The 115,343-nt window shown below is 48.0% G+C and carries 113 protein-coding genes (1 of these 113 only partly in view); 8 read left to right on the top strand and 105 right to left on the bottom strand.

Going from position 1 to position 115,343, the window contains the following annotated elements:
- Together scpB and J7E21_RS04260 are read right to left on the bottom strand one after the other, a co-directional pair.
- Window positions 1–511: the 5' portion of an SMC-Scp complex subunit ScpB gene (gene scpB / locus J7E21_RS04265; protein WP_215105048.1), read on the bottom strand. The gene continues 80 nt to the left of window position 1, outside the view; only the first 511 of its 591 coding nucleotides appear in the window; the start codon lies at window positions 509–511; the stop codon falls past the left edge of the window.
- Window positions 483–1,259 carry a segregation/condensation protein A gene (locus J7E21_RS04260; RefSeq protein WP_215105046.1) on the bottom strand — a complete coding sequence of 259 codons (777 nt, stop codon included), beginning with the start codon at window positions 1,257–1,259 and terminating at the stop codon, window positions 483–485. Before J7E21_RS04260 ends, scpB begins: the two co-directional genes overlap by 29 nt.
- 62 nt (window positions 1,260–1,321) lie before the next feature.
- Between J7E21_RS04260 and J7E21_RS04255 the strand changes: the two genes are divergently transcribed.
- Window positions 1,322–1,822: a DUF309 domain-containing protein gene (locus J7E21_RS04255; protein ID WP_215105044.1), complete on the top strand. Its 501-nt coding sequence runs from the start codon at window positions 1,322–1,324 to the stop codon at window positions 1,820–1,822.
- 3 nt (window positions 1,823–1,825) lie between these two features.
- Here the strand turns inward: J7E21_RS04255 and J7E21_RS04250 are convergent, their stop codons facing one another.
- The 7 genes from J7E21_RS04250 to J7E21_RS04220 form a co-directional block, all read right to left on the bottom strand.
- The gene (locus tag J7E21_RS04250; protein ID WP_215105043.1) at window positions 1,826–2,185 is read right to left on the bottom strand and encodes a GNAT family N-acetyltransferase; all 360 of its coding nucleotides are present in this window, start codon (window positions 2,183–2,185) and stop codon (window positions 1,826–1,828) included.
- A 179-nt stretch (window positions 2,186–2,364) separates the two neighbouring features.
- On the bottom strand, window positions 2,365–3,687 hold the full coding sequence (gene lysA / locus J7E21_RS04245) for a diaminopimelate decarboxylase (RefSeq protein WP_215105042.1): 1,323 nt from the start codon (window positions 3,685–3,687) through the stop codon (window positions 2,365–2,367).
- A 67-nt stretch (window positions 3,688–3,754) separates the two neighbouring features.
- A complete protein-coding gene (locus J7E21_RS04240) occupies window positions 3,755–5,059 on the bottom strand; it encodes a pyrimidine-nucleoside phosphorylase (RefSeq protein ID WP_215105041.1) in 1,305 nt (434 codons plus the stop codon).
- 17 nt (window positions 5,060–5,076) lie between these two features.
- Window positions 5,077–6,261: a phosphopentomutase gene (gene deoB / locus J7E21_RS04235; protein WP_215105040.1), complete on the bottom strand. Its 1,185-nt coding sequence runs from the start codon at window positions 6,259–6,261 to the stop codon at window positions 5,077–5,079.
- Between the two features lie 68 nt (window positions 6,262–6,329).
- Window positions 6,330–7,232: a site-specific tyrosine recombinase XerD gene (xerD, locus tag J7E21_RS04230; RefSeq protein ID WP_215105039.1), complete on the bottom strand. Its 903-nt coding sequence runs from the start codon at window positions 7,230–7,232 to the stop codon at window positions 6,330–6,332.
- 68 nt (window positions 7,233–7,300) lie between these two features.
- Window positions 7,301–7,768: a ferric iron uptake transcriptional regulator gene (gene fur / locus J7E21_RS04225; protein ID WP_215105038.1), complete on the bottom strand. Its 468-nt coding sequence runs from the start codon at window positions 7,766–7,768 to the stop codon at window positions 7,301–7,303.
- A gap of 104 nt (window positions 7,769–7,872) precedes the next feature.
- Window positions 7,873–8,424, bottom strand: a complete 552-nt coding sequence (locus J7E21_RS04220; RefSeq protein ID WP_215105036.1) for an NUDIX domain-containing protein — start codon at window positions 8,422–8,424, stop codon at window positions 7,873–7,875.
- 80 nt (window positions 8,425–8,504) lie between these two features.
- Here J7E21_RS04220 and J7E21_RS04215 point away from each other — a divergent pair, with 80 nt between their 5' ends.
- Entirely contained in the window at window positions 8,505–9,407 is a 903-nt protein-coding gene (locus J7E21_RS04215) for an aldo/keto reductase (protein WP_215105034.1), read from the top strand.
- Between the two features lie 369 nt (window positions 9,408–9,776).
- On the top strand, window positions 9,777–10,196 hold the full coding sequence (locus J7E21_RS04210; RefSeq protein ID WP_215105032.1) for a hypothetical protein: 420 nt from the start codon (window positions 9,777–9,779) through the stop codon (window positions 10,194–10,196).
- A gap of 65 nt (window positions 10,197–10,261) precedes the next feature.
- Here the strand turns inward: J7E21_RS04210 and J7E21_RS04205 are convergent, their stop codons facing one another.
- The 4 genes from J7E21_RS04205 to J7E21_RS04190 form a co-directional block, all read right to left on the bottom strand.
- Window positions 10,262–11,737, bottom strand: coding sequence for a flotillin family protein (locus J7E21_RS04205; RefSeq protein ID WP_215105030.1), 1,476 nt, complete (start codon window positions 11,735–11,737; stop codon window positions 10,262–10,264).
- A 105-nt stretch (window positions 11,738–11,842) separates the two neighbouring features.
- Window positions 11,843–12,022 (bottom strand): hypothetical protein, encoded by a 180-nt coding sequence (locus tag J7E21_RS04200; protein ID WP_215105028.1) that lies wholly within the window; start codon window positions 12,020–12,022, stop codon window positions 11,843–11,845.
- A 444-nt stretch (window positions 12,023–12,466) separates the two neighbouring features.
- Entirely contained in the window at window positions 12,467–12,676 is a 210-nt protein-coding gene (locus J7E21_RS04195; protein ID WP_215105025.1) for a DUF3886 domain-containing protein, read from the bottom strand.
- 12 nt (window positions 12,677–12,688) lie between these two features.
- Window positions 12,689–13,873, bottom strand: a complete 1,185-nt coding sequence (locus J7E21_RS04190) for an acetyl-CoA C-acetyltransferase (RefSeq protein WP_215105023.1) — start codon at window positions 13,871–13,873, stop codon at window positions 12,689–12,691.
- Between the two features lie 73 nt (window positions 13,874–13,946).
- Here J7E21_RS04190 and J7E21_RS04185 point away from each other — a divergent pair, with 73 nt between their 5' ends.
- Window positions 13,947–14,846 (top strand): hydroxymethylglutaryl-CoA lyase, encoded by a 900-nt coding sequence (locus tag J7E21_RS04185; protein WP_215105022.1) that lies wholly within the window; start codon window positions 13,947–13,949, stop codon window positions 14,844–14,846.
- 12 nt (window positions 14,847–14,858) lie between these two features.
- Window positions 14,859–15,821 carry an alpha/beta hydrolase gene (locus J7E21_RS04180; protein WP_215105020.1) on the top strand — a complete coding sequence of 321 codons (963 nt, stop codon included), beginning with the start codon at window positions 14,859–14,861 and terminating at the stop codon, window positions 15,819–15,821.
- 138 nt (window positions 15,822–15,959) lie between these two features.
- Here J7E21_RS04180 and J7E21_RS04175 read toward each other — a convergent pair whose 3' ends face one another.
- The 7 genes from J7E21_RS04175 to yneA form a co-directional block, all read right to left on the bottom strand.
- Window positions 15,960–16,193, bottom strand: a complete 234-nt coding sequence (locus J7E21_RS04175) for a YneF family protein (protein ID WP_058380516.1) — start codon at window positions 16,191–16,193, stop codon at window positions 15,960–15,962.
- Window positions 16,194–16,557: 364 nt separating this feature from the next.
- Window positions 16,558–16,881, bottom strand: a complete 324-nt coding sequence (locus J7E21_RS04170; RefSeq protein ID WP_215105018.1) for a substrate-binding domain-containing protein — start codon at window positions 16,879–16,881, stop codon at window positions 16,558–16,560.
- A gap of 54 nt (window positions 16,882–16,935) precedes the next feature.
- Complete coding sequence (locus J7E21_RS04165) at window positions 16,936–17,505, bottom strand: hypothetical protein (protein ID WP_215105015.1); 570 nt, start codon at window positions 17,503–17,505, stop codon at window positions 16,936–16,938.
- A gap of 154 nt (window positions 17,506–17,659) precedes the next feature.
- Window positions 17,660–19,660, bottom strand: a complete 2,001-nt coding sequence (tkt, locus tag J7E21_RS04160; RefSeq protein WP_215105013.1) for a transketolase — start codon at window positions 19,658–19,660, stop codon at window positions 17,660–17,662.
- Window positions 19,661–19,746: 86 nt separating this feature from the next.
- Complete coding sequence (locus J7E21_RS04155) at window positions 19,747–19,980, bottom strand: DUF896 domain-containing protein (RefSeq protein ID WP_215105011.1); 234 nt, start codon at window positions 19,978–19,980, stop codon at window positions 19,747–19,749.
- Window positions 19,981–20,038: 58 nt separating this feature from the next.
- Window positions 20,039–20,692 (bottom strand): YneB family resolvase-like protein, encoded by a 654-nt coding sequence (locus J7E21_RS04150; RefSeq protein ID WP_215105009.1) that lies wholly within the window; start codon window positions 20,690–20,692, stop codon window positions 20,039–20,041.
- The gene (gene yneA, locus J7E21_RS04145; protein WP_215105007.1) at window positions 20,689–21,006 is read right to left on the bottom strand and encodes a cell division suppressor protein YneA; all 318 of its coding nucleotides are present in this window, start codon (window positions 21,004–21,006) and stop codon (window positions 20,689–20,691) included. The genes J7E21_RS04150 and yneA overlap by 4 nt, the downstream gene beginning before the upstream one ends.
- A gap of 166 nt (window positions 21,007–21,172) precedes the next feature.
- Here yneA and lexA point away from each other — a divergent pair, with 166 nt between their 5' ends.
- Window positions 21,173–21,793 carry a transcriptional repressor LexA gene (gene lexA, locus J7E21_RS04140; RefSeq protein ID WP_215105005.1) on the top strand — a complete coding sequence of 207 codons (621 nt, stop codon included), beginning with the start codon at window positions 21,173–21,175 and terminating at the stop codon, window positions 21,791–21,793.
- Between the two features lie 163 nt (window positions 21,794–21,956).
- Here lexA and J7E21_RS04135 read toward each other — a convergent pair whose 3' ends face one another.
- The 5 genes from J7E21_RS04135 to J7E21_RS04115 form a co-directional block, all read right to left on the bottom strand.
- Entirely contained in the window at window positions 21,957–22,157 is a 201-nt protein-coding gene (locus tag J7E21_RS04135; RefSeq protein WP_215105003.1) for a hypothetical protein, read from the bottom strand.
- 60 nt (window positions 22,158–22,217) lie between these two features.
- Complete coding sequence (locus J7E21_RS04130) at window positions 22,218–22,754, bottom strand: hypothetical protein (RefSeq protein ID WP_215105001.1); 537 nt, start codon at window positions 22,752–22,754, stop codon at window positions 22,218–22,220.
- A gap of 188 nt (window positions 22,755–22,942) precedes the next feature.
- The gene (glnA, locus tag J7E21_RS04125; RefSeq protein ID WP_215104999.1) at window positions 22,943–24,277 is read right to left on the bottom strand and encodes a type I glutamate--ammonia ligase; all 1,335 of its coding nucleotides are present in this window, start codon (window positions 24,275–24,277) and stop codon (window positions 22,943–22,945) included.
- Between the two features lie 38 nt (window positions 24,278–24,315).
- Entirely contained in the window at window positions 24,316–24,702 is a 387-nt protein-coding gene (locus J7E21_RS04120) for a MerR family transcriptional regulator (protein ID WP_215104998.1), read from the bottom strand.
- A gap of 119 nt (window positions 24,703–24,821) precedes the next feature.
- A complete protein-coding gene (locus J7E21_RS04115) occupies window positions 24,822–26,054 on the bottom strand; it encodes a methionine gamma-lyase family protein (RefSeq protein WP_215104997.1) in 1,233 nt (410 codons plus the stop codon).
- A gap of 110 nt (window positions 26,055–26,164) precedes the next feature.
- Here J7E21_RS04115 and J7E21_RS04110 point away from each other — a divergent pair, with 110 nt between their 5' ends.
- Window positions 26,165–26,773 carry a trimeric intracellular cation channel family protein gene (locus J7E21_RS04110; RefSeq protein ID WP_215104996.1) on the top strand — a complete coding sequence of 203 codons (609 nt, stop codon included), beginning with the start codon at window positions 26,165–26,167 and terminating at the stop codon, window positions 26,771–26,773.
- A gap of 32 nt (window positions 26,774–26,805) precedes the next feature.
- Here J7E21_RS04110 and J7E21_RS04105 read toward each other — a convergent pair whose 3' ends face one another.
- From J7E21_RS04105 to J7E21_RS03710, 80 genes are all read right to left on the bottom strand, one after another.
- Complete coding sequence (locus J7E21_RS04105) at window positions 26,806–27,108, bottom strand: rhodanese-like domain-containing protein (RefSeq protein WP_215104995.1); 303 nt, start codon at window positions 27,106–27,108, stop codon at window positions 26,806–26,808.
- 42 nt (window positions 27,109–27,150) lie between these two features.
- The gene (hfq, locus tag J7E21_RS04100) at window positions 27,151–27,375 is read right to left on the bottom strand and encodes an RNA chaperone Hfq (RefSeq protein ID WP_058380502.1); all 225 of its coding nucleotides are present in this window, start codon (window positions 27,373–27,375) and stop codon (window positions 27,151–27,153) included.
- Window positions 27,376–27,406: 31 nt separating this feature from the next.
- Complete coding sequence (gene miaA / locus J7E21_RS04095; RefSeq protein ID WP_215104994.1) at window positions 27,407–28,339, bottom strand: tRNA (adenosine(37)-N6)-dimethylallyltransferase MiaA; 933 nt, start codon at window positions 28,337–28,339, stop codon at window positions 27,407–27,409.
- Entirely contained in the window at window positions 28,332–29,252 is a 921-nt protein-coding gene (locus tag J7E21_RS04090) for an alpha/beta hydrolase (protein WP_215104993.1), read from the bottom strand. The genes miaA and J7E21_RS04090 overlap by 8 nt, the downstream gene beginning before the upstream one ends.
- Window positions 29,253–29,318: 66 nt before the next feature.
- The gene (mutL, locus tag J7E21_RS04085; RefSeq protein ID WP_215104991.1) at window positions 29,319–31,139 is read right to left on the bottom strand and encodes a DNA mismatch repair endonuclease MutL; all 1,821 of its coding nucleotides are present in this window, start codon (window positions 31,137–31,139) and stop codon (window positions 29,319–29,321) included.
- A gap of 4 nt (window positions 31,140–31,143) precedes the next feature.
- Window positions 31,144–33,669 (bottom strand): DNA mismatch repair protein MutS, encoded by a 2,526-nt coding sequence (gene mutS, locus J7E21_RS04080; RefSeq protein WP_215104990.1) that lies wholly within the window; start codon window positions 33,667–33,669, stop codon window positions 31,144–31,146.
- Between the two features lie 138 nt (window positions 33,670–33,807).
- Complete coding sequence (locus tag J7E21_RS04075; protein WP_215106097.1) at window positions 33,808–34,236, bottom strand: YlbF/YmcA family competence regulator; 429 nt, start codon at window positions 34,234–34,236, stop codon at window positions 33,808–33,810.
- A gap of 347 nt (window positions 34,237–34,583) precedes the next feature.
- On the bottom strand, window positions 34,584–35,381 hold the full coding sequence (locus tag J7E21_RS04070) for a TIGR00282 family metallophosphoesterase (protein WP_215104989.1): 798 nt from the start codon (window positions 35,379–35,381) through the stop codon (window positions 34,584–34,586).
- Window positions 35,382–35,448: 67 nt separating this feature from the next.
- Window positions 35,449–37,008: a ribonuclease Y gene (gene rny / locus J7E21_RS04065; protein WP_215104988.1), complete on the bottom strand. Its 1,560-nt coding sequence runs from the start codon at window positions 37,006–37,008 to the stop codon at window positions 35,449–35,451.
- Between the two features lie 228 nt (window positions 37,009–37,236).
- Window positions 37,237–38,304, bottom strand: a complete 1,068-nt coding sequence (gene recA, locus J7E21_RS04060) for a recombinase RecA (protein ID WP_215104987.1) — start codon at window positions 38,302–38,304, stop codon at window positions 37,237–37,239.
- A 177-nt stretch (window positions 38,305–38,481) separates the two neighbouring features.
- A complete protein-coding gene (locus J7E21_RS04055; RefSeq protein WP_215104986.1) occupies window positions 38,482–39,735 on the bottom strand; it encodes a competence/damage-inducible protein A in 1,254 nt (417 codons plus the stop codon).
- 21 nt (window positions 39,736–39,756) lie between these two features.
- Window positions 39,757–40,335 carry a CDP-diacylglycerol--glycerol-3-phosphate 3-phosphatidyltransferase gene (gene pgsA / locus J7E21_RS04050; protein WP_215104985.1) on the bottom strand — a complete coding sequence of 193 codons (579 nt, stop codon included), beginning with the start codon at window positions 40,333–40,335 and terminating at the stop codon, window positions 39,757–39,759.
- Between the two features lie 49 nt (window positions 40,336–40,384).
- On the bottom strand, window positions 40,385–41,263 hold the full coding sequence (locus J7E21_RS04045; RefSeq protein ID WP_251047781.1) for a helix-turn-helix domain-containing protein: 879 nt from the start codon (window positions 41,261–41,263) through the stop codon (window positions 40,385–40,387).
- Window positions 41,264–41,274: 11 nt separating this feature from the next.
- Window positions 41,275–42,075, bottom strand: coding sequence for a YmfK family protein (locus J7E21_RS04040; protein ID WP_215104983.1), 801 nt, complete (start codon window positions 42,073–42,075; stop codon window positions 41,275–41,277).
- Between the two features lie 85 nt (window positions 42,076–42,160).
- Entirely contained in the window at window positions 42,161–42,880 is a 720-nt protein-coding gene (gene ymfI / locus J7E21_RS04035) for an elongation factor P 5-aminopentanone reductase (protein WP_215104981.1), read from the bottom strand.
- Complete coding sequence (gene yfmH / locus J7E21_RS04030; RefSeq protein WP_215104979.1) at window positions 42,877–44,178, bottom strand: EF-P 5-aminopentanol modification-associated protein YfmH; 1,302 nt, start codon at window positions 44,176–44,178, stop codon at window positions 42,877–42,879. Before yfmH ends, ymfI begins: the two co-directional genes overlap by 4 nt.
- Window positions 44,171–45,445 carry an EF-P 5-aminopentanol modification-associated protein YfmF gene (yfmF, locus tag J7E21_RS04025; protein WP_215104977.1) on the bottom strand — a complete coding sequence of 425 codons (1,275 nt, stop codon included), beginning with the start codon at window positions 45,443–45,445 and terminating at the stop codon, window positions 44,171–44,173. The genes yfmH and yfmF overlap by 8 nt, the downstream gene beginning before the upstream one ends.
- Window positions 45,446–45,711: 266 nt before the next feature.
- On the bottom strand, window positions 45,712–46,671 hold the full coding sequence (locus J7E21_RS04020; RefSeq protein ID WP_215104975.1) for an ABC transporter permease: 960 nt from the start codon (window positions 46,669–46,671) through the stop codon (window positions 45,712–45,714).
- A 1-nt stretch (window position 46,672) separates the two neighbouring features.
- On the bottom strand, window positions 46,673–47,722 hold the full coding sequence (locus J7E21_RS04015) for an ABC transporter permease (RefSeq protein ID WP_215104974.1): 1,050 nt from the start codon (window positions 47,720–47,722) through the stop codon (window positions 46,673–46,675).
- Window positions 47,712–49,253 carry an ABC transporter ATP-binding protein gene (locus tag J7E21_RS04010; RefSeq protein WP_215104972.1) on the bottom strand — a complete coding sequence of 514 codons (1,542 nt, stop codon included), beginning with the start codon at window positions 49,251–49,253 and terminating at the stop codon, window positions 47,712–47,714. Before J7E21_RS04010 ends, J7E21_RS04015 begins: the two co-directional genes overlap by 11 nt.
- Window positions 49,254–49,419: 166 nt before the next feature.
- A complete protein-coding gene (locus J7E21_RS04005; protein WP_215104970.1) occupies window positions 49,420–50,499 on the bottom strand; it encodes a BMP family lipoprotein in 1,080 nt (359 codons plus the stop codon).
- Between the two features lie 46 nt (window positions 50,500–50,545).
- Complete coding sequence (locus J7E21_RS04000; protein WP_215104968.1) at window positions 50,546–51,274, bottom strand: GntR family transcriptional regulator; 729 nt, start codon at window positions 51,272–51,274, stop codon at window positions 50,546–50,548.
- Between the two features lie 176 nt (window positions 51,275–51,450).
- Window positions 51,451–53,874, bottom strand: a complete 2,424-nt coding sequence (locus tag J7E21_RS03995; protein ID WP_215104966.1) for an FtsK/SpoIIIE family DNA translocase — start codon at window positions 53,872–53,874, stop codon at window positions 51,451–51,453.
- 81 nt (window positions 53,875–53,955) lie between these two features.
- Entirely contained in the window at window positions 53,956–55,623 is a 1,668-nt protein-coding gene (locus tag J7E21_RS03990; protein WP_215104964.1) for a ribonuclease J, read from the bottom strand.
- Window positions 55,624–55,871: 248 nt separating this feature from the next.
- A complete protein-coding gene (locus J7E21_RS03985; protein ID WP_251047834.1) occupies window positions 55,872–56,882 on the bottom strand; it encodes an aspartate-semialdehyde dehydrogenase in 1,011 nt (336 codons plus the stop codon).
- A 111-nt stretch (window positions 56,883–56,993) separates the two neighbouring features.
- The gene (locus J7E21_RS03980) at window positions 56,994–58,205 is read right to left on the bottom strand and encodes a M16 family metallopeptidase (RefSeq protein WP_215104960.1); all 1,212 of its coding nucleotides are present in this window, start codon (window positions 58,203–58,205) and stop codon (window positions 56,994–56,996) included.
- A gap of 69 nt (window positions 58,206–58,274) precedes the next feature.
- Window positions 58,275–60,383 carry a polyribonucleotide nucleotidyltransferase gene (pnp, locus tag J7E21_RS03975; RefSeq protein ID WP_215104958.1) on the bottom strand — a complete coding sequence of 703 codons (2,109 nt, stop codon included), beginning with the start codon at window positions 60,381–60,383 and terminating at the stop codon, window positions 58,275–58,277.
- Between the two features lie 136 nt (window positions 60,384–60,519).
- Window positions 60,520–60,789 (bottom strand): 30S ribosomal protein S15, encoded by a 270-nt coding sequence (gene rpsO / locus J7E21_RS03970; protein WP_215104956.1) that lies wholly within the window; start codon window positions 60,787–60,789, stop codon window positions 60,520–60,522.
- A 134-nt stretch (window positions 60,790–60,923) separates the two neighbouring features.
- Window positions 60,924–61,865: a riboflavin biosynthesis protein RibF gene (gene ribF / locus J7E21_RS03965; protein ID WP_215104954.1), complete on the bottom strand. Its 942-nt coding sequence runs from the start codon at window positions 61,863–61,865 to the stop codon at window positions 60,924–60,926.
- A gap of 1 nt (window position 61,866) precedes the next feature.
- Entirely contained in the window at window positions 61,867–62,796 is a 930-nt protein-coding gene (gene truB / locus J7E21_RS03960; protein WP_215104952.1) for a tRNA pseudouridine(55) synthase TruB, read from the bottom strand.
- An 89-nt stretch (window positions 62,797–62,885) separates the two neighbouring features.
- Window positions 62,886–63,236 (bottom strand): 30S ribosome-binding factor RbfA, encoded by a 351-nt coding sequence (gene rbfA, locus J7E21_RS03955; RefSeq protein WP_215104950.1) that lies wholly within the window; start codon window positions 63,234–63,236, stop codon window positions 62,886–62,888.
- 18 nt (window positions 63,237–63,254) lie between these two features.
- On the bottom strand, window positions 63,255–63,533 hold the full coding sequence (locus J7E21_RS03950) for a DUF503 domain-containing protein (RefSeq protein ID WP_215104948.1): 279 nt from the start codon (window positions 63,531–63,533) through the stop codon (window positions 63,255–63,257).
- Window positions 63,530–65,794 (bottom strand): translation initiation factor IF-2, encoded by a 2,265-nt coding sequence (gene infB / locus J7E21_RS03945; protein ID WP_215104946.1) that lies wholly within the window; start codon window positions 65,792–65,794, stop codon window positions 63,530–63,532. Before infB ends, J7E21_RS03950 begins: the two co-directional genes overlap by 4 nt.
- A gap of 14 nt (window positions 65,795–65,808) precedes the next feature.
- Complete coding sequence (locus tag J7E21_RS03940) at window positions 65,809–66,117, bottom strand: YlxQ family RNA-binding protein (protein ID WP_215104944.1); 309 nt, start codon at window positions 66,115–66,117, stop codon at window positions 65,809–65,811.
- The gene (gene rnpM / locus J7E21_RS03935; RefSeq protein WP_215104942.1) at window positions 66,114–66,395 is read right to left on the bottom strand and encodes an RNase P modulator RnpM; all 282 of its coding nucleotides are present in this window, start codon (window positions 66,393–66,395) and stop codon (window positions 66,114–66,116) included. The genes J7E21_RS03940 and rnpM overlap by 4 nt, the downstream gene beginning before the upstream one ends.
- 19 nt (window positions 66,396–66,414) lie before the next feature.
- On the bottom strand, window positions 66,415–67,542 hold the full coding sequence (nusA, locus tag J7E21_RS03930) for a transcription termination factor NusA (protein ID WP_215104940.1): 1,128 nt from the start codon (window positions 67,540–67,542) through the stop codon (window positions 66,415–66,417).
- Window positions 67,543–67,565: 23 nt separating this feature from the next.
- On the bottom strand, window positions 67,566–68,051 hold the full coding sequence (rimP, locus tag J7E21_RS03925; RefSeq protein WP_215104938.1) for a ribosome maturation factor RimP: 486 nt from the start codon (window positions 68,049–68,051) through the stop codon (window positions 67,566–67,568).
- 126 nt (window positions 68,052–68,177) lie between these two features.
- Window positions 68,178–72,485: a PolC-type DNA polymerase III gene (locus J7E21_RS03920; RefSeq protein WP_215104937.1), complete on the bottom strand. Its 4,308-nt coding sequence runs from the start codon at window positions 72,483–72,485 to the stop codon at window positions 68,178–68,180.
- An 80-nt stretch (window positions 72,486–72,565) separates the two neighbouring features.
- Window positions 72,566–74,269 (bottom strand): proline--tRNA ligase, encoded by a 1,704-nt coding sequence (locus J7E21_RS03915; RefSeq protein ID WP_215104935.1) that lies wholly within the window; start codon window positions 74,267–74,269, stop codon window positions 72,566–72,568.
- An 87-nt stretch (window positions 74,270–74,356) separates the two neighbouring features.
- Entirely contained in the window at window positions 74,357–75,616 is a 1,260-nt protein-coding gene (rseP, locus tag J7E21_RS03910) for an RIP metalloprotease RseP (protein WP_215104933.1), read from the bottom strand.
- 43 nt (window positions 75,617–75,659) lie between these two features.
- Complete coding sequence (gene dxr, locus J7E21_RS03905; RefSeq protein WP_215104931.1) at window positions 75,660–76,802, bottom strand: 1-deoxy-D-xylulose-5-phosphate reductoisomerase; 1,143 nt, start codon at window positions 76,800–76,802, stop codon at window positions 75,660–75,662.
- Window positions 76,803–76,820: 18 nt separating this feature from the next.
- Complete coding sequence (locus tag J7E21_RS03900; protein WP_215104929.1) at window positions 76,821–77,612, bottom strand: phosphatidate cytidylyltransferase; 792 nt, start codon at window positions 77,610–77,612, stop codon at window positions 76,821–76,823.
- Complete coding sequence (locus tag J7E21_RS03895) at window positions 77,609–78,403, bottom strand: undecaprenyl pyrophosphate synthase (RefSeq protein WP_215104928.1); 795 nt, start codon at window positions 78,401–78,403, stop codon at window positions 77,609–77,611. Before J7E21_RS03895 ends, J7E21_RS03900 begins: the two co-directional genes overlap by 4 nt.
- A gap of 152 nt (window positions 78,404–78,555) precedes the next feature.
- Window positions 78,556–79,113, bottom strand: coding sequence for a ribosome recycling factor (frr, locus tag J7E21_RS03890; RefSeq protein WP_215104927.1), 558 nt, complete (start codon window positions 79,111–79,113; stop codon window positions 78,556–78,558).
- Window positions 79,113–79,838, bottom strand: coding sequence for a UMP kinase (gene pyrH, locus J7E21_RS03885; RefSeq protein WP_215104926.1), 726 nt, complete (start codon window positions 79,836–79,838; stop codon window positions 79,113–79,115). Before pyrH ends, frr begins: the two co-directional genes overlap by 1 nt.
- A 79-nt stretch (window positions 79,839–79,917) precedes the next feature.
- Entirely contained in the window at window positions 79,918–80,802 is an 885-nt protein-coding gene (gene tsf, locus J7E21_RS03880; RefSeq protein ID WP_215104925.1) for a translation elongation factor Ts, read from the bottom strand.
- Window positions 80,803–80,890: 88 nt separating this feature from the next.
- Window positions 80,891–81,607 (bottom strand): 30S ribosomal protein S2, encoded by a 717-nt coding sequence (gene rpsB / locus J7E21_RS03875; protein WP_215104924.1) that lies wholly within the window; start codon window positions 81,605–81,607, stop codon window positions 80,891–80,893.
- Between the two features lie 261 nt (window positions 81,608–81,868).
- On the bottom strand, window positions 81,869–82,648 hold the full coding sequence (gene codY, locus J7E21_RS03870) for a GTP-sensing pleiotropic transcriptional regulator CodY (protein WP_215104921.1): 780 nt from the start codon (window positions 82,646–82,648) through the stop codon (window positions 81,869–81,871).
- A 95-nt stretch (window positions 82,649–82,743) separates the two neighbouring features.
- The gene (hslU, locus tag J7E21_RS03865) at window positions 82,744–84,135 is read right to left on the bottom strand and encodes an ATP-dependent protease ATPase subunit HslU (protein WP_251047831.1); all 1,392 of its coding nucleotides are present in this window, start codon (window positions 84,133–84,135) and stop codon (window positions 82,744–82,746) included.
- A gap of 5 nt (window positions 84,136–84,140) precedes the next feature.
- The gene (gene hslV / locus J7E21_RS03860) at window positions 84,141–84,686 is read right to left on the bottom strand and encodes an ATP-dependent protease subunit HslV (RefSeq protein WP_215104917.1); all 546 of its coding nucleotides are present in this window, start codon (window positions 84,684–84,686) and stop codon (window positions 84,141–84,143) included.
- A gap of 16 nt (window positions 84,687–84,702) precedes the next feature.
- Window positions 84,703–85,596, bottom strand: a complete 894-nt coding sequence (gene xerC, locus J7E21_RS03855; protein WP_215104915.1) for a tyrosine recombinase XerC — start codon at window positions 85,594–85,596, stop codon at window positions 84,703–84,705.
- 69 nt (window positions 85,597–85,665) lie between these two features.
- Window positions 85,666–86,976: an FADH(2)-oxidizing methylenetetrahydrofolate--tRNA-(uracil(54)-C(5))-methyltransferase TrmFO gene (gene trmFO, locus J7E21_RS03850; protein ID WP_215104913.1), complete on the bottom strand. Its 1,311-nt coding sequence runs from the start codon at window positions 86,974–86,976 to the stop codon at window positions 85,666–85,668.
- A 19-nt stretch (window positions 86,977–86,995) separates the two neighbouring features.
- The gene (gene topA, locus J7E21_RS03845) at window positions 86,996–89,065 is read right to left on the bottom strand and encodes a type I DNA topoisomerase (RefSeq protein WP_215104910.1); all 2,070 of its coding nucleotides are present in this window, start codon (window positions 89,063–89,065) and stop codon (window positions 86,996–86,998) included.
- Between the two features lie 109 nt (window positions 89,066–89,174).
- Window positions 89,175–90,062 carry a DNA-processing protein DprA gene (dprA, locus tag J7E21_RS03840; RefSeq protein ID WP_215104908.1) on the bottom strand — a complete coding sequence of 296 codons (888 nt, stop codon included), beginning with the start codon at window positions 90,060–90,062 and terminating at the stop codon, window positions 89,175–89,177.
- 87 nt (window positions 90,063–90,149) lie between these two features.
- Window positions 90,150–90,893, bottom strand: a complete 744-nt coding sequence (locus J7E21_RS03835; protein ID WP_215104906.1) for a hypothetical protein — start codon at window positions 90,891–90,893, stop codon at window positions 90,150–90,152.
- 233 nt (window positions 90,894–91,126) lie between these two features.
- Window positions 91,127–92,029, bottom strand: a complete 903-nt coding sequence (sucD, locus tag J7E21_RS03830) for a succinate--CoA ligase subunit alpha (protein WP_215104904.1) — start codon at window positions 92,027–92,029, stop codon at window positions 91,127–91,129.
- A gap of 18 nt (window positions 92,030–92,047) precedes the next feature.
- Entirely contained in the window at window positions 92,048–93,208 is a 1,161-nt protein-coding gene (gene sucC, locus J7E21_RS03825) for an ADP-forming succinate--CoA ligase subunit beta (RefSeq protein ID WP_215104902.1), read from the bottom strand.
- Window positions 93,209–93,337: 129 nt separating this feature from the next.
- A complete protein-coding gene (locus J7E21_RS03820; protein ID WP_215104900.1) occupies window positions 93,338–94,108 on the bottom strand; it encodes a ribonuclease HII in 771 nt (256 codons plus the stop codon).
- A gap of 54 nt (window positions 94,109–94,162) precedes the next feature.
- Window positions 94,163–95,038 carry a ribosome biogenesis GTPase YlqF gene (ylqF, locus tag J7E21_RS03815; RefSeq protein ID WP_215104898.1) on the bottom strand — a complete coding sequence of 292 codons (876 nt, stop codon included), beginning with the start codon at window positions 95,036–95,038 and terminating at the stop codon, window positions 94,163–94,165.
- 11 nt (window positions 95,039–95,049) lie between these two features.
- Complete coding sequence (gene lepB / locus J7E21_RS03810) at window positions 95,050–95,607, bottom strand: signal peptidase I (RefSeq protein ID WP_215104896.1); 558 nt, start codon at window positions 95,605–95,607, stop codon at window positions 95,050–95,052.
- Between the two features lie 205 nt (window positions 95,608–95,812).
- Window positions 95,813–96,157, bottom strand: a complete 345-nt coding sequence (rplS, locus tag J7E21_RS03805; protein WP_215104894.1) for a 50S ribosomal protein L19 — start codon at window positions 96,155–96,157, stop codon at window positions 95,813–95,815.
- Between the two features lie 134 nt (window positions 96,158–96,291).
- On the bottom strand, window positions 96,292–97,020 hold the full coding sequence (gene trmD, locus J7E21_RS03800; protein WP_215106093.1) for a tRNA (guanosine(37)-N1)-methyltransferase TrmD: 729 nt from the start codon (window positions 97,018–97,020) through the stop codon (window positions 96,292–96,294).
- The gene (gene rimM / locus J7E21_RS03795) at window positions 97,020–97,535 is read right to left on the bottom strand and encodes a ribosome maturation factor RimM (RefSeq protein ID WP_215104892.1); all 516 of its coding nucleotides are present in this window, start codon (window positions 97,533–97,535) and stop codon (window positions 97,020–97,022) included. The genes trmD and rimM overlap by 1 nt, the downstream gene beginning before the upstream one ends.
- 66 nt (window positions 97,536–97,601) lie before the next feature.
- Window positions 97,602–97,835 carry a KH domain-containing protein gene (locus tag J7E21_RS03790; RefSeq protein WP_215104890.1) on the bottom strand — a complete coding sequence of 78 codons (234 nt, stop codon included), beginning with the start codon at window positions 97,833–97,835 and terminating at the stop codon, window positions 97,602–97,604.
- Between the two features lie 12 nt (window positions 97,836–97,847).
- Window positions 97,848–98,120 carry a 30S ribosomal protein S16 gene (gene rpsP, locus J7E21_RS03785; RefSeq protein ID WP_215104887.1) on the bottom strand — a complete coding sequence of 91 codons (273 nt, stop codon included), beginning with the start codon at window positions 98,118–98,120 and terminating at the stop codon, window positions 97,848–97,850.
- Between the two features lie 92 nt (window positions 98,121–98,212).
- Window positions 98,213–99,571 (bottom strand): signal recognition particle protein, encoded by a 1,359-nt coding sequence (gene ffh / locus J7E21_RS03780; protein ID WP_215104885.1) that lies wholly within the window; start codon window positions 99,569–99,571, stop codon window positions 98,213–98,215.
- A gap of 12 nt (window positions 99,572–99,583) precedes the next feature.
- Window positions 99,584–99,907 carry a putative DNA-binding protein gene (locus tag J7E21_RS03775; protein WP_215106091.1) on the bottom strand — a complete coding sequence of 108 codons (324 nt, stop codon included), beginning with the start codon at window positions 99,905–99,907 and terminating at the stop codon, window positions 99,584–99,586.
- Between the two features lie 67 nt (window positions 99,908–99,974).
- Window positions 99,975–100,991, bottom strand: a complete 1,017-nt coding sequence (gene ftsY / locus J7E21_RS03770) for a signal recognition particle-docking protein FtsY (RefSeq protein ID WP_215104883.1) — start codon at window positions 100,989–100,991, stop codon at window positions 99,975–99,977.
- 11 nt (window positions 100,992–101,002) lie between these two features.
- Window positions 101,003–104,551 (bottom strand): chromosome segregation protein SMC, encoded by a 3,549-nt coding sequence (gene smc / locus J7E21_RS03765; protein ID WP_215104881.1) that lies wholly within the window; start codon window positions 104,549–104,551, stop codon window positions 101,003–101,005.
- 2 nt (window positions 104,552–104,553) lie between these two features.
- On the bottom strand, window positions 104,554–105,309 hold the full coding sequence (rnc, locus tag J7E21_RS03760; protein WP_483313475.1) for a ribonuclease III: 756 nt from the start codon (window positions 105,307–105,309) through the stop codon (window positions 104,554–104,556).
- 138 nt (window positions 105,310–105,447) lie between these two features.
- Window positions 105,448–105,684, bottom strand: coding sequence for an acyl carrier protein (locus J7E21_RS03755; RefSeq protein WP_058383561.1), 237 nt, complete (start codon window positions 105,682–105,684; stop codon window positions 105,448–105,450).
- 40 nt (window positions 105,685–105,724) lie between these two features.
- A complete protein-coding gene (gene fabG / locus J7E21_RS03750) occupies window positions 105,725–106,471 on the bottom strand; it encodes a 3-oxoacyl-[acyl-carrier-protein] reductase (RefSeq protein WP_215104879.1) in 747 nt (248 codons plus the stop codon).
- Window positions 106,468–107,406 (bottom strand): ACP S-malonyltransferase, encoded by a 939-nt coding sequence (fabD, locus tag J7E21_RS03745; RefSeq protein WP_215104877.1) that lies wholly within the window; start codon window positions 107,404–107,406, stop codon window positions 106,468–106,470. The genes fabG and fabD overlap by 4 nt, the downstream gene beginning before the upstream one ends.
- Entirely contained in the window at window positions 107,403–108,395 is a 993-nt protein-coding gene (plsX, locus tag J7E21_RS03740) for a phosphate acyltransferase PlsX (RefSeq protein ID WP_215104875.1), read from the bottom strand. The genes fabD and plsX overlap by 4 nt, the downstream gene beginning before the upstream one ends.
- On the bottom strand, window positions 108,392–108,976 hold the full coding sequence (gene fapR, locus J7E21_RS03735; RefSeq protein WP_215104873.1) for a transcription factor FapR: 585 nt from the start codon (window positions 108,974–108,976) through the stop codon (window positions 108,392–108,394). The genes plsX and fapR overlap by 4 nt, the downstream gene beginning before the upstream one ends.
- A gap of 89 nt (window positions 108,977–109,065) precedes the next feature.
- The gene (gene recG / locus J7E21_RS03730) at window positions 109,066–111,108 is read right to left on the bottom strand and encodes an ATP-dependent DNA helicase RecG (RefSeq protein WP_215104871.1); all 2,043 of its coding nucleotides are present in this window, start codon (window positions 111,106–111,108) and stop codon (window positions 109,066–109,068) included.
- Window positions 111,098–111,997: an L-serine ammonia-lyase, iron-sulfur-dependent, subunit alpha gene (sdaAA, locus tag J7E21_RS03725; RefSeq protein WP_215104869.1), complete on the bottom strand. Its 900-nt coding sequence runs from the start codon at window positions 111,995–111,997 to the stop codon at window positions 111,098–111,100. Before sdaAA ends, recG begins: the two co-directional genes overlap by 11 nt.
- Before the next feature lie 16 nt (window positions 111,998–112,013).
- Entirely contained in the window at window positions 112,014–112,676 is a 663-nt protein-coding gene (sdaAB, locus tag J7E21_RS03720; RefSeq protein WP_215104867.1) for an L-serine ammonia-lyase, iron-sulfur-dependent subunit beta, read from the bottom strand.
- A gap of 222 nt (window positions 112,677–112,898) precedes the next feature.
- On the bottom strand, window positions 112,899–114,551 hold the full coding sequence (locus J7E21_RS03715) for a DAK2 domain-containing protein (RefSeq protein WP_215104865.1): 1,653 nt from the start codon (window positions 114,549–114,551) through the stop codon (window positions 112,899–112,901).
- 19 nt (window positions 114,552–114,570) lie between these two features.
- Window positions 114,571–114,933 (bottom strand): Asp23/Gls24 family envelope stress response protein, encoded by a 363-nt coding sequence (locus J7E21_RS03710; protein WP_215104862.1) that lies wholly within the window; start codon window positions 114,931–114,933, stop codon window positions 114,571–114,573.
- Window positions 114,934–115,153: 220 nt separating this feature from the next.
- Here J7E21_RS03710 and rpmB point away from each other — a divergent pair, with 220 nt between their 5' ends.
- Window positions 115,154–115,342 carry a 50S ribosomal protein L28 gene (gene rpmB, locus J7E21_RS03705; protein ID WP_215104860.1) on the top strand — a complete coding sequence of 63 codons (189 nt, stop codon included), beginning with the start codon at window positions 115,154–115,156 and terminating at the stop codon, window positions 115,340–115,342.
- Window position 115,343 lies beyond the last annotated feature (1 nt).

Genomic DNA, 115,343 nt, shown 5'->3' with positions numbered 1-115,343 from the left:
GTTCTTCCGGCAGCGGAGGCAGCTCCTCCAGGTTTTTCAAGCCGAAATAATTCAGGAATTCCACTGTCGTGCCGTAAAGAATGGCCCGCCCGGTTCCTTCTGCCCGTCCGCATTCTTTGATCAATCCTTTGCCAGCCAGTGTAGCAAGTGCTTTTTCACTCTTCACTCCACGCAAATCCTCAAGTTCCACTCGCGTAATCGGCTGTTTATAGGCAACAATCGCCAACACTTCCAGCGAGGCCTGAGACAAGGATTGGACGCTCGGGTTTTCGACCAGTTTCTGGATCGTTTCAGCCAGCTCCGGCTTGGTGACCAATTGATAGACACCCGCTAGCTCTTTCAGCATGATACCGTGTGCTTGTTGATCATAGAGATTTTTCAATTCCATTAGCGCCTGTTCGATTTGTTCTGCCGACGTACCCGTCAAAAACTGCAACTGGCTAAAATTGAGTCCGTCATCCCCTGTGACAAATAATAGCGCTTCAATTTGGCCCGAAAGATTCTTCTTCATCTTGCCACGTTTCCTTTCTCAGTTCCACCGACAAATCAGTGAAGTTTTTTTGCTGTTCTACTTTAATCACTTGCCGCTTCATCAATTCAAGCAGTGATAGGAACGAAACGACGAGCACTGTCCGATCATCCGATGGAAACAGCTCAGAAAAACTGGCACGGCCGTTGCGTGATTTCAAGAGGCTGACCATCGTGCCCATCTGCTGTTTGATCGATAGTTCCTGTCTTGCGACGCGTGTTGCGAGAGGCGCCCTCAATTGTTTCCTGCGCAGCATCTTTTGAAATGCGCTGAGCATATCGTATGCATTGGCATCAATATCGACAGGTGCCGGCTGCTGCTCCTGCAATTCCGACAAATCGTCCGGTGCTTTCGAATACAGGACCGCACGGGCGTTTTCCATCTTTTTCAGTTCACCTGCCGCTTCCTTGTACTTTTTGTATTCGATCAACCTGGACACCAATTCATTCCGGGGGTCTTGTTCTACAAATTCATAATCGACTTCCTCAAGCTCTCCTTCATGCACCGGCAGCAGCGTCTTGCTTTTGATGGCTAGGAGTGTTGCCGCCATCACCAAGTATTCGCTCGCTTCGTTGAGTTCGAGCACTTGCATTGCGCGGATATGCTCCATATACTGTGTAGTGATTTGGGAAACCGGGATGTCGTAAATATCAATTTCCAAACGATGGATTAAATGCAATAATAAATCAAGAGGACCTTCAAAGGCTTCCACTTTCACTTCGTAAGACATACTCTGACCACCTGACTGTTCAAATTCCTACTATTAATTATTATAAAAGAAAGGGGATCCAAATGCATCCGCTCACCCATCCATTGTTTCTTCAATACATCATCCATTTCAATGAAGAAAGAGATTTTTTTGAATGCCATGAAGTCGGCGAAGAATATTGGAAAGAAATCGCGCCGAAAGACAAGACACACCCGTTGACGGGCTGGATCCAATTGGCCGTCGGCATGTACCATTGGCGCCGCAGCAACTATCCGGGTGCACTGCGCTCGTTTATTCGCGCAAAGGCGAAACTCGCTGAAGCAAGCATTTGGACAGAAGGCTTCGACCATAGTGAGTTGATCGATCTCCTTACAGACTCAATTCAAGGCGTCACGGATCGCCACCCGTACGAGAACCGCGAGCTGCCTCTTCTCCCCGGGGAATTAATACGTGCTGTCGAACAGCAAAAACAGCAGTATTTGTCTCCCGGCTATGACGACTATTATATAATGCACAAGCATAGGCTCCGTGACCGGACGGAAATCATTGAGCTGCGACAACAGAAAAAAAGGCGGAACCTTTAAGAATTAAAGGCCGCCTTTTTTTACTGGGCATTTATTCAGGAAAGCTTCGGTTTCGTTTGTAGCCCGCATCTCCCGGTGCTGCATCATGTGCTGTATTTTATCGATCATCTCATGGCCGATGCCATCTCCGCGATGGGAGGGGTTCACCGATACATGATGGATGATGTAATGATCCTCTGCGACTTCCACACCTAATAACCCAACGAAATCGTCCTCTTTTTTCCAAAGGAACAATTGCCATTGCGGATTTTCTTCGTAAATGTGCATAGTCTGCTGTAGCTTTTTCAGTTCGCGTTCTTTGGGCATGAATGACAACAAGCCCATGGCGATCTTTTCAAATGATTTTTTGTATCTATATAACATAATTGATCCCTCATTTTCATCTTAAAAGCAGCTTCACCCATACTACTATAAAAGCTCCAATAACTCAAGTTTCCTTAGGGTTTACTCCATTACATTGTGCGAAAAAAACACCCAGTAGACGATGCCCCAGGCAAATGCCATAAAGAGGACGAAAAGAAACAGCCTAATGTTTTGCTTTCTCATCGCTTAGCCCCCTCCTGTGTATAACCCATTTCATTTTTGACCAAATCTTCAAAGCTTTCCCGGCGAATGACCAGCTGGTGCTGTCCGGATTCTGCAAAAACAACTGCCGGTCGTGCAATCCGATTATAATTGCTGGCCATCGAATAGCCGTAAGCCCCGGTGCAGAAAACAGCGAGAATATCCCCCGCTGAAACTTCCGGCAAGTTGGCTTCTTCAATGAGCTTATCTCCGGATTCGCAGCATTTTCCTGCGATTGTGTAGAGTTCTGAAGCTTGCTCTTTGGCACGGTTTGCAATCAAAGAACTGTATTTTGCGCCGTACAATGCTGGCCGGATATTGTCCGACATGCCCCCGTCAACTGCTGCATAGCGCCGTGTACCTGGCACTTCTTTCATCGAGCCAATCGTATAAAGTGTCGTTCCGGCATCCCCAATCAGCGAGCGGCCCGGTTCGATCCAGATTTCCGGCACTGGAAATTTCGCTTCTGCAGATGCCGCCTTAACAGTATGGATCATATCCTGGACATAAGCAGCAGGCGCGAGCGGTGTGTCTTCCTCAGTATAGCGTATGCCGAAACCTCCGCCTAAATTCAACACCGTGCACGTATACGAGTAGTCATTGCGCCAAGCAGCCATTTTCAGCAATAATTTTTCGGATGCCATTTGAAAAGCAGCTGTATCGAAAATCTGCGACCCGATATGGCAGTGCAGGCCGATTAATTGAAGATAGCCGTGACCATATGTTTCTTTGAACGCCCGGTCTGCCTGGCCATTGTTCAAATCGAATCCGAACTTCGAATCTTCCTGGCCTGTCGTAATATAGTCATGTGTATGCGCTTCGATACCCGGAGTGACACGCAGCAAGATCTTCATGTGTTGCTTGCGCTGTTCCGCCGTTTTTTTCAGCAATGAGATTTCGTGGAAATTGTCGACAACGATGCAGCCGATTTTTTCATCAAACGCCATGTCGATTTCCGCCTGGCTTTTGTTATTGCCATGGAAGTGGATTTTCTCTCGTGGAAACCCGCTTTGGATTGCCGTGAACAATTCTCCGCCGGACACGACATCGAGCGATAGGCTTTCTTGCGCCGCCACCTGGTAGATGGCTATGCCAGAAAAGGCTTTGCTGGCATAGGCGACTTGATAGTTGATGTGTTCTTTTTCGAAAGTTTTTTGGAACGCCTGTGCGCGTTCTCTGAATAAAGCGATGTCATAGACAAAAAGTGGTGTGCCGTATTGCGCTGCGAGGTCGACTGTGTCAACGTCCCCGATCGTCAAATGGCCTTTTTCGTTAATTGATTGTGTCCCGTATAAATGCATGGCGACTCCTCCTGAATGGGCTATGTAAAGTAAAAATCCTGCTGAGCCTACACCCAGCAAGATTCGTTTAATCGGTGATCAAAGCGGAGACAAGCTGAATCGCTTCAACCGGCTCGTTTGAATACTCGATACTATTGTATAACATTTTCTGGCATTCTGCGAGGTCTTGTGTGTTCGAATAAATGGTTGCAAGCGCTTCGCCTTGTTTTACGAAATCGCCGACTTTTTTATGCAGCACCAAGCCGACCGACAAATCGATGACCGAGTCTTTTGTGGCGCGGCCTGCACCGAGCACCATCGCCGCCGTCCCGATTTCATCTGCTTCCATAAAGGAAATATAGCCGTCTTGTGTCGCTGGCAGTTCGGTAATGAATTTCGCTTGTGGAAGCAGCGAGACGTCATCGATTACTTGTGGGTTGCCGCCCTGGTCCGCAATCAGCTGGCGGAATGCTTCAAGTGCGCTGCCGTCTTCAATGACGCGCTCAAGCATCGTACGCGCCTGTTCCAAAGTTTCCGCCTTGCCGCCAACGACGACCATTTGGCTGCCCAGCACGAGGCACAGCTCGGTCAAATCTTTCGGACCTTTGCCTTGCAGAGTTTCAATCGCTTCTTTCACTTCAAGCGCGTTGCCGATTGCAAATCCTAATGGCTGGCTCATATCCGAAATGATGGCCATTGTTTTGCGACCCGTAGCGTTGCCGATGCCGACCATCGCATGCGCCAGTTTTTTCGCATCTTCTTCAGTTTTCATAAATGCGCCTTCGCCTGTTTTCACGTCGAGGACGATGGCATTTGCACCTGCAGCGATTTTTTTGCTCATGATGGAACTTGCAATGAGCGGAATGCTGTTGACAGTTGCAGTGACATCGCGAAGTGAATACATTTTCTTATCGGCAGGCGTCAAATTGCCGCTTTGGCCGATGACCGCCAGTTTATGTTCGTTCACTTGGCGGATGAAATCCTTTGTGGATAATTCGACATTGAAGCCTTCGATCGCTTCAAGTTTGTCGATTGTTCCGCCCGTGTGGCCAAGCCCGCGGCCGCTCATTTTCGCTACCGGCACTCCGCAAGCAGCGACAAGCGGTCCGAGTACTAAAGTCGTCGTATCGCCAACGCCTCCTGTCGAATGTTTGTCCACTTTGATGCCTTCGATTTCAGACAAATCGATTTGGTCTCCCGATTCGGCCATTGCCATCGTCAAATCTGCCCGTTCCCGCTCACTCATATCCTGGAAAAATACCGCCATCAAAAACGAACTCATTTGATAATCAGCGATTTCCTCTTGTGTATAGCCCGAAACGATAAAACGGATTTCTTCTGTAGACAGCTCAAAGCCGTCTCGTTTTTTTTCGATCAAGTCCACCATTCTCATTGATGAATCCCGCCTTTTCAGTTTAGTTTCGATAAAAAGCTTGTGCCGAACTTCGGCATTTCACAAGCGAAATTCTCGGCGACCGTCGCGCCGATGTTTGCGAATGTTGCACCCGTGCCAAGGTCATTCCCACCGTTAAAGCGAGTCGAATAGGCAAGCAGCGGCACATATTCACGTGTATGATCTGTTCCCGGGAATGTCGGGTCGTTTCCGTGATCCGCCGTGATGAGCAGCAAATCATCTTCCTTCAATCCTTCGAGCACTTGAGGCAAGCGCTGATCGAATGCTTCTAGCGCTTCAGCGTAGCCTTTCGGATCTCTCCGGTGGCCGAAAAGCGCATCAAAGTCGACCAAGTTCAAAAAACTGAGTCCGTTGAAATCTTTGCCGATGACCTGCATGAGCTTATCCACACCATCCGAATTATCGGTAGTGCGCAGTGCTTCAGTCACGCCTGCGCCATTGTATATATCATTGATTTTGCCGATGGCGATGACGTCTTTTCCAGCGTCCTTGAGTTCGTTCATGACGGTACGGTCAAATGGCGCCAGTGCATAATCGTGGCGGTTTGTTGTGCGCTTGAATGCACCCGGTTGCCCGAGGAACGGACGTGCAATAACACGCCCGACGAGAAATTCAGCACTAAGCGTCAGCTCGCGTGCAATTTCGCAAATGCGATAAAGCTCTTCTAATGGGATGATTTCCTCGTGGGCTGCAATTTGCAGCACGGGGTCAGCAGAAGTGTAGACGATCAATGCGCCGGTCTCCATATGCTCTTGGCCAAGTTCATCTAAAATTTCCGTGCCGCTCGCCGGTTTATTGCCAATCACTTTGCGGCCAGTCGCCTGTTCAAGCTTTTCGATCAATTCCTCCGGGAAGCCTTGTGGGTATACTTTAAAAGGCGTATCGATGTTCAAGCCCATAATTTCCCAATGTCCGGTCATCGTATCTTTCCCGACAGACGCCTCTTGCAGACGGCCGAAATGAGCAGCCGGCCGTTTCTGCGCTGCCAGTCCTTTGACCGGTACAATATTGGCGAGTCCGAGCTTTTCCATGTTCGGCATCGATAAGCCATCAACGGATTCGGCGATATGCCCGAGCGTATTAGCGCCTTTGTCTCCAAACGCTTCAGCATCCGGTGCTTCACCGATGCCGACAGAATCCAATACTATTAAATGAATACGGGTAAACGGTTTCATTGTCATGTAAGTTCCTCCTTATTTACGCTTTGATTCTACCACAAAAGCTACTCATGTCGGAAGTCAGACTTCTCTTAAGCGCGAGGGTGAAATTGGCTGTAAACATCCTTTAACCGGGTTTTGCTGACATGTGTGTAGATTTGAGTTGTTGAAATATCGGCGTGTCCGAGCATTTCCTGCACTGCCCGCAGATCCGCCCCATTTTCGATCAGGTGCGTCGCGAACGAGTGGCGCAATGTATGCGGCGTCAATTCTTTTTGGATGCCTGCTTTTTTCGTATGCTGCTTTAATAATTTCCAGAACCCTTGCCTCGTTAAACGTTTTCCCCGTTGATTGATGAACAGCGCATCTGTTTTCTCCGAAGTGTTGCGCATTTCCAATCGGCCAGACTCAATATATTCGCGGTTCGCTTCAAGTGCTGCACGGCCGAGTGGAATGATCCGTTCCTTGCCGCCTTTTCCGGTGCAGCGCACAAAGCCCATCGTCAAATGGACATCTTCTATATCCAAATTGATGCATTCACTGACACGCATGCCGCTTGCATAGAGCAATTCGAGCATCGCACGGTCCCGCAATCCGCTCGCTTTGGATGTGTCTGGTGATTCCAATAAGGCATCGATTTCTTCAACGGACAGAACATTCGGCAGTTTTTTGTCCATTTTCGGCATTTCCAAATGAACTGTCGGATCCGAACCACTGCGCTTTTCCCTGATGAGAAATTGGTGAAATGAGCGGATAGAAGAAATGTGGCGCGCCACGGTGCGGGAATTTTTCGCCATTTCCTGCAGGTGGCGCAAATAATTTAAAATATGTACCCGCTCGATTTTCCCGAGTGATTGCAATTGCTCCACTTCACCCATAAACTGCAAATACGCTTTTAAATCGCGTGTGTATGAAATGAGCGTATTGTCTGCAAGTTGTCTTTCTACACGGAGAAAATGTAAATAATCGTCCAATGCATCTTTCGCATCTTTCATCGGTTTTCCTCCTTCGAATGTCCAACTAAACGGTTACGAAAAAAAGGCCGCCTTCAAAAGGCCGCCTTTTATGCGTCGTTCTCTGGCTTTTCAGCACCCAAATCATTGCAGCGCCAGCATATGCCATGAAAAGTAAGACGGTGATCTTTGATTTGGAAATTCCAACGCTTTTCCACGATCGCTTCTACATCTTCAAGCAAATCTTCCTGAATTTCATCGACCGCTCCGCACTCCAGGCAGACAAGGTGATGGTGAAAGTGTGCCGCGCCTTCCTGACGCAGATCGTAACGGGAAACGCCGTCCCCGAAATTTATTTTATCGACAATTTTCAATTCGGTGAGTAATTCCAAAGTGCGGTAAACAGTAGCCAAGCCAATTTCCGGCGCAATGTCTTTGACCAATAGATAGACATCCTCAGCACTTAGATGATCTTCTTCATGATCAAGTAATATCCGTACCGTTGCTTCACGCTGTGGCGTCAGCTTGTAACTCGCAGCGTGTAATTGCTTTTTTATACGATCAATCCTTGTTTCCATGCGACGCCCTCCCTCAAACTGTTTTCATTATATCAAAAGGGCGTTCTCGATTACAACAATCGATGCCGTTTATTATTTAGAATCATTATTAAATAGTAATTGTATTAATTCTTATCTGATAAGTAGTTTTTAACCCATTGCACAGCATACGCTGTTTTCGCATCAAAAATCCGTTCACTTCGGATCAATTCCTCGGCTTCTGCTACCGTCACTTCCATCAATTCCACAAACTCGTCATCATCTGTGACCGCGCCGTTTTTGGCGGCATGCAGTCCGCTTGCCAGAAATACATGAACCACTTCATCCGCAAATCCTGGCGAAGTGGAAAAACTGATGACTTTTTCAAGCTTTTCTGCGGAATAGCCGGTTTCCTCTTCCAATTCACGAAGTGCCGTCGTCTCTGGCGCTTCGCCTTGTTCCAGTTTTCCAGCCGGTATTTCAACGAGCGGGCGTTCCAATGCTTTACGGTATTGTTCGACCATAATGATTTTCTGTTCGTCTGTCACAGCGATGATCGCAACAGCTCCGGGGTGCTCGATCAATTCACGTTTCGACTGCTTACCGTTCGGCAGTAACACATCATCCACTTTCAGGTTGATGACTTTGCCTTCGTATAACCGTTCGCTGTGGAGCGTTTTTTCTTCAAATTTCTTCATGCTGGCCCTCATTTCATTTGTGGTTTCAATACCGCAAAGTATACCATAGAGGAAACAAAATTTTACAATGAGGTGAAGAGATGAAGAAGAACATGCTTGGCAATAGCGGGCTCGAAGTCAGTGAAATTGCACTCGGCTGCATGTCGCTGCCGGAAGATCCGAAACAAGCATCAGCAATTGTCGATGAAGCGATTGGGCACGGCGTCAATTATTTCGATACAGCTGATTTTTACGGCAAAGGAAAAAACGAAGTACTTATTGGCGAGGCACTCGGCAAGCGCAGAGGCGATGTCATACTGGCAAGCAAAGTAGGAAACGAATGGTCGGAGGACTCGGACGAAGTGAAATGGAATCCGGGCAAGGATTATATTAAAACACAGATCCATCATTCGCTGCGCCGCCTAAAGACGGATTACTTGGACCTCTATCAGCTTCACGGTGGCATGATTACCGATAATTCCGAAGAAACGATCCAAGCGTTCGAAGACCTGAAAAAAGAAGGCTTGATCCGCGCATATGGTATCTCCTCAATACGCCCGAATATCATCTGGCGTTTTCTAGACAACAGCGATATTTCGTCCATCATGATGCAATACAGCCTGCTCGACCGGCGTCCTGAGGAGTTTTTGCCAGGCATCGGTGAAACTGGGCGCTCTGTTGTTGCTCGCGGCAGTCTGGCAAAAGGCTTGCTGACTGCTGAAGGGGTTTCCCGTGCGGACAAGATGGGTGATTATTTGCAATACGGCAAAGAACAGCTGATGGAGACATTGAAAAAGCTATCGGATATTCATGACAGCGTACATGCGCTCGCCGTGCACTCCGTCCTGTCAGACAGCACCGTCGCAGCAGCGGTCACCGGAGCAAGCAGTCCCGAGCAACTGCGCGAAACGCTGCACGCTTACGAACAGCCTGTCAGCGCTGAACAAATCACTAAAGCAAAGCAATCCACGCGTCTGGACCGTTATGAACAGCATCGCGATTGAAAGCAGAAACTTCCATTAAACGTCAATCGATGGCGTAGTGTGTGTTTAGGATGCGTTTTTTTGCCAAATAGCCGCTCGAATTCAACAAAAACGCGGGGCTGCGATACAGTTAAGGACATTTGACCCCTTTTTAGGGGTTTTCCTTATACAAACTTTTCCCTCTAACTGTCGAATATTGCATAAACGCTTGTTATACAGCGGTTTTTCTGTTTTTTTCTACTGTAATCTCTCTGTTTATTGGTTAGCGCTGAAGCCGCTTATTTTTACAAAAGAGGACTTTTGCAGGTTTGAAAGAATACCACAAAGTGAATATACTGATTACGATTGAAATTTTAAATACTTAATTTCACAAAATCGGAGGCGTTCAAAATGATGAATTTTTATTTGACCCAATCCAAAAAATCTTACCAGTCAGTAGATGGTGATGCCATTTCGATGCATTCTTATCTCGTTGTTGAATCTGTGACAAGATCCTTTGGACAGGAATTTAAAAATCATAAGCTGGCTTGGGAAGCAGAAGACAACTGGCTGCTTGCAGACGCCCCGGAAAAAATCATAAACATGCCGAATGGCTATCATCGATTTGAACTTACTGAGCCGGTGTTCGCATCATTGCGCCTGCTGGCAGAAAGCCACCCGAAAGAGCTTCATACGTTGACGCCGTTTTCAAAAAATCGTACGTCCGAAACATTCATCGAGCAGCAGCAAGCGGAAGCACGAAAAGATTTCCATCTAAACGATGTCGCGAAAAGCTTAAAGCAGATGTTCAAAGATATTATGACGGTCTAATAACATCAACATAAAAAGACGGAGAACAGGATTTATGTTCTCCGTCTTTTTATTTTTTTTTCAGTTCACGTCTGTTCTGGATCTTCCTTCACTTCTACAGCGACAGGCTGTTCTTCGGCTTGTGGTGTTGCCCGTTCGATTATTGCTGAGCTTTTCGAAGTATAGGATTTCAACATTTCGGAAATATCAATACCGGTCATTTCCTTCAATGGCTCCTGCATGTCGACCATGGTCTGTGTCACACTTCTGCCGAAAGACGGCACGCCTTGGCCATTTCCGGAATCGATGATTTTCACCGAATCGATATTATTGAGCGGTTGCGCCACTTTTTCGGCGAATACTGGAATCATTTCGATGAGTTTTTCGGCAATGATGACATCGCCATGCTCTTCCATCGCTTCCGCCAACAGTTTGCGTGATTCCGCTTCCGCTTTCCCTCGTTCACGGATGACTTCCGCTTCAGCAGCACCTTCATCGCGTTTAATCTTCGCTTTCGCTTCCCCGTCGATGACAGAACGTCTCGCTTCCGCCTCGGCAGTACGCGTTGTTTCGTAGTAGCTGGCATCTGCTTTCGTTTTGCGGACTTTGCTTTCTTCTTCTTCGAGCCGGACCGCGCGTTCGCGTGCCATAAACTGCATGTTCAATTCTTCTTCTTGAATTTCCATTGCAAGTTTCGCCTTTTCAAGTTCATAGGATTGTTCGGACTTGGCACGCGCTCGTTCTGTTTCTTCCATAAATGCCGCATCTTTCAAATCTTTTTGCTTGCGGGATTCGGCGATGGAAATTTGGCGCTTGTACTCTTCTTCTTTCGCTTCCTGGTCGGTCTGCGCACGGTGAATGCGTGTCTCCCGCTCGGTGTTTGCTTCAGCGATTTCTGCATACTTGCGTACTTCCGCTATGCGCGGACGGCCCAGGTTTTCCAAATAGCCGTTGTTTTCATCGGCATCCCGGAGATCCGTCAGCCCGAGCGAGGTGATTTTAAAACCCATCAAATCGAGCTGCTTTTGTGCGATTTCCTGGACATCGGTGTTGAACTTCTCCCGGTCGCTGTTGATGTCTTCGACCGTCATTTTCGATAGAATGGCACGCAAATTACTGCCGAGCACTTCGATGATTTCCAGTTCGATTTCTTCCTGTTCTTTACCGAGGAATTGCTCTGCATAGTTGGCGATGCCGTTTAATGTATCTGCGACTTTCACCATCGCGACGGCATCCGCCACAATCGGCACCCCAGCATTCGTGTAGACGCGCGGCGTTGCAAGTTTCAGCTGGAAAGACGTCAAACTGACCGGCGTTGAGGTCTGGAAACGCCGCAGCAAATAACCGCCGCCACGGATGATTTTCATCGACCGACCTTCATCATCCGTAAAAATATTCGTATCCTTCTGAGGATCGCCGAGTTTCGGCCCCGTGATGATCAAAGCTTCATTTGATTTGGCGGTTCGGTAGCGGATTTTCATCCAGAAGAAATACCCGATGCCCGCAATTGCCGCTAAAATTAATACGACAATTAAGATTGAAATAATTCCGATTGATTCCATAACATTCCATCCCCTTCATTATGCTAATCTACCCCTGCCATACAATATACGAATGAATTAGGAAGACGTTTCACAAAAAGGTAAAGAATAGCCAGAAAAAAGCGATTATTCCGCCACTACTTTAATAACTGAAAAAACCGTCGAAAACACTAGTAAAACCACTACGAAATAACCGAAGTATAGAAGTGGCCTGGATTCAGGCCGAAGCATCACACTTTTCTCTTTCTCCTCTAGTTTGGCGTTCCCCTCAAGCTGTGCATTTGCTGGCAATTCTTCATCCGTCATTGTTTGCTCCTCCTGCAATCATGTCCTATTGCTCGTTGGCTTTTGAGCAGCCCTTTTTTTACAAGCGTTTACCGCTCGATACAGCGGTTAGTTTACTTTTCCATTATATCAATTGTTGAGAAATGGGAAATAAAAATATTTTGGAAATTTATAGTTAATTCGATTTTCGATTCACAGCTGTCTTGTTAGTCTGATAAAATAGAAAAAAATGGATTCCTCTATCTTATCCACCCAGCATAGAAAGGAGCAGCTTATGAAGTTTATCGATGATTTAGCGGGCGCAATCCGCGATATCGCCTGATGGATCTTATGGGGCATTTCTTATTTGGTTGCTGGAGCACTCATCGTTGGCGTGCCAATTTATGCATTTGTATTTATATTCGATTGGTTCACTTGAACGAAAAACACCTTCCATTAAGATAAACTGGAAGGTGTTTTTCGTGTTCAGTATTTATCGCCTGAATCCCCGTGACGCTCGAGCAGTTCTGCAAACGACATGTTCTTTTCGCGCTGCTTGCGTTCAAACTGGCGCTGCGCTTCTTTTTCCTCTTCGACTTTTTGCTGATCTTTCAATAGCTCTTTTTTCGTTTCTTTCAGCTTCAACAGCTGGTCTTCTGAAAAAAGGCCGTTATCTTGCTTATTGTCTTTCGCCATCATTCTCTCTCCTTATGGGCGTTTTACTATAGTTGCGACTCCTTGGCCGCCGCCGATGCATAAAGTCGCAAGACCCGTCTTGGCATCCCGTTTTTTCATTTCGTGCAGCAATGTCACAAAAATCCGTGTCCCGCTGGCGCCGATCGGGTGGCCGATGGCAATGGCTCCACCATTGACATTCAGCTTTTCGTGATCAAATTTCAATTCACGGTCCACCGCAATTGATTGCGCAGCGAATGCTTCGTTCGCTTCAATCAAATCGATATCCCCTAATGTCAATTGAGCTTTTTCAAGCGCATTTTTCACCGCTTGTACAGGTCCGATCCCCATTACTGCAGGGTCGACTCCAGCATTGCCGTTCGCTGAAATCACGGCAAGCGGCTCGATGCCGAGTTCTTGAGCTTTCTCTTTCGTCATGACAATTACCGCTGCCGCTCCATCGTTGATGCCGGATGCGTTCCCTGCAGTTACAGTGCCGTCTTTTTTGAACGCTGGACGAAGTTTGGCCAGCTTCTCTTCCGTCGAAGAGACTTTCACGTATTCATCCGTTTTGAAAATGACAGGATCGCCTTTGCGCTGTGAAATTTCAACAGGCACGATTTCTTCATCGAAACGGCCGCTTTCGATTGCTGCTGAAGCTCTTGCTTGGGAGCGTGCAGCGAAGCTATCTTGTTCTTCACGGGAAATGTCATAGCGGTCGCAAAGGTTTTCCGCAGTCGTCCCCATATGGTAATTGTTGAACGCACACGTCAGTCCGTCGTGGACCATGCTGTCGACCACTTTTTGATTGCCCATACGGTAACCATCTCTAGCTCCTTCGAGCAGATACGGCGCACGGCTCATATTCTCCATTCCTCCGGCGACAACGATTTCTGCGTCACCTGCGAAAATTGCTTGATATGCCAAATGCACCGACTTCAAGCCGGAACCGCATACTTTGTTGATGGTCATCGCAGGAACCGTTTCCGGAAGACCTGCTTTGATGGATGCTTGGCGCGCCGGATTCTGGCCGAGCCCTGCTTGCAGGACATTGCCCATGATGACTTCAGATACTTGATTGCCCGCTACCCCCGCGCGCGCTAGTGCTTCTTTGATGACGATTGCGCCTAGATCCGTCGCCGGCACATCTTTTAAAGCCCCTTGGAAAGAACCGACTGCCGTTCTGACAGCGCTCGCAATTACGATTTCTTGTGACATTTCTTTTTCCCCCTTGTCTGCTTCTTGCTCTTTTATCCCCCCTATCGCTACAATAAAGCTAAGGGGGGATAGTATGTTTAGTTTACCAAAAACAGCTACGATAATCGAGGTTGGCCCGCGGGACGGTCTACAAAATGAAGCCAAGACAGTCAAAACAGAAGACAAGCTGGCCTTTATTCACGCCTTGCAAACAGCCGGACTGTCCGAAATGGAACTGACATCTTTCGTATCGCCGAAATGGGTGCCGCAAATGGCGGATGCACGCGACATTGTTGCCGGCACGAAAAAGTTCGGCCGGCAGTTGGTGCTGACGCCGAACGAACGGGGCATCACTTCCGCTTTGGAAGCCGGCGTTGATTCTATTGCTATATTTGTCGGCGTTTCAAATTCGTTCAATGAAAAAAACATCAATAAATCCACTGCGCAAGCAATGGAGAATCTGCGGCCGCTCATCGAAAAAGCAAAGCAGGACGGCATTTTCGTCCGTGCCTGTATTTCGACAGCATTTTACTGCCCGTTTGAAGGCGCGGTCAATCCGCAAGACACGATCGATTTGTGTCGACAGTTCGTCGATTGGGGAGTCGATGAACTGAGCGTCGCCGATACGATCGGCATGGCTAATCCGCAGGAAAGCCATGAACTGTTCAGCCGATTGAAAAAACAATTTCCGGACATCCTGATTGCTGCCCATTTCCACGATACGCGACGGATGGCGCTCGCCAATGCTTACGCGGCTCTTCTAGCCGGTATTGACCGTTTCGACGCTTCGGCTGGCGGGCTTGGCGGCTGTCCGTTCGCACCGGGAGCTACCGGGAATGCCGCGACGGAAGACCTTGTCCATATGTTCCACCGGATGGGCGTCGATACTGGAGTGGATCTAGACAAATTGTTTGAAGCCATTTCGTTGATCGAACCGCATGTATCGAATTCCTTGCAAACAGGAATGTATACTTTGTACAAAAACAGAAAATGAGGTGTGTGCGCCATGAAAAAGCGACTATTGATAGTTTCTGCTGTAGCATCGAGCACGTTGACCGCTTCTTTTGCCATTTTAGGATTCCTGGCCAGTAATCGTCTGATGTATGTGAAGAAAAAAGACGATGCCTTCATTTTGGAGCGTGAAACGAACGCCAAACGCTACGATGAAGTGTGGTATGACAATGCCAATAAAAGTGAGCAATGGATCGAATCCGCTAATGGCTATCCGATCAAAGCGATTTTTCTGGAACCGCATGCGACCGACCGTTATGTCGTCATTTGCCACGGGGTGACCGAAACCAAAGTGAACTCATTGAAATACGCCCGGCTGTTCGAACGCCTCGGCTTTAATTCGGTCGTCTATGACCATCGGCGACACGGCGAATCCGGCGGCAAGACGACCAGTTTCGGCCATTATGAAAAACTGGATCTCCAGGCGGTCGTCCAGGCACTGAAGCTTCACATGGGTCCCTCTTTATTCTTCGGCATCCACGGTGAATCGATGGGGGCAGCGACCACACTATTATATGCAGGCATGGAGGATTCGGCCGATTTCTATATATCGGATTGTGCCTACTCCGACATCAGCGAACAAATCCTTCACGTCATGCGCACTACGACACCGATGCGCACCACCTTGGCACTGCGCCTGGCGAATGTATTCTTGAAGTTGCGCGACGGCTATTCCATCACTACTGTGTCGCCTCGCGAAGTCGTGAAAAACATTGTCAAACCGGTGCTGTTTATCCACAGTGTCAACGATGAATTCGTCTTGCCGAAAATGAGCCAAGAATTATTTAAATTAAAACAAGGCGCCAAGCAATTGAAGCTATTCGACGAAGGCCAACATGCGCAGTCATATAATATGAATCCCGAAGAATATGAAGCAACGATTGCGGATTTTTTAAGTGACTATGATTTGCTGTTGCCTAGAATACATCCAGGCATCGTTGCACAAATTCCAAGCTGAATGGATTCATCAGCTGGCTGCTAGCTGTGTGCAGGGCACCCCATTAGTTCACAGCAAAAAAACAACCACTGTTTCGCTATTAGCGAAACAGTGGTTGTTTTGTATTCATCACCTATGGGCGAATAATTGCATAAGCGTTTATTTTTTGCCCGGTTTTGTCGAGGCTTTGTTCATTTGAGCCATCATTTGGTTGATTTTCTTTTGAGATGGTTTTTGTCCCATTTGCATCATCATAATCCGCAGCATCTCTTCGTTGATTGGTGGGTTGTCCTGCAAATATTTCATCATATATCGACGAGCGATAAAGAATCCAAGTGCAACACCTGCGAGTAGAGCCACGATAACGATAACAATCCAGATCCATGTGTCCATACAAATTACCTCCTTCATGTTGCCAATTAAATCATGCACCAAAAAGGATTATACTATAAATTTAGAGACGTGACTATATGAACGGGATTAAAAAATGCGGAATAAGCAAGGGCGCGTATTTTGCTTCGTGCACAGAGATCGCCAACAGCCCCTTTCAGTCACTGTTGGGCCGTTACGGTGCATACCACTCTTTTCAATGAGGCGCTGCCCCTGAGCAGCTGTGAACCAGTCGGCTACTTCCAATGATGTCTCGCTGCTATATTGTGTGGTGATGATATAAAACTCCGAGCTCAACGGGTATTCATTATTGCGGATTGTCTCTACAGACGGGGAAATGCCGTCTATCGCCACGTATTTAATGGTCTCATTGCCAACCATTTCTTCCCCCGTAAAACCTGAACGTAAAGCCGATCGCATTCGAATGGTTTTTATATTCGGCAACTTGCTCGATAATGCCGCCCATTCCTTCTTCCATGTTTTCAATCGGCGCACGCATCACTGGGACATCGCCCATGAAATTCAGCAATGCTGTTTGGCGTACGCTGTCTTCCGGCCGCTGGAACGCACGTATTGGTTGATCTTCACCGCCGAGTGCCGACCAATTCGTTTGCTTACCGCTATAAATAGCTTGAATATCAGCAGTGCTCAGCGCATCCACCGGATTCTCAGCATGGACAAAAAAGACCAACGCTTCTTTGCCGATTGGCGTTAAGTTTAACTGCAGCCCTTTTGCTTTTGCTGTTTACAGCTGCCCCTCGGAAGGTCCTGCTGCAAAAACGGCATCGACTGTGCCATTGAATAAATTCAAATAGGCATCAGGTGTGGTATTAACCATCACTTCACTGTCATATGGGTCATACCACTTTTCAGGGTACAGCATTTCTGCAGTTGCAGCATATACCGGGTATAGCGCGGTCGCACCGTCAAGCCGCGGCAATTCCCCTTTGAATTCCACAGTAGGCGTTTCACCCAGCACTTGCAGGTTGGAATCCTCTTGAAATGGCATGTACATATAGGCGTCAATCTCGGCAGAAACAGTTGGTCTAGTGTCGAGATACAGCTGATGTAGCGGCCAAATCGATAGGAGGAGTCCTGACAACAAAAAGCCAGCTGCGGTCTGCTTCCATCTTATTCTGGAAAGTTTCCGCAGTGACAGCACAAAGACGATAAATAGAAAGATCAATGTTGTGAAAAATAACGGCAACCACTGCCTTTCCCCCGATAACAGCAACATGATACCCCCGAAAAAACCAACAATGCCTAGAGCGATAAAAACAGCAGTTGCTGGTATTAAATTCCATAATTCCTTCATAATCCCACTCCTTATTTCGATTATAACCGGAGGGGGCTGTGAAAAGTTTAACCGGCAAAAAAATGTTTTCAGACAAGAGAAAACCGCCAGAAAGAGTTCTCTGGCGGTTTCAAATAAACTGTTTAAAATGATGGAACATATATTCCAAGGAAAGTTAGCCGTTGATTAAATGCTTGACTTTCGCTGCAACGTTGTCTGGTGTAAAGCCGAATTCTTCAATGATCTTCTCGCCCGGTGCACTTGCACCGAAGCGGTCGATCGCTAAGATATCGCCTTCAAATCCTGTATAACGGTCCCATCCGAAAGATGAGCCCATTTCAATTGCCAAGCGTTTTGTGATGCTTTTCGGCAAGACGGATTCTTTATACTCTTTGTCTTGCTGTTCAAAACGATCCCACGATGGCATCGAAACAACAGACACCGAAATGCCTTGCTCTTTCAATTGCTTCTGCGCTTCTACAGCAAGGCTGACTTCCGAGCCTGTCGCCAGAAGAAGTGCCTGTGCCTCGTCAGCAGGAGATACGACATAAGCGCCTTTTTCAACGCCTGCCTCCGCTTTTTCACCAGTCGTCTCTAACACCGGCAAGTTTTGGCGGGATAGTACGAGTAAAGTAGGCTTGTTCTTGGAAGTAAGTGCCAAGCGCCACGCTGCTTTTGTTTCGTTCGCATCAGCCGGACGTATGACGCTCAAGTTCGGCATTGCACGCAATGATGCCAAGTGCTCGACCGGTTCATGCGTTGGGCCATCTTCCCCGACCGCTACGCTATCGTGAGTGAAGACGTATGTTACCGGTAAGCCCATCAAAGCGCCTAGACGGATCGCTGGACGGACGTAATCACTGAATACGAAGAACGTACCGCCGAACACACGCAAGCCGCCGTGAAGTGCCATGCCGTTCATTGCAGCGCCCATCGCAAATTCACGGACTCCGAACCAGATGTTGCGGGCTTCCGGGTGATCAGCATCAAAATCACCGCCGCCTTTGATGTTCGTCTTGTTCGAACCGGCAAGATCGGCACTGCCGCCGAAGAATGACGGAACTGCTTTTGCAATTGCATTGACCATATCGCCGGAAGATGCGCGTGTCGCTTGCGATTTGCCTACTTCGTATTCAGGGAAATCGGCATCAAAATCAGCCGGCAGGTCGCCGCGGATTGCGGATTGCAATTGAGCCGAAAGTTCCGGATACTGCTGTTCGTATTGCTTGTACAATTCATTCCATGCCGCTTCCGCTTTTGCACCGAGTGATTCTGTCGCCTCACTGAATGTTTCATATACTTCTTCCGGCACGTAGAAATCCTCTTCAAACGTCCACTTATAGTATTCTTTCGTCAGTTTCATTTCATCTTCGCCGAGCGGTGCTCCATGTGAATCCGCTTTGCCGGATTTGTTCGGGGAACCATAGCCGATGACTGTTTTGACTTCGACCAATGTCGGTTTGTCAGTGTCATTTTTTGCCTTCGCAATTTTTGCAGACAAATCATCCAAATCGTTGCCGTTTTCTACGTGCAGGTAGTTCCAGCCGTACGACTCAAAACGTTTTTGAATGTTTTCTGAAAAGCTCATCGACAAATCGCCATCCAGCGAAATATCATTGCTATCGTAAAGAACGACCAATTTATCTAGTTTCAAATGACCGGCAAGGGAAATCGCTTCTCCGGCAACGCCTTCCATCAAGTCGCCGTCTCCGCAAAGAGCGAACGTATGATGGTCGACGATATCAAGTCCTTCTTTATTGTATGTAGCTGCCAAGTGGCGTTCAGCCATAGCCATACCGACAGCCATGCCGATTCCTTGGCCAAGTGGGCCAGTCGTCGCTTCAACACCAGCTGTATGACCGAATTCCGGGTGGCCAGGCGTTTTCGAATCCCACTGTCGGAAATTCTTGATCTCGTCCATCGTTAAACCATATCCGCTTAAGTGAAGCAAGCTGTATAGCAGCATAGAGCCGTGCCCTGCTGATAGGACGAAACGGTCACGGTTGAACCAATCTGGGTTTTTCGGATTGTGGTTCATGTACTTTGTCCAGAGTGTATACGCCATTGGTGCGGCGCCCATTGGAAGTCCCGGGTGTCCCGAGTTCGCTTTTTCGATAGCATCGATTGAAAGTGTTCGAATAGTTGTAACTGCGAGCTGATCTGCATGATTTGACATTGTTACATCCTCTCTGAAACTAAATTTAATCCTATTTTAGTTTAGTCAACTATAGGAAAGAATACAACGAAAAAAGAGAATAAGTATTAATTCAAATACTTATTCTCTCGGATATTCTTGATTTTATCTGGTGTAACGTCTTTTCCTTCCGGATCGATGACAGTTACGTTTTCAATCGTCCCCCGCATTGACTGCCGGAAATTCTGCAAGTATTCCTCGCGAAGGGCAGTTTGTTCTGATGCCTCTTCTTTAGAAAGCCCGTCTCGCTTGGACTTTTTGGATAGCACGTTAATACGCTTGATCTTTTCTGGAGATAACACGTAAAGTCCCCCTTTCTACTGCTCCATCGTACAAAAAAAGGCGGGACTGTGCAAGATTTCAGCTTTCTTTCATTTGCTGATACTCTCTATAGCGCCGGTGCACGGTCGCTTTGCTGGCCTGATAGCCGAAGCCTTGCAGCGTGACGGCAATTTCATGGAACGTTAAACCACTCATCTTTAAGCTGACAATCTGGTCCACTGGCAATTCAAGCCGCTCGCGGCCATCAGGATTGCCTTTGCCCTTCAGATTGCGTTCCGGTTTATAACCATTCTCCACCGCCCGCTTCATGCCGCGTTTGATTTTTGCATTATGGATTTTGCGTTGGTATTCTTCCACTATGGCGAGTATCTCAAGCACCATGTCGTCCATATCGTTCAACGCAATCGGCCCTTGATCGGATAAAGTAAACACATCAACTTCGTGTTTTTTCATCACGTGCAACAAAGCAATGCGCGCATGTCCCCTGCCAAGGCGCGTTTCATCTTGGATGAATACGGCATCGACCGGATGGGATTTGATCTGGTTGAGCATTTCGAGCAACCCTTCGCGGTCCATCTCATATCCGCTATGCTGGTCCACGTAAACTTCTTCCACCAAGTATCCTTGTTCGAATGCAAACTTCATCAATTCTTCTTCTTGCCGTTGGAGTGAACTTTCCTGCTCGTCTTTCGCCGTGCTTACGCGGCAGTAAACCAAAGCCTTTTTCTTCATTCAGCATCACCTGCATAGTATTTCGTTTTATCTGGGGAATAATTCAATTGCTCGGCAGGGATCTTCAGCGATTGCCCAGCCATAATTTTTGTTGTCGTCAAATTATTCACTTCCATGATTTCTTCTATCCATTTATGTTGTGGGGTTTCGCCACTGAAAGATTCAGCTAGTTCCCACAGCGTATCACCTTTTTCAATTTGAAGCTCGCCAAGCTGTTGTTTTTGGGCATTATGGCTAATCACTGAATAAAAAGTGAATACTACAATCAATGAGAAAAAGAAAACCAAATATGAGTTCCGTCGAAAGAATGTCATTCAAGCCGCCTCCTTTAGAATTTTGTTCGGAATGTATGTTCTCATATTAAAGCGAACAGATGTTTCTTGTCAAGAAAAAATTCGAACCTATGTTTGCATTTCAGTGCCCAAGTTGTTATAATAAGGATAGTTAATCATTAAGAAATCCTATAAAGAGGTGAAACTGGTGAAAAAAGTATCCAAGCGTCAGGAAGACATCCTGAATTTCATAAAAGATGAAGTCCGTGCAAAAGGTTATCCACCGTCTGTCCGCGAAATTGGAGAAGCTGTAGGGTTAGCTTCGAGTTCGACTGTACATGGCCATCTAGCTAGACTCGAAAGCAAAGGCTTGATCCGCAGAGACCCGACAAAACCGAGAGCAATCGAAATTATCGGCTCAGAAGATTCACTGATCGATAAAAGCCCCGTGCTGCACGTTCCGCTTATCGGTAAAGTTACTGCCGGCATACCGATCACTGCGATTGAAAACATCGAGGAGTACTTCCCGCTGCCGCAAACATACGGAACAGAGGAAGACCACATCTTCATGCTTGAAATCATGGGTGAAAGTATGATCGAGGCAGGCATTCTAAACGGCGATTATGTGGTCGTCAAACAACAACAAACAGCCAATAACGGCGATATCGTCGTTGCTATGACCGAAGAAAATGAAGCGACCGTCAAACGTTTTTTCCGTGAGGACAATTACTTCCGCTTACAGCCGGAAAACTCTTCAATGGATCCGATCATCGTAGACCAAGTGAGCATTCTCGGAAAAGTCGTTGGCGTTTACCGCCAGATCCATTAAATTTTATCTTTATTAATTAGAGACATAGAAAAAAGGTAGAAAACATGCTTCCTCCTTTTTTCTATGTCTCTTTTCATTCAAAATAATCATATTATGTAAACTTAATAGTTCAATATAAAAAAGCTGGTGCAATATGCACCAGCTTTTTTATATTGAACTATTACTAAATTTTGGCTTCTCCAATGACAATGTATTTAACCAAGTTGATTGTGATGCGGTATATTTTTCCGCTAGCTTCATCAGTTAGTTCGTATGTGCCATTCGACGGGATTTGGCTCATGGCCGATTCCTTGTCGATTGCTTTTACACTATGGACAATGGAGTTTCCTTGATCAAAGAAGAATTCTACTTGAAAAGTTTTCACCGAGATTCCTCCCTTCAAAAAAGAATGAATATGCATTCTTAAGTGTAGCACAAATTGCGCTTAATTTCGGTTTTGCCATTCCTTAAAGATCATTACTTTCAAGGCCATCATTTCCTCTTCGTTTAAATCCTCTTCCAGTTCCTTCAAGACTTCCGGTGCGGTCATCGTGTCGTTTTCCACAGCATTTTTCATTTTCAATAAATTTCGGAAGCCGACTTTCTTTATGACGGTTTTTGCAGCGTCTTCTTTCGTCTCGAATGCCAAAGTTTCGTCTTCTGGCGCATTTAACCGGTTTCCAGCATCTTCAGCAGTGGTTTCCAACATTTCCTCTTTTGTCCCATCAGCAGACTCATTAGTGCCACTTTGCAGGTCCTGTTGAACATTTGCCTGAGTTTCCAGTTGTTCCATATACTGATTCACTTTTGGATCCGACTCGATATACTGAACCATTTCCTCCATCTTGCCGCTTTCTTCAAGCTGTGTTAATGCTCTTTGCGTCACCGCTTCTGTCGAAAGATTCGGCCCGATGGCATATAAAGCGATTCCACTCAGTGAAAACGCGATGAGAAATACTACAATGACATTTAAAAACCGCATGTTACCCCTCCAAATGTAAAAGTTCTTTCATAATAAGTAAAATCTTACCACGTTTCCACTTCCTAACGTATATGTGAAAGGATGCAATCTTTTGATTTAATTTAGCATAACGCGTTCGTTTTCCTCTTCAGAAGTCCCAGAGCTAGGCTCAACACAAAAAAACCGGAGCTCTGGGCTCCGGTTTTGGATTAATACATTTTCAAATATTGCTCGCGCTCCCAAGGGTGGACGCTTGTTCTGAACATATCCCATTCAATTTCCTTCGCTTCCACAAAGTTGTTGAGAATATGCGAACCAAGTGCTTTTGTCATGACCTCATCGTTTTGCAACTCATCAAGAGCTGCAGACAATGAGCCTGGCAAATCTTCAATGCCAACTTCTTTGCGCTCTTTTCTGTTCATTGCATAAATATTGCGGTCTACAGCTTTTGGCGGCGTTAGATCACGCTTGATGCCGTCAAGGCCGGCGCCAAGAAGGACAGCCATTGCCAAGTAAGGGTTCGCAGCTGGGTCAACAGAACGCACTTCCACGCGTGTCGACAGACCGCGAGAAGCAGGAATCCGTACCAATGGGCTACGGTTCTGGCCTGACCATGCGATATAGCAAGGTGCTTCATAGCCTGGCACGAGACGTTTGTATGAATTGACTGTCGGGTTTGTCACCGCAGTAAATCCTTTCGCGTGCTCGATGATGCCCGCCATGAACTGGTAAGCGGTTTTGCTCAATTTCATATCGCCGTCTTCATCAAGAAACGCATTTACGTCGCCTTTGAACAAGGAAACATTCATATGCATGCCCGAACCGTTGACGCCGAACAATGGTTTCGGCATGAATGTTGCATGAAGGCCGTGTTTGCGTGCGATCGTTTTAACAACCAGTTTGAACGTCTGGATATCATCGCAAGCTTTGATGGCATCTGCATATTTAAAGTCGATTTCGTGCTGTCCTGGTGCCACTTCGTGGTGGGACGCTTCAATTTCGAAGCCCATTTCTTCAAGCTCAAGGACAATGTCGCGTCGGCAGTTTTCACCAAGGTCCATCGGTGCAAGGTCAAAATAGCCACCGTGGTCATTCAGTTCAAGAGATGGTTCGCCTCTGTCATCAAGTTTGAACAGGAAGAATTCCGGCTCAGGTCCGAGGTTGAAATGTGTAAAGCCGTGCTCTTCCATTTCTTTCAATACGCGCTTCAAGTTCGTGCGCGGATCTCCTGCAAACGGCGTGCCATCGGCGTTGTAAATATCGCAAATCAAACGTGCGACTTTCCCTTTTCCGGTAATCCATGGGAATACGACCCATGTATCAAGGTCCGGGAACAAGTACATATCAGATTCTTCGATGCGGACAAATCCGTCGATCGATGAACCATCGAACATCATTTTGTTATCGAGTGCTTTATCAAGCTGAGATGTCGGAATTTCTACGTTTTTAATAACTCCCAGAATATCGGTGAATTGCAGGCGGATAAAATTGACGTCTTCTTCTTTTACTAAACGAATAATGTCTTCTTTTGTAAACTTGCCCATGAACTGTTCACTCTCCTAAGTTATATTATGTAACCCACTCATTTAAAGAAGCGGGATAAATCACCTTGTCGTTGAAACGCCTTATCAAATGGCCTGGCCTGATGCTTCATTTCCTCTCGCAGCAAACTGCGAAGCTCTGCATCACTCAATGTTTTCGGCTCGGCTTGGTCATTTCGTGGCGTCTCTTTTGTTTCATGCAGTTTTCTGATGCCCGCGACATTGAGACCCTGCTCCAGATAATCCTTGATCTCGATTAGTGCATCGACATCATTTAAGGAAAACATGCGCTTATTGCCATTTGTTCTAGCAGGGCTGATCAGCTTCTGTTCTTCGTAATAGCGGATCTGCCGTGCTGTCAAATCCGTCAGCTGCATGACGATGCTGATCGGGAGAATGGGCATCGTGCGGCGAACCCGATTTGTCATAAGTTTCACCCATTTCAATAATTACTACATTTTCAGTTTATTACATGTCAGGTTATTTGTCAAACTGATGTTAGATTTTCTTACATGATTTTTCATTTATGCTAGTTCTTTGCATTCACTTACAGCAGATTTTTCTTCTCCAATGCCCGAAGAGCATTAATAACCGCGATTTTCACATGTTCATACGTCAAACCGCCTTGCACAAATGCTGTGTACGGCTCACGCAGCGGGCCATCTGCCGTCAATTCAATGCTGGCACCTTGAACAAATGTGCCAGCTGCCATAATGACATCATCTTCATAGCCAGGCATATATGCCGGTACCGGCAAGAATTGGGCATTGACCGGTGAATTCGCTTGGATTGTTTGGCAAAAGGCGATCATTTGCTCAGCTGTCTGGAACGATACTGACTGGATCAAATCGGTGCGTTCAGCCGTAAAATGCGGACTTGTCGCCATACCAGCCGTTTCCAAAAGAGCTGCTGTAAAAATGGCGCCTTTTAATGATTGGGAAACGATATGTGGCGCCATAAAAAAACCTTGGTACATATCCGCCAGCGCATTAAGTGAAGCGCCAGCCTCCCCTCCTATACCCGGTGAAGTCATGCGGTAAGCGCATTTTTCCACAAAACTGTGTCTTCCGGCAATATAACCACCGATCTTGGCCAGTCCCCCTCCCGGATTTTTAATTAAAGATCCTGCCATCAGATCCGCGCCGACTTCGATCGGTTCTCTCAGTTCCACGAATTCACCATAGCAATTATCAACAAAAATGACAGCATCCGGCTTGATCTCACGGATCCGCTTCACCATCACTTCAATGTCACGTATAGTAAAAGAAGGACGGGTGTCATAGCCTCTCGAGCGCTGTATTGCGATCATTTTGGTGTTGGTGTTTGCCGCCGCTCTAACCGCCGCCCAATCTACTGCGTGGTCTTCAGTCAGCTCAATGTGCCTATAACTGATGCCGAAATCCTTTAGTGACCCGGTATCCTGTTCTCCTCCCGACACGATAGACACGAGCGTGTCATAAGGCTGGCCGGTAATATAGAGCAATTCATCCCCGGGGCGCAAAATGCCGAACAGCGCAATCGTGATAGCGTGTGTTCCGGAAATAATCTGCGGGCGGACGAGTGCCGCTTGTGCTTTGAATACATCCGCATAGACACGCTCCAATGTATCCCGCCCTTCATCATCATAGCCATAACCGGTGGAGGGGTGAAAGTGGTGATCGCTCACTTTTTGGCGATGGAATGCCTCTAGCACTTTCTGTTGATTGTATAAAGCAATTTTGTCTGCAGCTGCTAGCTGAGGGCGAATCAGGTCTTCAGTTTTTTGGATAGTAGTATACATGGGAATCTCCATTTCTCTTAGATGATTATTGGCCGGTCTGCTATTTGAAATCGTCTTGAATTCTGCTACAATTCATAGAGTTGTTTAAAAGTTAAGGAGGGCGTCGAATAATGGCTTGGGAAGTACTAAGCGCCATTGGCACCATTGCATTTGCAATTTCCGGGGCAATTATTGCCATGGAAGAGGAATACGACATTTTCGGCGTTTACCTGCTCGGTGTCGTCACCGCATTCGGCGGCGGAGCAATCCGGAATATATTGATCGGCGTTCCTGTATCCGCTCTGTGGGAACAGGAATTCATGTTTCAGCTGGCACTCATTTCCATTACGGTCGTTTTTTTATTTCCTCAAAAAACGCTCAGCCACTGGAATCGTTGGGGGTATTTTTTTGACGCTATCGGCTTGTCTGCGTTTGCAGTGCAAGGCGCTTTGTTCGCAGTTGAACTGGGGCTTCCGGTATACGCAGCAGTCGTTGCCGCTGTACTGACGGGCTCCGGCGGCGGAATGGTCCGCGATCTTCTTGCCGGTAGAAAGCCGCTCGTGTTAAAAGCCGAAATATACGCAGTATGGGCTGCTATGGCCGGACTGTTGATCAGCATTGAAATGGTGCGGACCGACTTGATGCTATATATCTTGTTTTTCATCATTACGCTGTTGCGGATTCTATCTTATACATACAGATGGAAGCTGCCGACACGAAAAATTCTCACGACAACATAAAGGCTGATCGGCAATTGCCGATCAGCCTTTTTTCATCCGTAAACCGTGACACCGCGCCAAGAAGACATGCCGCCTTCGACGTTGATTGGATGGAAGCCGTTGGATTCCAAGTGTTCAGAAGCTTTCGCGCTGCGTCCACCAGCATGGCAGACGACATAATATTCCTGCGAAGAATCAAGTTCTCCGGTACGCTCCGGCAATTCACCGAGCGGGATATGCTGCGCTCCCGGAATCATTCCAGCAGCGACTTCATCTTTTTCACGGACATCGATGATGTGGACCGTTTCGCCTGCTTCAACTTTTTGTTTCAGTTCATCTGCAGTTACCGTCTTCATTTGACATTTCCTCCTCGTTTAAGTACGCAATCGTTGTGAAATTTACTCCTGATGCTCGATGGATACGGGTTTTGCTGGAGAAAAAGTGGAAATGGCATGCTTATAGATCAATTGCTGCTTGCCTTCCGTTTCCACGAGCACCGTGAAATTATCGTAGGATTTGATCGTGCCTTTCAATTGGAATCCATTCAGCAAAAATACTGTAACGAAGATATTGTTTTTGCGAAGCTGATTTAAATAGACATCTTGGATATTAACCGGTTTCATGGAACTCCCCCTGTTTCTCTATCGTTTAGTATTAGCCATCTGTTTCAATTCGACGATTGCGGTCTGTTTCCTGCAAAAACCGCATAATTTCTTCCAGATTCTTTTCTGCCCCCGCTGTCGCATCCACCCACAGCACGGGCAGTTTGTTGCGGAAATACGTAAATTGGCGCTTCGCATACTTGCGCGAATTGCGTTTCAGCTTTTCCGTCGCTTCCTCTAAGCTGTCATGGCCGTCAAAATACGCATACAATTCCTTATAACCGATTGCTTTAATCGATTGTACATCGCGCAGCCTACGATCGTATAAGCGCTTAACTTCCTCTAGCAAGCCGTGCTGCATCATCATGTCGACGCGCCGGTCGATCCGTTCGTAAAGCTTTTCGCGCGGCATATCCAGCCCGATGATCAATTCGTTATACATCGGTGTTTGCGCCAAACTGCCATCTTCTTTTTCCTCGCCGCTCAACAGGATTTCGAGCGCACGGATGACGCGCCTCGTATTGTTCGGATGAATGTCGATTTTCGGATCCAGTGACAACAATGAACGGTGCATCGCCTCTTTTCCGACGCGTTCAAGCTCGTCTTGCAAAGCGTGCCGCAGTTCCGAATCGGCTTGCTGCTCTGCAAAGCGATAATCGAACAACACTGATTGCACATATAAACCCGTACCTCCGACCACAATGGGGATTTTTCCGCGTTGCTGGATTTCAGCGATTTTACTGCGCACTAATTGCTGATATTCCGCAACGGAAAAAGGCTCTTCCGGCTCCCGGATATCCAAAAGGTGATGGACAATGCCGTCCATCTCTTCCGGCCGGACCTTCGCTGTACCGATGTCCATGCCCCGGTAGATCTGCATCGAATCCCCGTTGATGATTTCGCCGCCCAGTTGCTTTGCAAGTCTGATGCCGAGTGCGGTCTTGCCGGAAGCGGTCGGTCCGACAACCGCTATGACATCAACCATGTTGGACTATCCAATCGATGATGGCCTGCTGGGAAACTTCCGCATTCAGTTCATGCAACACTTCGTGGCGTGCTTCTTCTGCTATATACACTTTGACGGTCTGGATACCGGCCTGCTGGAATTGTTCAGCTGCTTCGAAAACACCGCTGCCTTTTGCTCCGACCGGATCCATCGAGCCGCTGATGAACAAGACCGGCAGGCTTTTGCGGATGCGCTCGACTTGTTCCATCCGATGAATGATGTCGAGCCCTTCGAACAAGTCGACATAAAACTGATTGGTCATTTCAAATCCACACCACGGATCGGCCTCATAGCTTTTTACTGTTTCTGCGTCTCGGCTGAGCCAGGAAAACTTGGATTTTTCCGTTAAAAAGTCTTTATTGTAGCTACCGAAGATCAGTTTTCCGAGAAAAGGACTGCTATTGGTTTTCCCTTCCAAGCGGCTAATGCTTTTGGCTGTCACTTTGCCCGCTATAAGAGAAATTCCGGGATGCCCTCCCGTACCGGACAGCACTGCACAAGAAACTTTCTCGCTATGCAGTTGCAAATAGCGGCGCGCCACGAAGGATCCCATAGAATGCCCCAACACGACCAGCGGCAGTTCGCCGATTGATTGGCGGCTATGTTGGACCACTTCTTCTACATCCGAAACGATACGCGAAAAGCCGTCGCTTTCTGCAAAAAAGCCCGTATGGCCATTGCGCTCCGCTGTTTTCCCGTGGCCTCTTTGGTCGTGAGCCGAAACCGTGAATCCTTGTTCCGCGAGCGAGCGGATAAACCTGTCATAACGCCCGCTATGCTCGGCCATACCATGTATGATGTGTACATGAGCTTTCGGTTTTTCTGCATGGCATATCAAGTTATATAGTTCGTGGCCATCTGACGCACGAACGAATGCATTCGTCGATTCCATCGATTCCCGCCTTTCTGTCAGTTGATCTATAGCTTCCATAGTTTATTATTGTCGTCACGCTGCGCGTCAATTCATTACACGCTTGAACATCTTCTCGATATCATAAGTTTTGAAATGGATGATGACCGGACGCCCATGAGGACAAGTGAAAGGTTGTTCCACCTTCTTGAGATCTGCCAGCAATCGTTCCATTTCATGCTTTTGCAAGTAATGATTGGCTTTGATCGACCGCTTGCAGCTCATCATGATCGCCGCTTCTTCGCGCAGTTTTTTAATATCTACTTTGCGGTCAGCCAATACTTGCTCGATCAAATCCTCGATGACTTCCTGTTCAAAACCTTTCGGAAACCAGGTCGGATATTCTCTTACGATAAATGATGTATCGCCGAATTCCTCCAGAAAAACACCGCTCTCTTCCAAAGCCGGCAATTGCTCCTTTAAATGCAGCGCTTCGTTGCGGCTGTAATGAAAGGTTAACGGCAAGAGCAGCGATTGGCGTTCGCCTGAATCGATATCACCTACTTTTTCACGGTAATATTCGTATTTGATCCGTTCCTGGGCTGCGTGTTGGTCGATCAAATAAAAGCCGTCCGTACTTTGGGCTACGATATATGTCCCGTGAACTTGCCCAACGACTTCAAGCTCTGGAAATTGCGGGCTTTCCGCGGCGGATTGCCGCTCCTCAACATCCTCTACTGGCTCGTGCCGTTGTTCTCGTGAATCTACAGTCGGCTCGATTCCGAAGTCTTCCCCTCGCTCCTGCAGCCGCTCTTGTTTCCAGTCAATCGAACGAACTGTCTCTGCTTCCTGCCCTGCGGGTTCTGCCGGAGCCCGTTTCCACAAATCCATTTGCCTGCTCGGCACTTGCTTGACGTGTTTCGGGCGTTCGATGACCGGCGCACGGACCGCCGATTGAATAGCTTGGCGGATCGTGTCGTGGACGAGTTCGAGCAATTCCTTCTCCTTGCTCAAGCGGATCTGCTGCTTTGACGGATGCACATTGACATCGGTCAAATACGGATCGCCTTTGATATTCAAGACGACGATTGGCTGGCGCTCGAGCGGCAAAAATGTATGATATGCCTTATGCACGGTGTTGGCGATGGCATAGTGCTTGACCCAGCGGCCGTTGACGAACAGCGAAATGTAGTTTTTATTGGCTCGTGTGATTTCCGGCAAAGAAGCAAAACCTTCGACCCGGTAATCCTGAGACTCGCCTTCAAACGCCACCATCTTTTTGGCGATGGCCACACCGTAGATATCCGCCAACACACGGCGGACTTCTCCGCTGCCGGCTGTCTGCAACAATGGCCGGCCGTCGTGCACGAGACGGAACGATATGTGTGGGTAGCTAAGTGCGAAGCGGTTCATCAAATCAATCGTGTGGCCCAGTTCAGTTTGCAAAGTTTTCATATATTTCAAGCGTGCCGGCGTATTGAAAAATAGCTGAGCGATGCGGATGTCTGTGCCTTGGCGCAGTGCCCCAGCACGTTGTTCAATTAGCCTGCCGCCTTCCATTTCCAAATAAGTTCCCGATTCGCCGGTGGAAGTGTGCAGCGCCACTTTCGATACGGAGGCGATACTTGCGAGCGCTTCTCCACGAAAACCGAGTGTACGGATGCGGAACAAATCGTGTTCATTTTCAATTTTGCTGGTGGCATGACGGGAAAAGGAAAGAATGGCATCTTCTGAGTCCATGCCCGCCCCGTTATCGATAATTTGGATCGACGTCAGCCCGGCTTCTTGCAACAGCACTTCGATGGCGGTGCTGCCGGCATCGATTGCGTTTTCGACCAGTTCTTTTACGACAGACGTTGGCCGTTCTACCACTTCACCTGCTGCAATTTTGTTCGACAGCGGCTCGTCCATCAATCGGATATTGCCCATACACTCAGTCCTTTCCGCTTAATTTCTCCTGCAAACTGTTGACTAGCTGCAACGCATCTAGCGGCGTCATCCTAGAAATGGATGCGTCGATGATCGACTGCAGCACTTCGTCTTTCGTGGTATCGCGCTCATCAAAAAACGATAATTGCTCCGCTTGATGCTGCGGCTTGTGGTTTTCCGCTTCAAAACTGACCAACAATTCGCGGGCACGCCTAAGAATCGGTTCCGGTAAATTGGCGAGTTCTGCAACGTGCACTCCGTAGCTTTTGTCCGCTGGCCCTCTTTTTACTTTATGTAAAAAGACGACTTTTCCGGATTGTTCCATCGCGGAAACATGGACATTGCTCAGTTTATCGAGCGTATCTTCAAGTGCCGTCAATTCGTGGTAATGCGTCGAAAACAAAGTATTCGCCCCGATGTTTTCATGGATGTATTCAATCATCGATTGTGCCAGCGCCATACCGTCATAGGTCGACGTTCCGCGGCCGATTTCATCGAATAATAATAAACTGCGTTCCGTCGCATGGGTGATGGCGTATTGCGATTCCATCATTTCGACCATAAATGTGCTTTGCCCGGACACTAAATCATCCGCGGCACCGATACGCGTGAAAATCTGATCGACGATCGGCAGTTCAGCCGAAGCGGCCGGTACGTAGCTGCCGATCTGTGCGAGCACAATCGTCAAGGCGATTTGCCGCATATACGTACTTTTACCGGACATGTTCGGACCGGTAATCAATAGCATATTGCCCGCATCGTCCAACTCGCAGTCGTTCGGCACATAATGCTGTTTGTTGAGCATTTTCTCCACAACGGGATGGCGCCCTTCGCGGATTGAAATCGTCCGTCCATCATTGAAAGTCGGTTTCGTGAAACGGTATTTCTCCGCGACTTCCGAAAAGCTGATATAGACATCGAGTGCGCTGACTTTTGCAGCAAGCTGCTGGATACGCGAAATATACTCTTTCACTTGCTCACGAACGCTGACAAACAGCTCATATTCAAGTGTCAGGCTTTTCTCTTCAGCCGTTAAAATCAAGGCTTCTTTTTCTTTCAGCTCCGGCGTAACATAACGTTCGGCGTTTGCGAGCGTCTGCTTGCGCTCGTACCGGTCAAGATCCGCCAAATGCATATTGGCTTTCGAAATTTCAATATAATAACCAAAAATGCGGTTATAGCCTATTTTTAATGAACGGATTCCGGTTTTTGTCCGTTCTTTCTGTTCGAGTTCTGCAATCCAATCTTTGCCGTTGCGCGATGCATCCCGGTATTCGTCCAATTGTGCATTAAAGCCATCACGGATAATGCCTCCTTCTTTTGCGGAAAGCGGCGGGTTGTCGCTGATCGCCGTCAGTAACTCACATACTTCCGGACATGGATCCAAGACTGTACTGAATTGTTCGAGTGCTGCGTGCCCTGAAGCTGCCAATTCTTCCATCAGCTGCGGAATCTTTTCCAGTGAGTTGCGCAATTGCGCCAAATCCCTCCCACTGGCACTGCCGAACGCTATGCGCCCCGAGAGCCGCTCCAGATCATAAACTTCTTTCAACAGCTGCTGCAGTTCCACACGAACAAAATAACGGTCCATCAACGCTTCGACCATTGTTTGGCGCGCTTCAATCGCGTAGCGGTCCGCCAGCGGCTGATGCAGCCATTGCTTTAGTTTGCGGCTACCCATCGCTGTAACGGTTTCATCCAAAAGCCATAACAAAGTCCCTTTCGCGTCTGCCCCACGGATCGATTCGATTAATTCCAAATTGCGCTTTGAATGAAAATCAATACCTAATATACGTGAGCTTTCCCGGAAGGAAAACGGCTGGATATGATCGAGTGATTGTTTTTGGGTGGCGGCGATGTATGCCAAAAGCCGCTTGCCGCTCATCTTCAGCTGTTCCGGACATTCGGAAAACATCCTCTCATCCACGGTGAAAGGTGCTTCCATATGTTCCACCGACAAAATGAGCTCCTGCTCTTCTTCATTGAGCAGCAGGCGCAATTGTTCAGAGACGACCAGTTCCCGGATATGCAAAGCTTGCAGTTCATTGAGCAATGCTTTCTCCCCGCCTGCTATAAACGTTGCCGTCGCTTCTCCGGTCGAAATATCCAAATACGCCAGGCCGAAGCCGCCATCCAATCCATCGGCAGCCGCTATGAAGTTATTCGTCTTGGCGTCCACGCTTTTGCCTTCGGTGTGCGTTCCTGGTGTGATGAGGCGGACCACTTCCCTCTTGACGACGCCTTTTGTCAGCTTCGGATCCTCCACTTGTTCGCACACGGCTACTTTATGGCCTTTTTGAATCAATTGGTCAATATAGTTTTTGGCCGCGTGGTGCGGGACCCCGCACATCGGAATGCGGTCATCTCCGTTGCCTCCGCGGCTCGTCAATGTAATTTCGAGCAATTGCGATGCTTTAATGGCATCGTCGTAGAACATTTCATAAAAATCGCCGAGGCGAAAAAATAGGAACGCGTCCTGGTAATCGGATTTCACTTGCAAATATTGTTGGATCATTGGTGTCGGTGACATGTTTAACCCTCTCTCATTCAATCAATAGTTCGTTTTTCTATTATAACAAACTCATGACCAAAAACGAAAAAACCGAAAGAGCTTAAGCTCTTTCAGTTTTTATGGATATCGCTATGTTGCGACATTTCATGTTATCGATTAGGAACAGCTGCTGCCGCCTTCATTTTTAACTTTAGAGCCGGTTTCGCCGCGCAAAAGGTCTCCGCCGGTATCTGTAATGATGTTGTTTGTAACTTGGTTAGCGATTGCGGTCGATACCATCTGCAACAGCGAATTGACATCGCTCTGGGATTGCTTGAATTCCTGAACAACCGGCACGGAATCGATTTCATCTTCGATTTTCTGGATTTTCTTTTCGATCAATTCAAGCGCACGCTCTTTTCCGTAATGCTGGAAATTGACCGCTTGTTTTTGCAAACTTCTGAGGCTTGCAATTTTCTCGCGGATTTGCTGGTTTTCGTTAATTTGCGCTTCTGCACGCTTAAAGAAATCCACTTCTTCTGTCGAAGCGATCATATCTGCCACTTCACGCGCTTTCGCGACGATTTGCTCTTTTGTATACGTCATTTCCTTAGACACCCATTTCCTCGTCCAATCGGCCACAGCTGCAGCGATATGAACATATTTTAGTTTTCTTGGCCTATGTCAATGCGTTATGCACTCACACTTCGCTTTTCTGTCGCTTATGATTGTACAGCGAACCAGCGAAGCCCGACAAGAATTTCAGCTCGCAGCGTGGCAAGCTGCTGAAGGGCTGCTCTTGAATAAGACAGTTAATGGTTCACAAACAGTCTTCTCACGAGTCATACGCCCCAGTGCAGTAGTGTATCTGCAACTGTCTTTATTATACTGAAATCCTGCCGCCGGTTACAAGCCAGCAGGCGAATTGTCGTTAAATCGACACGGCCTGACGGTCAGTTTTGAAATGGATAATCCTCATTGATATAGATTCTTTTAAAAGACACAGCTTTTCCGCTGTCATCATTGATTTCCGTGAAAAAACCGCTAACGATCGAACGACCCGTTTTCGGCACTTCAAAGCGCGTCGGCATATTCGTTTTAAAGCGGTACAACACAGAATCGCGTTTCATGCCGAGAATTTCATCGTACGGGCCGGTCATGCCGACATCTGAAATGTATGCAGTGCCGCCCGGCAAGATGCGCGCATCCGCTGTTTGAACATGCGTATGCGTCCCGACCACCACAGAAGCACGGCCATCCAAATGCCAGCCCATCGCGATTTTTTCACTCGTCGCTTCTGCATGGAAATCGACAAATACGAGCGGGGATAATTCTTTAGCTTCCGCAATCAACTCATCCGCTTTTTTAAACGGGTCGTCATGCGCCGGCAAGAACACCCGGCCATGCAAATTGATCACCGACAAGGTTTTGCCGTTTTTCGTTACCGTTGCCATGCCGCGCCCCGGTGCTTCATCTGAGAAGTTAGCCGGGCGGATCAAGTAATCGACGTCGTCAATAAAGTCGAATATCTCTTTTTGGTCCCATGTGTGGTTGCCCATCGTGACCATGTCGACACCCATGAACAATAAGTCTTGATAGATCGCCTTCGTGATGCCTCGTCCTGCTGCGGCATTTTCGCCGTTGGCAATGACGACATCCGGCGCATATTTGCGTTTGAGTCTCGGCAAATACGATTCCAGAGCGTCTCTCCCGATCGACCCGACAATATCTCCGATAAATAAAATTTTCATGCTATCACCTTTCCCCATAAGAAAAAGGCTTCTTTGAATGGATATTCAACGAAGCCTTTTTCGTTTTTTATTTTGCGTATTCAACGGCCCGCGTTTCGCGGATAACCGTCACTTTGATATGGCCAGGGTAATCCAGCTCTTCCTCGATCCGTTTTCGGATGTCACGTGCGAGTCTGTGTGCTGTCATATCATCGATCTGCTCCGGACGAACCATAATCCGAATTTCGCGGCCCGCTTGGATGGCGAATGATTTCTCGACACCTTCGTAAGACTCTGAAATCTCTTCCAGCTTTTCAAGCCGGCGGATGTAGTTTTCCAATGTTTCGCTTCGAGCACCTGGACGTGCGGCGGACAGTGCATCCGCTGCAGCGACGATGACGGAAATGACTGATGTCGCTTCCGTGTCCCCATGGTGAGAGGCGATACTATTGATGACGACTGGATGTTCTTTGTATTTCGTTCCGAGCTCGACACCGATCTCCACGTGGCTGCCTTCGACTTCGTGGTCGATGGCTTTGCCGATGTCATGGAGTAAACCGGCACGTCGTGCAAGTGTCACATCTTCTCCAAGCTCCGCTGCCATAAGGCCCGACAAGAACGCCACTTCGACTGAATGCTTCAGGACGTTTTGGCCGTAGCTTGTGCGGTAGCGGAGGCGACCGAGTATTTTGATCAAGTCTGGATGCAAGTTATGGACACCTACGTCAAATGTGGTTTGTTCACCAATTTCACGGATTTGTTCATCGACTTCACGTCTTGACTTTTCGACCATTTCCTCAATTCTCGCTGGGTGGATGCGACCGTCCGACACCAATTTTTCAAGTGCCAAGCGCGCAGTTTCACGGCGGATTGGATCGAATCCGGAAAGAATGACCGCTTCTGGTGTATCGTCGATAATCAAATCGATGCCGGTCAAAGTTTCAAGCGTTCGAATATTACGTCCTTCGCGCCCGATGATGCGGCCTTTCATCTCGTCATTCGGCAAATTGACCACCGAAACGGTCGTTTCCGCTACATGATCGGCAGCAAAACGCTGCATCGCCAATGACAAGATGTTTTTCGCTTTTTTGTCCGATTCTTCTTTGGCACGGGCTTCCGATTCTTTGACCATCACCGCGATATCCGTCGACAATTCGTTCTCCACTTGACGGAGAATGATGGCTTTCGCTTCTTCGCGTGTCAGAGATGAGATCCGTTCCATTTCGGTTTGTTGCTGCTGAACCAATATCTCAGCTTTGCTCTCCATCTGTTCAATATGCTGTTGTTTTTCAGCAAGCGCCTGATCTTTGCGTTCAAGACCGGCCTCGCGTTTGTTTAGAGCATCATCCTTGCGATCCAAATTTTCTTCTCGCTGCAACAGCCGATTTTCATGTTTTTGCATTTCCGATCGGCGTTCTCGAATTTCAGATTCAGCTTCAGTACGCAATTTATGATTTTCGTCTTTCGCTTCCAATAAAGCTTCTTTTCTCAGCGCTTCTGCTTCTCGTTTCGCATCTTCGACAATTTGCTCAGCGGAATGCTTAGCGCCTGCCATTTTGGAATCGTTTGCCTTTTTCAATGCAAAATACCCAACAACTACACCGACGATGATACCAAGCAAAGCGAAGATGAACTCAGAAAATCCCATTCGGACACCTCCTCTTGCTATTGATTTTTTACATTTTTAAAGGATGGATCAGCATTTCTTTTTGATTCATCAATCGTTTAAAAATTAGTAAATAATACAACTTTAATTGTATAGATGGACCTATGTTGTGTCAACCCTGCCAAGCCGGGGCTCCCTGTCTATAAAAAGACTGCGAAGCAATAGCTTCGCAGTCTTTTTGGCATTATTCTATCAAGCTAAGACTGAACCTTACTCTTTTTCATCAATCAGCACATCGAATTCAGCCGCTTCTTTCTTGTCTTTTTTTGCACCGGCAACGGAATAAGAGGCTGCGGTCATGCCATAATGTTCACGGATTTTGCCGGCAATCTCATTGCGGATGTCTTCGTGTTCACGCATGAATTGCTTCGCGTTCTCACGGCCTTGTCCGACACGTTCATTGTTGTAGGAATACCACGAACCGGCTTTTTGGATAATATCAAGGTCAGCCGCAAGGTCGACGATCTCGCCTTCGCGTGAAATACCTTGGCCGTACATGATGTCTACTTCCGCTGTACGGAACGGCGGCGCGACTTTGTTTTTGACGACTTTAATTTTTGTCCGGTTCCCGATAATATCGTTTCCGGATTTCAAAGCTTCTGCACGACGGACTTCCAAACGGACAGATGAGTAGAATTTCAATGCGCGTCCACCAGGTGTCACTTCCGGGTTACCGAACATGACGCCGACTTTTTCTCGGATCTGGTTGATAAATACAGCAATGGTATTTGATTTGTTAATGGCACCCGAAAGTTTCCGGAGAGCCTGTGACATGAGGCGGGCTTGGAGACCGACATGCGAGTCACCCATTTCCCCTTCGATTTCCGCTTTCGGCACAAGTGCCGCGACAGAGTCGATGACGACAATATCGACTGCTCCGCTTCGCACAAGTGCTTCTGCAATTTCAAGTGCCTGCTCGCCGGTATCCGGCTGTGACAGCAGCAATTCATCAAGGTTAACGCCCAGCGCCTTTGCGTAAACCGGGTCAAGTGCATGCTCTGCATCGATAAATGCGGCCGTCCCCCCGGATGCTTGAACTTCAGCAATCGCGTGAAGTGCAACTGTCGTTTTACCCGAACTTTCCGGGCCGTAGATCTCGATAACACGGCCGCGCGGATAACCGCCTATGCCGAGTGCGATATCAAGGGCCAGTGACCCACTTGAAGCCGTTGAGACATTATGGGTTGTGCTTTCCCCCAATTTCATGACAGATCCTTTACCGAATTGCTTTTCTATTTGTTTTAGCGCCATATCCAGCGCTGCTTTACGATCGCTCAAAAGAAATCCTCCTCTTATATACAAAACAATTTTTCTAACTGATTTCAGTATACTAGTTTATTGAGAAATTTACAAGAAAAAAGCGAACGTTCATTCGTGTTCGCATAAAAGAATATCGAATTTGATCCCCCGCTATCCTTTCATTCCCCAGAAATGGACGTGAAAAAACACGCAAAATTAAATTTTGCGTGCGTCTTCTTCCATCAGTGTTCGTATTAAGTAATAAAGCGCCAATTTCACTGCCCGAATGCGGTTCGTGTTGCGCATCCCCGACAGCTGAAGGTGATAGGTTTTCGTCCCTTGATCACTGGCAATACCGATCCAAACCGTACCGGCTGGCTGTTCTCCGTGAGCATCCGGACCAGCTGCTCCGGTAAGGGCGATGCTGATATCGGTGTTGAATTTATCGCGCACCGCGGTCGCCATCGCAGCAGCTGTTTCTTCGCTGACGACGGAATGCTGTCCGAAAAAGTCTGGCATGATGCCGAGCTGCTGGATTTTCATTTGTTCATTATAAGTAACAACACCGCCGCTTAGGACCGCACTGGCTCCAGGAACTGAAGCGAGCTCGGACTGGAACAAACCCGCCGTTAAGCTTTCGGCTGCTGAAACGGTTTTGCCCTGTTCTTTTAATAAGTCGATGGCCTTCGAGGCGAGGGAATCATCATCATAGCCATATAAATATTGGCCGACACGCTCCAAGATCTCTTCTTTTGCTGAATTGATCAATTTCCACGCTTCATCTGCACTGTCTGTCTTGGCAGTAATGCGCAATGTCACTTCCCCGGCTGACGCAAGCGGTGCAATCGTCGGATTGGTCTGTTTATCCAAAATGTCCTGCAGGCGATCTTCCAACTCCGCTTCCCCAATGCCATAAAACCGCAGCACGTGCGACAGGATGACATCTTCCTTGTTTAGCAGGCGAATCAGTTTCGGCTTGGCTTCGAATTGGAACATCGGCTCCATTTCATGCGGCGGACCTGGCAATAGCATATATACATATTTGCCGTTTTTATACATCATTCCCGGTGCCATGCCGTTGTCGTTGAAGAGCACCTCGCTCCCTGAGAGTACGAGCGCCTGCTTTTTGTTGTTTTCGGTCATCGGGCGTCCTGCGCGTTCGAAAAATGCCGCGATGGACACCATGGCTTCCTCGTCCATCGCAAGGGTCGTCCCAAGATGTTTCGCAATCGTTTCTTTTGTCAGATCGTCTTTCGTCGGCCCGAGACCGCCCGTGAAGATGATCAAGTCTGCACGCGACTCCGCAATGGCAATCGTTTCTTTTAATCTGTCCGCATTGTCGCCGACGACGGTATGGTAATAAACATTAATGCCGATTTCAGCTAAATTCCCCGAAATAAAGCGGGCATTGGTATTGGTGATTTGGCCGAGCAATAGCTCTGAGCCGACTGCAATGATTTCAGCATTCATCCATCTTCCTCCAGTCAAACCTTATTTAGACGCCATAAGCCCTTTGCGATTAACATAGAAATAATCCCACCCAGACCAAACCGTAAAGATCAACGCGATATAAAGCATTATTTCTCCGAACGGAATGCCCACTAAGACAAAACCAATATTATAAAGCAATAAAGCGGCAATCGCAAAGATTTGCGTAACGGTCTTGATCTTTCCAAGGTTTCCAGCAGCCACGACTTCCCCTTCACCAGCGAGTACAAGTCGCAGCCCCGTCACTGCGAATTCGCGGCTGATGATTAAAATAACAACCCACGCCGGAGCAAACCCAAGCTCCACGAGGATGATCAAAGCGGCCGAGACGAGCAATTTATCGGCGAGCGGATCTAAAAATTTGCCGAAAGTTGTCACCAAATTGTATTTGCGCGCGTAATAACCGTCCACCCAGTCGGTTGCAGAAGCAAACAGGAAGATCAGGGCCCCGACCAAATGGGCAATAGGCATGCTTGCCCCTAAAAGAGTGATATCTCCCCAGCCGAAATCAATGAGCATGAATGCCATGAAAATCGGGATAAGCAAAATTCGGGAAATGGTGATTTGGTTTGGAATATTCATTTATTTTCTCCTTTCAATCGTTACAGAAAAAATAGCCATCGAACGATGGCTATTCGGCATCATCAAAGCGGATGATGATGTTTTGCGGTTTTCGTTCCTGTTCATACGGTACTTGTTCACCGTTCAATTCAATTGTTAACATGGCGTAATCTCCAATGCGCATAAAAACACTCGTTTCATCCGATACATCCAAGGTTTCCGTTTCACCTGCCCCGAAAACACGGGCCAAGCTCAGCAATTCGGCACCATCATCACTTATGACGCTAACCCAGGAATCACCGGTTGCCGTAAAGTCCAGTTGCTTGTCCGTTGGCCCTGTAAAAAGATATGTCGTCGTTTCACCCGATACGCCTTCCAATGCCAGTTCGGCTGATGCTTCTTTCGGTGCTTCTTCCGGTTCAGCAGCCTGCTCTTCTTCAGGAGCATCTTCAGGAGCTGAATCCGGCTGCTCTTCCCGTTCCTGTTCAGCAGGAGCTTCGTACTCGACCCCGCCGCCGCCTTCATCTGCCGGCTCAACACCGTTTCCTGATGTGCTGAGCAAATAGAAATACCATATGACCAAAAGGATAAAGACAATGAAAAGAGCTACTAGTATTTTCGGCATCGCTTCAGGCATCGGGCCTGAGCTGCGTTTTTTCGGCTCTGAACGCCTAGCAAAATGGTCGGCCGGCGGCGCAGTAGCTTGTTCTTCCGGCAACTCACTTTCATGCTCTGCAAGCAGTGCATCTCCGTTGAGGCCTACCGCTTGTGCATAGCGCTTAATAAAGGCGCGCACGTAAAAAGCGCCGGGGATTGCTGAATAATTCCCTGCTTCAATGCCTTCAAGATAATGCTTCTGGATTTTCGTGCGTTGTTGAAGTTCCTCTAAGCTAAAGCCTTGGTCAAGCCTTGCTCGTTTCAGCTTGGCACCCAATTGTCCCATCATCATCACCTGCCTGCTTAAAAATTGAACCCGTCGCCGAACATGTCCATTTGGTCTTTATTGTTCATAAACGTGTTTCTCTCTAATACTTCGTATGTGATTTTCTCTTCTGGATGATGGCGGAGTTCAATGATGTAGTCAAAATCATCGATGCTGTATTCGGAATGCTCCACAAACTTATCTGGATGTTCCACCACTTTAATTGTCGGCATGCGCATCATTTCCCGGACAAGCTGAAGATGCCGCTCATCCGCAGAACGCCTCGTAACGATGCCGTCCAAAATGAAGATATTATTATCATTGTGCTCATCACCCATCAATTGGTTGCGGACGGTTTGTTTGATCATCGTCGATGAAAGGAAAATCCATTTCTTGTTGGCGCTGACGCTTGCAGCGACGACCGACTCGGTTTTGCCGACACGCGGCATGCCACGTATTCCGACCAATTTATGGCCTTCCTGCTTGAAGATTTCCGCCATGAAGTCAACGAGCAGACCCAATTCATCCCGCACAAAGCGGAATGTCTTGCGGTCATCGGCATCACGCTGGATATAGCGGCCATGGCGTACCGCGAGTATATCCCGCAGTTTCGGTTCACGGAATTTTGTCACAGCAATCGTCTCGATGGTCGACAGGATTTGTTCAAAACGTTCGATTTGAACGTCATGCTCTGCACGCAATAGCATGCCGCGGCGCCCTTGATCGACCCCATTAATGGTGACGATATTGACACGCAGCATGCCCAGCAGTGATGCGATATCCCCGAGCAAGCCCGGACGGTTCACTTGAATTTCGTATTCAAAATACCACTCTTTCATGCTCCACTCTCCCTTCTCCTACGGAAATCCTGGTGCTTTGTCTTTATAATAGCCTACATGGCTGTTCATGAAAAGACGCAGTTCGCTAGATGAGCCAGCCGCCGTTTACGCGAATGGTCTGTCCTGTGATGTAATCGGCTTTGCCGCCTACCAGAAATGACACCGCATGGGCGATGTCTTCCGGCGATCCGGCACCGAGCGGAATTTCTTCTTCCAATTTACCCCACTCATCCACGGATAATCCGGCATTCATTTTCGTGCGGATCAGCCCAGGCGAAATCGCATTGACGCGCGTTCCGGACGGAGCCATTTCTTTCGCATATGCTTTTGTAAAAGCGAGCTGGGCTCCTTTTACGGCTGAATACGCCGTTTCCATCGAAGCACCGGTTTCGCCCCAGATTGACGCGATAAACACGACATAGGATTTCGTATGCCTTCTAAAATAAGGCGATAGCAGCCGCACCGTTTCGACCGGGTTTTTCACATGAACCCGCCAAAGGGCATCCTGGTCTTCATGGGTTGTGTCTTGCAGCAAGCCTGATAATGCATGGCCGCTTGCACACACGATGCACGAGCTGTCGAAGACATGACGTGCCACCTGCTGCGCTCCGTCATCTTTCGTGAAATCCGCTTGGACAGGGATGAATTCCTGTCCGGCATATTGTTCGCGAAGCTCACCTGCAAATACTTCAACAGGTCTTGTATGGTAATGAAGATAAAGGGACCAGCCGTCATCGGCTAGTTGTTTTGCGATGGCACCGCCGATGTCGCCCGAAGCCCCTAGAATGAGCGCAAATCGTTTCACGCCTGCCCGTTCTCCGGCGGCTTGATGGTAAAGACCGATTGCTGGCTTTCTGCGCTGACGCTTGCGAAAGCGTTCTGCAAATCGACCACTTCAATTTCCTCAAGCACTGGAACAACATCGAACAAATTCATGCCGTTGAACGCATATTGCGTAAATTGATTGGCGATGTATTCCGGGGAGTTGAGTGCGCGCATGAAAAAGCCGATCTTCTTGCGGCGCACACGGTCCAGATCTTCTTGACCGAACGGCCATTTTTCCACTGCCTGGTGTATGGCTTTCTTGATTTCCTCTGACAGTTTTTCCGGTTCATTCGTGTCCGACCCGATCAATGCGTAACCGAATCCGCTTTCCAAGGAGTAGTCGAATGAATACGATTCATCGATCCAGCCGTTTTCGTAGGCTTCGTGATAAAAATCCGATGTTCTCCCGAATAATAATTCATACGCGAGCTGTGCCGACAGTTCATGCTTGAGCATTTCCGGCCCGTGCAGATCAAGCCGCTCCGGTTTAACACCGACGAAAAGCTTCGGCTTTTGTACGCCCATCTCCAAAATCCGCTCTTTGACCGCAGCTTCTTTCGGCTCTTGCGGGAATATGCGTTCGATCGGCGCCGGTGCATCAAAGGTTTTAGCGGCTTGGTTGTCTTTAACAAGCTGCATCATGCTATCGGGTTCTACGTTTCCGACGATGAACAAAGCCATGTTCGAAGGATGATAGAACGTATGGTAGCACGTATACAAATGCTCTGCCGTAATGTCCTGGATAGATGCGACCGTGCCGGCGATATCGATTTTCACCGGATGGTTTTTATACAAGTTTTCGATGATGCCGAAATACAAGCGCCAGTCGGCCTGGTCGTCGTACATCGTAATTTCCTGCGCAATGATGCCTTTTTCTTTTTCGACCGTTTGTTCTGTAAAATATGGGCTTTGCACAAAATCCAGTAAAGTCGTCACATTTTCTTGGATCCGCCCAGTTGCCGAGAACAAATACGCGGTTCTCGTAAACGATGTGAAGGCATTGGCGGAAGCGCCATTTTTGCTGAATTCCTGAAAGATGTCGCCTTTTTCTTTTTCGAACATTTTATGCTCCAGAAAATGCGCTATGCCATCCGGTACTTGAATGGCTTCCTTTTCGCCGAGTGGGACAAAATGGTTATCGATAGATCCGTATTTGGTCGTAAAGGTCGCATAAGTTTTTGAAAAATCCCGCTTCGGCAAAATATAGACAGTCAAGCCGTTCGGCAATTGTTCATGATAGAGCGTTTCTTCCAATTGATTAAAATCCACTTTATTCATCCGTTTCATCCTCCTTGCCAGACAAGAAGTAAGTCATTTGCAAGCTGACTTTTCGGGCTTCTTGTGCAATTATTTCTTTTGTCACTTTTTCCCATCTTTCAATCAGAAATGCAGGTTCAAACGTTTCGGATAGCTCTTTGTATTGATCGTAAATATCAATTTGCCCTCTGGCAGAGTCGAGCGCTTCTTTTAATTGGTTGGTCAGCAGCGCTTTTGTTTGATCCAGTTCGACATCAGTAATATGGCCTTGCTTCATTTCCTCCAATTGCTCGAGGATCAAAGAAACCGCCTTTTTTTCAAGCTTGCTGTCAATGCCGGCCAGGACGAACATCAGGCCGAATTGCGAAGCGTATGAGCTTGAAACGTAATAGGCCATGCTTTCTTTTTCTCGTATATTAGCGAACAGCTTGGAGTGCGCATAACCGCCAAAAATACCGTTCATTAATTGCATGACAGGAAATTCCTCGTCGCGGAAAGTCACCGGTGTGAAAAACAGCATATGCAATTTGCCTTGTTTCATGTCTTCGAATTCGAGCACACGTGATTTGCTTGGGGTATGCAATTGGCTTTGTTGTTTTTTAGGCAACTGCTGCCGGTCAGCAAAGTGGAAATAATCGCGGATGTGCGAGGTGATGTGGTCCGGTGAAACGTCTCCAACTACATAAATATCCACTTCATTGTTATCCAGCATATTCCGGTAAGCCGATACAAGAGCCTCGCTCGTCACGGCTTTTACTTTCTCAATAGAGCCGTTGGAAGAAATTGATGCCGGGTGCCCCGGAAGCGCCATGTCCATCAAGCGCTGTTGTGCATAGCGGGTTTTGTCGTCAAACACCGACTCGATGCGCTGAATGATCGATTCTTGCTCACGCTTGAAAATACTCTCTTTGAACAAGCCGTTTTCGAAATTCGGCTTGAACAGCATGAGATACATCAAGTTCAACACCTTTTCCAGAACGCCTTCTTCCGACAAATATTGATCGTTGACGGTTTCGACATTCAAGCTGATGATATGATCATCTCCGCGCTTTGTCGTATCTATGTAAAGGGAAGTTCCGTATAAATCATCAAGCACCATGCGAAGCGCTGTATGAGATGGGTACTTTTCATTGCTATGTTGTAAGACATTCGCCAAAATCGCGCGGGCTGAAGCGTTTTCCTCTGTTAAGCGATCTTTAAAGCGGATTGAGAAATTTATCGTTTTAAACTGCGTCGTCTCATTGACATGGACGTTGACGCCTTTGGAAATTGTTTTGGTTTCAAACATGTTTTGATACCCCTCTCATCGTTCTTACACTAACTATACCGGACTTTTTCCTTTAATTGCAATGAAACTGGAGGAAACAAACGGAAAAAGCTAGGAGATTCCCACCAGTTTGCCCGATTAACAGTTATTCTCCAAATTAGCTCTGTTATTTCAGCTTCATGCATGAGGAATTGCCGAACGGCCGAGGTGAAACCAGTATACATAAAAAAAAGATGGGGAAAGTCCCCATCAGTTTCATTATCCGCCAGAAATAACTGGTGTAATTATTATCGTTGTCCTTTAATATACGGTTTTCCGTTCGCTTTCGGTGCATTCGCGCGGCCGATAAAGCCAGCCAGTGCAAGAATCGTCAGCACATAAGGAAGTATCAAAAGGAAGACATTCGGAATTTCCTGGATCACCGGAATTGATGAACCGACAATGCTGAGTGACTGTGCAAAGCCGAAGAACAAGGCCGCGCCCATTGCACCAAGTGGATGCCATTTTCCGAAGATCATCGCAGCAAGCGCCATGAATCCTTGGCCGTTGATCGTCGCATGCCCGAAATCACCGGTAATTGTCTGTGCATAAATCGCGCCGCCGATTCCAGCAAGAGCACCGGAGATCATAACTGCAACGTAACGCATTCTTGCGACGTTGATGCCCATCGTATCGGCTGCCATCGGATGCTCACCGACTGCTCGCAACCGCAAACCGAATGGCGTCTTGTAGATGACGAACCACGCCAAGAACGCAACCGCAATCGCAAAGAATGAGGTGTTATAGACGGAAGTGAAAAATAATGGGCCGATTACCGGAATGTCCGAGAGGATCGGCACATTATAACGGGAAAACCGTTCGCTGATGAAATCCGTCTGGCCTTTATCGAAAATACTTTTCACCAAGTAAAGTGCTAAAGCAATCGCCAATAAGTTAATGGCTACACCCGAAACAACTTGGTCTGCGCGGAACGAGATCGACGCGACCGCATGAAGCAGCGACAGTAAGAGCGCCGCCACCATTGCAGCTATCAGAGCCAGCCACGGCGTCAGTCCGCCGAATGTATCCGCAAAAAGCAAGTTGAACAAAATCCCGACAAATGCCCCAATGACCATCAATCCTTCGAGGCCGATATTGACGACACCCGAACGCTCGGAAAACACCCCGCCGATTGCCACAAGAATTAGCGGTGCTGCATAGAAAATCGCCGAAGGGACGATGAAATACAGGATATCTAAAAAGCTCATATCACTTCGCCTCCTTCTTTTTGCCAGCTGCTCGGAGCAGCAGCAAACGAATGATATAGCCGGATGCTACGAAGAAGATGATCACGGCGATGACAATTTCAACGATTTCAATCGGAATCCCGGCGGCATTCGGCATATTGAGTGCGCCGTATTTCAAGGAACCGAATAGGGTCGCACCGAAAATGACTCCAAGCGGCGTGTTCATCCCGAGCAGGGCAACCGCGATTCCATCAAATCCAATCCCAGTAAAGCCGCCTTTCGATGAAACATATTCGAACGTTCCGAGTGCTTCCATCGCACCGGCAAGTCCGGCAAATGCACCGGAAATGACCATCGCGAGGATGATGTTCTTATTGACGCTCATCCCGGCATATTCAGAAGCGTGCTGGTTGAAACCAACTGCTTTCAATTCAAAGCCGAGCGTCGTTTTTTCTAAGATAAACCACATGACACCGACCATGATAAGCGCCAGCAATAAACCGAAATGCAGTCGGGAAAATTCCGTCAAGTTCTCCAGGAACTCAGAACGAAGTGAAGCACTGGCGAAAATCCGCTCGGTGCGGTCTCCACCTTCTGAAACGGTTCTAATCAAAGCGTTTGTAACATGAAGCGCAATATAGTTCATCATGATAGTGACGATAACTTCATGAACACGGAACTTGGCTTTTAACAGCCCTGGCACAAAGCCCCATAAAGCTCCAGCTACAGCCGCCGCCAAAATAGCAAGCGGCAAGTGGATGATTTTCGGCAATTCGACAGCCACACCTACGTATGCTGCGGCAAACCAGCCGACAATCAATTGCCCTTCGACTCCGATATTGAACAAACCGGAGCGGAACGCGAAAGCCACTGCCAAACCTGCCAGTAAGTATGGTGTAATTTGGCGAAGCGTTTCACCGATTGTGTAAAGGTCCCCAAAAATTCCGTTCCATAATGCAGCATAGCCCTCGATTGGGTTATAGCCGCTGACGAGCATGATGATCGCCCCTACAATAAGGCCGAGCACTACGGAAACGATCGGGACCAGCAAGTTTGTCGCTCTATTCGACACGGTGCTCCCCACCTTTCTTCGCTTTTTCCGCGTGTCCTGCCATAAGCAGGCCGAGTTCTTGTTCAGTTGTTTCTTCCGGAATCACAACATCGACGATTTCCCCGTCGTGGATAACGGCGATTCGGTCTGAAACGTTCATGACCTCGTCCAGTTCAAATGAAATCAGCAAAACGGCTTTGCCGTTATCGCGCTGTTCAATCAGCCGGCTATGGATAAATTCAATTGCACCAACATCCAACCCACGTGTCGGAAGTGCGGCGATGAGTAGATCCGGATTTCGGTCGACTTCTCGTCCGATAATCGCTTTTTGCTGATTGCCTCCTGACAAAGCGCGAGCCGGTTCATGAGGCCCTTGCGTTCGAACATCGAAATCTTTGATGATTTGCTGCGCTTTTTCCGTGATCTTGTTATAGTCCATGATTCCGGACTTTGAGATAGGCGCCATATAATAAGTTTGCAAGGCGATATTATGGCCTATCGGGAAATCGAGCACCAAGCCGTGCTTGTGGCGATCCTGTGGAATGTGGCCGACGCCGGACTCCGTCACTTTTCTCGGTTTCATTCCCGTAACGTCTTTGCCGTGGATCAAGATATGGCCGCTTTTGACTTTGCGAAGCCCTGTAATCGCTTCAATCAATTCCGACTGGCCATTTCCGTCAATTCCTGCAATTCCGACAATTTCACCTTTACGGACAGAAAGATTCAAGTTTTTCACTTTGGCAATGCCGCGGTAATCTTCAACCACTAAATCTTTGACCGTTAAGGTTTCTTCTGTCGGATGTGCCGGGCCTTTTTCAGTTTTGAATGTCACTTGGCGCCCGACCATTAAAGCGGCCAGTTCGTTTGGGTTCGTTTCGGCAGTGATTACGGTTCCGATGCCTTGTCCTTTGCGGATGACCGTCACACGGTCTGAGACATCCATTATTTCCTTCAATTTATGGGTGATGAGGATGATTGATTTGCCTTCAGCGATCAACCGTTTCATGATCTGAACCAATTCCGTGATTTCCTGAGGCGTCAATGATGCGGTCGGCTCATCGAATATGAGGATCTCCGCTCCGCGGTAAAGCGTTTTCAGAATTTCGACGCGCTGCTGCATGCCGACTGAAATATCTTCAATGATGGCGTATGGATCGACATTCAAGCCATATTTTTTTGATAAATCCGCAACTTTTTTTGCTGCGTCTTTTTTGTTCGTCACGCCTATCTTGGTCGGTTCACTGCCGAGAATGATGTTTTCGGTGACACTGAAATTCTCGACGAGCATGAAATGCTGATGGACCATGCCGATTCCGAGCTCATTTGCTACGTTCGGATCGGTAATATCCACTTTTTTTCCTCTTACCCGGATTTCGCCGCCTTCCGGTTGGTACAATCCGAACAAGACGTTCATCAAGGTGGATTTTCCTGCCCCATTTTCACCGAGCAGTGCGTGAATTTCACCTTTTTCAAGTTGGAGGGTGATATTGTCGTTCGCGACAAAATTCCCGAACTCTTTGCGGATGTTCAGCATTTCAATTACATATTCCACGGTTTTCACTCCCTCGAAAACTGGTTATTTCTTCATTAAATGAATTAATACATGAAAGGCTTCTTTCTGCAGAAACCTTTCATCTATTAATCTTTCGAAAAATAGACGAAAAAAAATCATAAAGACCGGCTACCCGGTCTTTATGATGACCGTATTTGACTACAGCTTATTCGGAAAGTGTTTCAGGAACTTCGATTTCTCCAGAAATTACTTTTTCTTTATATTCTTCGATTTGAGCCATGACATCTTCCGGAATCGCACCGCGTGAATCCGCAAGGCCAACCCCTTCATCAGACAAACCGTAAGTAACTGTTTCGCCACCTGGGAATTCTCCGTTCATCGCTTGTTCCGAAATGTTCATAACCGCTGTATCTACTCGCTTCAAGACAGATGTCAATGTAACGTTCGCATCGCCAGTCTGGCCTTCTTCATATTGGTCAGCGTCAACGCCGATAACCCAGACGTCTGCATCCGGATCTGCTTCTTTACGCTCTTTTGCTTCTGTGAAAACACCATTTCCTGTTCCGCCTGCTGCGTGGAAGATAATATCAGCTCCAGCGCCGTACATATGGTTAGCTGTTGTTTTACCTAATTCCGCTTTATCAAAAGCACCTGTGTATTGAACATCGACTTCGATTGACTCATCAACCGCTTTTACGCCTTCTTTGAATCCAGCTTCAAAACGCTCGATAACAGGAATTTCCATCCCGCCGACAAAGCCGATCTTATCAGTTTCAGTCATCAATGCCGCTGCAACTCCTGCAAGGAATGCTCCTTCTTGCTCTTTGAACATAACGCTTGCTACGTTAGGAGCGTCAACAACTGCATCGATGATAGCAATTTGTGCGTCAGGCTGCTGCTCAGCGATTTCTTTTACAGCACCTTCCATCAAGAAGCCGATACCGAATACTACGTCAAAATCACGGCGGATCAAGTTGTTGAGGTTTGTGTTGTAGTCAGCATCAGAAGCGGACTGGAGGTAATCATACCCGCCGTCTCCTTTTTCGAGGCCGTTTTCTTCACCAAACTGCTTGGTTCCTTCCCAAGCGGATTGGTTGAAGGATTTGTCATCGACACCGCCGACATCCGTTACCATCGCTACTGAGAAATCACTTGCTTCTTCAGTGCTTTCTCCGCCTTCAGCAGACTCGCCGCCGTTTGATGTGTCTTCTTCGCTACCGCATGCCGCTAAAACTCCAGCTGCCAGCATTAATGATAAACCTACGCCAAATTTACGTTTAATCAATGTAATAACCCCCAAGGTAATTTTGATAATAGCAGGAATCAGATGTTTACAGACGTTTGCGAACTACGTGGAAGCTGAATTTATCAGCCCGGAAATAGTTCTTTGAATACAGCACCAAGCGATCGTTTTCATCGTAGTGATGCTGTTTTAATACGAGTAATGCGGTTTCTGGGTCACATTCAAGAATTGGCGACGCCTCTTCATGATAGCCAGTCGGGTCAATGAAGGTGACCGCATACGAGATACGGATTTCGCCGGATTCTTCTAGTGCCGAGAATATGGAACTTTCTTTGCGTCCGAGAAAACCTTCAGGCATGTAGACGGAAGGCACTTTGTCGATGCAATAGACGACAGGCTCCCCGTTCGCCGTCCGGACGCGTTCAATTGAAATGACAGTATCACTCGGATTGCAATGAAAGCGGTTAACATCTTCTTCAGAACAAAGGGACTCCGAAGTACTCAAATAGACTACTCCGGGTTCCATTCCCGCCTGACGGATCATATCGGAGATGCTGGTCAATTCTTCGATGCCCGATGAAAAGACCGGTTTCGAATTGACAAAGGTTCCGACTCCGTGGCGCCTGACGATGATATTATCCTCTTCGAGAAGCCGCAGCGCCTCACGTAAAGTTGCACGGCTCACTCCAAGTGATTTCGATAATTCGAATTCAGATGGCAATTTCTCTTTTTCTTTATAGACACCCGCCGCAATATCTTGCTTCATTCGATCGATCACTTGAAGATACAAAGCACGGTGATCCGATTTGATCGTCATATGATTCACCACCCATGACAGAGATCAGACATCTGATGTAAAACATTCCTACTAATCAGAAATACTATACCATTTAATAGGAGTGAAATAAATAGCAATTTGTCGAATTCTGCGAATTTTCGTGAACAAGCTTCCTCAAATTCTAAACATTTTGTCACCAAACAGCCAGTGCCGACTCAATAGTCTTCCTGCTTAGGAACTAGAACGTGCCGTGGCTTACTCCCCTCATAAGGTCCGACCACGCCGCGCTGCTCCATTTGATCTATAATGCGCGCCGCACGCGAATAGCCGACGCGGAATCTGCGCTGTAGCATCGATACGGACGCGGTCTGCATTTCCGTGACCAATTGGACAGCATCATCGTATAGTGCGTCTGTTTCTGCATCGACGCTCACTTCTTCGACATCAGACGGAATCATGTCTTCTTGATATTGCGCTTTTTGTTGCTCGATGGAAAAGTCGACGATCTTCTCTACTTCTGCATCTGACAGGAACGCACCTTGGACACGCACAGGTTTTGATTGCCCTGCACCGAGAAACAGCATATCACCTCGGCCCAGCAGTTTCTCCGCTCCACCCATGTCGAGTATGGTCCGTGAATCGATGGCAGATGATACGGCAAACGCGATGCGTGATGGTATATTCGCTTTGATGACACCGGTAATGACATTGACGCTCGGGCGTTGCGTCGCGATGATCAAATGGATACCCGCAGCACGAGCCATTTGGGCAAGGCGGGTGATGGCATCTTCCACGTCATTAGAAGCAACCATCATTAAATCGGCCAATTCATCGACGATTACGACGATGAACGGCAGTTTCGGATGCTTTTCTTCATTTTCTTCATTGAACTTTTTGACGTATTCGTTGTATCCTTCGATGTTACGTGTGCCGGTATGGGAGAAGAGCTCATAGCGCCGCTCCATTTCCGAGACGATTTTCTTCAGTGCTTGAGCGGCTTTTCTTGGGTCTGTGACGACCGGTGCGAGCAGATGCGGAATACCATTATAAACATTCAATTCGACCATTTTCGGGTCGATCATCATCATTTTCACTTCATGTGGCTTGGCCCGCATAATGATGCTTGTAATGATGCCGTTGATGCAAACCGATTTCCCGCTGCCGGTCGACCCTGCAACGAGCAGGTGGGGCATCTTATTCAGCTCAGTCATCACCGCCTGGCCTGTGACGTCCCGGCCAAGGGCGAACAGCAATTTCGAATCCGGCCGGTTATTTTCTTCGGATTCCAGCACTTCACGCAAACTAACAACAGCCACTTCGGTGTTCGGGACTTCGATGCCTATCGCCGATTTCCCTGGTATCGGTGCTTCGATGCGGATATCGCGCGCCGCAAGTGCCAGCGCCAGATCATCGTGGAGGCTGACGATTTTGCTGACTTTCACGCCGACATCCGGCAGCACTTCGTATTTCGTGACGGCAGGTCCTAGGTGGACTTGCGTCACTTTCGCGCGCACACCGAAACTTTCGAAGGTTTTTTCCAGTTTTTTTGCATTTTTTTGAATCCCGGAATATTCCCCGCTTTGGTCACTATGCGGCGGCAAGGTCAATAAATCAATCGGAGGCAACGTGTAATCTTCATTTTCCGCTTCCTCCTTCAATGAAATGACTGATTCTTTCAAAATTTCGCCTGTTTCCGGGTCGACGTGCCTGACTTCTTCCGTCGTGTCGGAGTTCTGCGTTTTTGCATTCGCCGTTTGCCGTTTCTGCTTGACGTTTTCTGTGAAAGCGGAAATGATCGGCTCTTTTTCTGCAGCGTCATCCGGCTGGACTTCCGCTTCTTCCTGGTCGAAGACAAAGGTCTTTTCGGACTCTTCCAGCGCATCATCATATGACAGTTGATCGTTCATTTCGAGCACTTTTTCCGGTGCTGATTTTCTGCGCGGCTTTTTCTCGGGCTCGAATTTTTCCGGCTTGATGCGCTCGATGAAAGAACGCATTGTCTCGCCTGCAGCCGGCAAGCGTTCTGCAATAAATGGCGCTGCTGTTTTTCCTGTCAAAATGATGGCACCAATCGATACAAGGATGAAAGCGATCACCCATGTGCCGGCAGTGGCAAAAAGAACATGAAGCATGGCGAATATGAACGCACCCAAAATCCCGCCGCCGGTAGCCTGGAAATCTCCCCAAATCGTTCCGGTCATTTGCGTCATTTTGGACGTTTCAGACACCACATTGCTAGAAGTGATTGGCAGTATCGAGCCAGCTGCCCAAATCAAATGGCTGAAGAGCAAAGCCCCCGCGATCACAAACAATGAACCCGCTGCCGTTTTCAGCCGGACTTTCGGAACGCCACGCTTCACCATAATATGGAGCGCCGCAGCAATCAGCGCTATTGGAACGAGAAATGCCAAATAACCCGCTAAAAACTCAGCAATGTTATTGAACATGCGGCCGATCAAGCCGAGCCGGAAGACCATCAGGATGGCGATGGCGATGAGGACGAGTCCGATCACTTCATAAGCAATCATCGGCATCGGCTGTATTTTCTTCTTGTTCGTTTTCGGTTTGGTCCGTGGATTGGTCCGCGGTTTGGTACGCGGCTTTGCGGTCGTTTTTGTGGTCGTACGGCTTCGCGCCATGTGATTCCCTCTTTTCTTCCGTAATAAAAGGGATTCCTGCCGATTGAATCGGTACGGAATCCCTTTACTTGTATTCTTAGCTTAGTATTCCATGATAATTGGAATGATCATCGGGCGCCGTTTCGTCTGCTGGTACAAATACGAATTGAGCGTATCACGGATTTCCTGTTTGATATTGTTCCACTCGAATGCATCGCGCGTCACGTATTTGTCGACCACTTTATGGACTAGTTGGCTAGACTCATCCAGCAACTTCTCTGATTCACGGACGTAGACAAAACCTCTGGATATGATTTCAGGACCAGAAGCGATGCGTTTTTCTTTGCGGTTCAACGTGACAACTACAATAAAAATACCATCTTGCGACAACAATTTACGGTCGCGAAGTACAATATTTCCAACATCGCCAATGCCGATCCCATCGATCAACACATTGCCTGCCGTCACGCGGCCGCTCATGCGCACTTTTTCTTTACGGTATTCGACAATATCGCCTTTATCGGCGATGAAGATATTAGATTTTGCGATCCCGACTTGCTGAGCCAGTTTGGAATGGGCAATCAGCATTTTGTATTCGCCTTGGATCGGGATAAAATATTTCGGCTGCATCAAGTTCAGCATCATCTTCAAGTCTTCCTGGCTGCCATGCCCGGAGACGTGAACTTTTTTATTCGATGTCAAGACTTTGGCGCCTGCTTTTGCCAGCTTGTTCATCGTCTGGAACATCGGCACTTCCATGCCAGGGGACGGGGTGAATGTGATCAATACGGTATCTGTTTCATTGATGCGGATATCTTTGTGCTGGCGCTTGACCATTTTGTCGAGCGCTTCGAGAGGCTCGCCTTGATTGCCCGTCACGATGATGACGACTTCATCGTCGTTGTATTTTTCGAGATCTTTTACAGAAATGACCGTTTCTTCGTCCACTTGCAAATAGTCTAGACGCAAGCCGACTTCATAGCTCTTTTCCAAGCTTTTGCCGACTACAGCCACTTTTTTACCGGTTTGCTTTGCAATATCGAACACTTGTTGGATACGGATGAAGTTTGATGAATAAAGTGATACGAGAATGCGTCCCGGCGCTTGGTGGAATGCTGTCAGGATATGGTCTGCAACAACTGTTTCGGAAGTCGTATATCCTGGGCGCTCGGCTTCTGTCGAGTCGGACATCAGCATAAGGACGCCGTCTTCCCCGAGTTTCGCCATTTTAGCATAATCCGGGCGGTAGCTGCCTTGCATCGATTGGTCGAATTTGAACTCGCCCGTGTGGACAATCGCGCCTTCTGATGTGTGGAAGACGATGCCGAGCGCATCCGGTATGCTGTGTGTTGTATGGAAAAATGTCACATGGGTTTTATCGAAATTCATCCGGCTCTTATTGGTCACTTCAAAGAATTTATGATGCTTGAGTGAACCAAGTTCTTTCACGTGCTCTTTCGCTAGCGCGATGGTCAACTTCGAGCCATAAACCGGCGCTTGGACTTTCTTCAATAGATAAGCAATCGAACCGATCGCATCTTCATGGCCATGCGTCAGAAAAATCCCTTTGACACGGTCTTTGTTTTCTTCAAGATAGGTGACGTCCGGAATAACGATGTCGACGCCGAGCATCTCATCTTCCGGGAACATCAACCCGCTATCAACGACGAACAGATCATCATCAATATCGATGACGTACATCGCTTTCCCAACTTCTCCTACTCCGCCGAGCGGAATGACTTTAATGACTTCATTTTTAATTTTACTCAATTGATTTCCTCCTAAAATATTTCACCCGTACAGATCCATAGTCTTCATTATACGGTAATCACCGTTAACAGTCCAAAGAAAAAATAATCTCTGCCTTTTGGGGGAATCAGCACACAAAATAGACAGCAATGATTGACCCCAACCACAAAAGCCACACGCTCTCGCTCAAGAAGCAAACACTTCCCAGCGATACGTGTGGCTCAGTTTCTGGACAGATTGCCGGCTTGTTAAGAAGGCCGCATTTAATTTTACAGCAACTGTTCTTCGATAAGCGCTTCCGCAATCTGAACGGAATTCAACGCAGCGCCTTTGATCAAATTATCGGAGACGACCCACAGATGATAGCCATTTGGATTGTCCAGGTCTTGGCGAATTCGGCCGACGAACACTTCATCTTTTCCGGCTGCCATGAGGGGCATCGGGTATTCCTGCTTGGACGGGTCGTCCTGAAGAATGACGCCTGGTGTACTGCGCAACGCATCTCTCACTTGCTCTAATGTCGGTGCGCGGTCGAACTCGGCATAAACCGATTCGGAGTGCCCGGTCACCACTGGCAAGCGCACACAAGTTGCGGCAACAGCCAAGTTTTGTGCATTCATGATTTTTTTCGTTTCGTTGATCATTTTCATTTCTTCCAGCGTATAGCCGTTTTCTGCAAATTGATCGATTTGCGGCACCGCATTGAACGCAATCGGGTAATGGCGCTCGGCTGATTTGACCGGTAATATTTTCGCCTCGGCAGTCGCAGCATTATCAAAATCCGCTGCCTGGTCTTTCAATTCATTAATCGCGTCGATTCCTGCACCCGATACAGCTTGGTACGTAGAAACGATGATTTTCCGCAAGCCGAATCTCTCTTTCAACGGCTGCAAGGCGCAGACCATTTGAATCGTAGAGCAGTTCGGATTCGCGATGACGCCGGAATGGCTTTTCAGTGCCTCTTTATTCACTTCGGGCACGACGAGCGGAACATCTTCGTTCATTCGGAACGCACTCGTATTGTCCACTACAATCGCACCGCGTTTGACCGCTTCGGGTGCGAATTTTTCTGAAACGCTGCCCCCTGCACTGAACAGCGCAATATCTATGCCTTCAAAAGAATCCGGTGTGGCTTCTTCTACCGTATAGGACTCACCGTTGAATTCTATTTTGCTCCCTGCAGAACGTTTAGATGACAAGAACTTTATGTTGCCGATTGGAAACTTGCGTTTTTCCAACTGATCTTTCATTTGTTGCCCAACGGCTCCGGTGGCGCCCATGATCGCTACATTATAAGTTTTCACTCGATTCTCTCCTTCACAACTAATTTGCGTTATTGTAACATAATTTATCTTAGTAAAGGAACAAATTACAGCGAATACTCACACAGTTCATTGTGAGCGGATGATGGAAACGGCTGGTGCATGGGCAGTCAATTGCATCAATTCCACCACATCTTCGCGCTTGACCGCATCAATCAGCCGGATGATATCGTCCGCTGTCTGGTGCTTACCGTGCAGCAATTCGTATTTCCCGTTGCGGCTCATCCGCGCACCGGTACTTTCCAGACCCAGCACCAAATTGCCTTTTAGTTGCTCACGTGAATCCTCCACTTCCGCTTCACTGATGTCACCGTCTTGCATGCGTTGAAGCGAGCCGCGGATCAATTCTTCCACTTCCCCCACTTGATGCGTAGCAGTTCCGCCGTATATGGCGAGCGTCCCGTGATCTGAATAAGCCGAATGGTACGAATAAACCGAATAGGCAAGTCCGCGGTCTTCGCGTATTTCCTGGAACAACCTCGATGACATTGACCCACCGACGATCGTGTTCATTACCGCAAGTGCAAACAGCCTATCGTCTTTCAGCGATAAGCCCGGATAACCTAAACAAAGATGCGCTTGTTCTGTATCTTTCTGCTTGATGGAATGGCCTGGGACAAATATTGGCAAAACATGTCTTTCGCCAGGATTTGAGCGCTCGAACGTGCCGAACAACTGTTCAATTTGGCGGAGCAGCGCCTGGTCAATATGTCCTGCTACCGACACCACTGTATTCGACGGCGTGTAATGCCGCTCCATGTAATCGAAAATCTGATCTCTCCTAAAGCGGTCGAGCGTTTCCGCAGTTCCTAAAATCGGCGCCCCGATTGCATTGCCGGGATACATGACGCGCCACAATTGTTCGTGGACATCGTCATCCGCCATATCTTCGGTCATGCTGATTTCTTCTTTAACGACGAGCCGTTCTTTGTCGATTTCTTCCGGCTCCATAACGGAATGGAAGAACATATCCGCCAGTACGTCCACCGCAAGCGGCGCGTGATGATCGAGCACCTTTGCATAATAGCACGTATATTCTTTTGAAGTATAAGCGTTCAAATCACCGCCGATGCGGTCGAATTCCCGTGCAATATCCTTTGCGCTGCGCGTGTGCGTTCCTTTAAACAGCAAATGCTCGATAAAATGGGTGATGCCGTTTTCTTCCGGGCTTTCATCGCGCGACCCTGTATTGACGAATACACCGACCGACACCGAACGGAAATGCGGGATGTGCTCTGAAACGATGCGCAAGCCGTTTTGGCAAGTATAAGTTGTAACCATTTTAAGACCCCCTGTATATGAAAAAAATTGCCGGCGAGTACCACCGGCAATTTCTCATTCAATCTGATTTTACGCCTTTTCGTCTGTTTCTTGTTGTTCTTTCAACACTATTTTACGTGATAGGTTGACGCGTCCTTGGCGGTCGATTTCGATGACTTTCACTTGTACAAGGTCGCCCATCTCCAAGACATCTTCCACTTCTTTCGTCCGCTCTTCCTGGATTTCGGAAATATGGAGAAGGCCGTCTTTGCCAGGGAACAATTCAACGAATGCACCGAACTTCTCGATACGCTTAACTGCGCCTTCGTAATATTCGCCGACTTTCGCCTCGCGGACAATATTTTCGATCATCGCTTTCGCTTTATCGTTCATTTCCTCATCAACTGAGGAAATGAAAATCGTGCCGTCTTGCTCTGTATCGATCTTCACGCCGGTTTCGTCGATGATTTTGTTGATGACTTTTCCGCCCGGCCCAATAACATCGCGGATTTTGTCCGGATTGATTTTCACCATGATGATTTTCGGTGCGAATTTCGACAAATTCGTGCGCGGTGTATTGATGGTGGCGATCATCGATTCCAAAATATGCAGACGGCCAATTTTTGCTTGCGTCAATGCCTCTTCTAAAATAGCACGGGACAAGCCGTCGATTTTGATATCCATCTGAAGCGCCGTAACGCCTTCTGCCGTTCCGGCCACTTTAAAGTCCATATCGCCCAGGTAGTCTTCCATCCCTTGGATATCGGATAGCACGGTGTAATTTTCGCCTTTTTTCACGAGCCCCATGGCAATGCCGGCAACCGGTGCTTTCAGTGGCACACCTGCATCCATCATGGCGAGCGTCGAAGCGCAAATGCTCGCTTGTGATGTAGAACCGTTCGATTCAAGCACTTCGGAAACGAGTCGGATCGTATATGGGAAATCTTTTTCACTTGGGATGACCGCTTCAAGCGCACGTTCACCGAGCGCGCCGTGGCCGATTTCGCGGCGGCCTGGGCCACGCAAGAAACCGGTTTCGCCGACAGAAAACAGCGGGAAATTATAATGATGCATAAAGCGCTTGGTCTCTTCTAATCCAAGGCCGTCGATGATTTGGACATCGCCGAGTGCGCCAAGCGTACAAATGCTCATCGCCTGCGTCTGGCCGCGTGTAAAGAGACCGGAACCGTGTGTGCGTGCGAGCACGCCGACTTCTGAAGACAATTCGCGGATTTCTGAAGGGCCGCGGCCATCCGGACGGATTTTTTCGTCCGTGATAAGGCGGCGTACTTCGTCTTTAACCATTTTATCGAGAACTTGGCCCGCTTGCTTTTTGATGTCATCTGCTGATTCTGCATACGCTTCAAGCGCACGATCACGGACTGCTGCAATCGCTTCGTTGCGCGCTTGCTTTTCGTTCACTTGAACAGCAGCGTTCAAGTCTTGTTCAACTGCGGCTTTCAGTTCCGCTGTCAATTCAGCATCCAGTTCGTATAATTGAACCGCTGTTTTTTCTTTGGCTACTTCGGCTGCAATTTCTTCCTGGAATGCGATCAGCTTTTTGATTTCTTCATGGCCGAACATGATCGCTTCAAGAATCACTTCTTCGGAAACTTCCTTCGCACCTGCCTCAACCATGTTGATGGCATCTTTCGTGCCCGCAACGATCAAGTTGATCGAACTTTTTTCCATTTGTGCACCTGTCGGGTTGATGAGGTACTCACCATCGACAAGGCCTACGATGACGCCGGCAATCGGGCCGTCGAACGGAATATCAGAAATCATCAATGATAATGACGAGCCGAACATGGCTGCCATTTCAGACGGGCAGTCCTGGTCGACGGACATGACCATGGAAATGACTTGCACTTCGTTGCGGAAACCATCCGGGAATAACGGACGCAGCGGACGGTCGATTAAACGGCTGGTCAATGTCGCCTTTTCAGACGGGCGCCCTTCGCGTTTAATGAAACCGCCTGGGATTTTTCCGACTGCATATTGGCGCTCTTCGTAGTTCACCGTAAGTGGGAAAAAGTCCAACGGCTTCGGAGTTTTTGATGCTGTTGCAGTGGATAGCACTGCTGTATCGCCGTAACGGATTAATGCTGCTCCGTTTGCTTGTTTTGCCAATTGACCGACTTCCACCTTGAGTTCGCGGCCTGCCCAGTCGAATGTGTAAACCTTCTTTGTTTGCTCCATAGTCGAGCTCCTCTCTTACTGTGTATCTCGTATGTATCCTTAAGTAGTGTATCAAAAAAGCATCTTGAGTGCGATTGAATGCAAAGTTTTAAGCATAAAGAAAAAGCGGGACGAATCCCGCTTTTTCTGCTTACTATTATCGACGTAGACCAAGTCTTCCGATTAAATCACGGTAGCGTTGTACATCGTTCTCGCGTAGATACTTAAGCAAGTTACGACGGCGTCCGACCATTTTGAATAGACCACGACGTGAATGGTGATCTTTCTTGTGGGTACGCAAGTGCTCGTTCAAGTTGTTGATGTCCTCAGTAAGAATAGCGATCTGAATTTCTGGAGAACCAGTATCAGTGTCATGCACTTTGTATTCAGTGATCAATTCATTTTTACGTTCTTGAGTGATTGCCATGCTGTTCCACCTCCTAATCTCTAATAGCCCCAATTACTGAGCAAACGTTGGTGATTCGATTTGCCAAGCAACGGTTAGTACGTTCAGTACTCAGTTATCATAGCACAGTGATTTCTTGAAATCAACTGTCGGTTTCACCCTCCGAAGTATTGTTTCGCGGTTTCTTTGTCCCGCCCAATTTGCTGTTTCAGCTCTTCGATACCGGAAAATTTCTGCTCGTCACGGATCCGTTTATACCATTCGACGGTGACTTTTTCACCATAGATCGACTTATCGAAATCGAGGATATGAACTTCAATGACCAAGTTTTTAATGTCCGGATTATGGAATGTCGGTTTATAGCCGACATTGCTGACGCCATCAAAGTAAGCGCCCTGCACTTCGATACGGACGGCATAGACGCCGCGCTTCGGAACGAATGTACCGAGTTCAGGTTCAATGTTCGCTGTCGGGAAACCGATTGTCCGGCCCCGCTTGTCGCCGTTGACTACGGTCCCTGATATTCGATATGGCCTGCCGAGCAACTGATGTACCGGTTCAACAAGTCCGTCTTTCAGCAAATGGCGGATCCGAGTCGAACTGACCTTCTCATTGCCTTCTTCCAATTTCCCGACAGTCGTCACTGCGTATTCTCCACCGCTGAACGATTCCATCAGCGCCATATCGCCGCCGCCTTTGGAGCCGAACGAAAAATCAAATCCCGCGACCACTTGCTTGACCCCCAAACTTTTGATGAAATGCTCGATGAATTGCTCAGGGGAGAGTTTCGCGAACTCCGAAGTAAAGCGCACGATAAAGCAAATGTCGACACCCATCTCTTGTAAAATCGCCATTTTTTGATTGAGCGGCGTGATGTAGAATACCTCTTCTTTTCGGCCGCCGAGGACGAGCGATGGATGGGGATCGAATGTCATCACAGCAGACTTCATGTCTTTGCTGCGTGCTTTTTCGATCGCCGCACCGATTACTTGCTGATGGCCTTTATGGACGCCGTCGAAAAATCCGATAGCCATCGAAATCGGTCCGTAATCTTTCGACTTCATCTCATGCGGATAGCTCAAGTGAATGATTTTCATATTACACCTCGTCTGTTTTAGGGAATCCAAACATTTTTTCAGGTTTCATTTTGCCCGGCTTTTCCGGGTGCCTTTTATACAACGCCACCGGCTCGCCCTTATAAGTGAACACGACAAGCGGTTCTTCCAAAAGGACTGGATGTTCATCGAGTACTTGCCCGTTTTTGATGCCGAACAGCAAATCCGGTGTGATTTCTGTAAACGGAAATGCACTCAAGCCGTATGCGATCGGCTGCAACACCGAGTCGATATTTCCATTTTGGGCAATTTCTTCGACTTCGGCAAGTGTGACACATTGCTCTTTTGTAAAGCTGCCGGATTCTGTCCGTGTCAGCTGGGACATATGGGCAGGATAGCCAAGCGCCTGGCCGATCTGCACCGCCAAGGTCCGGATATATGTGCCTTTGCCGCAGCGGATACGGATGCGGAACTTTATATTCTGTCCGCTCCATGAGTCGTCAGTTTCCAACAATTCGATGGAATCGATGTGGACAGTCCGTACCGGACGATCGACCGTTTCACCTTTTCGTGCATATTCATAAAGCTTTCTGCCGTTCACTTTGACAGCGGAATACATCGGGGGAATTTGTTCGATATCCCCTGTTAAACTTCCCAGCGCTGCTTCCAATTGCTGCCTGGTTACTATTTTTACACTGGTATCCCGATCGACCACTGCGCCTTCAGCATCTTCGGTTTCAGTGGAAAATCCGATCAACACTTCCGCTTCGTACGTTTTCCCCTGGTCTGTAATATACTCCGCCACTTTCGTCGAACGTCCTAAACAAATCGGCAGAACCCCGTCCACTTGTGGATCGAGTGTACCGGTATGTCCGACTTTTTTTGTTTTCAAGATTTTCCGCAGGCGGAAAACACAATCGTGGGAAGTCATTCCCGGCTCTTTCCATAAGGGAAGAATTCCATTTGGCTCCACGGCTAGCACTCCTCTCTTACTTCGCTTTTTTGGTCTTTTGTTATGTAGAAAAAAGCCTGCTGTCTAATATAGACCAGCAGGCTTTCCGTTTACTCTTCTGTTGGTTCTTTAATATCCCGCAGCAATGATTCGATTCGATTGCCGTACGCGACAGATGAATCGATTTCAAACGCCAACTCAGGAGTCTTGCGCAAACGGATCCGCTGCCCGATTTCCGAGCGGATGAATCCTTTGGACTTGGACAAACCGAGCAAAGTCTGCTCTTTCGCTTTATCATCGCCCAATACGCTAACATAGACCGTTGCCTGTTGAAGGTCGCCCGTCACTTCGACATCCGTCACTGTGACAAATCCGATGCGCGGATCTTTCAATTTTCTGCCGATAATATCACTAAGCTCTTTTTTCATCTGCTCAGCTACACGATTCGAGCGCATTGACATTTCGAATCCACTCCGTTCTTACAAATATTCTTTCTCTATTTCCATGCATTCCCACGATGGGTTGCTTTCCAAAAAGCGCAGCACTTGCGCCATTTCCCGCTCCGCTACTTCTTTCGAAGAAGCGACGGTGACAAATGCCAGGCGCGCGCGCTGCCATACTTCCTGGTGATCAATCTCAGCCGCGGATACATTAAACTTTTGCTTTGTACGGGTCATCATACTTTTGACGACTGCCCGCTTATCTTTCAATGAATGCGCTATTGGGATGAAAAATTCGCATTCCATGGAAAGAATCACTTCCGTTCGATTTCTTCCATGATGTAAGCTTCAAGGATGTCGCCTTCTTTGACGTCGTTGAAGTTTTTGATCGTGACGCCGCATTCATAGCCTTTTGCGACTTCTTTCGCATCGTCTTTGAAACGTTTCAACGTGTCGATTTCACCTTCAAATACGACAATGCCTTCACGGATAATGCGGACGCCGCTGTTGCGGGTGATTTTACCTTCTGTTACATAGCTTCCTGCAATCGTTCCGACTTTGGAAACTTTGAACGTGCTGCGGATTTCTGCTTGGCCGATGATTTTCTCTTCGAATTCTGGATCCAAGAGGCCTTTCATCGCTGCTTCGATTTCCTCGATCACTTTATAGATGATGCGGTGCAAACGGATGTCGACGCCTTCCGCATCTGCAGCGCGTTTCGCGTTTACATCTGGGCGTACGTTAAAGCCGATGATGATGGCATTAGAAGCTGCCGCCAATGCAACGTCGGATTCTGTAATCGCACCAGCACCGGTGTGGATGACTTTCACATTGACGCCTTCTACATCGATCTTCAATAGAGAAGCTGCCATTGCTTCAACTGTTCCTTGAACGTCTGCTTTGACAATCAAGTTCAGCTCTTTCATCTCACCTTGTTTCAATTGGTCGAACAAGTTATCGAGCGTGACGCGGTTCTTTTCAGAACGCATTTCCTGGAGCGCTGTAGCAGAACGCGCTTCGCCGATTTGGCGGGCGGTTCTTTCGTCTTCAAAGACAACGAAACGATCGCCTGCTTGCGGCACGTCGCTGAGTCCTGTAATTTCAACAGGCGTCGACGGGCCAGCCGTTTTCACGCGGCGCCCAAGATCGTTGACCATTGCACGGACGCGTCCGAACGTATGGCCGACTACTATCGGGTCACCGACATGCAAAGTGCCGTCCTGGACGAGTAACGTCGCCACAGATCCGCGTCCTTTGTCGAGCTCAGCTTCGATGACCGTACCGATTGCACGGCGGCCAGGGTTGGCTTTCAGTTCGCCAACTTCAGAAACAAGCAAAATCATTTCAAGAAGTGTGTCGATACCGTCGCCTTTCAAAGCGGATATTGGGACAAAAATCGTGTCGCCGCCCCATGCTTCTGGAACAAGACCGTGTTCTGTCAATTCTTGCATAACGCGGTCTGGGTTAGCGGAAGGTTTATCCATTTTGTTGACAGCGATGATGATCGGAACTTCTGCTGCTTTCGCGTGGTTGATCGCTTCCACCGTTTGCGGCATTACGCCATCGTCAGCTGCGACCACGATAATTGCAAGATCCGTCACTTTTGCACCGCGGGCACGCATCGTCGTAAAGGCGGCGTGGCCTGGTGTATCAAGGAACGTGATTTTCTTATCGTTTTCGTCCACTTGATAAGCACCGATATGCTGCGTGATTCCGCCAGCTTCTCCAGCAGTCACTTTCGTATGGCGTATCGAATCCAGCAACGTCGTTTTCCCGTGGTCAACGTGACCCATGATGGTGACGACTGGCGGACGTTCTTCTTTGAGGGACTCTTCTTCCGGTTCGAAGTAAACTTCAAGGTCGGTTTTGTCGACCAAGATTTCTTCTTCTACTTCCACTTCATATTCTGCGCAAACGAGTTCAATGGCATCTTTATCCAACTCTTGGTTGATTGTTGCCATAACGCCTAACATGAACAACTTTTTGATTATTTCAGATGGCTCACGGCCAAGTTTTTTCGCCAGTTCGCCTACCGTCAATGATTCACTGAATGTGATTTTTGCCGGCAATTCTTTTTCTCTTCTCGGCATTGGCGGCATCGGGTTCACCGGACGCTGCTGCTTGCCTTTGCGGTTGCGGTTTTGTCCACCGCGCCCCGGTCCGCCTGAACGGCCGCGCTGGCCTGGAGCTGGAGCTGGTTTGGCTGCTTTTGGCGTGAAGTTGGTACCGCGTGCTTCTTGTGTTCCTTGTTGCGTTGACTGGGAACTCTTTTGGCCGCCTGTGCGGTTCTGGCTCTGTCCGCTTGGAGGGCGTGATTGCCCACTTTGCGGGCGGGATTGTCCGCTCTGTCCGCTTTGTCCGCGGCGCTGGTTTTGACCTTGCGGGCGTGATTGCCCACCTTGTGCACGAGTTCCTTGTGCAGGCTTTTTATAAATACCATCCAATTTCGTCACAGCAGTATCTTCTAAAGTTGCCATGTGATTATTGACCTGGATATTCATTTTAGACAATTCATCGATGATGTCTTTACTTGGTTTATTTACTTTTTTCGCGTATTCATGTACTCGAATTTTGGTCATCTGCTCACCCCCGGTTAGTTTTCATCAAACAGGCTCGTCATTTTCTTTGCAAATCCCTTATCGGTAATCGCCAAAACGACGCGCGCTTCTTTTCCTATTGCATGGCCAATTTCATAGCGGTTTGCGCCAATTCGGACTGGAACATTATAGGATTTACATTTATCCTGCAATTTTTTCCTTGTGTTATCGGATGCGTCTTCAGCCAAAATGACCAATTTCGCTTTGCCTCGCCGCACTTCACTGATGACCAGTTCTTCGCCGGTGATCATTTTGCGTGCCCGCGTGGCAAGCCCTAATAATTGAAGGATCTTTTCTTTATTCATGATTTCAGCTGCTCTCTGCGTACGGTGTGGACGAGCTCCTCGTAGATTTCGTCTGGAACTTTCACTTCAAGCTGCTTGTCCAAAACCTTCTTTTTGCGTGCAAGCTCGATGGCATCTTCCGATTTTGAAACGTATGCGCCTCTTCCCGACTTTTTGCCGGTCAAATCGACGAATAGTTCGCCTTCTTTGGAACGGACGACGCGGATCATTTCTTTTTTCGGAAGCATCTCACCGGTTGCAACACATTTGCGTAACGGAATTTTCTTTTGCATAGCCAACGGATATCACCTTCTCAGCTTATTCTTCTTCGTCATAAAAATCAAAGTCATCCGATTCTTCACCGGCTTCTGAAGCTGCTGAAGTATCGTTGGCGGGCGGATAAATCCCCAATTCACGGGCATCCGTTTCACTCTTGATATCAATTTTCCAACCTGTCAATTTCGCTGCCAAGCGGGCGTTTTGCCCGCGCTTGCCGATTGCAAGAGACAATTGATAATCCGGCACGACGACTGTCGTAGATTTGTCATCATCTCTTACTTGAACGTCAAGTACTTTTGACGGGCTCAGTGCATTCGCTACGAAAACGACCGGATCTTCCGACCATTCGACGATATCGATTTTTTCGCCCCCTAGTTCATTGACGATTGTTTGGACGCGACCCCCGCGTGAACCGACACATGAACCGACTGGGTCTACTTCATCATCGTGAGCATAAACCGAAATTTTCGAACGGTCTCCCGCTTCGCGCGCAATCGATTTGATCTCGACGATGCCGTCGTAAATTTCCGGCACTTCGTTCTCGAACAATCGGCGCAAGAGACCTGGATGTGTGCGCGACACGAATACTTGCGGTCCGCGTGTCGTGCGTTCGACTTTTGTAATATAGACTTTGATGCGATCATGCGGCTGATAGCTTTCGTTCGGCATTTGCTCTGTCTGCGGAAGCACTGCTTCCACTTTGCCTAGTCCGACATATAAGTTGCGCGCGTCCATGCGTTCGACGATGCCATTAACGATATCGTCTGCACGGTCCACATATTCTTCGAAAATCATTCCGCGCTCAGCTTCACGTACGCGCTGAGTCACCACTTGCTTTGCAGTTTGTGCTGCAATACGGCCAAAATTGCGGGGGGTAACTTCTTCTTCCACGATGTCGCCGAGTTCATAAACCGGGTTGAGTGCATGGGCATCCTCCAGTGAAATCTGCAGGCGCTCATCTTCGACTTCTTCGACTACGTCTTTGCGGGAATACACAAGCATCGTCCCGGTATCAAGGTTCAAATCGATACGAACATTTTGCGCTTGGTTGAAATTGCGCTTATATGCAGTAACGAGTGCCGCTTCAATAGCTTCAATCAGCACATCGCGTGATATCCCTTTTTGTTTCTCCAATACTTCTAAAGCATCCAATAACTCACTGCTCATAGTTTTTTCACTCCTAAAGTCTTCTATTCAGCTTTTGCAGAAAAGTCGATCGCCAGACGAATCAAGGCGATTTTCGTTTTCGGGATGCTGATGGTCTTTCTGCGGGTTTTGATTTTGATTTCAATTTCAACTTGTTCATCATCGAATGATTTCAAATAGCCTTCGAACTCTTTTGCGCCTTCCACCGGCTCATAGGTTTTGATGTAGATGAACTTCCCTAAAGCTTTTTCGAAATCCTTTTCTTTCTTCAGCGGCCGCTCTGCTCCCGGAGAAGAGACTTCAAGAAAATAATTCTGCTCGATCGGATCCACTTCATCCAATAATTCGCTTAATCGTTCGCTGACGATGGCGCATTGGTCGATATCGATCGGTGCATGTGGATTGTCCACATACACACGCAAAAACCAGTTTTTCCCCTCTTTCAAAAACTCGACATCCACTAGCTCCAATTCGAGCTCATCAATGATCGGTTGTGCCATTGTTTCAATTTGTTCAGTAATTTTGCTCATAAAATGCCTCCTGCCAATAATTCGCCACAACAAACAGAAAAGAGCGGGAGAACCCACTCTTCTGCGACAGAGCTATCAGTAAATGTTACTACAATAATACCATGCTTAGCGGTGCGGCGCAACCGACTAGAACAAGGACAGCTGATTGGCGTCAGGCATCCCTTCTAGACAGCCGTGATCATCCATGTACTCGATGATCGTTTTTGAAACGCGGCCGCGCTGCTGTAAATCTTCTTTCGACAGGAATGAGCCTTCGCCCCGCGCTGCAACGATGGATTGGGCGGCATTCGTCCCAAGTCCCGGTATGGCGTTGAACGGCGGGATCAAGGTATTGCCTTCGATAAGAAATTGATCAGCAGACGATTTATACAAATCGACCTTCTGGAAACTGTAGCCGCGCTCCACCATCTCGAGCGCCAATTCCATTACGGTCATTAAGTTCTTCTCTTTCGTTGAAGCTTCAAGCCCTTTGGAATTAATCTCATCCACTTTCGCGCGAATGGACTGGGAACCTTTTGCCATCGCATTAACATCGAAATCTTCGGCACGCACTGTGAAATATGCAGCGTAATACAGAACCGGGAAGTGCACTTTGAAATACGCAATCCGGACCGCCATCAAGACATAAGCGGCAGCGTGAGCTTTCGGGAACATATACTTAATCTTTTTACATGATTCGATGTACCAGTTTGGAACAGCTTTCTCTTTCATCGCCGTTTCCATCTCCGGTGTTAAGCCTTTCCCTTTCCGCACAGATTCCATAATCTTAAACGCCAGTGAAGATTCCAGTCCTTGATAAATCAAATAGACCATAATATCATCCCGGCAGCCGATTACGTCGGACAGTTGGCACGTGCCGTTATGAATCAGTTCCTGGGCATTGCCGAGCCAAACGTCCGTACCGTGGGACAGACCCGAAATCTGCACGAGCTCCGAAAATGTCGTCGGCTTAGTGTCTTCAAGCATCTGGCGAACAAAACGCGTCCCGAACTCCGGTATGCCGAGCGTTCCGGTTTTGCAGCCAATCTGTTCTTTCGTAACGCCGAGCGATTCTGGCCCGGCAAATATTTTCATCACTTCCGGATCATCAGTGGGAATCGTTTTCGGATCGATGCCGGACAAGTCCTGCAGCATGCGGATCACCGTTGGATCATCATGCCCGAGAATATCAAGCTTCAGCAGATTGTCATGGATCGAGTGGAAATCAAAATGCGTCGTCTTCCATTCCGAATCCTGCGCATCGGCTGGAAACTGGATCGGGGAAAAATCATAAATATCCATATAATCCGGAACAACAATGATGCCCCCCGGGTGCTGCCCCGTGTTGCGCTTAACGCCAGAACACCCTTGCACCAAGCGGTCGATCTCAGCACCGCGAAGCGTCATATCGCGGTCATTCGCATAACCGCGGACATAGCCGTAAGCCGTTTTTTCAGCGACCGTTCCGATCGTACCTGCCCGGAACACATTGTCTTCACCAAACAGCACTTTCGTGTAATCGTGCGCTTTCGACTGGTATTCCCCACTAAAGTTCAAATCGATATCAGGCACTTTATCACCTTTAAATCCTAGGAACGTCTCAAATGGAATGTCTTGCCCATCTTTTTTGTAAGGTATGCCGCAATCGGGGCAGTCTTTGTCTTTTAAGTCGAACCCTGAACCGACTGATCCGTCATCGAAGAACTCATGTTTTTTGCATTTACGGCATACATAATGCGGCGGCAGCGGATTGACCTCCGTAATTTCCGTCAACGTTGCCACAAGTGATGACCCCACAGAGCCCCGCGAACCGACCAAATAGCCGTCATCCAATGATTTTTTCACCAGCTTATGCGAAATCAAATAAATGACCGCAAAGCCGTGGCCGATGATCGACTTCAATTCTTTTTCGATGCGCGCTTCAACGATCTCCGGAAGATCATCGCCATAAATTGAGCGTGCTGTCGAATAGCTGAGTTCACGGACTTCTTCGTCCGCTCCTTCAATTTTCGGCGTGTACAGTTCATCTTTGATTGGTTTGACGACATCGATCATCTCTGCGATTTTCAGCGAGTTGTCGACGACGATTTCGCGTGCCGTCTCTTCACCGAGAAAATCGAACGCTTCTAGCATTTCATTGGTCGTGCGGAAATGCACTTTCGGCAACTTCGAGCGGTTCAATGGATTCGCCCCGCCTTGTGAACCGATCAATACTTGGCGGAATACTGCATCTGTTTCATCCAAATAATGGACGTTGCCGGTCGCTACAAGAGGCTTGTCGAGCTTGCGGCTCACTTTGACCAGCTTGCGGATAATGTCTTCCAAATTCCATTCATCACGTATGAGCTCCCGTTCAATCAATGGTTGGTACACTGCCTTCGGGTGCACTTCCAAGTAATCATAGAACTGGGCGATACGTTCCACTTCTTCCATTGATTTTTGCATGACTGCTTCAAATACTTCCCCTTTGTCACAACCCGACCCGACGAGCAAGCCTTTGCGGTGGCGCTGAAGAAGCGAGCGTGGAATGCGCGGAACACGGTAGAAATAATTGATGTGCGATGCCGACACGAGTTTGAATAGGTTTTTGAGGCCTTCCTGGTCTTTTGCCAGCAGTGTGCAATGTGTCGGACGGGAGCGTTTATAAGAGTCGCCGGTACCGACGTAATCATTTAATTGGTCATGGTACAGAATTCCTTTTTCATCCGCTTCTTTCAGCAGATGGGTCATCAAATACGCAGTCGCTTCCGTATCGTAAATCGCACGGTGATGCTGTGTCAGTTCGATGTTAAACTTTTTCGCCAGCGTGTTCAAACGGTGATTTTTCATTTCGGGATGCAGCATGCGTGCCAGTTCCAGCGTATCGATTGTGGCATGTGCTTTATCGATGCCCATTTTTTTATAGGCGACATACAAGAAGCCCATATCGAACGAGGCATTGTGCGCGACCATGATATGATCGCCCGCCCACTCGTGGTATTCACGGATGACCTCTTCCACTTCAGGTGCGTTTTTGACCATATCGTCTGTGATGCCGGTCAGTTCGATTGTCGTTGAAGATAGCGGGTGGTGCGGATTGGCAAAACGCTCGAATTTCTCGATGATTTGCCCGCCTTTGATCTTCACTGCCGCCAGTTCGATGATGGTGTCGTAAACCGCTGATAACCCGGTCGTCTCCAAGTCGAACACGACATAAGTTTCTTCCTCGAGCAACACGTGGCGCTCTTCATAAGCAATCGGAACGCCATCATCGACCAGGTTTGCTTCTAGACCAAAAATCGCTTTAATACCGTGCTTCTGGCTCGCCGCATAGGCATCCGGAAACGCCTGCACACCTGCATGGTCCGTAATTGCGATGGCCGGATGCCCCCATTTTGCCGCTTGGGCCACTAATGATTCAATGGAAGAAACGCCATCCATCTGGCTCATCTTTGAGTGCAAATGCAATTCCGCCCGTTTGACTTCGGCTGTATCTTTGCGCACCGCGGGGTTAATTTCAACCATGTCCTGTGCCATCATGACCAAGTCGCGGACGAACGTATCAGTTTGGATCGAGCCTCTTGCTTTCAGCCACATGCCTTTTTTCGCTTGCGCCATGAGTTCGGCGTCTTCTTTATCACGCGAGAACATTTTAACGAGAATAGAGTCTGTGTAATCCGTAATTTTTACAGTCAATAAAGAACGGCCGCTGCGAAGTTCACGGACTTCCACATCGAACACAAAGCCCTCTATTGTTACGCGGCGCTCTTCATCGACAATCGAACGGATTTCTGAAATCTGCTCATCCGGTTTGATGCCGGTACCCATTTGGAAAGGTCCTGAAGGTGCGCCGTTTTCCTTGCGGTCCGTTTCCCGTTTTTTCATATCTGCGACCGCTTTTTTCGCCATCGCTTCTTCTTCAACTTTGCGCTCCACCATAAACGCTTCGTGTGCCGCTTGCTGATCTTCAGCAGACAGTCGGAAATCGATAGCGAACGGCGGGAAGCCGAATTGCTGATAAACAGCGCTGAGTTTTTCTGTATATTTGGACTTTAAAGCCATCATTTCGTGCTCATGGCAGCAGTCGACGATCAGCTTGCTGCCGTTCCAGTCGGGCGCTTGCGATAACAACCGCTCCCGCAGCGGCGGTGCCATATCCGCCAATTCATCGACGACTTGGCGCCAATAGGCATTCACTTGCTCTCCGCCCGCTTGCTGGACGTTGGTTTCAATATGCAATTGAACGGCTGCAATCGACGAAAACTTCGCCTGAAGCCGCTCGCGAAATTGAATAAATAATTCTAGCGGCAGCACGTTTTGCAGTTTGACGAGAAACCGCCACGAACGCTCTTTTTTATGGACGGTCATGCGCGTCAGTTCTGCCTCTTCAAAAAAAGGCATATTGACATCTTCGGTTAATTCCAAATGCTGCAGCAACAACTTGAATCTCATTTTGGCGTCTTGCTCATTTATCATGATTATCCCCTTCGCCATTTATTTCATAAAAAGAAAGGAAAGTACACATGTACTTTCCTGTTATCATATCAGATTTTTGCTTATCGCTTAAAGAATTCGCGTACCTTCTCAAGCACTTCGTCTTTATGCCATTCGACCGTTTCGTTGGTCTGACGGATTTTCACTTCCAAAACGCCTTCTGCAGCACGTTTGCCGACAGTGATACGGATCGGCATGCCGATCAAGTCAGCATCTGCGAATTTCACGCCAGCGCGCTCTTTCCGGTCATCTAGCAGCACTTCAAAGCGCTGCTCTTTCAACTGCTCATAAAGCTCTTCTCCAACTTCACGCTGGACATCGTCTTTGACGTTGACCGGCACGATATGGACTTCGTACGGGGCAACGGCGTTCGGCCATGTAAACCCGGCATCGTCCTGAAACTGCTCTGCTACTGCGGCAACAACTCGTGACACTCCGATTCCGTAGCAGCCCATAATATAAGGCATCGCTTTTCCTTGATCATTGAGGAATGTCGCTTTCATCGGTTCGCTGTAAGTCGTTCCTAGCTTAAAGATATGGCCGACTTCGATGCCTTTGGCGAATTTGATTGTGCCCTCGCCGTCTGGTGACGGGTCACCTTCTTGGACAAAGCGCAGATCTCCGTATTCTTCAACAGAGAAGTCCTCTCCTGGTGTCACGTTGATCAAATGGACGCCTTCTTCGTTGGCGCCTGTGACGCCATTAACGATCGATTTGACGGCCTGGTCAGCGAATACACGGACGCCGGACGGCAAGCCAACAGGGCCGATCGATCCGATATCGCAAGACAGCAACCCATGCACCTCTTCCGGTGTCGCCATTTCAACAAGCTTCGCCCCTGAAATGTGCTTGACTTTCACATCGTTCACTTCGTGGTCTCCGCGCGACAAGACGACAATCAATTCTTCGTCCGCTTTGAAAACCAATGTTTTGATGCAGTGTTCAGGCGTCGTATCGAGGAATTCCGCCACTTGTGCGATGGTCTTCTGGTCCGGCGTCGATACTTTTTCGACCGCGCGAGCTGATTCATCGGATTTTGGGTAGTCCATGTCAACAGCAGCCATTTCAATATTGGCGGCGTACGATGAACTGTCGGAATAAGCGATCGTGTCTTCTCCTATTTCCGACAGCACCATGAACTCATGGTTGTCTTTTCCGCCGATTGCACCCGAGTCAGCGATGACCGCACGGAAATTCAAGCCGAGTCGGCTGAAGATATTGCTGTAAGCTTGCATCATGTCATCATATGTCGCATCCAAGCTTTCGGTTGTCGCATGGAACGAATAGGCATCTTTCATGAGGAATTCACGTCCACGCAACAAACCGAAGCGCGGGCGTTTTTCGTCGCGAAATTTAGACTGGATCTGATAAAGCGTCAGCGGCAGCTTTTTATACGATTTGATTTCATCGCGCAGCAAGCTGGTAATGACTTCCTCGTGAGTCGCACCGAGTGCAAACTCGCGGTTGTTACGGTCTTTTAAGCGCATCAACTCATCACCGTACGAATACCAGCGTCCGGTTTCCTGCCATAGCTCTGCTTGCTGCAAAGCTGGCATAAACACTTCAGCGCCATTGATCGCTTCCATTTCCTCGCGGATAATATGTTCTACCTTGTGCAGGACACGTTTGCCGAGCGGCAAAAACGAATAAATTCCGCTTGTATTTTGGCGGATAAATCCAGCACGCAGCAATAATTGATGTGATTTCACTTCCGCATCAGCTGGAGTTTCCCGTAACGTCGGGATAAAGCTTAATGTTTGTCTCATATTCGAATACACCTCAACTGACTATTTTATTTTATTATCTCTATGTAGCAGAGAAAGGAAAGCGGAATGCCGCTTTCCTTTCTCCCGTTAAAAGAAAAATCGCTGGATATCATTCCAGGTGACGACGATCATCAGAAGCATCAAGAGCATGATGCCGACAAAGTGGACCATGCCTTCTTTTTGCTTGTCGACTGGCTTGCCGCGCAGTGCTTCAAGGACGAAGAACATCAACCGTCCGCCATCCAATGCAGGAAGGGGCAGGAGATTCATGATCCCTAAATTGATGCTGAGCATGCCAGCCCAGCTCATTAGCGTGAAAATGCCGTATTGGGCGACTTCTTCTGTCGTTTTGTAAATACCGACTGGTCCTGACAGGGCATCAATCGTAAATTGTCCTGTTACCAGCATACCAAGCAGCCGGAAAATCTCTTTAAACCAGAACACGGTTTGTTCAGCTCCATAGGCGAAAGACCCGAAAAAGTCTTTTTCTACAGGGCTTTGATACAAGACGCCGATCACCCCTACTTGCTCCGCTGTCTGGTCGGACAGCTCTGGTGTAATCGTGAAGTCCAGTGGTTCTCCCCCTCGATCAACTTGGAAATCTAGCGCAGTGCCGGCATTTCCTTGAACCGACTCGACCAGCTCATCCCAGCTATTGATCGGTTGCCCTTCAATTTCAGTGACCAAATCGCCATCTTGCATACCGGCTTGTTCAGCCGGACTGTTTTCCGTCACTTCTGATATGACCGGTTCAAATGTCGGAACCCCTTGCATCATGCCGATTGCAGTGAAAATAAAGAATGCCAGAATGAAATTGAAAAGAGGTCCGGCAAAAATCGTCATAAACCGGTTCGGCAAATTTTTCGCGTCAAACGTCCGATCATACGGTGCAAGAATCGTTTCGCGCCCGTTTTCTTCCACGACCGCATCGCGCGCTACTTTGATGTTCACTAATTTCTCGTCTTCGTCATAGCCTTTAATGTATAGCTCTTTTTCGAGGTCTGCTTGTTCCACTTCCAGAAATAAAATGTCCGGATAAACATGCTTTTGGTTGAGGATGACTTTTTTTGCGAGTCCTTCTTCATTCAGCAGCAAACCGATACGATGCCCAGCCTGTAGATGGATGGCATCCATTTCTTCTCCTGCCATTCGGACATAACCGCCGATTGGCAGCAACCTTATCGTATAAAGCGTCTCGCCTCTGGTAATGCCCAATATTTTAGGCCCCATCCCAATAGCGAATTCACGAACGAGAATCCCGGCCCGCTTAGCGAACAGGAAGTGGCCCAGCTCGTGGAAAAACACTAACGCGCCGAAAATGATTATGAACGCCAATACTGTCTCCATTTTGAACCCATCCTTCATAAACCTATTCGGTTTTAATCTGTCGCTATTTTAGCATGTTTTCCACGGTTTTTCTCGTTTGGGAATCCACCGCGAGAATTGTCTCAAGATCAGGGGAGGCAATTGCCGTGTGGACTTCCATCGCCCGCTCGATAAATTCTTCGATCTGCAAAAATCCGATTTCCCGGTTTAGGAACATCGCCACGGCCTGTTCATTGGCCGCATTCAAAACGGTCGTCATCGTGCCGCCTTCGCGCCCTGCATCAAATGCTAACTTTAAGGCACGGAAACGTTCATAATCCATGTCACGGAAATTCAATTGCGCGATTTCCGCCAAATTCAAGCGTTTTGCGTTTGCGCGTGAAAGCCGGTCCGGATAAGACAGCGCATATTGGATCGGTACCCGCATATCAGGTGTCCCGAGCTGTGCCATAACGCTGGTATCCTGAAATTCCACCATCGAATGGATGATGCTCTCCCGGTGCAATAAGACATTGATATCGTCATAAGCAAAATCGAACAACACATGTGCTTCAATCACTTCCAGCCCTTTGTTGAGCATCGTCGCCGAATCGATGGTGATTTTAGCTCCCATCGACCAGTTGGGGTGATTGAGTGCATCTTCCACCGTGACATTTTTCAGTTCATCGCGCGTTTTGTCGCGGAAACTGCCCCCGGAAGCGGTTAAAATCAAACGGCTCGCCTGCTCGAGTTTCTCGCCGTTCAGCGCTTGGAACAATGCCGAATGTTCGCTATCGACCGGCAAAATGTCCGCTCCGAATTGTTTGGCGCTTTGCATAACCAAATGTCCTGCCGTCACCAAAGTTTCTTTATTCGCGATAGCGATGGTGCGGCCCAGTTTAATCGCTGCTAAAGTAGGCTCGAGTCCGACACTGCCAATAACTGCATTGACCAATACATCTGCGTCGTACGTCGCCACGTCGTTCAAGCCTTTATGACCGTAGACAAATTGCGTCTTCGGAAACTCTTTTTGCAATTGCTGCGCGTCTTCAGCTAACTGCACACAGACGATTTCAGGACGGAATTCGTGAATAAGCCGCCGTGTAATTTCCATATTTTTACCGGACGATAACCCGATCAACGAAAACGCTTCCGGATGTTCCCGGATGATATCCGCTGTTTGAACGCCGATCGAGCCGGTCGCTCCAAGCAAAATGATTTTTTTCATCAATGAAACAATCCTCTCTTAAATGAAATGAAGAAAATGCAATAATGGCATGACAAAAAGGATGCTGTCAAAACGGTCCAGTATGCCGCCGTGTCCAGGCAAAATCTTCCCGGAATCTTTTACGTTGAAATGGCGCTTAAGCGCTGATTCCACTAAATCACCCAATTGCCCAAAGATCGATGCGGCAATGGCGACAATGATGACGACAAACATAGGCTGCTCCATCCCTGCAAAATAAGCGAATATGATTGCGATGCCCACTGCCCAAACAATGCCGCCGACAAATCCTTCGATTGTTTTGTTCGGCGAAATTTCGGGCCATAGTTTGCGTTTCCCGATTTTCCGGCCCGTGAAATACGCCCCGGAATCAGTGAACCAAACGACCAGCAACGCAAATATCAAAACAGCAAGACCCGATTCACGCGTTTCGATCAAATAATAAAACCCGAGCCCGACATAAAGAGAACCAAGTATAGCGAATGCGGCATCGTCAAAAGTAAAACTGTTTTTGACGACGACAGTATGTATAAGCAATAAAATGACCGCCATAAAGGCGAATTCCACTTTAGCATAGCCGGTCCATTCAAATACTTGCTGCGACAATTCCCCAGGAAGCATGAATGCATATAACGCCAACAGAGAAATAAGACCGGGCACACTCATGAGGCTCCGGCCTTTCATCTTCAGCAGTTCTTGAAAACCGATTGTTGCAAGGACGTACACCATTACCATGAATGGGATGCCGCCAATAATGACAAATGGAATAAATAAAGCTGCTGCTATCGCTCCCGTGATGATACGCTGCTTCAATTCGCTTCTTCCCCCTTCAACCCACCGTATCGCCGATTGCGCTTCTGGTAAACTTCAAATGCTTCCAGCAAACAATCTTCATTGAAATCCGGCCATAACGTGTCGGTAAACCAAAATTCTGTATAAGCAAGCTGCCATAACATGAAGTTGCTCAACCGTACCTCTCCGCTCGTGCGAATCAAGAGATCCGGTTCCGGCAAACCTTTAGTCATCAGACGGTTCGTGATCATTTCTTCCGAAATATCCCCAGGCTCCAACTCTCCCGCTTTGACTAAAGAAGCCAAATTCTTCACTGCGTCGACAATTTCCGCACGGCTTCCATAATTCAATGCAAAATTTAAAACCAACCCAGTATTATGCTTGGTCGCTTCTTTTGCTTTTTGAACCGCTTGTATCGTGTGGGCAGGCAGATCATCCACATAGCCCATCATCTCCACACGAACATTTTCTTCAATCAGTTCGGGCAAGAAGCTGGATAAAAACTCTTCCGGCAAGCGCATGAGAAAGTCGACTTCCATTTTTGGCCGCTTCCAGTTTTCTGTTGAAAATGCATATAGTGTCAGCACATCAACGCCCAAATGGCTTGAGAGCTTTGTGATTTTGCGGACCGTCTTCATTCCTTCATGATGGCCTGCAACTCTCGGCATTGAGCGTTTTTTTGCCCAGCGCCCATTGCCGTCCATGATGATCGCCACGTGGGAAGGCACAGCCGCACCAGCTACCGCCATAGCACGCTCTCCGTATTCCACGGTGATCGGCTCTATATTTCGCTTTAATAGTTTATTGAACATAATTAATCCTCCACCTGTAACCAATCGGAATGTCTATTGCTTATCATATCAAAAAAACGTACATTGTGCGTGAACTTTCCAGGCACTTCCGAAATTTCGACATGAAAAAAGCGTCCTGTAAAACAGGACGCCTTAGAACAGATGAAGTTCGCTTAAACTGCCATAATCTCTGTTTCTTTATCTTTGACCATGTCATCAATCTTCGTGATATGAGAGTTGGTCATGTCTTGCACATCATCCGAGTATCCGCGCAGATCATCAACTGTGATCTCGCTTTTCTTCTCGAGTTTTTTCAGATCATCATTGGCGTCGCGACGAATGTTACGGATTATAACTTTCGCTTCTTCCGCTTCTTTCTTCACTTGCTTGACCAAATCTTTGCGGCGTTCTTCCGTCAAAGCCGGAACCGCAAGGCGGATGACATTCCCGTCGCTAGAAGGGCTAAGGCCTAGATCTGATTTTTGGATCGCTTTTTCGATTTCAACCAACACCGTTTTGTCGTATGGCTGAATCATGATCAAACGTGCTTCCGGTACCGAAATGCCGGCGACTTGGTTGATCGGTGTTGGAGCTCCATAATACTCGACCGTAATTTTGTCGAGCAGTGAAGGCGTTGCTCGCCCTGCACGGATAGCAGCCAAATCACGCGAGAACGCTTGAATGGCATTGCTCATTTTCGTTTTCGTGTCATTCATAATAGTTTTTGGCATTATATTGTTCTCCTCACTACTGTTCCGATTTTTTCGCCTAGAACAGCTCGTTTTATGTTTCCTTTTTCCATTATAGAGAATACTACGAGTGGAATATCATTGTCCATACATAATGTGGAAGCGGTCGAGTCCATCACTTGAAGCCCTTGCTGGATGACATCAAAGTAGGAAAGTTCATCGTACTTGACCGCATCAGCATCGGTTTTCGGATCAGCAGAATAGACGCCGTCCACATTGTTCTTCGCCATCAAGATGACGTCTGCCTCGATTTCAGCTGCACGCAAAGCGGCTGTCGTATCCGTCGAGAAATAAGGATTGCCTGTTCCAGCAGAGAAAATAACGACGCGTTTCTTCTCCAGATGACGAATCGCTCTTCGGCGGATATACGGTTCAGCGACTTGGCGCATTTCAATCGAAGACAATACGCGTGTTTCCACGTCTTGCTTCTCGAGCGAATCCTGCAAAGCAAGTGAGTTCATGACCGTCGCGAGCATTCCCATATAATCTGCCGTTGCGCGGTCCATGCCCATTTCTGAGCCGACTTTGCCTCTCCAAATATTTCCTCCACCAACAACTACCGCGACTTCTACGCCAAGCTCGACAATTTCCTTCACTTGGGCTGCGACAGATTTGATAATGTCAGGGGAAAGACCGAATCCTTGTCCGCCTGCCATCGCTTCTCCACTTAATTTTAGTACAATGCGTTTGTATTTTGGAACACTCATCGGTACCCTCCGTTACACGTTTATTGAAAAACAGGGAACACAACATTGTGTTCCCTGGATAATTCATATAAAAGTTAGATTATTTTTTGTTAACTTGGCTCATAACTTCATCAGCGAAATTGTCTTCGCGCTTTTCGATGCCTTCGCCAACTTCGTAACGGATAAACTCTTTTACAGTTCCGCCAACAGATGCAGCGAATTCGCGGACTTTCTGGTCAGAGTTCTTAACGAAAGCTTGGTCAAGCAAGCAGACGTCTTCAAAGTATTTCCCAAGGCGGCCTTCAACCATTTTTTCAACGATTTTTTCTGGCTTGCCTTCGTTTAACGCTTGCTCAGTCAAGACTTTGCGCTCGCGCTCTACTTCATCAGCAGACACTTCGTCGCGTGACACGTATTGCGGGTTAAGTGCAGCGATGTGCATTGCGATATCGCGTGCAGAACCTGAATCTGCAGAACCTTCAAGAAGAACTAGAACACCGATACGGCCGCCCATATGCAAGTATGGACCGAAAGCGTCGCTGTCTGATTTCGTGCGAATTTCGTAACGGCGCAATGTGATTTTTTCGCCGATTTTTGCGATCGCATTTGAAATGTGATCCGCAACAGTCAAACCGTTGGACATCGTTGAAGCGTTCGCTTCTTCGACTGATGCTGGTTTAGTCGTAAGCAAGTGCTCGCCTATTTCTTTTACCAAAGTTTGGAAACCTTCGTTTTTAGCAACAAAATCCGTTTCAGCGTTAACTTCGTAGATTACTGCTTCGTTGCCTTCAACAAGAATCGAAGTGATTCCTTCTGCCGCAATGCGATCCGCTTTTTTAGATGCGCTAGCCAATCCTTTTTCGCGTAGGAAATCTAGAGCTTCTTCCATGTTGCCATCAGTTTCTACCAATGCTTTTTTGCAATCCATCATACCTGCGCCTGTTTTTTCGCGCAATTCTTTAACCATCTGGGCTGTTACTGCCATGATTAAATTCCTCCTTCAGCTTGTTTGTGTTTTCTCAAAAAAAGGTGATAAGTGGGGTTGGCCGCTTATCACCTTTAGTCATTGCGAATTACTCAGCAGTTTCTGCTGCAGCTTCTTCGTCTTCTTCCGGCTTAGACTCAAGAAGAGCATCTGCCATTTTGCCAGTCAATAGTTTGACCGCACGGATAGCATCATCGTTTGCAGGAATTACGTAATCGATTTCGTCCGGATCGCAGTTTGTATCAACGATACCTACGATTGGGATGTTCAATTTCATAGCTTCTGCTACTGCGATGCGCTCTTTACGAGGGTCGACTACGAACATTACGTCCGGCAGACCTTTCATGTCACGGATACCGCCTAGGAATTTATCCAAGCGTTCGTGTTGTTTTTTCAATTGAACTACTTCTTTCTTCGGAAGAACTTCGAAAGTGCCGTCTTCTTCCATGCGCTCGATCTGTTTCATGCGGTTAACACGTTTTTGGATCGTGCCGAAGTTAGTAAGTGTCCCACCCAACCAGCGTTGGTTGATGTAGTAGTTGCCAGAACGTTCTGCTTCTTCTTTGATCGCGTCCTGAGCTTGTTTTTTTGTTCCTACGAACAAAACTTTTCCGCCTTCTTCGCCCACTTGTTTCATGAACTTATAAGCTTCCTCAAGTTTGCGGACCGTCTTTTGAAGGTCGATGATGTAGATGCCGTTACGTTCCACGAAAATATATTTCTTCATTTTCGGGTTCCAGCGGCGAGTCTGGTGGCCAAAGTGTACACCAGCTTCAAGCAATTGTTTCATTGAGATTACTGCCATGATGTGTTTCCTCCTAATAGGTTTTTGTTTGCCTCCGCACTCTTCTCCTCTGAACCGTTACCATAAAGGCACCTGCGGGACAGATCGGAATGCGTGTGTATTTAACACCATTTGAAATTATACCACGCATACACGATAGCCTGCAACTGATTTTCGCAAAAAATTGCTTTACCCACCAAAAAAATGCACAAGCGCAAAGCTGCCGCATCAATAAAAAAAGCTGCCCCAGGACTAATTAGTAGTCCGGGGCAGCATGAGCCATTAATTCATTTTCAATTGCTCAAGTTCTGCAAGGAATTTCGTATTCAATACTTTGATATACGTTCCTTTCATACCAAGTGAACGAGACTCGATGACGCCAGCACTCTCCAACTTACGGAGTGCATTGACGATGACCGAACGTGTGATGCCTACGCGGTCCGCAATTTTTGAAGCGACGAGCAAACCTTCGTTGCCGTCGAGCTCTTCAAAAATATGTTCGATCGCTTCAAGTTCGCTGTATGATAGCGAGCTGATTGCCATTTGAACAACCGCTTTGCTGCGTGCTTCTTCTTCGATGCGGTCACCTTTTTCACGGAGGATTTCCATGCCGACAACAGTTGCGCCATATTCCCCAAGAATCAAGTCATCATCGCCGAATTGCTCGTTGACGCGTCCAAGCAACAATGTGCCAAGGCGCTCACCGCCGCCGATAATCGGCACGATTGTGGTCAAGCCGTTTTTGAACAGCTCGCGTTCTTCCACAGGGAAGATCGTGTGCTCGCTGTTGACATCCATGTTAGCGGATGTTTCTGTGACATTTGAGAGGTTTTGTGTATATTCAAGCGGGAATTGGCGTTCTTCGAGCATGTTTTTCATACGCTCGTTTTCGATCTTCTGGTTGATAGCATAGCCAAGTACTTTCCCTTTGCGGCTGACGACGAAGACATTCGCTTCGATGACTTCGCTCAATGTTTCAGCCATATCCTTAAAATTGACCGGCTTTCCGGCTGCTGCTTGCAGCATAGAGTTAATTCGTCTTGTTTTTCCTAATAAATTCATTATGATGAACCTCCTACATGATTCGTACGTATTTCGCACCGTTTATTCAATATTCTAAAGGTTTTTACACTTCATTGATACCTATACGCCTTGCTTTACAGAATAAATTGTGACAAATCTTTGTTCTTCGCCACATTTTCAAGCTTTTCATTGACGTATTGAGGCGTGATATCAATTTGGGTTGGAGAAATCTCCGAAGCTTCAAATGACAAGTCCTCCAGTAACCGTTCCAATATTGTATGAAGTCGGCGAGCGCCGATATTATCCGTCTGTTGATTTACTTCATAAGCAATTTCCGCAAGTCTGACGATTGACGCATCAGTAAAGTGTACCATAACTCCCTCAGTTTCGAGAAGTGCTTTGTACTGGTTGAGCAAAGAATGTTTTGGTTCAGTTAGAATTTTTACGAAATCATCGACTTCTAGCTTGGTCAACTCGACACGGATCGGGAAGCGCCCCTGCAGTTCAGGGATCAGATCCGATGGTTTCGACATATGGAAAGCTCCCGCTGCGACAAACAACACATAGTCCGTTTTCACGGCGCCGTATTTTGTCGCAACGGTCGAGCCTTCAACGATCGGCAAAATGTCGCGTTGAACGCCTTCTCTGGATACGTCCGCAGAAGAAGTGGAGCTTTTGCTAGCGATCTTGTCCATTTCGTCGATGAAAATGATGCCGTGCTGTTCAGCCCGCCGAATCGCTTCCGTTGAAATTTCTTCGCTGTCGACAAGCTTTTCCGATTCTTCTGCCGTCAACACGCGGCGCGCATCTTTCACTTGCATCTTGCGCTTTTTCTTTTTCTTCGGCATCAATGAAGACAAAGCATCTTGCATGTTCTCACCCATTTGTTCCATTCCCGATCCTTGAAAAGCGTCAAACATCGAAGCGGTGTTTTCCGTCACTTCCACCGTCACCCATTCCTCCTCGAGTTTGCCGGTTTTCAGGTCGCCTGCGATTTCGCGGCGCTTGACGCGCACTTCTACTTCGGCTGTCGGGTCTTCCTCTTCTTGTTCCTGCTTCTGCCCAAACAGCATTTCAAGCGGGTTTTGGGGATTTTGCTTTTTCTTAAGAGACGGGGCCAGTAGCTTGACGATGCGGTCATTTGCTGCCGCTGCTGCGCGCACTTTCACCGCTTCGTATTTTTCTTCTTTGACGATGCGGACGGACGCTTCTACCAAATCGCGGACCATCGACTCCACGTCCCGCCCGACATAACCCACTTCCGTAAACTTTGTCGCTTCGACTTTGATGAACGGTGCGCCGGTCAGTTTGGCAATGCGCCGTGCGATTTCTGTTTTCCCGACACCCGTCGGACCGATCATCAAAATGTTTTTCGGAATGACTTCGTCCTGCATTTCTTCATTCAGCCGGCTGCGCCGGTAACGGTTGCGGAGCGCAATGGCAATCGAGCGCTTGGCGTCTTTTTGACCGACGATAAACCGGTCAAGGTGATCGGTTATCTGCCGGGGAGTCAAATCGTTCTGCATTTTCATTAAGACAACTCCTCCATAATGATTTGATGATTTGTATAGACACAAATATCTGCAGCGGTTTCAAGAGCAGACTGGGCGATTTCTCCAGCGGTCATCTGGTCGCCGGCATATTTCTTCAATGCTCTTCCTGCCGCGAGCGCGTAATTGCCGCCGGAACCGATTGCAAGGATGCCGTCATCCGGTTCGATGACTTCGCCTGTTCCTGAGACGAGCAGCAATTCGTCTTTGTTCATGACGATGAGCATCGCCTCGAGCTGGCGCAGCATTTTGTCGCCGCGCCATTGCTTGGCGAGTTCAACTGAAGCCCGTTGAAGGTTGCCGTTGAATTCTGTCAGTTTGCCTTCGAACATTTCAAATAGCGTAAACGCATCGGCTACCGAACCGGCGAACCCGGTCAACACTTCGTTATTGTAAAGCCTGCGTACTTTTTTTGCGGTATGTTTCATGACAACGGCATTGCCGAATGTCACTTGCCCATCGCCCGCCATCGCTGATTTGCCTTTATGCTTTACTGCAAAAATCGTGGTGGCATGAAATTCCTGCATGGTGTAGTTCTCCTCTCTAGGCCCTAGGATGGGCTTTTAAATACGTATTGCGTAAATGGTCTTTCGTCACGTGCGTGTATACTTGCGTGGAACTGAGGTGCGCATGGCCGAGCAATTCCTGCACGGTGCGCATATCGGCGCCGTTATTCAATAAATGAGTAGCAAATGTATGGCGAATCATATGCGGATAGATCGACGAATTGAGCGATGCTTTCTTCATGCACTCATTCAAAATGTGGCGAACGCCTCGGTCCGTGACCCCTTCTCCACGGCTATTGACGAACAGCATATTATGTTCTTTAGACTTCATCAATCTAGGACGGGCTTGGTCGATATAAAGTTCCAAGGCATCATGTGCAAACTGGCCATATGGAATATAGCGTTCTTTTCGGCCTTTTCCAAGCACTTTGACGATGTGCATATGACGATCCAGGTCTTTCATTTGAATGGACACGCATTCGCTGACACGCATGCCGGTCGCATACAATATTTCTAGGAGCGCACGGTTTCTAAGAGACAGAGAATCTTCTCCGACTAGTGAAGCAAACAGCTGTTCCAACTCTTCTTCGTAGAAAAACTGCGGCAGCCGCTCTTCTTTCTTCGGATGGTAAAGCGAGCGGAAAGCCGCTTCGCTCAAGCCGAACTCGCGGTTGCCGTAACGGAAAAACGAGCGGATCGCTGAAATCTTCCTGGAAATCGACGTCCTGGACAACTCTGCGGTATATAATTTCGTTACGTAATTGCGGGCATGCAAGTATTCCACTTCATGCAGATCGGATACACTTTCTTCTTCCAAAAACAGAAAAAAACCCTCCAGATCCTGACGGTACTGGTGGACAGTGTGCGTGGAATAATTTTTTTCCAACTGGATATAAGTCATGAACGATTCGAGCATCTGTTCTTTAATCATCTGGCATGCCGCCTTTCAGGCAATTGAAAAAGCCTCTAAAGTATACCAATACTTAGAGGCTTTTTTCAATTAAACCGTCACTGAATTCATATAATTTTGAATTGATTCAAGCGCGCGGTTCGCATGGCGCTCAGCACGCTCTTGCTTTGACCTGATGCGCACGCCAAGGTCCGGGAACAACCCGAAATTGATGTTCATCGGCTGGAAGTTCTTGCTGTCCGCTTCTGTAATATAGCGGGCCATGCTGCCAAGCGCCGTCTCGGCAGGCAAGACGACCGGCTCTTCTCCGAGCGCAAGTTTCGCAGCGTTGATGCCTGCGAGCAAGCCGCTTCCTGCAGATTCAACATAACCTTCGACGCCGGTCATTTGCCCGGCGAAGAAAATGTTCGGATCGGCCTTCAATTGATAGGTCGACTTCAAGACGTTCGGCGAGTTGATGAACGTATTTCGATGCATAACACCATAGCGGACAATCTCCACATTTTCCAAGCCTGGAATGAGCCGCAGCACTTCTTTTTGCGCTCCCCATTTCAGATGGGTCTGGAATCCGACGATATTGTACAGCGTTCCGGCTGCATCGTCTTGACGCAGTTGCACGACAGCGTAAGGGCGCTCGCCAGTTTTCGGGTCTTCCAAACCGACTGGCTTCATCGGCCCGAACGTCAAGGTTTTATCGCCTCTCGCAGCCATCACTTCAACCGGCATGCAGCCTTCGAAATAGATTTCCTTTTCGAATTCCTTGAGCGGCACGACTTCCGCTTCGACTAATGCCGTATGGAAACGTTTGAACTCTTCTTCTGTCATCGGACAGTTCAAGTAGGCGGCTTCGCCTTTATCATAGCGAGATTTCAAATAGACTTTTTCCATATCGATACTGTCTTTTTCGATGATTGGTGCTGCCGCATCGTAGAAATAAAGATACTCTTCCCCGGTGAGCATACGGATTTTCTCGGCAAGCGCCGGTGAAGTTAATGGTCCTGTCGCAATGATGGTGATGCCTTCTGGAATTTCCGTCACTTCTTCGTTGATCACTTCAACGAGCGGGTGGTTGCGGACGTTTTCCGTTACTGTGCCGGCAAATTCGTGGCGGTCAACCGCCAGAGCGCCACCCGCAGGGACCGATGCTTTGTCCGCTGCATCAATGATGACGGAATCGAGCTTGCGCATTTCTTCTTTGATGACGCCGACTGCATTGGTCAAGGAATTGGCGCGCAGCGAGTTGCTGCATACAAGTTCCGCAAATTTATCCGTGTGATGCGCTGGAGTTTGTTTGACCGGACGCATTTCATAAAGCCTTACATTGACGCCGCGCTTGGCGATCTGCCATGCTGCTTCACTTCCTGCAAGTCCGGCACCGATTACATTCACAATTTTTGTCATTACTGAACACCTCTATTAATTATTGAACTTCTTCCTTATAATCGCACGCTGTGCAACTGATTTGTACGCCTTTTTTCACTTTTTTCTCGACCATCAAGCTATTGCATTTCGGACACGGCCGTTCGATCGGCTTATCCCATGACACGAATTCGCATTCCGGATAGCGATCACAACCGTAAAAGATGCGGCGTTTCTTGCTTTTGCGCTCGACGATCTCGCCTTCTTTGCAAGTTGGACATTTGACGCCAATGTGCTTGACGATTGCTTTCGTATTGCGGCATTCCGGGAAATTGCTGCATGCCATGAATTTTCCGTAGCGGCCGAGCTTATAGACCATTGGAGATCCGCATAATTCGCAGTCCTCTCCTGCCGGCTCATCCTTAATCTGGACTTTCTCCATCTCGTTTTCCGCTACTTCCAAGTCTTTCGCGAACTCTTTGTAGAAAACGTCGATAATGGCACGCCAATCCGCTTCACTTTCTTCCACACTATCGAGATCGTTTTCCATTTTCGCTGTAAACTCAATGTTAAGAATGTCCGGGAAAAATTCATTGACCAGGTGATGGACGATTTCACCTAACTCTGTCGGAATAAAGCGTTTGGCGTCGAGCGCGACATATCCGCGCTTTTGGATCGTATCCAAGGTAGGGGCATATGTGGACGGACGGCCTATTCCAAGCTCTTCTAATGTCCGCACGAGGCGCGCTTCTGTATAGCGCGGAGGCGGTTGCGTGAAATGCTGGTTCGGCGTGATGTCCACGGCCTTGACTTTGTCGCCTTCCGTCATCTCCGGCAAAATATTGTCTTTTTCCTCTACTTTATCGTCTGTTCCTTCAATATAAAGTTTCATAAACCCTGGAAACTTCACTTGTGAACCGTTCGCCCGGAAAATCGCTTCGCCGTTTTGCAGTTCAGCCATCACCGTATCGAGTACTGCCGGTGCCATCTGACTCGCAACAAAACGATCCCAAATCAATTTATACAAACGGTGCAGATCACGCGATAAAATAGCTTTCATGGATTCCGGTGTTCGGTGGACGCTTGTCGGACGTACCGCTTCGTGCGCATCCTGTGATTTTTGCGATTGTTTTGCCGCAGGCTTTTGCGTGACATATTCATCGCCGTATTTGTCGGCGATAAACTCGATTGTATCCTGCTTCGCCGTTTCGGAAATACGCGTAGAGTCTGTCCGCATATAGGTGATCAAACCCGTTACACCTTCTTTGCCGACAGAAATCCCTTCATATAGCTGCTGGGCAAGCATCATTGTTTTCTTGGCGCGGAAATTCAATTTCCGTGCTGCTTCCTGCTGGAGAGAGGATGTGGTGAAAGAAGGGGAAGGATTGCGCTTTCGTTCTTTCTTCACGACGCTCTTGACGAGGAAATCCTTGCCTTTCATCGTAGCCATGACGGCTTTGACATCTTCTTCATTGGAGAGCTTTAATTTCTTTTCGGTAGTTCCATAAAATTGGGCTTCGAATTGCTTTTTCGCTTTTTCGAATTGCCCCGTAATCGACCAGTATTCTTCTGGTTCGAAACTCTTGATCTCATTTTCGCGGTCGATGACCAAACGTAGTGCAACGGATTGCACACGACCGGCGGATAAACCTTTTTTCACTTTTTTCCACAATATCGGACTGATGCTATAGCCGACAAGACGGTCGAGGATTCGGCGCGCTTGCTGAGCGTCCACTAAATCCATATTCAGTTTACGCGGATGTTTAAACGCATCTTTCACTGCATCTTTTGTAATTTCATTGAATACAACGCGGCAATCCGACTCGATATCAACGCCGAGCGCATTCGCCAAATGCCAAGCAATCGCTTCCCCTTCTCTGTCGGGGTCAGCTGCAAGAAAGACTTTCTTCGCTTTTTTCGCTTCTTTTTTCAATTCCTGCAAGATAGGCCCTTTTCCGCGGATTGTTATATAACGGGGTTCATAATTATTTTCAACATCCACCCCCATTTGGCTGCGTGGCAAATCACGCAAATGGCCCAGTGAAGCTTTTACTTTGTACTTTTTTCCCAAATACCGTTCAATTGTCTTCGCCTTTGCGGGCGACTCGACAATCACCAAAAAATCCGCCATCGATACTCCTCCTCATAGAGGTTTCTTCAAATTTTGTAAAGAATCACCTGATGCAAAATGTATAACAGTTTATGGCCGATTGCAAGGTATTTCGTCGAATCGCCTTTCTTCAGCTTCTCAATTGCCGGTATTCTTCCAGCACTTGAGCGCCGTTCCAGACAGGTTTTGCCCCTTCCGCAATTAATTTATGGGGACCTGTTGAAAGTGGGGAAAAGATGTCCCCCGGAACAGCAAACACTTCTTTACCGTGGTCCAACGCATGTTCGATAGTGCTCAATGTTCCACTTTTCACTTCTGCCTGCGTCACGATAACGCCTTTTGATAAGCCGCTGATGATGCGGTTACGCATCGGGAAATTCCATTTTCGCGGCGTCATATACGGTGGATATTCACTCACCAGCAAATGGGTTTCTTCTATTAAAGAGAACAGTTCTTCGTTAACTTTCGGGTAGCGGTGCAAAAAACCGCTACCGATGACCGCAATGGTTTTTCCGCCCAAATCGATGGTTTGGCGATGCGCCATCGCGTCTGCTCCTTTCGCCAAGCCACTAATGATGACGAACCCTTCCGCAAGTAACGGGGGAAGCAATTCTTTAATGGCCCGTTCCGAATAGTTTTGTGCTTTTCTGGAGCCGATGATCGCTATTTTTTCCTTAGCATTCAGCAATTGGGGATCGCCTTTCAAATAAAGTATCGCCGGCGGGTCGATCAATTCAAGCAAAGAGGGTGGGTAGAGGGGATCAAAGCACGTGACGATGTGGATGCGGCTTTTTTCGTAGATGGCGTGAAAGGGGGAGTGCATATGGTGAATATACGATTGCTTCAACAAGGTCGCTTTTGGCAATGGGATTTGCAGTTGTTCCGCCATGTCGTAAGGGCTGCGGAGATGCAGAAATTCAAGTGCGGGGTCGTCTTTCAATAAAGGCATCAATCGGTTCAAAGGCTTCGGATAAACGTAATGCAGTGCCAGCAAGCGTTGTGTGGATTCTTTGTTCATGTCATTCCTCCTCTAGAAAAGATCAGCGCACGTGTCGAGTGCACCTTTCTTTTATCATAGAGTTTTCAGATCGATCCGTAAATGTTTTTAGAAGCGGATTTTCCCTTTGTTTCGGTGCGTGTATTGTTGATCGTAATGTTGATGAAATTGCGCGACGGCACTCAACTCCACCTTGCCATCAGCTTGTTTTTCGAGTGCCTGAAAAATGATGCGGACAAAATTTCCACGGCGATCCCGACGCTTTTGCTCATCTTGCATCAAATCCCGAAACACCCCCATTTCAATTTCCCTCAAAACACTGGCATAATAAGCGCTATAACGAATTAATTCGGGAATGATGTCCGGGGCATCATTTTCCATTTCTTCATAGCAGATATACCAAACAGCGTAATGCTTTTGAAGCTGCCTTACTTCCCTCAGTAAAGTATTGGGCGATTGCACAGTGTCAGTTAATATAGCATTGGCGAAATCAAGATACCAGAATAGGAATTCCAGCAGCTCTTTCTTCTTCTCTCCAGCAGATTCCCCCAACATTTCGATATGGGTAAGCGCATCAAAACGGTCGTACGAATGATACCCGCTCACTTGGCTTTTAGCATAAATATCCACCACGAGTTTTTCACTATTAACCGTTTTGAATGGATCTTCACCTAAGGTTCCGAGTTGATGAAAACTTATCACTTCCGGCAAAAAAGGAGACACAAATTCCTCCACAATGGCCTGTTCCTGCGTTTCATGTATTTTTGTTGTTGACCGTTTGTTCGCGATAGCCATCCCGGAAACTGCGGCTATGGTACTTGCCGCGATTCCTAAGACCCACTCTGTTTCCATGCCACACCCTCCTACGTCCTCGCCATTTCGGCTATTTTCATTATAAATCAGGATCGCAGAAAACTGTCCTTTAATCACTCATTATCAACGGGATTCCCCAATAAAGAGAAACTTCGATCAGTGGCTGTTGAAGAAAACTTTCACTGGATTGTCAGTTTTCCCAATCAGACTTGCGGTAAAGCAACATAAAAAAACCTTGAAGCGTCTTTTCAGACGCTTCAAGGTTTTTTTCATTAATGAGTTTTACATTTGTCGTAAAGGCCTTTTTCTTTGATCACTTTGATCAAAGTTTCACCGATAACAGAAGGTGTATCTGCAACTTCGATTCCAGCTTCGTTCATTGCCTTGATCTTATCTGCAGCAGTTCCTTTACCTCCAGAAATGATCGCACCGGCGTGGCCCATGCGCTTTCCTTCTGGCGCTGTTTGGCCACCGATAAAGCCGACAACAGGTTTCGTCATATTCGCTTTAACCCATTCTGCAGCTTCTTCTTCAGCAGTTCCGCCAATTTCACCGATCATAACCACAGCATACGTATCTTCATCTTCGTTAAATTCTTTCAACACATCGATAAAGTTCGTGCCGTTGACCGGGTCTCCGCCGATACCGACAGCAGTCGACTGGCCGATGCCTTCTTCAGACAATTGGTGAGTTGCTTCGTACGTTAACGTACCAGAGCGTGATACTACACCAACATGGCCTTTTTTATGGATGTACCCAGGCATGATGCCGATTTTACATTCGTCCGGAGTGATGACACCCGGGCAGTTAGGTCCGACAAGACGTGTTTTCTTGCCTTCCATATAACGCTTCACTTTGACCATATCAAGTACCGGAATATGCTCAGTGATGCAGATTGCCATGTCAAGTTCAGCTTCAACAGCTTCAAGAATTGCATCAGCCGCGAAAGGAGCCGGTACGTAAATTACAGATACGTTCGCTCCTGTAGCTTTTACTGCATCTTCTACAGTATTGAAGACAGGTACGCCCTCAGCTTCAGTTCCGCCTTTGCCTGGTGTTACACCCGCAACGATTTTCGTTCCGTATTCAAGCATCTGCTTTGTATGGAAAAGGGCAGTTGACCCTGTAATTCCTTGTACAAGCACTTTTGTGTCTTTATTAATGTATACACTCATTTTTGTCCCTGCCCTTCTTTAGCCTACAAGTTCTACGATCTTTTTAGCGCCGTCTGCCATCGTACCGGCAGCCACAATATTAAGACCTGATTCATTAAGCAGTTTTTTACCAATTTCAACGTTTGTTCCTTCAAGGCGAACGACTAGAGGTACGTCCAGGCTTACTTCTTTAGCAGCTTGGATTACGCCTTCTGCGATGATGTCACATTTCATGATGCCGCCGAAAATGTTAACGAAGATTCCTTTAACATTCTTATCAGAAAGAATGATTTTGAATGCTTCCGTTACTTTTTCTGCGGTGGCACCGCCCCCAACGTCAAGGAAGTTAGCGGGTGTTCCGCCGTAATAGTTGATCGTATCCATTGTTGCCATAGCAAGTCCGGCGCCGTTAACCATACAGCCGATGTTCCCGTCCAAAGAAATATAGCTCAAGTCATACTTGGAAGCTTCAATTTCTTTTGAATCCTCTTCATCGAAATCACGAAGTTCCACAATATCTTTGTGGCGGTAAAGAGCGTTTTCATCGAAATCGAATTTTGCATCAAGCGCTAAAATGTTGCCGTCGCCTGTTTCAACCAACGGATTGATCTCAACGATGGAAGCATCTTTTTCAACGAATACCGTGTAAAGGCCCAGCATGAATTTCGCTGCTTTGTTTACAAGCTTTGGCGGAATGTTCATGTTGAAAGCCATACGGCGTGCCTGGAAACCAGTCAAACCGACTACTGGGTCGATAATTTCTTTAAAGATTTTTTCAGGAGTGTTTTCAGAAACTTCCTCGATATCAACTCCGCCTTCTTCAGACCCCATAAGAGTGACACGTGAAGTTTGGCGGTCAAGCACCAATCCGATATAATATTCTTTTTTGATATCAGATCCTTCTTCGATCAAAAGGCGTTTGATTTCTTTGCCTTCTGGTCCTGTTTGGTGGGTCACAAGAACTTTTCCTAAAAGCTCTTTCGCATACGCGCGGACTTCATCCAAATTTTTGGCGATTTTAACACCGCCGGCCTTTCCTCGTCCACCTGCATGGATTTGTGCTTTTACCACGACAATATCCGTACTCAGTTCTTTAGCCGCCTTAACTGCTTCTTCCGGAGAAAAAGCAACGATGCCGTATGAAACTGCTACGCCGTATTGTCTGAGGAGTTCTTTTCCTTGATATTCATGGATATTCATCTGTCATCCTCCAATCAAACGTCTGTCTCGTTATTTTATTGCCTCTACCATTGTATTAAAGTTGCCACAGAATGTCCACAGTTGACAGCTACTCTGACAAAAACTTCGAATTTTCCGTCTCTTACGGTCTTATGGTCTTTTGGGCATCGATTTTACTGGCTCGAACGTCTTACGATGGATCGGGCACGGGCCGTGCGCTTCGAGTGCCGCCAAATGTTCTTTCGTTCCGTAGCCGGCGTGTTTCGAGAAGCCATACTCCGGATATATCGCAGCGTATTCGTCCATGAGATCATCACGCCCCGTCTTTGCAAGGATGGAAGCTGCTGCGATGCTTAAACTTTTCGCATCGCCTTTAATGATCGCTTCTGTCGGCATTGCAATTGCCAGCTTCATCGCATCTACTAGCACGATGTCCGGGATGGGGTCGAGAGCATGCGCTGACGCTTCCATAGACTCTTTTGTCGCCTGGTAGATATTCAACCGGTCGATGGCTTCAGGAGGCTGGATATGTACTGACCAGCTGACGGCTTGCGCTTTGATTAATTCCGCCAGCTCACTGCGTTTCGCTTTGGCTATTTGTTTCGAATCATCCAGCCCTAGAAATGCGCTGCAATCTTCAGGCAAGATGACCGCCGCTGTGACGACAGGACCCGCGAGCGGGCCGCGCCCGGCTTCATCGATTCCTGCGACCAGTGAACTGAAATGAACTTTAAACTGGTCATCAAAGCTGCGCTTTTCCTCTAATTGGCGCACCAACGATTGCTGCTTATCAAAACGCCTGTTCCAGGACGCCAGCAATTGCTGCACGCTTTTCCGCTTATCCGCCCTTAGCTCTTCCATCCACGGCTCATAACTCTTCGCCGCTTGCAGTTTTTCTTTAATGGATGCCGTCGTCTCCATTCCCCACGCCCTCTCCGCAAAAGAATAACGGGCCCTATTTTCAGGACCCGCTCTTTATGCTAGTTCGTCTTGTTCTGTAATCATTTCATCCCGGTAGTCGAATGTAACCCGCCCCAAACGCTGGTTGCGTATATCGCGAACGATAATTTCTGCCGTCATTTCATAATCGACTTCGCCATCTGGGCCGATCATATAGCGTTTCTTGCCGATATGATCGAAAGTCTTCACCAAATCCTCGTCGATCCGATCGATGCCGTAGCGTTCCATTAGGCGGCTCGGATAGCGCTTTTCCAAAAACTTCAGCGCGTAAATAGCCAGCTCCTGCATTTGAATAACCGAATCTTTGATAGCTCCGGTCACTGCGAGTTTTTGTCCGATTTCCTGATCTTCGAATTTCGGCCATAAAATACCCGGCGTATCAAGCAATTCGATTTCCTTGCCGACTTTGATCCATTGCTGGGCTTTTGTGACGCCTGGCATATTGCCCGTCTTCGCCAAGCTTTTTTTGGAGAGACGGTTGATCAAGGTCGATTTTCCGACATTCGGAATGCCCACGATCATGGCGCGAATGGCGCGCGGCTTAATGCCCTTCGCTTCCATGCGATCCCATTTCTCTTTGAGGATCTCCTTTGAAGCTTTTGTGACCGCCTGCAAGCCTTTCCCTTCTAAGGAATTGATTGCCACTGCGCGGGTTCCTTCGCTCTCGAAATGCTCGATCCATTTTTTTGTTTCTCTCTCATCCGCCATGTCCATTTTATTAAGGATGATGAGGCGGGGTTTTTGCTGGATTACTTGATCAATCATCGGATTGCGTGAAGACAGCGGCAAACGCGCATCCACCAATTCGAAAATGATATCAACCAATTTCAGTTTTTCTGTTACTTCCCGGCGCGCTTTCGCCATATGTCCGGGAAACCATTGAATCGTCATGACACCACTCCTTATTTTACAATGCCGGCTTCATCCACCGGCCAAAACACAAATTTCGTATTGCCAATTACTTCTTCGACCGGCACAAGCCCAATATGACGGCTGTCTTTGCTTTGTCTGCGATTGTCGCCCATGACAAATACATACCCTTCAGGAATGACTGAATGGTTGGCAATATCTTCGAGCAAAAAGTCTTCCGTTAATGTTCCGGTAATGCCTTGCTTGTATTCCTCGAGATAAGGTTCATCTACCGGTTCGCCATTTATATACAACCGGTCTTCTTCATAGGACACGTGATCGCCCGGCAAGCCGATGACCCGTTTAATATAGTCTTTTTGTTCAGGTGCATGAAATACGATAATATCAAATCGATCCGGATCTCCTACAGTATAGCCGATTTTATTGACAATCATCCGATCACCGTGCTCGAGGGTCGGCATCATCGATTCACCGTCGACTACAATTGGGGTAAATAGGAAAACCCGGATAATTGCTGCAAGGCCGAACGCAATCAATAGAGCTTTGGACCATTCCCACATTTCGTTCTTCTTTTTCCCTTCAGCTTCCATGCGTGTTCCTCCCCGCGCTTATTGCTTTAATTGTACAGCGAAAAAAGCTGTTTAGCAAAGAAAACAGCAGGCTCTTTGCCTTGGCGCTGTTGGTGCTTGCAGTTGTCCAAGCGGCAGCGTGTGCACAAAAAAAAGACCCAGACAAGTCCGGATCTCTTTAATGCAAAAGAAGAGAGCATAAATGCCCTCTTCCTGAATTGCGATGTTATCGGATTTCTTTGATACGAGCTGCTTTACCGCGTAGGTTGCGCAAGTAGTACAATTTCGCACGACGCACTTTACCACGGCGAGTAACTTCAAGCTGAGCGATTTTAGGTGTGTGTACAGGGAATGTACGTTCAACACCTACACCGTAAGAAATTTTGCGGACAGTGAATGTTTCACTGACTCCGCCTCCGCGACGGCCGATGACGACTCCCTCGTATACCTGGATACGTTCGCGAGTTCCCTCGACTACTTTCACGTGGACGCGGACAGTATCGCCCGGACGGAAAGTTGGAAGATCAGCACGTAGTTGGTCTTTTGTGATGTCAGCAATAATGTTTTGCATGATTTTCTCTCCTTCTACAGATGTTCTTGCAATCCGTTAGCTCTGCAGCGGAACACCGTGATTCGTGTACTTTGCATAAAAGTACATTCTCCATACTATCACTTCACGGGGGTAGCTGCAAGAGCTATCTTCATTTATTTTACACTTTGCAAACGGGCAAGTATCTTTTTCTGCTTGTCGGTCAGTTCCAGTTTCTCCAACAGATCCGGCCGGCGTTCGAGCGTGCGCTTTAAGCCTTGCTCTTCGCGCCAGTCATCGATCTTGGCATGGTTGCCCGATAGCAGGACGTCCGGCACGCTATGGCCTCTGAAGACCGCTGGACGCGTATAATGAGGGTGTTCCAACAAACCCGTCGAAAACGAATCACGCACCGATGAGTCGCTGTTACCGAGTACGCCCGGCAACAGCCTGACAATACTATCGATGACCGTCATCGCCGCAAGTTCCCCGCCTGTCAAGACGAAATCGCCGATGGAAATTTCATCGGTCACCAAATGTTCCCGGATCCGCTCGTCATAGCCTTCATAATGGCCGCAAATAAAGACGAGCTCTTGTTCCCTCGCGAGTTCTTCTGCCTTTTGCTGCGTAAAACGCTCGCCCTGCGGACACATCAAGATGACGCGCGGCTTTTTCTCTGATGTCGCCAAGCTTTCGACTGCATTGAATACAGGTTCCGGCTTGAGCACCATGCCGGCTCCCCCGCCGAACGGATAATCATCCACTTGGCGCTTGTTATTCGCAAATTCGCGAATATCGATGACCCCTAAGTGAACCGCCCCTTTTTCCTGTGCCTTTTTCATGATCGAATGCTGGAAAACGCCTTCGAACATCGGCGGGAACAGCGACAGCACTTGGATGTTCATCATGATAACAAGCCTTCCAAAACTTCGATGGTGATGGTCTTTGCATCGATATCGACTTTTTTGACCACGTCTTCGATATACGGTATATAATGCTTTTTGCCTTTTTCCGGGCTTACTTCCCACACATCATTGGCTCCGGTTTCGAGAATCTCCGTCACCGTGCCGATGTCTTCGCCTTCAGTTGAAATGACACGGCAGCCGAGGATCTCGTGATGATAAAAAGCATCTTCCTCGAGTTCACCGAGATCGTGTTCCGCTATTTTCAAATAGCTTTCTTTGAACGGCTCGACGTCACTGATGGTCGGATAGCCTTCGAAAGTCAATAGATCGAAGTTTTTATGGTTGCGGTGGCTCGCCACTGTCACCATAATCGGTTTTTTTGCCGACGGCGTAAACAACCCGAGTTTATTGCCGATTGCAAAACGCTCTTCCGGGAAATCGGTGCGGGACATTACCCGCACTTCGCCGTCGATTCCGTGAGTATTGACTATTTTTCCTACGTTAAACCATTCCACGCACAAACACCCTTCCGACTCTTTTTTTCCTGACAAAAAAGGAAGGAACCAGGGCTCCTTCCTTTTTCAATCCACAATATCGAGATACGTTTTTTTCTTATGATAATTTCCTGCTGCTGAATAGACGACGGAGCGCACGGCTTTCGCCACACGTCCTTGCTTGCCGATCACTTTCCCTGTATCACTTTGATGCACGGAAAGCTTGTAGACGACTCGGTTAGTGTTTTCGTCTTTTTCAATACGAACTTCTTCCGGATAATCAACTAGCGGCTTAACGATCGTTTCAATCAGCTGCTCCATAAGAACGCTCCCTTACTTGTTTAGTTTTTCGTTATGGAATTTCTCCATAATGCCGTTCTGAGAAAACAAGTTACGTACTGTGTCAGATGGTTTAGCACCATCATGAAGCCATTTCAACGCCAATTCTTCGTCGATTTTCACTTCAGCTGGAACTGTCAACGGGTTGTAAGTACCTACTGTTTTGATTTGACGGCCGTCACGTGGGGCACGTGAATCAGCGACTACGATACGATAGAAAGGAGACTTTTTAGCTCCGATACGTTTTAAGCGAATTTTTACTGCCATTTTATAAAGCACCTCCGAATAGTTTCACACAAGATATTATATTAGCAAGCTTTAAAAGGTTTGTAAAGTATTTTTTCTTAACACTACTAAATTTACTTAAAAAGCGAGTCTAGGCCTGGCATCGACATCTTTTTCTTGCCCTTTTTACCGGCCATTCCGGACATTTGTTTCATCATTTTCTTCATATCTTCAAATTGTTTGAGCAGACGGTTGACGTCTTGGATTGACGTTCCGGAACCGCGGGCAATCCGTTTTTTCCGGTTGGCGTTGATGATATCCGGCGTCGTTTTTTCTTGGATCGTCATCGACCGGATAATCGCTTCGACGCGTCCCATTTGGCCCTCGTCCACTTTGGCGTTTTCGAGGCCTTTGATTTTATTGGCGCCAGGGAGCATCTTCAAAATCTCATCGAGCGGCCCCATTTGTTTCACTTGGTCCAATTGTTCAAGGAAATCATCGAATGTAAACGAAGATGTGCGGAATTTTTCTTCCAGTTCCTTGGCCTTTGCTTCATCGACATTGGTTTGCGCTTTTTCAATCAAAGACATCATATCGCCCATGCCGAGTATACGGGAGGCCATGCGTTCCGGATGGAAAGGCTCAAGTGCGTCCATCTTTTCGCCTGTCCCGATGTATTTGATCGGTTTTTCGGTAACCGTGCGGATCGACAATGCGGCACCACCACGTGTGTCCCCGTCAAGTTTGGTCAAGACGACACCTGTAATGCCAATGGCTTCATTGAAGCTTTGTGCCACATTGACGGCATCTTGCCCGGTCATCGCATCGACGACGAGGAAGATTTCATCCGGCTCTTTGATCGCCCGGATGTCTTTCAGTTCCTGCATCAAGTCTTCATCGACATGGAGACGTCCTGCCGTATCGATGATAACGGTGTCAAGATGCTCCGCTTTCGCGTATTCAATCGCTTCGCGTGCAATTTCTACCGGAGAGACTTCGGTTCCTTTGGAGAACACCGGCAACGACAGCTGCTTGCCGATTGTCTCAAGCTGACTGATCGCGGCCGGACGGTACACATCTGCAGCTACAAGCAAAGGCTTGCGGTTGTTCTTTTTGCGCAGTACCCCTGCCAGTTTCCCGGTCGTCGTCGTTTTCCCGGCGCCCTGCAAACCGACCATCATGATGACTGTAGGCTGGCGCGTAGAGAATTCGATTAAGCTTTGTTCACCGCCCATGAGTTTTGTCAGCTCATCTTTAACGATTTTTACGACTTGTTGGCCAGGCGTCAAGCTTTCCATAACTTCAAGTCCGACAGCACGTTCGCTGACTTTCTTGACGAACTCCTTGATGACTTTCAAGTTGACGTCCGCTTCAATTAAGGCAAAGCGGACTTCGCGCATCATCTCTTTGACGTCTGCTTCAGACAATTTCCCCTTGCCTTTGATTTTGGTCATCGTCCCTTGCAGGCGTTCAGATAATCCTTCAAATGCCACTGTAATCGCCTCCTAGTCCCATTCCTTCAATTCATCCAGAAACTTCTGGACATTGTCATCTGTGAATGGCTGTTTTTCAAAAGTTGAGACGAGTTGCTGGCGCCGCTGAAATTTCTCGAACAGCTCTAGCTTCTCCTCGTATTCTTCAAGCATCGCTTCCGTCCGGCGGATATTATCATAAACCGCTTGGCGGGTAATTTCATACTCTTCGGCGATTTCACCGAGCGAATGGTCATCCAGATAATACAAGCTCATATAGCTGCGCTGTTTGGGCGTCAGCAACTCCTGATAAAAATCAAAAAGATAGTTCATTCTCATCGTTTTTTCCAGTCCCATCAATGACGCTCACCCCATTCATACTCCTGTATACCATACTGAATCCGCGAGAGTCCGTCAAGTAATTTTACTTGTCTGAATCGAGATTTTGGCGTTCTTCCTGATCCAACCCTTCCGCAAACAATCCGTAGACATATTTTTGCGGATCGAAAGGCTGCAAGTCGTCCAGCTTTTCACCGAGGCCGACGAATTTCACCGGAATATTGAGCTTGCTGCGAATTGCCAGGACGATGCCACCTTTTGCCGTGCCGTCGAGTTTCGTCAACACGATGCCAGTCACTTCTGTCACTTCTTTAAAGGTTTGCGCTTGGATCATCGCGTTTTGTCCCGTCGTCGCATCAAGCGCCAATAACACTTCATGCGGCGCACCCGGAATTTCACGAGAAATGACGCGGTGCACTTTCTGCAATTCGTTCATCAAATTGACTTTGTTCTGCAAGCGTCCTGCCGTATCGCAGATCAATACGTCGATGCCGCGCGATTTCGCAGCGCGGACAGCATCATACATGACCGCAGCCGGATCGGACCCCTCACTCTGCTTGATTGTTTCAACGCCGACGCGTTGGCCCCAAACGTCGAGCTGTTCGATGGCCCCTGCACGGAACGTATCGCCTGCTGCGAGCATGACGGATTTGCCTTCATTTTTCAAACGCTGCGCCAGTTTGCCGATAGTGGTCGTTTTACCGACACCATTCACACCGACCATCAAGATGACAGTCGGGCCGGATTCGGCAAATATCAGCCCACTCAATCCCTGGTCTCCCGCTTCATAGATCTCCACGAGTTTTTCGGAAATGACCGACTGGACGTTTGATGTATCTTTGACGTTTTGGCGCTGGACTTCATAGCGCAGTTCTTCCATCAACTCCATGACTGTTTCAAAACCGACGTCCGCCTGCAACAGCACTTCTTCCAATTCTTCGAAAAAGTCTTCATCAACTTTCCGGTAGCGGGCAACCAAATCATTGATTTTCGATGTGAAGCCGGTTCTCGTCTTGCTCAATCCTTCGCGGTATTTCTCGGTTGATTGTTCTTCCTCCACATTAGCCGTGAATTTGTCTTTCAGCTTTTTAAAAAAACTCATCGAATCACTCCTTATTTGATGTCTTCCTGCAATTTCACGGATACCAACTTGGAAATGCCGGATTCCTGCATCGTGATGCCGTATAATACATCCGCACCTTCCATCGTTCCTTTACGGTGCGTAATGACGATGAACTGGGTGTCTTCACTGAATTTTTTCAAGTACTGACTGTAACGCATGACGTTTGATTCATCAAGCGCCGCCTCGACTTCATCAAGCACACAAAATGGTACGGGGCGCACTTTCAAAATTGCAAAAAGCAATGCAATCGCGGTAAGCGCACGCTCTCCACCGGATAATAAACTTAAGTTCTGCAGCTTTTTGCCGGGAGGCTGTGCGATGATGTCGACTCCTGTCAAAAGCAGATCTGATGGATTGGTCAGGACGAGATCGGCTGAGCCTCCGCCGAACAACTCACGGAACACAACACGGAAATGGCTGCGTATCGCATGGAAGGTTTCATCGAAGCGCAAAGTCATTTCTTCGTCCATCTCTTCAATCAAAGTGCGTAGTGTGTCTTTTGCTTCGTTTAAATCTTCACGCTGTTCACTTAAGAAACGGTGGCGTTCCGCTACATGTTCAAATTCTTCGATGGCCCCGATATTGACGGTTCCAAGCTCATCAATCGATTGTTTGAGAAGCTTCACTTGCTTTCTGACAGCCGCTTCCTCGTCTTCCAAAGGATAGCTGCTGGCCGCTTCAAGATCCATTTCGTAATGGTCTTCAAGTTGTCCCAGCAGCCCTTGCAATTGAACTTCCAGTCGTGTCGCTTTCACTTCGCAAATGCGCACCGCTTCCGTGAAACCTTTATGGATGCGGCTTTGTTCACGTAGTTGCGCTTCAAGGGTATCGAGTGCTTGTTGCAGCTTGTAGCGCTCATCCCGTGCAGATTCAATGGTTTTTTTAGCTACTTGCCGCGCATTTGCCCAGCGTGTGATTTCCGCTTTGATTTCTTCATCCGAATAGCTTTTTGCAGCTTCCTCCGACTGAATCCATGCCAGCTCGCGCTCCAAGTTACCGAACCTCGCGACACTGCTAGCCTCACGCTCGAGCAATTCCGCTGTCTGGGAAGTGAGCTGTTGGATGCGCTCTTTGCGAACCGCCAAATCCGACTTGTGCTCTGCAAGTTTCGCAAGCAGCTCATCCCGTGCAGTTTCTTTTTGCTGTTTGAAACCGGTCAGCTCTTCAATTTCCGCAGTTAAGCTTGCAAGCTCGAGTGCGACGGCATCCATTCGCTGGGCCGCCGATTGTTTCCTCTCAGTGAGCCCAGACAGATCCTGTTTCGATTGCTGTTCAGCGCGAAACAAGGTAAAGCGATTGCCTGTCGTTTTCCACACTGCCTCAATTTCACGCAGATGAATGGCGCTTTCCGCTTCTAATTCGCGGTAGCGCTCACCTTCTGCCCGGAGCTGTTCAAGTTGTTCTTTTGCCGTTTCGGCGCGCAATTGCAAATTATGCACTTTCCTTTCAGCATCCTCAATGGTTTGCTGAAGCTCCACGGCTTGTTTCTGCAATTGCTCGAGTTCAGCTTTCCGTGTAAAGAAAGACGCCTGGTTTTTTGTCGCGCCTCCAGTCATGGAACCGCCGGCATTGATGACATCGCCGTCTAAAGTCACGACGCGGTAACGGTGGCTGATTGCTTTCGCGATCGCCGTCGCACCGTTTAAATCTTTTGCGACGACGACATTGCCGAGCAAGTTTTTAAAAATCATGGCATATTGTTCATCATAACTGACTAGTTCTGCTGCGATATCCACAAATGCCGGATGCGCAGACACCGACTGCACAACTTGCTGCGGAATATGTCTTGCTTTCATGACGGTCATCGGCAGGAACGTCGAGCGGCCGGCACGTTTGTTGCGAAGAAAGCGGATCGCTTCGCTCGCGCTTTTCTCATCATCCGTCACGATATGCTGGCTCGCTGCCCCGAACGCGGTTTCAATCGCTTTTGCGTATGTTTGATGAACGTCTGCCAGTTCAGCGACGGCTCCGATGATTCCGCTTAACTCCTGCCGCTCTCTTGCCTGTAAAACTTCCCGGACACCGTGGAAAAAGCCCGAATAATCCGCTTCCAAGTCCTGTAAAGTCTCGATGCGCGCGGTCAGCTGTTTATGCGATTGGTACGCCTGGAACAATAGCGATTGCTTGTTGTCATAGCCCTCAGACAATTGTTTATATTGCGCTTCTTGTTGCTTGAAGCGCTGGCGTTTATTGTCCAGATCTGCATGCATTTCCTCATACGCCAGTTTCGCCTCTTGCTTTTCCTTCACCAAGCGCGCCAGTTCTCTGGCGAACGCTTCTTCTTGCGCGACAACCCGCCCGCTCGACTCGGCCATTTGCTGTTCCTGGAAGTCGATGTTTTTCAATTCATTTTTCAAGCCCGCTTGTTCATTCATCAATTCGATATAAACGGATTTCTTCGATTCAATTTCATTGTCGATATCCGCAGGCGTCAGATTCAATTGGGTTTCCAACTGTTGGATGGATTTCCGTACTTGTTGCTGCTCAACTTTCTGTTGATTCAATAAAGCTGTCTGCTCTGTGCGTCTCTGCTGGAGCTTTTTTGCTTGCTCACGCTCGGCTTTGATCGACTCTTCCAACCCTTGGCGTTGCCGGTCCGCATTGTTCTTTTTCTCAGACATGAGCAATTTGCGGCCTTCCCATTTCTCCGACTCGGAACTCGCTTCCACGAGCACTGCTTGTGCTGCATCGATTTCAGCATCCTGTGCTTGAACCGATCGCCTTGTCGCCGAGATGTTTTGTTCGCTGTCGGCTATTTCCGCAGCCAACTGCCGTTCTTTTTCTGTTAGTTGCTGTGCTTCGCCCACTAAGTTCGATAGCTCTGCTGTTAAAGCATTCGCATCATGTGCCAACAATGCGATATCCGCATCTTTTAATTGAGCGCTCATGTCCAGATAATCACGTGCTGTGGATGCCTGGATTTGAAGCGGTTCCATGCGGCCGTCGAGTTCATGCAAAATATCCAGCACCCGGTTCAGGTTTTCATCGGTTTCGTTCAGCTTGAATTCCGCTTTGCGCTTGCGCTGCTTGTATTTTAAAACGCCCGCCGCTTCCTCGAATATTGAGCGCCGCTCGTCCGCTTTACTGTTCAGAATTTCGTCCACACGACCTTGTGAAATAATGGAAAAAGCTTCTTTCCCGAGCCCTGAGTCCATAAATAAATCGGTGATATCTTTTAAACGGCAAGCTTGCTTATTCAACAAATAAGCGCTTTCTCCACTACGAAAAACCCTTCTCGTTACGCTGATTTCGCTGTAATCGAGAGGGGCTTTGCCATCGGTATTATCCAATGTGAGGGTCACTTCTGCGAAATTCAGCGCTTTCCTCGACTCGCTGCCGGCAAAAATCACGTCTTCCATTTTTGCGCCCCGCAGCGATTTGGCTGATTGCTCACCAAGTACCCAACGTATAGCATCCGTTACATTGCTTTTACCGCTGCCATTTGGCCCGACAACGGCAGTGACGCCCGGGACAAAATCAATGCCGACCCGGTCGGCAAAAGATTTAAATCCAATAACTTCCAATCTTTTCAAAAACATGTTCAATCCTCCGCTGTTTCCTGCAATTTACGAATAGCGAGCTGCGCTGCTTTCTGCTCTGCCTCTTTTTTGGAACGCCCTTCGCCAACACCCAGTTCCAAGTCACCCAAGGAAACACGTGTAACGAAGATGCGGCTATGTGCAGGACCCTTTTCTTCGATGATTTCATAACTTAAAACACCTGTATTTTTCTGCTGCACCAGTTCCTGCAATTGGCTTTTGTAATCCATCGCATGCGAAAAAGCACCGATTTCCACTTTTGGAAATAACACAACCTCTAAAAAGGCGACGACCTTTTCAAGGCCCTGGTCCAAGTACAATGCCCCGACGAATGATTCGAAGACATCCGCAAGCAGTGCTGGACGCGTTCTGCCGCCAGTCAGCTCCTCACCTTTACCGAGCAAAATATACCTGCCCAAATTGAGTTCGTTGGCAAATAAGACGAGTGACGGTTCGCAGACGATCGATGCGCGCAGCTTCGTCAGTTCCCCTTCAGCCATTTCGGGATATTTCATATAGAGAAAATGCGATACGGACAATTCCAAAACGGCATCGCCTAAAAACTCCAGGCGTTCGTTGTCTGTGAAATGTCTTCTTCGATGCTCATTCACATAAGATGAATGGGTAAACGCCTGCTGCAGAAGGGCAGGTTTTTCAAATTGAATATCCAACTCTTTTTGCAGTTGTTCAAATGCTTGTTTGGCACTGTCTTTCAACGCCATCTGCTTGGCTTGCTTTGGTTTTCGGTTCATCGCCATGATTATCTGCCTTCCTCTACTGTTCTCTTGTTGATTTTACCTGTTTTCCGGGTATTGTGCAAAAAGAGAATTGACGCACAGCTGGGCTGCGCGTCAATTTTAATTGCTATCAAGCTGGGATCATTCCCAATATATTACTTAAGCTTGTTTTTTTTCAATGTAAGTTACTGCGTCGCCTACTGTCGACATACCTTCTGCATCTTCATCAGAAATTTCCATGTCGAATTCGTCTTCAAGTTCCATGACCAATTCCACTACATCCAATGAATCCGCCCCTAGGTCGTTCGTGAAAGATGCTTCAGGTTTCACTTCGCTTTCTTCCACACCAAGACGATCTACGATTACTTTGGTTACACGTTCCAATACTGTTGACAATGTCGTCACCTCCCCTCAAATGAGTATACCTAATAATGCTCTACATGACCATGCCGCCATCCAAGTTCAAAGTTTGGCCCGTCACATAACTCGCTTCATCGGAAGCCAAAAACAATGCGGCATTCGCCACATCTTCCGGCGCGCCGAAGCGGGCAAGCGGAATTTGCGACAGCATGCTCGCTTGCACGTCTTCGCCGAGCTTCTCTGTCATATCGGTTGTGATGAAGCCAGGGGCTACAGCGTTCGCTGTAATGCCGCGGCTCGCAAGTTCTCTTGCCGTCGTTTTCGTCAAGCCGATAACTCCCGCTTTAGCGGCTACGTAATTCGCCTGGCCCGCATTGCCCATGACGCCGACGATAGACGCAATATTGACGATGCGCCCGTGACGCTGTTTCATCATTTGGCGCGTTACAGCTTTTGTACAAAGGAAAACGCCTTTTAGATTGGTGTTGATGACATCATCCCACTCGTCTTCTTTCATGCGCATCATCAAGTTGTCGCGCGTGATGCCGGCGTTATTGACCAGGATGTCGATAGAACCGAATCGTTCCATCGCAGCATCTATCATCGCTTTTACGGCAACTGCATCCGCTACGTTTGCTTTGACAGCAATCGCTTTTCCACCTGTCTGCTCGATTTCCCGAACCACCGCTTCCGCTTTTTCTTGGCTGCCACTGTAATTGACGACAATATTCGCGCCTTGTTCAGCAAAGCGGCGGGCGATGGCTGCGCCGATGCCGCGGGATGCTCCTGTAATAATAGCTGTTTTCCCCGTTAATTTGCTCATTCTGTCAACTCCTCTACCGCTTTCTCGAACGATTCCAGATCATAGACGGGAATTGTTGTCACCGAACGATCGATTTTTTTCACTAAGCCGCTCAGCACTTTGCCGGGGCCGATTTCGACAAAAACTGTTACGCCGAGGTCAATCATGCGGCGAACAGATTGTTCCCACAACACCGGAGAATAAAGCTGGTGCACGAGGAAATCCTGAATTTGCGCAGCATTTGTTTCCGGCTCCGCTTTGACGTTCGTGACCACAGGAATGTTCGCATTGAGCAGAAATGATTCGCTCAATACTTTCGCCAAGTCTTGGGATGCCGAGCGCATCAACTCGGAATGGAACGGCCCGCTGACATCAAGCGGGATGGCGCGTTTCGCGCCGCGCTCTTTCGCCAATAGGCAAGCTTGTTCGACGCCGGCCTTCGTTCCGGAAATGACGATTTGCCCTGGACAGTTCAAGTTGGCCAATTGAACGACTCCTGTGCTGTCGGTCACTTCATTCGTAACTTTTTCCAACTCATCACTGCTCATGCCTAAGATCGCGGCCATCGTACCTTCCCCAGCCGGCACTGCTTCGTTCATGAAAAGCCCGCGCTTATGAACCACGTCCACCGCCTTCGGAAATTCCATGACGTTTGAAGCGACGAGTGCGCTGTATTCACCTAAGCTATGCCCGGCTGTATAATCAGGACGTATTCCTGCGCGCATGAGCCGCTCCGTAATCATGGAACTGACCGTCAATAGCGCCGGTTGCGCGTGATACGTCAAAGTCAGCTCTTCTTGTGGGCCTTCCAGCATCAATTTCGACAAGCTCATTTCCATCACTTGATCGGCGCTTTCGAAAAACTGGCGGCTCTTATCATCTTCCAGGAAGCTTTCGCCCATGCCTACCGTTTGGGACCCTTGCCCTGGGTATATAAATGCGATCTGCTTCCTCATGAAGTTTGTTCCTCCTTCAATGTGCTGTAAATCTTACCGGCTACATCATATTCGACCATCGTGCGCGCTTGACGGATGGCGTTATAAAAAGCCGTACCGTTGGATGAACCATGCGCTTTGATAACCGGCGCTTTCAAGCCGAACAACCCGGCTCCGCCGTATTCGCTGTAATCTAGCATGCCTTTTAACGCGCTCAAATCATTTTTCACGAGCATCGCCGCAAATTTGGTTTTTGCAGACGACATGAAGACGTCTTTGATCATGGCAAAAACATTCATCGCCGTTCCTTCGATCGTCTTCAAGACCATATTGCCGGTGAATCCGTCAGTGACAACAACATCCGCCGCGCCGTTCAAAAGATCGCGTGACTCGACATTGCCGATGAAATTCACCGGCGCCTGCTGAAGCAGTGGAAAAGCCGTTTTGGTCAGTTCATTGCCTTTTTTTTCTTCGGTTCCAATATTCAATAAACCGACCGTCGGGTTTTCGATGCCCCGAACTTTTTCGGCATAAATGCTGCCCATAATCGCGTATTGAACGAGATGCTCCGGCTTGGCATCGGCATTCGCACCTAAGTCGAGCATAAGGAATCCTTTGCCGTCGACTGTCGGCAAGGTCGGTGCCAGCGCCGGGCGCTCCACCCCTTCAATGCGTCCAACAATGAACAATCCAGCGGACATGAGGGCGCCTGTATTGCCGGCGGATACTGCCGCGTCGGCAGTTCCTTTTTTAACGGCTTCGGCCATGCGGACCATTGAAGCGTCTTTTTTGCGCCGCACAGAACGGACTGGATCATCTTCTGATTCGATCACTTCAGCGCAGTGGATGATTGTCAGGCGGTCATGCTCAGTTATGTATTCATTGATTTTCTCCTGCTGTCCGTAAAGCAGAATTTCTACGTCTTCAAACGCTTCGAGCGCTTTTTTGACGCCTTCAATGATTTCTTTTGGGGCATTATCGCCGCCCATTGCATCAATAGCTATTTTCACGAATTGTCACCTTCACTTTGTTCAGTCATGCGGTACATTTCAAATGTCCCGATAAAAACTACGGCCTGATCGACCGTTGACACCACTTTCACGAATGCCCGGTTCTTTTGCGGCTGGCGGTCCGTCACTTGTGCTTTCGCGACGATTCGTTGCCCGGCCTTGACCGGCTTCAGAAATTGCAGCTCGGATTTCACCGTCAGTGCCAACTCTTCGTTCATTACCGCCACCGCTAACGAATTCGCCTGTGCGAATAAGTGGTGGCCTCTGGCAATTCGATTTCGCTGAAAGACATGTTCCGGCTTTACATCAAAAATCGATATGGCTTTATTGTCTAATTCTATGTCGATAATTTCACCGATCACTTCATCGATCGGCAGTGATTTCACTTCATCGCCGAAGGTTTTTTCGGCTACATGTTTAATGCGTTCCCGGAGTTCCGGTATCGAAAGCTCCATACGGTCGAGCCGAATCGTTTGGACGCTGACACCGAATTCCGCCGACAGCTCTTCATCCGTCACAAACGGATTGTCTTTGATCGACGCTTTCAGCGCTTGCTGCCGCTCTTTTTTAGGTTTCCTCACTATGTCACCGCCCGCTATTAGCACTTGGTACTAATATGAGTATATAAACAACAAAAAAAGAATGCAAGGAAAATCGCTATCCCTGCATTCTAATCAAGCCTGCCGCCTTCGAGCACGCCTGAACTTTGCAGCATCGAACGAAGGCATTTTGTTTCTTCTGAGGTCCAAAACGACTCGCGCGCAATTAATGCTTCAGCATCTTTTCTAGCCGCTTCGAGCGCACGATAGTCATGGACAAGATCTGCCATGCGGAACTCAGGGATCCCGCTTTGCTTACGGCCGAAAAAGTCCCCCGGCCCGCGCAGCTCCAAGTCTTTTTCGGCAAGGATAAAGCCGTCATTTGTTTCGGTCATCGAGTTCATGCGCTCTTTGCCGATTTCGGTTTTCGGATCTGCGAGCAGCACGCAATACGACTGCTCGCTGCCTCGACCGACGCGGCCACGCAATTGATGGAGCTGCGACAAACCGAAGCGTTCGGCGTCGTAGATTAGCATGAATGACGCATTCGGGACGTTGACGCCGACTTCAACGACCGTGGTGGAAACGAGCACAGCAATGTGCCCTTCCGCAAACTCGCGCATCGTCTGTTCTTTCTCATCCGAATGCAAGCGGCCATGCATAAGGCCAACCTTGTGGCGCCCATCAAAATAAACCGTCAACTGCTGATACAGTTCCACCGCATTTTGGTATTCCAAAGTTTCGGATTCTTCGATCAGCGGCGCGATGACATAAGCCTGGCGGCCGGCCTGGAGCTCTTTTTCCATCCGGCCGACGATTTTGCCGAACATTTCTTTTTTCATCCAATACGTTTCGATCTCTTTCCGTCCGGCAGGCATTTCATCGATAACCGAAACGTCCATTTCCCCGAACGTTGATATCGCGAGCGTTCTTGGGATTGGCGTCGCCGTCATGAACAAGACATCAGGATTTAAAGCTTTGTCTTTTAAGACGCGGCGCTGGTCCACGCCGAAGCGGTGTTGTTCATCGGTGATGACTAGCCCTAAATTACTGAATAGGACTTCCGGCTGAATCAGCGCGTGTGTGCCGATGAGGATGTCGATTTCCTTGGCGGCTAAACGCTTTAACACTTCCTTGCGTTTTTTGCCTTTGACGGAACCTGTCAATAAGGCGACATTGACACCAAACGGACGGAACCATTCTTCAAGTGTATTGGCGTGCTGTTCCGCAAGGATTTCGGTCGGCGCCATGAGCGCACCCTGTTTTTCAGCCGTCACCGCCGCATATAAAGAAATTGCCGCCACGACAGTTTTCCCAGACCCCACGTCTCCCTGAAGCAGCCGGTTCATGCGGAACGGCTCTTTCATATCACGGCAAATTTCATTGACGACCCGCTTTTGTGCGCTCGTCAAATCAAACGGCAGCGCCTCGATAAATGCCTTCAAACGAGGTAGGTCGTAATCGATGAACGAACCGCCTTCGGCTTCACGGTTTTTCTTGCGCAGTGCTTGCATCTTAAGCTGAAACAGCAATAACTCCTCATAGACAAACCGGCGGCGCGCTTGTTTCAGCGCCTCACCGTCTGCAGGGAAATGGACGGTTTCGAGCGCTTCTTCAAACGGCAACAATTGATATTCCCGACAAAGCGAATCGGGCAAGCAATCGATCAACTCGCCTTTTGTCGCGTCGAGTCCTTGGCGCATCAGTTTGCGGAAGGTTTTCTGGTGCATCGCACCTTTCAAGCTATAGACCGGTTCAAAATCCGCACCGTCCGTCCGCGGGCCGATCGAATGGCTCGAAACGGTAATCAACTGCCGTCCGCGGTCCCATTTGCCGGTCAGGCTGATGACGGCTCCGATCTGCAGTTTAGTTTTCACGTAGTGCTGGTTAAAGAACACGGCTTTGATGAGATGGCGTCCAACAAGGACGCTTACCGTTGTCCGGGATTTGTTTTTCCCTAAAAAAAGGACGGAAGGTTCACTTTCGACCCTTCCCTCCACCGTTACACGTTCATTATGGGGCGTTTCCGCCAAATCCTTCAACTGAAAATCCTCATGGCGATACGGGAATGTCATGATCAAGTCTTCTACCGTCTCGATTTTCATGTCCCGCAAGGTTTCAGCTGCTTGCTTGCCGACCCCTTTCAAAGAAGAGACCGGAGATTTATTGTCCACTGCCGACTACCGATCCGCCGAAGATTTTCGCTTCGAGCCATTTGCCGGTCGGCGTTGCCGCGAGTCCGCCTTTTGCCGTTTCGCGGAACGCGCTAGGCATCGCTTGCCCGATTTCGAACATCGCGCTGATGACTTCGTCGCACGGAATGCGGCTTGTCACTCCAGCGAGCGCCATATCGGCGGCTACAACCGCATTGGCCGCGCCCATTGCGTTGCGTTTGACACACGGTACTTCTACGAGCCCCGCCACAGGGTCGCATACGAGACCGAGCATGTTTTTCATGGTGATGGCAAATGCTTCTGAACTTTGCTGAGGCGTGCCTCCTGCCATTTCAATGATTGCAGCAGAAGCCATCGCTGCAGCAGACCCGACTTCCGCCTGGCAACCGCCAGCCGCACCGGAAATCGATGCATTGTTAGCAACGACAAAACCGAATGCACCTGAAGTAAAAAGATAACGGATCATTTGCTCACGCGTCGGATTCAACTTATTTTGCACCGCAAACAAAGTTCCCGGCACGACACCTGCAGAACCCGCTGTAGGTGTTGCACAAATCGTGCCCATCGCGGCATTCACTTCATTGGTGGCAACGGCTTTACTGACCGCATCGAGCAACAAATCGCCGGACAGGCTATTTCCTTGCTCCATGTATTTCTGCAGCAGGACCGCATCGCCCCCGGTCAATCCGGACACGGAATGCACACCCTTCAGCCCTTTTTCCACAGCTTCTTCCATGACCGTCAAATTGCGGTCCATCTGCTGCATGATATCTTCACGCGAACGGTCGGTTATGAGGATCTCCTGCTCGATCATGATTTCAGAGATGAGCTTGCCTTCCTGTTCCGCCCGCTCGACCAATTCCCTTACATTTCGGAATAAAACATCCATTTTCCTTACCTCCAATTCAGTCGGCGATTCGTGTCACTTGCGTGATATTCGGCAATTCCCGCAGCTCATCCATCACTGGCTTCCCGACGTTTTGATCGACTTCGATGACCATCAACGCCATGTCCCCGCGCTCTTTCCGGGAAACTTCCATATGGCCGATATTGATATCGTACTTATACAAACAATTTGCTACATTCGCGATGCACCCCGAGCGGTCGTCGTGGACGACGAGAATCGCCGGGTGGTTACCGGATAACCTGAGCGGAAAACCATTCAATTCCGTAATTTCAATTTTTCCCCCACCGATGGAAATGCCCACCATCGACATTTCCGACTCATCATCGCCGATGACGACGCGCGCCGTATTCGGATGATCGACATTGCCTGTTTCCGGAATAAACTCGAATTTCATGCCGAGCTTTTCCGCTTCGTCGAATGAAGTTTTAATGCGTTCATCGAATGTATCATAGTCCAGCAATCCGCCGACAATCGCGACATCGGTCGAATGCCCTTTATACGTTTCTGCAAAAGATCCATACAAATGGATCTTCGCCCATGAAGGCTGACTGCCAAACAGGTCGCGTGCCACTCTGCCGATACGGGCAGCTCCTGCCGTATGCGACGATGATGGCCCGATCATAACCGGACCGATTATATCAAAAACAGATTTGAACTTCATGCCCAAACCCCTCACTTTCCACTTCGTATAGCTTTATTTTACACGAAAAACCCGCAACAAACAAAGATAATAAAGCGCATACATTGTCATGACACTGTGCTTTTTCAGCTATTTTCATTTAAAGGGATTTCTATCGGGGAATCATAATAGCCCGCCAACTTTCCTATTTTGACAAAAAAAAACCGGAGGTCCGGTATCTAGTTCCCGGACCTCCGCCATTTCTTATTCAACTGCTAAAATATACGGATACAGCGGCTGTTTGCCATTATGAATCTCTACTTCAACTTCTTCGTTCAAAGATTCAATGAAAGAACCGAGTTTTTCAGCATCCGCTTTGGTGACGTCTTCTCCGAAAAGGATCGTGACGATTTCAGCATCGGCATCTACAATTCTTCTGCAAAGCTCTTCCGTCACATGCTCTAGACTCATATCGGAAACCACGATTTTACCTTCGGAAATGCCCATGAAATCGTCTTTCTTGATGGTGATTCCGTCAATTGACGTGTCGCGCACCGCAAAAGTTACAGAACCCGACTTGACATGCTTGATAGCCTCGCTCATCGCATTGCGGTTTTCGCTGACCGGCGCTTCTGGATTAAATGCCAAAAGAGCAGACATTCCTTGAGGAACGTCTTTTGTCGGCACAACTGCCGCTTCGATATCAAGCAGTTCGGCCGCTTGTTCAGCTGCCATGATAATGTTTTTATTGTTCGGCAGGATCAGCACGCGCTCTGCGCCGATCGAGCGGACCGCATTGACGATGTCTTCTGTAGAAGGATTCATCGTCTGGCCGCCTTCAATGACGTAGGAAGCACCGATTGAGCGGAGTAATTCTGCCACGCCTTCACCCATTGCGACCGTCACGATAGCATACGGGTGCTTCGTTTTTTCAGCAACCGGTGCTTTTTTATGGCCTTCGCCGACAAGGTCGGTATGCTGCTGGCGCATGTTTTCGATCTTCATGCTGATCAGGCTTCCGTATTCCTGGCCGTATGTAAGGACTTTTCCGGGCTCTTCGGAGTGGATATGGATTTTTGCGATTTCTTCATCGGAAATGACCAATAGGGAATCCCCGTAATTACTAAGATCCGTCCGGAATTCGGCTTCATTGAATGAGCGTTTGCCGTCTTCAAACTTGACCATGAATTCGGTGCAATAACCGAACTCGATATCTTCCGTATTCATAAAGCCGGCGATGTTTTTATGGTGCTCCGCGCTGACCAGTTCATCCATTGAGTTATCCGCATGTTTTTCCGGCAAGGCTTCACCTTTCAAGGCAGCAAGGAACCCTTCGTAAACAAAGACGAGCCCTTGCCCGCCGCTGTCTACGACGCCGACTTCCTTCAACACCGGCAACAAGTCCGGTGTGCGCTCAAGAGAAGCTTTCGCTTCCGTGACAACCGCTTCAAACAAGAGGATAATATCTTCTTCACTTTCAGCAAGGCTCATGCCTTTCGCTGCTGAATCTTTGGCGACGGTCAAAATTGTACCTTCTACAGGCTTCATGACCGCCTTATAAGCTGTCTCGACGCCGTGCTGCAAGCCTTCCGCCAATTTCTTTGCCGAAAGTTCGGACTCATCCGCGATGAATTTTCCGAAGCCACGGAATAATTGGGACAAGATGACACCCGAGTTGCCGCGCGCGCCCATCAATAATCCTTTCGATAAAGCGCTTGCTGTTTTGCCTATATGTTCTTGGACATGGGCTTGTGTTTCTTTAGCACCGGATGTCATCGATAAATTCATATTCGTCCCTGTATCGCCGTCAGGCACCGGGAAGACGTTCAATGCATCTACATAATCCGCATTCTGGAACAGGTGATGCGAACCCATCTGCACCATTTCCGCGAATTTCACTCCGTTTAATGACTTCATAACCGACTTTTCCTCCTCATTACGGGTTCGTAACACGAACGCCCTGGACATAAATGTTTACCGCTTTTACCGGCATACCCAATGTTTTAGTAATCGTATATTTCACTTTGGACTGGACTTGATATGCCACTTCCGAAATTTTTGTTCCGTAGCTGATGATTACGTACATATCAATAACAAAATCGCCATCGTCTTGGCGCACAAGGACTCCTTTGGCGAAATTCTCTTTGCGGAGAATATCGGTCAGGCCGTCACGGATTTGGTGTTTTGTTGCCATCCCTACGATTCCGTAGCATTCGATCGCAGCACCGCCGGCTATTTGAGCTATCACATCATTGGAAATATCGATTTGACCATATTCGTTATTCAACTCAATCGACATTAAAATTCCTCCTCGAGTCCTATTTCACTCTTTTCATTCTACATCAAAGCCCTTTATAAGAAAAGCCGCCGTTTTGGTGTGTAAAGGTTTTTTTCTTTAAAGGGGGTGAATTTCACTTGCGCACCTCTTTTTTCTATGGTAAATTATTAAAGTATGTGGAACGAAAAATGAACTGAAATTCTATTATAATTTTCAGCTTCACTTGTGAGGAGGGACTTACATGCCAAAAGTATGTGCAGTATCTGGACGTAAAGCTCGTGCAGGAAACAGCCGTTCACACGCGTTGAACTCGACAAAACGTACATGGGGAGCAAACCTTCAAAAAGTTCGTATCCTTGTAGACGGCAAGCCGAAACGTGTATGGGTTTCCGCGAGAGCAATGAAATCAGGAAAAGTTGAGCGCGTCTAAA

This window comes from Planococcus sp. ISL-109 (assembly GCF_018613655.1).
Lineage (GTDB): Bacteria > Bacillota > Bacilli > Bacillales_A > Planococcaceae > Planococcus.
This window is presented reverse-complemented; position numbering and strand designations above follow the sequence as displayed.

What these genes read in the sequence shown, in the direction of transcription:
- pyrH (WP_215104926.1), bottom strand. Translation starts at nt 79,838, where the DNA reads ATGAGTGTTCCAAAATACAAACGCATTGTACTAAAATTAAGTGGAGAA.
- ylqF (WP_215104898.1), bottom strand. Translation starts at nt 95,038, where the DNA reads ATGACGATTCAATGGTTTCCCGGACATATGGCGAAAGCGCGCCGGGAA.
- rnc (WP_483313475.1), bottom strand. Translation starts at nt 105,309, where the DNA reads ATGGCGATGAACCGAAAACCAAAGCAAGCCAAGCAGATGGCGTTGAAA.
- rpsB (WP_215104924.1), bottom strand. Translation starts at nt 81,607, where the DNA reads ATGGCAGTAATCTCAATGAAACAATTGCTTGAAGCTGGTGTACACTTT.
- J7E21_RS03985 (WP_251047834.1), bottom strand. Translation starts at nt 56,882, where the DNA reads ATGGGCGCCACCGGAGCCGTTGGGCAACAAATGAAAGATCAGTTGGAA.
- J7E21_RS04075 (WP_215106097.1), bottom strand. Translation starts at nt 34,236, where the DNA reads ATGACGTATACAAAAGAGCAAATCGTCGCGAAAGCGCGTGAAGTGGCA.
- frr (WP_215104927.1), bottom strand. Translation starts at nt 79,113, where the DNA reads ATGCCAAAAACTATTATGAATGACACGAAAACGAAAATGAGCAATGCC.
- J7E21_RS04110 (WP_215104996.1), top strand. Translation starts at nt 26,165, where the DNA reads ATGGCTTGGGAAGTACTAAGCGCCATTGGCACCATTGCATTTGCAATT.
- J7E21_RS03835 (WP_215104906.1), bottom strand. Translation starts at nt 90,893, where the DNA reads ATGGAAACAGAGTGGGTCTTAGGAATCGCGGCAAGTACCATAGCCGCA.
- rseP (WP_215104933.1), bottom strand. Translation starts at nt 75,616, where the DNA reads ATGGAGACAGTATTGGCGTTCATAATCATTTTCGGCGCGTTAGTGTTT.
- rpsP (WP_215104887.1), bottom strand. Translation starts at nt 98,120, where the DNA reads ATGGCAGTAAAAATTCGCTTAAAACGTATCGGAGCTAAAAAGTCTCCT.
- sucC (WP_215104902.1), bottom strand. Translation starts at nt 93,208, where the DNA reads ATGAATATCCATGAATATCAAGGAAAAGAACTCCTCAGACAATACGGC.
- tsf (WP_215104925.1), bottom strand. Translation starts at nt 80,802, where the DNA reads ATGGCAGTAACAGCCCAGATGGTTAAAGAATTGCGCGAAAAAACAGGC.
- hslV (WP_215104917.1), bottom strand. Translation starts at nt 84,686, where the DNA reads ATGCAGGAATTTCATGCCACCACGATTTTTGCAGTAAAGCATAAAGGC.
- xerD (WP_215105039.1), bottom strand. Translation starts at nt 7,232, where the DNA reads ATGAAAGATGCGAAAGATGCATTGGACGATTATTTACATTTTCTCCGT.
- J7E21_RS04240 (WP_215105041.1), bottom strand. Translation starts at nt 5,059, where the DNA reads ATGAGAATGGTGGACTTGATCGAAAAAAAACGAGACGGCTTTGAGCTG.
- lysA (WP_215105042.1), bottom strand. Translation starts at nt 3,687, where the DNA reads ATGCATTTATACGGGACACAATCAATTAACGAAAAAGGCCATTTGACG.
- topA (WP_215104910.1), bottom strand. Translation starts at nt 89,065, where the DNA reads ATGGCGGATTTTTTGGTGATTGTCGAGTCGCCCGCAAAGGCGAAGACA.
- J7E21_RS04040 (WP_215104983.1), bottom strand. Translation starts at nt 42,075, where the DNA reads ATGAAAGAGTGGTATTTTGAATACGAAATTCAAGTGAACCGTCCGGGC.
- J7E21_RS04165 (WP_215105015.1), bottom strand. Translation starts at nt 17,505, where the DNA reads ATGAAGGAATTATGGAATTTAATACCAGCAACTGCTGTTTTTATCGCT.
- J7E21_RS04205 (WP_215105030.1), bottom strand. Translation starts at nt 11,737, where the DNA reads ATGGAATCAATCGGAATTATTTCAATCTTAATTGTCGTATTAATTTTA.
- J7E21_RS04120 (WP_215104998.1), bottom strand. Translation starts at nt 24,702, where the DNA reads ATGACAAATCGGGTTCGCCGCACGATGCCCATTCTCCCGATCAGCATC.
- J7E21_RS04210 (WP_215105032.1), top strand. Translation starts at nt 9,777, where the DNA reads ATGATGAATTTTTATTTGACCCAATCCAAAAAATCTTACCAGTCAGTA.
- J7E21_RS04055 (WP_215104986.1), bottom strand. Translation starts at nt 39,735, where the DNA reads ATGAATGCTGAAATCATTGCAGTCGGCTCAGAGCTATTGCTCGGCCAA.
- J7E21_RS04115 (WP_215104997.1), bottom strand. Translation starts at nt 26,054, where the DNA reads ATGTATACTACTATCCAAAAAACTGAAGACCTGATTCGCCCTCAGCTA.
- rny (WP_215104988.1), bottom strand. Translation starts at nt 37,008, where the DNA reads ATGGGATTTTCTGAGTTCATCTTCGCTTTGCTTGGTATCATCGTCGGT.
- J7E21_RS04045 (WP_251047781.1), bottom strand. Translation starts at nt 41,263, where the DNA reads ATGATGATGGGACAATTGGGTGCCAAGCTGAAACGAGCAAGGCTTGAC.
- ribF (WP_215104954.1), bottom strand. Translation starts at nt 61,865, where the DNA reads ATGAAAATCATTCACTTGAGCTATCCGCATGAGATGAAGTCGAAAGAT.
- rplS (WP_215104894.1), bottom strand. Translation starts at nt 96,157, where the DNA reads ATGCAAAACATTATTGCTGACATCACAAAAGACCAACTACGTGCTGAT.
- xerC (WP_215104915.1), bottom strand. Translation starts at nt 85,596, where the DNA reads ATGATTAAAGAACAGATGCTCGAATCGTTCATGACTTATATCCAGTTG.
- deoB (WP_215105040.1), bottom strand. Translation starts at nt 6,261, where the DNA reads ATGACAATGAAACCGTTTACCCGTATTCATTTAATAGTATTGGATTCT.
- J7E21_RS03710 (WP_215104862.1), bottom strand. Translation starts at nt 114,933, where the DNA reads ATGTCGATTGAGTTGAATAACGAATATGGTCAAATCGATATTTCCAAT.
- fur (WP_215105038.1), bottom strand. Translation starts at nt 7,768, where the DNA reads ATGGAAACAAGGATTGATCGTATAAAAAAGCAATTACACGCTGCGAGT.
- J7E21_RS04105 (WP_215104995.1), bottom strand. Translation starts at nt 27,108, where the DNA reads ATGAAGACGGTAACTGCAGATGAACTGAAACAAAAAGTTGAAGCAGGC.
- dprA (WP_215104908.1), bottom strand. Translation starts at nt 90,062, where the DNA reads ATGAACAAAGAATCCACACAACGCTTGCTGGCACTGCATTACGTTTAT.
- dxr (WP_215104931.1), bottom strand. Translation starts at nt 76,802, where the DNA reads ATGAAAAAAATCATTTTGCTTGGAGCGACCGGCTCGATCGGCGTTCAA.
- J7E21_RS04200 (WP_215105028.1), bottom strand. Translation starts at nt 12,022, where the DNA reads ATGACGGATGAAGAATTGCCAGCAAATGCACAGCTTGAGGGGAACGCC.
- J7E21_RS04175 (WP_058380516.1), bottom strand. Translation starts at nt 16,193, where the DNA reads ATGGACACATGGATCTGGATTGTTATCGTTATCGTGGCTCTACTCGCA.
- sdaAB (WP_215104867.1), bottom strand. Translation starts at nt 112,676, where the DNA reads ATGAAGTTCAAATCTGTTTTTGATATAATCGGTCCGGTTATGATCGGG.
- J7E21_RS04255 (WP_215105044.1), top strand. Translation starts at nt 1,322, where the DNA reads ATGCATCCGCTCACCCATCCATTGTTTCTTCAATACATCATCCATTTC.
- tkt (WP_215105013.1), bottom strand. Translation starts at nt 19,660, where the DNA reads ATGTCAAATCATGCAGATCAGCTCGCAGTTACAACTATTCGAACACTT.
- mutL (WP_215104991.1), bottom strand. Translation starts at nt 31,139, where the DNA reads ATGGGCAATATCCGATTGATGGACGAGCCGCTGTCGAACAAAATTGCA.
- J7E21_RS04130 (WP_215105001.1), bottom strand. Translation starts at nt 22,754, where the DNA reads ATGCGGTTTTTAAATGTCATTGTAGTATTTCTCATCGCGTTTTCACTG.
- rpmB (WP_215104860.1), top strand. Translation starts at nt 115,154, where the DNA reads ATGCCAAAAGTATGTGCAGTATCTGGACGTAAAGCTCGTGCAGGAAAC.
- pgsA (WP_215104985.1), bottom strand. Translation starts at nt 40,335, where the DNA reads ATGAATATTCCAAACCAAATCACCATTTCCCGAATTTTGCTTATCCCG.
- J7E21_RS04020 (WP_215104975.1), bottom strand. Translation starts at nt 46,671, where the DNA reads ATGAGCTTTTTAGATATCCTGTATTTCATCGTCCCTTCGGCGATTTTC.
- J7E21_RS04250 (WP_215105043.1), bottom strand. Translation starts at nt 2,185, where the DNA reads ATGTTATATAGATACAAAAAATCATTTGAAAAGATCGCCATGGGCTTG.
- miaA (WP_215104994.1), bottom strand. Translation starts at nt 28,339, where the DNA reads ATGGTTGATGTCATAGCGGTTGTCGGACCGACCGCTTCCGGCAAGACC.
- J7E21_RS04220 (WP_215105036.1), bottom strand. Translation starts at nt 8,424, where the DNA reads ATGAAGAAATTTGAAGAAAAAACGCTCCACAGCGAACGGTTATACGAA.
- J7E21_RS03995 (WP_215104966.1), bottom strand. Translation starts at nt 53,874, where the DNA reads ATGGCGCGAAGCCGTACGACCACAAAAACGACCGCAAAGCCGCGTACC.
- trmFO (WP_215104913.1), bottom strand. Translation starts at nt 86,976, where the DNA reads ATGACAAAAATTGTGAATGTAATCGGTGCCGGACTTGCAGGAAGTGAA.
- fabG (WP_215104879.1), bottom strand. Translation starts at nt 106,471, where the DNA reads ATGAGCAAATTAACGGGGAAAACAGCTATTATTACAGGAGCATCCCGC.
- J7E21_RS03940 (WP_215104944.1), bottom strand. Translation starts at nt 66,117, where the DNA reads ATGAATAAAGAAAAGATCCTTCAATTATTAGGGCTTGCCACGCGGGCA.
- J7E21_RS04090 (WP_215104993.1), bottom strand. Translation starts at nt 29,252, where the DNA reads ATGGAATCGACGAATGCATTCGTTCGTGCGTCAGATGGCCACGAACTA.
- J7E21_RS04260 (WP_215105046.1), bottom strand. Translation starts at nt 1,259, where the DNA reads ATGTCTTACGAAGTGAAAGTGGAAGCCTTTGAAGGTCCTCTTGATTTA.
- fabD (WP_215104877.1), bottom strand. Translation starts at nt 107,406, where the DNA reads ATGAGGAAGCAGATCGCATTTATATACCCAGGGCAAGGGTCCCAAACG.
- J7E21_RS04195 (WP_215105025.1), bottom strand. Translation starts at nt 12,676, where the DNA reads ATGGCGAAAGACAATAAGCAAGATAACGGCCTTTTTTCAGAAGACCAG.
- rimP (WP_215104938.1), bottom strand. Translation starts at nt 68,051, where the DNA reads ATGAGCAAAATTACTGAACAAATTGAAACAATGGCACAACCGATCATT.
- sucD (WP_215104904.1), bottom strand. Translation starts at nt 92,029, where the DNA reads ATGAGTGTATACATTAATAAAGACACAAAAGTGCTTGTACAAGGAATT.
- J7E21_RS04185 (WP_215105022.1), top strand. Translation starts at nt 13,947, where the DNA reads ATGTTTAGTTTACCAAAAACAGCTACGATAATCGAGGTTGGCCCGCGG.
- J7E21_RS04190 (WP_215105023.1), bottom strand. Translation starts at nt 13,873, where the DNA reads ATGTCACAAGAAATCGTAATTGCGAGCGCTGTCAGAACGGCAGTCGGT.
- J7E21_RS04215 (WP_215105034.1), top strand. Translation starts at nt 8,505, where the DNA reads ATGAAGAAGAACATGCTTGGCAATAGCGGGCTCGAAGTCAGTGAAATT.
- J7E21_RS03920 (WP_215104937.1), bottom strand. Translation starts at nt 72,485, where the DNA reads ATGATAAATGAGCAAGACGCCAAAATGAGATTCAAGTTGTTGCTGCAG.
- hslU (WP_251047831.1), bottom strand. Translation starts at nt 84,135, where the DNA reads ATGCAGAACGATTTGACTCCCCGGCAGATAACCGATCACCTTGACCGG.
- J7E21_RS03715 (WP_215104865.1), bottom strand. Translation starts at nt 114,551, where the DNA reads ATGAAGTCATTAAACGGAGTGAAATTCGCGGAAATGGTGCAGATGGGT.
- rpsO (WP_215104956.1), bottom strand. Translation starts at nt 60,789, where the DNA reads ATGGCAATCACTCAAGAACGTAAAAATGAATTGATCACTGAATACAAA.
- J7E21_RS03915 (WP_215104935.1), bottom strand. Translation starts at nt 74,269, where the DNA reads ATGAGACAAACATTAAGCTTTATCCCGACGTTACGGGAAACTCCAGCT.
- yneA (WP_215105007.1), bottom strand. Translation starts at nt 21,006, where the DNA reads ATGACATTCTTTCGACGGAACTCATATTTGGTTTTCTTTTTCTCATTG.
- J7E21_RS03775 (WP_215106091.1), bottom strand. Translation starts at nt 99,907, where the DNA reads ATGGGACTGGAAAAAACGATGAGAATGAACTATCTTTTTGATTTTTAT.
- J7E21_RS03820 (WP_215104900.1), bottom strand. Translation starts at nt 94,108, where the DNA reads ATGGAGACGACGGCATCCATTAAAGAAAAACTGCAAGCGGCGAAGAGT.
- J7E21_RS03790 (WP_215104890.1), bottom strand. Translation starts at nt 97,835, where the DNA reads ATGGAGCAGCTGATTGAAACGATCGTTAAGCCGCTAGTTGATTATCCG.
- trmD (WP_215106093.1), bottom strand. Translation starts at nt 97,020, where the DNA reads ATGAACATCCAAGTGCTGTCGCTGTTCCCGCCGATGTTCGAAGGCGTT.
- pnp (WP_215104958.1), bottom strand. Translation starts at nt 60,383, where the DNA reads ATGGAGCAAACAAAGAAGGTTTACACATTCGACTGGGCAGGCCGCGAA.
- J7E21_RS03980 (WP_215104960.1), bottom strand. Translation starts at nt 58,205, where the DNA reads ATGGTTACAACTTATACTTGCCAAAACGGCTTGCGCATCGTTTCAGAG.
- mutS (WP_215104990.1), bottom strand. Translation starts at nt 33,669, where the DNA reads ATGTCACCGACACCAATGATCCAACAATATTTGCAAGTGAAATCCGAT.
- sdaAA (WP_215104869.1), bottom strand. Translation starts at nt 111,997, where the DNA reads ATGGATGTTTTATTCCGAAATGTAAGGGAATTGGTCGAGCGGGCGGAA.
- glnA (WP_215104999.1), bottom strand. Translation starts at nt 24,277, where the DNA reads ATGGGCAAGTTTACAAAAGAAGACATTATTCGTTTAGTAAAAGAAGAA.
- codY (WP_215104921.1), bottom strand. Translation starts at nt 82,648, where the DNA reads ATGAATTTATTAGGAAAAACAAGACGAATTAACTCTATGCTGCAAGCA.
- yfmH (WP_215104979.1), bottom strand. Translation starts at nt 44,178, where the DNA reads ATGAATAAAGTGGATTTTAATCAATTGGAAGAAACGCTCTATCATGAA.
- J7E21_RS04150 (WP_215105009.1), bottom strand. Translation starts at nt 20,692, where the DNA reads ATGAAGAAAAAGGCTTTGGTTTACTGCCGCGTAAGCACGGCGAAAGAC.
- J7E21_RS04000 (WP_215104968.1), bottom strand. Translation starts at nt 51,274, where the DNA reads ATGACGATCAAATCGGATCACCGTGCTTTGTATCTTCAAGTGATCGAT.
- infB (WP_215104946.1), bottom strand. Translation starts at nt 65,794, where the DNA reads ATGACCAAAATTCGAGTACATGAATACGCGAAAAAAGTAAATAAACCA.
- yfmF (WP_215104977.1), bottom strand. Translation starts at nt 45,445, where the DNA reads ATGTTTGAAACCAAAACAATTTCCAAAGGCGTCAACGTCCATGTCAAT.
- smc (WP_215104881.1), bottom strand. Translation starts at nt 104,551, where the DNA reads ATGTTTTTGAAAAGATTGGAAGTTATTGGATTTAAATCTTTTGCCGAC.
- hfq (WP_058380502.1), bottom strand. Translation starts at nt 27,375, where the DNA reads ATGAAACCGGTTAATATCCAAGATGTCTATTTAAATCAGCTTCGCAAA.
- nusA (WP_215104940.1), bottom strand. Translation starts at nt 67,542, where the DNA reads ATGAGCAGTGAGTTATTGGATGCTTTAGAAGTATTGGAGAAACAAAAA.
- J7E21_RS04180 (WP_215105020.1), top strand. Translation starts at nt 14,859, where the DNA reads ATGAAAAAGCGACTATTGATAGTTTCTGCTGTAGCATCGAGCACGTTG.
- J7E21_RS03895 (WP_215104928.1), bottom strand. Translation starts at nt 78,403, where the DNA reads ATGTTCAATAAACTATTAAAGCGAAATATAGAGCCGATCACCGTGGAA.
- lepB (WP_215104896.1), bottom strand. Translation starts at nt 95,607, where the DNA reads ATGGAAGCTGAAGGGAAAAAGAAGAACGAAATGTGGGAATGGTCCAAA.
- rbfA (WP_215104950.1), bottom strand. Translation starts at nt 63,236, where the DNA reads ATGTCAATGCGCTCGAATCGTGTAGCTGAGCAGATGAAAAAAGAGCTT.
- J7E21_RS04070 (WP_215104989.1), bottom strand. Translation starts at nt 35,381, where the DNA reads ATGAAAATTTTATTTATCGGAGATATTGTCGGGTCGATCGGGAGAGAC.
- ftsY (WP_215104883.1), bottom strand. Translation starts at nt 100,991, where the DNA reads ATGAGTTTTTTTAAAAAGCTGAAAGACAAATTCACGGCTAATGTGGAG.